73 protein-coding genes and 1 pseudogene (1 of these 74 only partly in view) are annotated in these 115343 nt (G+C 52.2%); 39 read left to right on the top strand and 35 right to left on the bottom strand.

From position 1 onward, the window contains the following. Positions 1-186: 186 nt before the first annotated feature. From Q31b_RS22265 to Q31b_RS22250, 4 genes are all read right to left on the bottom strand, one after another. The gene (locus Q31b_RS22265) at positions 187-1842 is read right to left on the bottom strand and encodes an FAD-dependent oxidoreductase (RefSeq protein ID WP_146601840.1); all 1656 of its coding nucleotides are present in this window, start codon (positions 1840-1842) and stop codon (positions 187-189) included. Between the two features lie 174 nt (positions 1843-2016). Continuing rightward, positions 2017-3447, bottom strand: a complete 1431-nt coding sequence (locus Q31b_RS22260) for a sulfatase (RefSeq protein ID WP_146601839.1) — start codon at positions 3445-3447, stop codon at positions 2017-2019. A 147-nt stretch (positions 3448-3594) separates the two neighbouring features. Further along, the gene (locus tag Q31b_RS22255) at positions 3595-5103 is read right to left on the bottom strand and encodes a right-handed parallel beta-helix repeat-containing protein (protein ID WP_231617763.1); all 1509 of its coding nucleotides are present in this window, start codon (positions 5101-5103) and stop codon (positions 3595-3597) included. A gap of 2 nt (positions 5104-5105) precedes the next feature. Beyond that, positions 5106-6935, bottom strand: a complete 1830-nt coding sequence (locus tag Q31b_RS22250; protein WP_146601837.1) for a sulfatase family protein — start codon at positions 6933-6935, stop codon at positions 5106-5108. Positions 6936-7773: 838 nt separating this feature from the next. Here Q31b_RS22250 and Q31b_RS22240 point away from each other — a divergent pair. The 13 genes and pseudogenes from Q31b_RS22240 to Q31b_RS22180 all read left to right on the top strand — a co-directional run bounded on the left by Q31b_RS22240 (position 7774) and on the right by Q31b_RS22180 (position 32639). Further along, complete coding sequence (locus tag Q31b_RS22240) at positions 7774-9618, top strand: alginate lyase family protein (protein ID WP_197172049.1); 1845 nt, start codon at positions 7774-7776, stop codon at positions 9616-9618. A gap of 112 nt (positions 9619-9730) precedes the next feature. Continuing rightward, entirely contained in the window at positions 9731-11569 is a 1839-nt protein-coding gene (locus tag Q31b_RS22235; protein ID WP_197172046.1) for an alginate lyase family protein, read from the top strand. Positions 11570-11652: 83 nt separating this feature from the next. Then, positions 11653-13965, top strand: coding sequence for a right-handed parallel beta-helix repeat-containing protein (locus tag Q31b_RS22230; RefSeq protein WP_146601834.1), 2313 nt, complete (start codon positions 11653-11655; stop codon positions 13963-13965). A 428-nt stretch (positions 13966-14393) separates the two neighbouring features. Continuing rightward, the gene (locus Q31b_RS22225) at positions 14394-17003 is read left to right on the top strand and encodes a family 43 glycosylhydrolase (RefSeq protein WP_146601833.1); all 2610 of its coding nucleotides are present in this window, start codon (positions 14394-14396) and stop codon (positions 17001-17003) included. A gap of 52 nt (positions 17004-17055) precedes the next feature. Further along, on the top strand, positions 17056-18969 hold the full coding sequence (locus tag Q31b_RS22220; RefSeq protein WP_146601832.1) for an alginate lyase family protein: 1914 nt from the start codon (positions 17056-17058) through the stop codon (positions 18967-18969). A 55-nt stretch (positions 18970-19024) separates the two neighbouring features. Continuing rightward, positions 19025-21370: a cell wall-binding repeat-containing protein gene (locus tag Q31b_RS22215; protein WP_146601831.1), complete on the top strand. Its 2346-nt coding sequence runs from the start codon at positions 19025-19027 to the stop codon at positions 21368-21370. Between the two features lie 140 nt (positions 21371-21510). Further along, positions 21511-21755 (top strand): annotated as a pseudogene (locus Q31b_RS22210) (IS256 family transposase); the annotation flags it as partial. Between the two features lie 316 nt (positions 21756-22071). Next, positions 22072-24390 (top strand): right-handed parallel beta-helix repeat-containing protein, encoded by a 2319-nt coding sequence (locus Q31b_RS22205; RefSeq protein ID WP_146601829.1) that lies wholly within the window; start codon positions 22072-22074, stop codon positions 24388-24390. A 115-nt stretch (positions 24391-24505) separates the two neighbouring features. After that, entirely contained in the window at positions 24506-25297 is a 792-nt protein-coding gene (locus Q31b_RS22200; protein WP_146601828.1) for a sialate O-acetylesterase, read from the top strand. Positions 25298-25580: 283 nt separating this feature from the next. Then, positions 25581-27827 (top strand): right-handed parallel beta-helix repeat-containing protein, encoded by a 2247-nt coding sequence (locus Q31b_RS22195; protein ID WP_231617762.1) that lies wholly within the window; start codon positions 25581-25583, stop codon positions 27825-27827. A 57-nt stretch (positions 27828-27884) separates the two neighbouring features. Beyond that, positions 27885-29444, top strand: coding sequence for a hypothetical protein (locus Q31b_RS22190; protein ID WP_146601826.1), 1560 nt, complete (start codon positions 27885-27887; stop codon positions 29442-29444). A 281-nt stretch (positions 29445-29725) separates the two neighbouring features. Beyond that, positions 29726-31267: a sulfatase gene (locus Q31b_RS22185; RefSeq protein WP_146601825.1), complete on the top strand. Its 1542-nt coding sequence runs from the start codon at positions 29726-29728 to the stop codon at positions 31265-31267. 289 nt (positions 31268-31556) lie between these two features. Continuing rightward, the gene (locus Q31b_RS22180) at positions 31557-32639 is read left to right on the top strand and encodes an agarase (RefSeq protein ID WP_146601824.1); all 1083 of its coding nucleotides are present in this window, start codon (positions 31557-31559) and stop codon (positions 32637-32639) included. 259 nt (positions 32640-32898) lie between these two features. On the opposite strand, the gene Q31b_RS22175 is transcribed toward Q31b_RS22180, so the two are convergent. From Q31b_RS22175 to Q31b_RS22155, 6 genes are all read right to left on the bottom strand, one after another. Continuing rightward, entirely contained in the window at positions 32899-33216 is a 318-nt protein-coding gene (locus Q31b_RS22175; protein WP_146601823.1) for a hypothetical protein, read from the bottom strand. Positions 33217-33662: 446 nt separating this feature from the next. Then, entirely contained in the window at positions 33663-35927 is a 2265-nt protein-coding gene (locus Q31b_RS22170) for a right-handed parallel beta-helix repeat-containing protein (protein WP_146601822.1), read from the bottom strand. Positions 35928-36099: 172 nt separating this feature from the next. Next, a complete protein-coding gene (locus Q31b_RS22165; RefSeq protein WP_146601821.1) occupies positions 36100-37851 on the bottom strand; it encodes a family 43 glycosylhydrolase in 1752 nt (583 codons plus the stop codon). Positions 37852-37936: 85 nt separating this feature from the next. Then, a complete protein-coding gene (locus tag Q31b_RS22160; RefSeq protein WP_146601820.1) occupies positions 37937-38461 on the bottom strand; it encodes a hypothetical protein in 525 nt (174 codons plus the stop codon). Positions 38462-38814: 353 nt separating this feature from the next. Further along, entirely contained in the window at positions 38815-38991 is a 177-nt protein-coding gene (locus Q31b_RS28565; RefSeq protein WP_197172039.1) for a hypothetical protein, read from the bottom strand. 111 nt (positions 38992-39102) lie between these two features. Continuing rightward, entirely contained in the window at positions 39103-40320 is a 1218-nt protein-coding gene (locus Q31b_RS22155; protein ID WP_146601819.1) for a DUF1559 domain-containing protein, read from the bottom strand. 714 nt (positions 40321-41034) lie between these two features. On the opposite strand from Q31b_RS22155, the gene Q31b_RS22150 reads away from it, so the two are divergent. Further along, a complete protein-coding gene (locus Q31b_RS22150) occupies positions 41035-41319 on the top strand; it encodes a hypothetical protein (RefSeq protein ID WP_146601818.1) in 285 nt (94 codons plus the stop codon). Positions 41320-41356: 37 nt separating this feature from the next. On the opposite strand, the gene Q31b_RS22145 is transcribed toward Q31b_RS22150, so the two are convergent. Continuing rightward, complete coding sequence (locus Q31b_RS22145; RefSeq protein WP_146601817.1) at positions 41357-42817, bottom strand: hypothetical protein; 1461 nt, start codon at positions 42815-42817, stop codon at positions 41357-41359. A 152-nt stretch (positions 42818-42969) separates the two neighbouring features. Further along, on the bottom strand, positions 42970-45249 hold the full coding sequence (locus Q31b_RS22140; RefSeq protein WP_146601816.1) for a hypothetical protein: 2280 nt from the start codon (positions 45247-45249) through the stop codon (positions 42970-42972). Between the two features lie 1006 nt (positions 45250-46255). Here Q31b_RS22140 and Q31b_RS22135 point away from each other — a divergent pair. The 4 genes from Q31b_RS22135 to Q31b_RS22120 all read left to right on the top strand — a co-directional run bounded on the left by Q31b_RS22135 (position 46256) and on the right by Q31b_RS22120 (position 51350). Next, on the top strand, positions 46256-48475 hold the full coding sequence (locus Q31b_RS22135; RefSeq protein ID WP_231617761.1) for a tetratricopeptide repeat protein: 2220 nt from the start codon (positions 46256-46258) through the stop codon (positions 48473-48475). Between the two features lie 475 nt (positions 48476-48950). Beyond that, the gene (locus Q31b_RS22130; RefSeq protein ID WP_146601814.1) at positions 48951-50330 is read left to right on the top strand and encodes a sulfatase family protein; all 1380 of its coding nucleotides are present in this window, start codon (positions 48951-48953) and stop codon (positions 50328-50330) included. 187 nt (positions 50331-50517) lie between these two features. Next, positions 50518-50736 carry a BlaI/MecI/CopY family transcriptional regulator gene (locus tag Q31b_RS22125; RefSeq protein WP_197172032.1) on the top strand — a complete coding sequence of 73 codons (219 nt, stop codon included), beginning with the start codon at positions 50518-50520 and terminating at the stop codon, positions 50734-50736. A gap of 59 nt (positions 50737-50795) precedes the next feature. Continuing rightward, positions 50796-51350 (top strand): TlpA family protein disulfide reductase, encoded by a 555-nt coding sequence (locus Q31b_RS22120; protein ID WP_146601812.1) that lies wholly within the window; start codon positions 50796-50798, stop codon positions 51348-51350. 241 nt (positions 51351-51591) lie between these two features. Here the strand turns inward: Q31b_RS22120 and Q31b_RS28560 are convergent, their stop codons facing one another. The 5 genes from Q31b_RS28560 to Q31b_RS22100 all read right to left on the bottom strand — a co-directional run bounded on the left by Q31b_RS28560 (position 51592) and on the right by Q31b_RS22100 (position 56965). Further along, positions 51592-51744, bottom strand: coding sequence for a hypothetical protein (locus Q31b_RS28560; protein ID WP_197172028.1), 153 nt, complete (start codon positions 51742-51744; stop codon positions 51592-51594). A gap of 215 nt (positions 51745-51959) precedes the next feature. Continuing rightward, a complete protein-coding gene (locus Q31b_RS22115) occupies positions 51960-53390 on the bottom strand; it encodes a sulfatase (RefSeq protein ID WP_146601811.1) in 1431 nt (476 codons plus the stop codon). A 164-nt stretch (positions 53391-53554) separates the two neighbouring features. Beyond that, the gene (locus tag Q31b_RS22110; RefSeq protein WP_146601810.1) at positions 53555-54928 is read right to left on the bottom strand and encodes a sulfatase family protein; all 1374 of its coding nucleotides are present in this window, start codon (positions 54926-54928) and stop codon (positions 53555-53557) included. A gap of 466 nt (positions 54929-55394) precedes the next feature. Next, on the bottom strand, positions 55395-55718 hold the full coding sequence (locus tag Q31b_RS22105) for a hypothetical protein (protein ID WP_146601809.1): 324 nt from the start codon (positions 55716-55718) through the stop codon (positions 55395-55397). Between the two features lie 11 nt (positions 55719-55729). Then, a complete protein-coding gene (locus tag Q31b_RS22100) occupies positions 55730-56965 on the bottom strand; it encodes a DUF1559 domain-containing protein (protein ID WP_146601808.1) in 1236 nt (411 codons plus the stop codon). Positions 56966-57493: 528 nt separating this feature from the next. On the opposite strand from Q31b_RS22100, the gene Q31b_RS22095 reads away from it, so the two are divergent. The 9 genes from Q31b_RS22095 to Q31b_RS22055 all read left to right on the top strand — a co-directional run bounded on the left by Q31b_RS22095 (position 57494) and on the right by Q31b_RS22055 (position 69302). Then, positions 57494-58450, top strand: coding sequence for a DUF368 domain-containing protein (locus tag Q31b_RS22095; protein WP_146601807.1), 957 nt, complete (start codon positions 57494-57496; stop codon positions 58448-58450). 54 nt (positions 58451-58504) lie between these two features. Then, entirely contained in the window at positions 58505-59944 is a 1440-nt protein-coding gene (locus Q31b_RS22090; protein WP_146601806.1) for an outer membrane protein assembly factor BamB family protein, read from the top strand. A 10-nt stretch (positions 59945-59954) separates the two neighbouring features. Beyond that, positions 59955-61079: a hypothetical protein gene (locus Q31b_RS22085; RefSeq protein WP_146601805.1), complete on the top strand. Its 1125-nt coding sequence runs from the start codon at positions 59955-59957 to the stop codon at positions 61077-61079. Beyond that, positions 61072-61317, top strand: a complete 246-nt coding sequence (locus Q31b_RS22080; protein WP_146601804.1) for a hypothetical protein — start codon at positions 61072-61074, stop codon at positions 61315-61317. Before Q31b_RS22085 ends, Q31b_RS22080 begins: the two co-directional genes overlap by 8 nt. A gap of 2 nt (positions 61318-61319) precedes the next feature. After that, positions 61320-62090, top strand: a complete 771-nt coding sequence (locus Q31b_RS22075; RefSeq protein ID WP_146601803.1) for a ferredoxin — start codon at positions 61320-61322, stop codon at positions 62088-62090. Then, a complete protein-coding gene (locus Q31b_RS22070) occupies positions 62087-63427 on the top strand; it encodes a 4Fe-4S binding protein (RefSeq protein ID WP_146601802.1) in 1341 nt (446 codons plus the stop codon). The genes Q31b_RS22075 and Q31b_RS22070 overlap by 4 nt, the downstream gene beginning before the upstream one ends. Continuing rightward, on the top strand, positions 63424-65235 hold the full coding sequence (locus Q31b_RS22065) for an outer membrane protein assembly factor BamB family protein (protein ID WP_197172026.1): 1812 nt from the start codon (positions 63424-63426) through the stop codon (positions 65233-65235). The genes Q31b_RS22070 and Q31b_RS22065 overlap by 4 nt, the downstream gene beginning before the upstream one ends. Positions 65236-65327: 92 nt before the next feature. After that, complete coding sequence (locus Q31b_RS22060) at positions 65328-67691, top strand: NAD(P)H-dependent oxidoreductase subunit E (RefSeq protein WP_146601800.1); 2364 nt, start codon at positions 65328-65330, stop codon at positions 67689-67691. Positions 67692-67703: 12 nt separating this feature from the next. Beyond that, the gene (locus tag Q31b_RS22055; protein WP_146601799.1) at positions 67704-69302 is read left to right on the top strand and encodes a 2Fe-2S iron-sulfur cluster-binding protein; all 1599 of its coding nucleotides are present in this window, start codon (positions 67704-67706) and stop codon (positions 69300-69302) included. Positions 69303-69558: 256 nt separating this feature from the next. On the opposite strand, the gene Q31b_RS22050 is transcribed toward Q31b_RS22055, so the two are convergent. From Q31b_RS22050 to Q31b_RS22020, 7 genes are all read right to left on the bottom strand, one after another. After that, the gene (locus Q31b_RS22050; RefSeq protein ID WP_146601798.1) at positions 69559-69864 is read right to left on the bottom strand and encodes a hypothetical protein; all 306 of its coding nucleotides are present in this window, start codon (positions 69862-69864) and stop codon (positions 69559-69561) included. Positions 69865-70458: 594 nt separating this feature from the next. Then, a complete protein-coding gene (locus Q31b_RS22045; RefSeq protein ID WP_231617760.1) occupies positions 70459-71487 on the bottom strand; it encodes a hypothetical protein in 1029 nt (342 codons plus the stop codon). Positions 71488-71958: 471 nt separating this feature from the next. Continuing rightward, complete coding sequence (locus Q31b_RS22040) at positions 71959-72702, bottom strand: hypothetical protein (RefSeq protein ID WP_146601797.1); 744 nt, start codon at positions 72700-72702, stop codon at positions 71959-71961. A 91-nt stretch (positions 72703-72793) separates the two neighbouring features. After that, positions 72794-73420, bottom strand: a complete 627-nt coding sequence (ruvA, locus tag Q31b_RS22035; RefSeq protein WP_146601796.1) for a Holliday junction branch migration protein RuvA — start codon at positions 73418-73420, stop codon at positions 72794-72796. A gap of 31 nt (positions 73421-73451) precedes the next feature. Then, positions 73452-74369 (bottom strand): sugar phosphate isomerase/epimerase family protein, encoded by a 918-nt coding sequence (locus Q31b_RS22030; RefSeq protein ID WP_146601795.1) that lies wholly within the window; start codon positions 74367-74369, stop codon positions 73452-73454. A 355-nt stretch (positions 74370-74724) separates the two neighbouring features. Beyond that, on the bottom strand, positions 74725-76179 hold the full coding sequence (gene zwf / locus Q31b_RS22025; RefSeq protein ID WP_146601794.1) for a glucose-6-phosphate dehydrogenase: 1455 nt from the start codon (positions 76177-76179) through the stop codon (positions 74725-74727). An 84-nt stretch (positions 76180-76263) separates the two neighbouring features. Beyond that, positions 76264-77253 carry an ABC transporter ATP-binding protein gene (locus tag Q31b_RS22020; protein ID WP_146601793.1) on the bottom strand — a complete coding sequence of 330 codons (990 nt, stop codon included), beginning with the start codon at positions 77251-77253 and terminating at the stop codon, positions 76264-76266. Between the two features lie 238 nt (positions 77254-77491). Here Q31b_RS22020 and ispF point away from each other — a divergent pair, with 238 nt between their 5' ends. Further along, complete coding sequence (gene ispF, locus Q31b_RS22015) at positions 77492-78004, top strand: 2-C-methyl-D-erythritol 2,4-cyclodiphosphate synthase (protein WP_146601792.1); 513 nt, start codon at positions 77492-77494, stop codon at positions 78002-78004. 173 nt (positions 78005-78177) lie between these two features. Here ispF and purN read toward each other — a convergent pair whose 3' ends face one another. The 3 genes from purN to Q31b_RS28555 form a co-directional block, all read right to left on the bottom strand. After that, on the bottom strand, positions 78178-78771 hold the full coding sequence (gene purN / locus Q31b_RS22010; protein ID WP_146601791.1) for a phosphoribosylglycinamide formyltransferase: 594 nt from the start codon (positions 78769-78771) through the stop codon (positions 78178-78180). After that, positions 78768-82199: an isoleucine--tRNA ligase gene (ileS, locus tag Q31b_RS22005; RefSeq protein WP_146601903.1), complete on the bottom strand. Its 3432-nt coding sequence runs from the start codon at positions 82197-82199 to the stop codon at positions 78768-78770. Before ileS ends, purN begins: the two co-directional genes overlap by 4 nt. A 76-nt stretch (positions 82200-82275) precedes the next feature. Then, positions 82276-82779 carry a hypothetical protein gene (locus Q31b_RS28555; RefSeq protein WP_231617759.1) on the bottom strand — a complete coding sequence of 168 codons (504 nt, stop codon included), beginning with the start codon at positions 82777-82779 and terminating at the stop codon, positions 82276-82278. A gap of 501 nt (positions 82780-83280) precedes the next feature. Between Q31b_RS28555 and Q31b_RS21995 the strand changes: the two genes are divergently transcribed. From Q31b_RS21995 to Q31b_RS21985, 3 genes are all read left to right on the top strand, one after another. After that, positions 83281-84030 carry a penicillin-binding protein activator LpoB gene (locus Q31b_RS21995; protein WP_146601790.1) on the top strand — a complete coding sequence of 250 codons (750 nt, stop codon included), beginning with the start codon at positions 83281-83283 and terminating at the stop codon, positions 84028-84030. A gap of 473 nt (positions 84031-84503) precedes the next feature. Next, positions 84504-85847, top strand: coding sequence for a hypothetical protein (locus tag Q31b_RS21990; RefSeq protein WP_231617758.1), 1344 nt, complete (start codon positions 84504-84506; stop codon positions 85845-85847). A 69-nt stretch (positions 85848-85916) separates the two neighbouring features. Further along, positions 85917-87407, top strand: a complete 1491-nt coding sequence (locus Q31b_RS21985; protein WP_146601789.1) for an ABC transporter ATP-binding protein — start codon at positions 85917-85919, stop codon at positions 87405-87407. A 396-nt stretch (positions 87408-87803) separates the two neighbouring features. Here the strand turns inward: Q31b_RS21985 and Q31b_RS21980 are convergent, their stop codons facing one another. From Q31b_RS21980 to Q31b_RS21950, 6 genes are all read right to left on the bottom strand, one after another. Continuing rightward, a complete protein-coding gene (locus Q31b_RS21980; RefSeq protein ID WP_146601788.1) occupies positions 87804-89363 on the bottom strand; it encodes a sialate O-acetylesterase in 1560 nt (519 codons plus the stop codon). Positions 89364-89431: 68 nt separating this feature from the next. Beyond that, entirely contained in the window at positions 89432-91786 is a 2355-nt protein-coding gene (locus tag Q31b_RS21975; RefSeq protein WP_197172024.1) for a DUF6288 domain-containing protein, read from the bottom strand. Positions 91787-91980: 194 nt separating this feature from the next. After that, positions 91981-92883 carry a tyrosine recombinase XerC gene (gene xerC, locus Q31b_RS21970; protein WP_146601786.1) on the bottom strand — a complete coding sequence of 301 codons (903 nt, stop codon included), beginning with the start codon at positions 92881-92883 and terminating at the stop codon, positions 91981-91983. Positions 92884-92936: 53 nt separating this feature from the next. After that, positions 92937-93182 carry a hypothetical protein gene (locus Q31b_RS21965; RefSeq protein WP_146601785.1) on the bottom strand — a complete coding sequence of 82 codons (246 nt, stop codon included), beginning with the start codon at positions 93180-93182 and terminating at the stop codon, positions 92937-92939. A gap of 70 nt (positions 93183-93252) precedes the next feature. After that, positions 93253-94374: a hypothetical protein gene (locus tag Q31b_RS21960; RefSeq protein ID WP_146601784.1), complete on the bottom strand. Its 1122-nt coding sequence runs from the start codon at positions 94372-94374 to the stop codon at positions 93253-93255. 634 nt (positions 94375-95008) lie between these two features. Further along, the gene (locus Q31b_RS21950; protein ID WP_197172022.1) at positions 95009-95734 is read right to left on the bottom strand and encodes an N-formylglutamate amidohydrolase; all 726 of its coding nucleotides are present in this window, start codon (positions 95732-95734) and stop codon (positions 95009-95011) included. A gap of 230 nt (positions 95735-95964) precedes the next feature. Here Q31b_RS21950 and Q31b_RS21945 point away from each other — a divergent pair, with 230 nt between their 5' ends. The 8 genes from Q31b_RS21945 to Q31b_RS21910 all read left to right on the top strand — a co-directional run bounded on the left by Q31b_RS21945 (position 95965) and on the right by Q31b_RS21910 (position 112911). Next, positions 95965-96546 carry an RNA polymerase sigma factor gene (locus Q31b_RS21945; protein ID WP_146601782.1) on the top strand — a complete coding sequence of 194 codons (582 nt, stop codon included), beginning with the start codon at positions 95965-95967 and terminating at the stop codon, positions 96544-96546. Between the two features lie 372 nt (positions 96547-96918). Continuing rightward, positions 96919-97320: a BlaI/MecI/CopY family transcriptional regulator gene (locus tag Q31b_RS21940; RefSeq protein ID WP_146601781.1), complete on the top strand. Its 402-nt coding sequence runs from the start codon at positions 96919-96921 to the stop codon at positions 97318-97320. Beyond that, positions 97317-105974, top strand: a complete 8658-nt coding sequence (locus tag Q31b_RS21935) for a carboxypeptidase regulatory-like domain-containing protein (protein WP_146601780.1) — start codon at positions 97317-97319, stop codon at positions 105972-105974. The genes Q31b_RS21940 and Q31b_RS21935 overlap by 4 nt, the downstream gene beginning before the upstream one ends. Before the next feature lie 1485 nt (positions 105975-107459). Further along, on the top strand, positions 107460-107852 hold the full coding sequence (locus Q31b_RS21930; RefSeq protein WP_146601779.1) for a hypothetical protein: 393 nt from the start codon (positions 107460-107462) through the stop codon (positions 107850-107852). 395 nt (positions 107853-108247) lie between these two features. After that, complete coding sequence (locus tag Q31b_RS21925; RefSeq protein WP_146601778.1) at positions 108248-108853, top strand: RNA polymerase sigma factor; 606 nt, start codon at positions 108248-108250, stop codon at positions 108851-108853. After that, positions 108850-111345 (top strand): protein kinase domain-containing protein, encoded by a 2496-nt coding sequence (locus tag Q31b_RS21920; protein WP_146601777.1) that lies wholly within the window; start codon positions 108850-108852, stop codon positions 111343-111345. Before Q31b_RS21925 ends, Q31b_RS21920 begins: the two co-directional genes overlap by 4 nt. Before the next feature lie 27 nt (positions 111346-111372). Then, positions 111373-112527 (top strand): hypothetical protein, encoded by a 1155-nt coding sequence (locus tag Q31b_RS21915; protein ID WP_231617757.1) that lies wholly within the window; start codon positions 111373-111375, stop codon positions 112525-112527. Between the two features lie 57 nt (positions 112528-112584). Continuing rightward, a complete protein-coding gene (locus Q31b_RS21910) occupies positions 112585-112911 on the top strand; it encodes a hypothetical protein (protein ID WP_146601775.1) in 327 nt (108 codons plus the stop codon). 87 nt (positions 112912-112998) lie between these two features. On the opposite strand, the gene queG is transcribed toward Q31b_RS21910, so the two are convergent. Both queG and Q31b_RS21900 read right to left on the bottom strand, forming a co-directional pair. Beyond that, positions 112999-114024, bottom strand: a complete 1026-nt coding sequence (queG, locus tag Q31b_RS21905; protein WP_231617756.1) for a tRNA epoxyqueuosine(34) reductase QueG — start codon at positions 114022-114024, stop codon at positions 112999-113001. A gap of 126 nt (positions 114025-114150) precedes the next feature. Continuing rightward, on the bottom strand, positions 114151-115343 hold the 3' portion of the coding sequence (locus Q31b_RS21900; protein WP_231617755.1) for a hypothetical protein. Its footprint extends 82 nt past the window's final position; only the last 1193 of its 1275 coding nucleotides appear in the window; the start codon falls outside the window, past its right edge — the gene reads right to left on this strand; the stop codon is at positions 114151-114153.

Below are 115343 nucleotides of genomic sequence, written 5' to 3'. Positions count from 1 at the left end.
TTCGAGGTGTTGTTGCCTCACCTAAGATGATGCTCTGTCCCTGGGCTCTGCCGCAAAGCAAAAATTACGACGTAACCTGTTCGAGGTGTTGTTGCCTCACCTAAGATGATGCTCTGTCCCTGGGCTCTGGATGCCGACGCTTTCCTAATTGTCGCTAGACAAGCAGGTACCTACGAGTGCCGCCTGCTATCGGTCAGAAATATCCAGGATCTGTCCGTCGGCACGCAGCTTCGTTTTTAGCTCGCTGTATTCCAACTCATGGATGTCGATGTCTTTCTCGATAGCCATGCCTGCGATAGTTGCTGCGCTCTGACCAAGAATCATGAAGACGGGCTCCATTCGGATGGACCCAAAAGCAATGTGGGAGCTGGAGACGGCTGTGAGCACCAGTAGATTCTTACACTCTTCTTCTTTAGGTAGGATCGTTCCCAGGTGAATCTGGTAGGGCTGGTCGGCGTCGACCCCCAGGTCGCCCTCGTTCTGCACGAATCCTTCCGGGGTGATGTAGCGCTGAACATTGTGCGAATCCATGGTGTACGAACCCATTCCGATGGGTTTGTCAACTTTGTTTCGGCCTAGGATTTCGTTTTCGGTCATGACGAAATCGCCAACCATGCGTCGTGCCTCACGCACATAGATCTGGTAAGGCCAATGATCGTTATCTACAAATTCGTCCTTTGCATGCCCCCATTTCCTAATGCTCTTCCTGAATCTCTCGGGCACGCTTTCGTCGTGGCCCCAGAAATACAGCAAGCCTTTATGGTAGTTGATATGCTCATCTAGAATTGCCTTCCGCTCTTCGTAAGAGGCTTCCGGGTAGTCGTAATTCATGCCAATGTTGTCGGAGCTGAAAGGGCCGACATTATTGACATCTCTCTTGTTGTTGGGGATCTTTCCACCACCAAACATGGAGTATCTGCCGCCTCTGAAAACACGTCTTAGCAACTCATATTGCGCAGGGTCGTAGTTCTCAGGCTTCTCAAAAGGCACGATATTTCCTTCCGCGTTGGTCGTGCATAGTCTGTAGTTGTAGGCTTGGATGCGTTTGTCGCCAGAACCATTCTCGCCGGAAGGTTCGGTGGAAATACGCGGCAACACACCACTTGTTGGGTCGCCCGGAATGACATAAGGGCTAATGTTAAGTTGCTGGAAATTATGGCTGTGGTGAAACTTGCCGCACTGAACGCCGTTCCATGTCTCGCCATAAACACTGTTGGCTTCCCGGCCTGTCGTGTAGGTGACGCCAGCGGCAGCCATCAGGTCGCCTTCATAGGTGGCGTCCATAAAGACCTCCGCTTCAAACACCTTCCCACTCAGCATGGCGATTGATTGAATCTTGCCTCCAGCGACCACCACGCCATTTTCTCGATCCAGCCACTCACCACGTAGCACGGCAATACTATTTTCTGAAATGAAGGTCTCGAAAATCTGCTCGGCGACATGAGGTTCAAAAGTCCACATGGTTTGCATGCGGTCGTCGATGGCTGTCGTGCCCTGACCTTCGTTGCCATATTCCTCTCTGGGCTGCCACTTCCAGGCAAATTCATCCTGATAATGTAGATAGACTCGGTGATAAAACTCCCTGGATAATCCACCAATGACACTCTTGTCCCCTACATCGGTGAACCCAAGACCGCTTGCCGACATTCCACCAAGGTGCTTTTCAGGGCAGGCAATGATCACCGACCTATCCATTTGAGCAAGCTGCACCGCGGCCGTAATCGCGGCTGATGTCCCGCCATAAATGACCACATCGGCCTGGAGTGGCTCAGTTGAATCTGCAGCGTGGCAACGAGGTGTGAGAAATACGAGGGTGATCAAAAAAGTCGCAAAGCGTTTCATGTCTTCTTTCCCGTTTAAAAGTAGCGATGGTCTATTGGAAGCGAAAAGATGCATCCCTTTCCTTGGGGAGCGTCCGGATCATTGTTCCCATACCCCGGTCAGCGTTGTCCAATCCGGAGAATTCTTCAGTATTACTTCTAGTAAAACCAACGCATTAGGAAAGACGGATCCGCACTACTCATCCTCGCTTTTCTTACGCGTTTTCCCCCAGAGCTTGTAGATTTGGCTTTTGCTACCCATATATTCTGTTGCGGCGTTCACCTTATCCAGATAGGCCACCATGCGTTGATGTAATTCTTCCGTTTTCTCAGGCATCTCATTCGAGAGATCCTGAGCTTCTGCCAAGTCGTTGCTCAAATCAAATAGCTCAAGCTTATTGCCGTCCCACGTCTTAACGAGTTTGTAGTTGCCTTTGAGAATGGCAGTTTGAGGCTTACGGATAACGGCCTGGTGAAAAATCAAAAAGTCATTATTGCGTTTGACGGTCTCCGATTGCCCATTCAAGAGAGATTTAAGGCTGCCGCCATCCAATCTATTGTGTTGTAGTTGTTGGCCGGCCAAGTCTGTAATGGTAGGCAATAGGTCGACGCCCGAAACTGGAACATGCGAAATCGAGCCCGCTTGAATGGCTGGGCCACTCACAATAAATGGAACCCGGATCCCTCCTTCGTACATGTTTCCTTTATTGCCGCGAAGGGGCAGATTGAGATTGTCGGACTCAAAGCCGGGAATATCTTTTCTTCCTCCATTGTCCGACATAAAAATGATGTAGGTGGAATCATCCAGCCCCAATTCCTTTACCTTGTCCAGAACACGGCCGATGCCTGTATCCATATCCTCCGTCATGGCCGCAAATTCAGCGATGTTGTGGTTGGTTCCTTTCTGTCTTTTTGCGACACGATCCAGAGTCGCCTGTTTATAGTAGACACCAAGGTGTACCGCATAATGTGAAAGCTGCACATAAAACGGTTTCTTCTCATCCGAACAATCAGCCATAAAACGACAAGTGCGTTCGGTCAGGTAATCAATCAGCTTAGGATCTTCCTTGGCTGCAGGCCAGTCAGTACCAGGACCTCCGCCTTCACCGTTTCCTGTTGGACCATCGCTGATGTCATAGCCAATAGCGGCCGGTGATATACCGTCATAACGAAAATCCCATTTTCCAAAGTGGGCGGTGCGGTAGTTTGGATCAATTGCTTTTAGCGATTTCGGGATCGTTGGTTGCTGCTTGTAGTATTCCGTCCATCCGGGTTGATCTTTCTGGTCGAGATGGCGAGCGGAGGATTGCCCAATTTGAATACTGCGACGTGTTGGGCAGCAATAGGGAGCCGGAGCATATCCCTGCGTAAACCGCATGCCAAGTGATGCCAAACGCTCGATATTCGGCGTCTGATAAAAGTCGCTGCTTGTACGTTTGTCGTCAGGATCAATGCACAGGGACGACCCAACCCAACTTTGGTCGTCCGTTAAGATCAGGATAAAATTCGGTGATTTCAGTGCCGATTTTGGGGCCGATTTTTGGGCCGCTTGCGGGGCCGCTTGCGTCGGTGCCCCGCACAGAGATGCAGCGAATAGCAAACATAGAATCAATCGTGAATAAACCATCTTCGTTCCTTTTGTTGTTAAGTTCTATTTGCTGAAACCCGATTGGCCAACTCGATCGCCATCGCTTGCCCGGCGGCTAGGCGAACCGAGGCTTGTAGGCGACCAAGCATCGCTCCGACCGAACCAATGATCATTGTCTCTTTCTTGCTATTGCCCTTTGGCAATACTTGGTGCTGATTTCTGAAATTCGATAGCTCCGATATCGGCGCCACCGGCATCAATGGGCGTTCTTACAAGATCGATTCCCCCTGCATTCTCGATCGCCACTCCGGCATCAACGCATGGAGAACCGGATTTCAGCTGATATCCACGGAGTTCATTCATCGTCATAAGATCGATAAGCGAACCAGCCTTTCCCGGCCGTTCAAACTTGGGATCCGCCACAATCGCTTGCGTTTCTGAAAGATGCGGCTCAATGTTGTGATACACATTGTTGCGGAACACGGTGTTAATGCCAGCTGCGTTCGGCCCCCACTCACCCTTTCCTTCAAAGAAGAAAATGTTGTTTTCAAAGGTGGAATTTATCGGAGTTCGCCCTTCTGCAAAAACCTCGACGTGCAATCCCTTTCGAACATAATGCGTGTTGTTGTAGACATGCACGTTCTCCGCCTGTTTACTCCTGTTGAAGCCATAGAAGTAAATGCCTTCGCGATCATTCTGGCTGATGTTGTAGCGAATAACGACATTTCTGGTGGGCCTCTTCATGATCCCGCAGAACCACAGATTGTCGTGGCTGTAATTATATTGGATGTAGGTGTTGATACAGTTGTAGTCGGCATCGAACCCACCGCGGTCCGATTCGCCGCCACCATCTTTGTTTTCGATATCGCCCACATTTCCATAGGCCTCGTTGTACTGGATCTTAATGCCATCGGTGTTGAAACAGAAAATGCTGTGTCCGGTATCGCGGCGACTGCTGTTGGCCAGAACGTTGTGCTCATAGATCGCATCTTTGCTCGCTCTCGCAATCACATTGTTCCGCCCAGTGGAATCCACTCGATTGCCAGCCACATAGACTCTGGTCCAGAGATTCTTTGCCTCATATCCGTCCTTCCGCAGGTTGACTTCTGCACAAGAGGAGTTGTTACCAATTCCCACACCGCCAATATTTTCCACCCGGTTATTGGTTATGCGCAGGTCATCGAACTTTGAGTTCTGGACATTTTTCATATGGACGTGGATGCCTCCGCGTCCCTTGCCAGCGACCATCCCATTTACATGGTGGACATAGCAGTCATTGATATAGACATGTCGGTAGGTGCCTTCGATTCTTTCAACCAGCACATAGATACCAAAGAGATCACCTTGATCCTGATCCGAGCCATCGGAATTGGTGACCTCCAGACCGTCCACCTCCCAATAGGAAGGATTCTTAAGCATCACCGCTGCCCTATCTTTACCTTGGGCTTGGATCACAGGCTGGTTACCTCGACCGTACGCGCCAATTCGAACCGGCGCGTTTTGGGAACCATTTCCTTGCGGAGCCAACATCCCGGTAAACGTCATGCCCCGTTTGAGCAAAATCGTATCGCCCGGCTGCATTTCAATGTTGCTGATCGCATCGAACTTCTTCTGCGAGTCCACGCGATAGTCTTTCGCAAGGCACACGGTTGGGAGGAGCAACAATAACACGGATGTGAATTGATAGATTTTCATGATTACTTTTCGATTGTTATGTCCTTGGCATCCAGTGCTGCAATAATGCTCACTTGGATGCGTTCTTCATAATTTTCAAGATTGAGTTCTTTCACCGTCGGCAGGAGCACACGCGCATCCTCACCGATCCAGTCCATGATGTTGAGCACCTTCAGCGTGGCATAGCTGTTGGTTTTCAGCAGGTTATCCAAACATTGGAATCCTTTCTCTTTTTCGCCGGTATTGATGAGCAACCAGGCCGCCATGGCGCGCACTTCGTGCGACGGATCTTGCAAACAGCGAAAGCCTGCCTCCTGCTCATTGAGCAGAAAGCAGCCGACGATGCCCCAATAACGCAAACCGCTGTCCGTACTGCTGAGCAGACTCATCAAAGCGTCTCGGTTGGCCGGAGATTTCTCCAACGCCATGTCGGCGGCATCGAGCAGCGCAGGGAGGTTATACAGTTTGGGATTGCGAACCAATTCATAAATGGTCGTACCGTGATCTGCTGCTCGTTTCACCATCTCCGACTCAGGTAGCATTCCAGCATCATGCACCGATTCCTGCCAGCGGCGTAGCTGGCCCCTCATCCGCTGCGAGATTTCCAAAAACTCCGGACTGTCGATCAGATTGTTTACGCTGTCGGGATCCGTCTGCATGTCGTACAGCTCTTCCGTATACCCTTTGGGCGCAAACCACCGCGATTGAACCTCCGAGGCGCGACCGGACTTCACTTGCTCCTCCCATGCCTGAGAGGCTTTCATTTTCCAGAGAAAATTCAGGTGCTGCATCCAGGGTGCATACGGCATGTAGTTGCGGATATACAGAAACCGCTTATCACATACGGCCCGGGCGTTTTCACATCGCTCATCCATCCGCCCACGGAAGGCAAAATGAAATTGCGGTTCTGGTTCGATGCCTTCTCCGAGAAAAACGGTCCCCTGCATCACATCCGGAATCTCCGCCCCGGCGAGACTCAGCCAGGTTTTCGGCATATCCACAAAGCTGACCAGACGGTCGATTTTCGACCCCGGCGCGGCCGGCCGCAATTTTTCATATCTCTTGGGAATGCGGATGATCAGCGGCGAATGTAACCCGCTCTCGAACAGGAATCGCTTACTTCGGGGCAGCACGCCGCCATGATCGGAGTTGTAGATGACAATCGTACTTTCCGAGAGACCTGTTTTTTCCAACATCTCCAGTGCGGCCCCGACGTCGCCATCCATTCTCTTCACCGCATCATGATACTTGGCATAGTTTTGACGAATCACCGGCAGGTCCGGATGATACTTGCGCAAACGAACATCGGCCGGATCGTGGTTCGTGTTTTCCACCTGCCCCTGCGCCCGGCTTTCGTGCGACTCTTTAAAGTTGATGACCTGAAAGAAGGGCTGGCGAGCTTTCAACGCTTGCCAATCGACCTCATCGGGGTTATCCCAACATGCTTTGTCCTCGCGCCCGCCAATGTTGTAATCCGTCTTAGGATAATTCCCGGTATAGTATCCGTTCGCCCGCAGCAGATCGGGATAATATGGGATTTGCCCGTGCGGAATGTCATAGCGGCTGCGCATGGGATGCGTCCCCATGGAAATCGCATTGATTCCGGTGATCCATGTGCTGCGTGAGGGTGCGCAGACCGGTGCATTGGCATAGGCGTGCATGTATTGGAAACCCTCCGCCGCCAACCGATCGATGTTCGGCGTCTCGGCATGTGGGTTTCCATAGCAACCCACCCAACTCACATTGTTATCTTCGCTGGTCAGCCACAGAATATTCGGCGGGGGAACTTCATTGCCGGCAACAGAAACAGCCAGCCCTAACAGGCACAAGATTTCTATCAGACAGAGACGCATTTGATTAATTCCTTATTGAAGCCATTCCGCAAAGTCACCCAGGTCACCGACCGCGATAAAAAGGACATTGGTTTTTCTCCGTCGATTGAAGAGTGTACAGACAAATAGCCCAACTGCACTGCATAAAAAAACACAACCTATTCAGCGTGGTGGCTTTCCTTAAATTCGGCTCGTGATCGAAGAGGGTATACTTGAAGACGCAAGTGTGGCGTCTTGCCCTTTTCTATTTTGAGCCGTCGGTATCCCTGAACGGAACGCTGATGTTGCGCAATCAGCCGAGCGAATGTGGAATGTTCAGGATCCAGTGACATTGCTCACGAAGGCTTAGAGGCAGGCGGAAGGGTTAAGTGCAAGAACGAATATAAAAACTCGTCTCGCGCCATTGCGAAGTCAACCTACTAGGGCGGCTTCCTCTCGTTTTGGACAGGAATTCGCATGCATCCAGACCATACAAGACGCGTTTTTTAACTTTTCTTAGAACACATGCACTTTTTTCTGTCCAAATTGTGCCGTTGGCTGACCTTTTTAGTTAGTCAAGATGATGGTTCGGCACCAGCGTGCATGATTCCGGCGATTGAGATTCCAGTCGTCAGCGGATTCGTCCATGCCGATCGCCATTTCCTTCCGCTCCAATTCCCACCAATTCTAGAAGAGTGTTTTTGCAAATCATTGCCAGAAGGTGCCGTCCTTGCACGATGGCCTTGGAATCAGATTTTCTATCAGCAATTTAGTCCGGCCAAATGTGGCCAGGTGAACCGGCCCTTTTGTAATTAACATTGAAGCAAACATTTTTTTGATGGGCATTCAAAGAAATGACAACAACAAGAAAAGAGGAAACATGAAATCTTTATTACGTCCAATCGCGATCACACCCGTCTTGATTGTACTCATTCTTTCTCAGGCAAGTTTTGCACAGAATGCTAAGGTTGAACGCGCTCCCATGATCCACCCAGGGATCTTAATGACTGGAGAACAATTGGATTTGATGCGGGACCGAATCAATAGAGGAATCGAACCTCAGAAGTCTGCTTTTGAGGTGCTCAAAAATGACCGCAGGGCTGTGAAAAATTACACGCCCAATACAGAACATTTTAAATGGGGTTCAGGCGAAAGAGATGCCCAGGCCTGCTGGATCCAAGCGTTGATGTGGTCTGTCACTCAAGAAGAAGTGTATGCTGAAAATGTTCTGAACATCATGGATGCCTACTCAACTTTAGAGGAAGTAACTGGGAAAACGAAAGACCTGAGGATCGGCTTGATGGGCACCATGTTTATGCGGGGTGCGGAAATTGTAAAGCACACCTATCCCAAGTGGAGGCCTGAAACCGAAAAGAAATTTATGGCCATGTACGACAAAGCGTTCATGCCAACGTTGCTTAAACGGGTGGAGCACGAAAACAATTGGATGTCGTCTATTACCGAATCCCTCATGGCCACTGCAATCTTCAAAGATGATCCAGAACTTTTTGATTTAGCCGTGTACCGTCTCAAGATTTACCTGCCGACGAATGTCCCCCTTGAAAATGGACAGCCAGCAGAATTATGGAGAGATATCGCTCACTCCGAGGAGGGACTCGGAGCGTTAATACAAACTTGCGAGATGGCGTGGAACCAGGGGGTTGATGCTTACGCATGGCTAGATTACCGCCTGGCTAAAGGCTTTGAGTATCTAGGAGAAGTGGTCGACACAAAAGATGATCGATTTGAAAAGAACTATCCCTTAGATGTGGGCTGGGAAATCGTAAACAACCATTACCACTACCGAATGGGAATGGATATGCCTTGGACGCAAAGACTAGTGCAAACGGTGCGGCCGGAGGGTCTATTTAGGCACACTTCTTTGGGGACTTTGACAAAAGGCGAAATGGATAAAGACAGGCCGGTCGCCATCTCCCACTGGCGTTTACCCATCGCGTACATCGGCGCACCTTATTCGCATCCATTGAAAAGATACGGCTGCACTTCACCGGTAGAGTGGGTTCAAGATGCTGGCACGACCATGCCCTCAGGCCTGAAGGTCAGTTCCAGCGGACAGATCACTGGCAATGTCGAAGCAGCCCCAGGGGTCTACAAGTTGGTTTTGAAAAGTTCCGGTAGCTCCTGCGATCCAGTTTCAACCACCTATTATCTGCCCGTTAAAAATCTGCTTCCTGCAGCACAAGTAAACGTTGCGGAGCCTGGCCTCTGGTATGAATACCGAACCCCTCATTTTGACACCGATCCTGGATTGGATTCCTTTGAGAGCAGTGCGTCAGGAACCACTCCAACTTTCAGTTTTTCCGTTGCCAAAGACGAGCAGTATGCCATCCGTTTTTCCGGTTATCTGGACGTTCCCGCTGACGGTAATTACAGCTTCCAGGTGGGCACGGAAAACCAGTCACGTCTCTACATTGATGATCAGCTTGTGGTGGATCATTGGATGCGTGACAATCGAGCCAGGATAGCCTGGGCTCAATTTGACTCTGAACTGGGGCTAAAAGCCGGTAAGCACAAGATCGTCCTCACCGTCAACAACGGCAACTACAGAAAGGGCATGCTCTACGGAGAATGGCCTTCGATGCGCAATCTATTCGAAGTCCAATGGAAGATCCCCGGTGCCACCAGCCATGACCCCATCCCCAAGTCCGCGTTGTCCAACCCGGGGGATTCTTCCGCATTACGTCCTGTGCAGCCGGTGCAGTAGGAGCGTCTAGAGAGGGTCACGCCTCATCAGATTGACCGGATTTTGTAACTGACCTTTAACGCATAATCTTTAATGGTCACCCACAGGAATGACATCAGTAAAAAGTAGAAACATGAGAAAGTTTTCACACTCCATCGCGACTGTATTCATTGTATTGATTCTTAGTCAGACAAGTCTTGCGCAGAATCTCACTCTGGAACGCGCCCCCATGATCCACCCTGGGATCATGATGACAGGAGAACAAATCGAGTTGATGCGTGACCGAATTAATAACGGGATTGAACCGCAAAAGTCTGCTTTTGATGTGCTCAAAAAGGACCGCAGGGCTGCGAAAGATTATGAACCCAATTACAACCATTTTGATTGGAATGCTGGCGAAAGAGATGCCCAGGCTTGTTGGGTTCAAGGGTTGATGTGGGCGATCACTCAGGAAGAAGTGTATGCTGAAAATGTTTTGAAAATCATGGATGCCTACTCAACGTTGGAAAGTGTGACTGGAGTACATGTAGAGCTAAGTATCGGCTTGATGGGCACGATGTTTATGCGGGGAGCGGAAATTGTAAAGCACACCTATCCCAAGTGGAGGCCGGAAACAGAAGAGGCATTTATGGCCATGTACGACAGAGCGTTCATGCCTGCCTTGTTGACACGTGTGGAGCACGAAAACAATTGGATGGCTTCGATTACCGAATCCCTCATGGCCTCTGCCATTTTCAAGGATGATCCAGAACTCTTTGATTTAGCCGTGTACCGTCTCAAGATTTACCTGCCGACGAATATCCCCCTTGAAGATGGACAGCCAGCAGAATTATGGAGAGATATCGCTCACTCCGAGGAGGGACTCGGAGCGTTGATACAAACGGCAGAGATGGCCTGGAATCAGGGGGTCGATGCCTACGGTTGGCTCGATAACCGTATGGCGAAAGGCATGGAGTATCTAGGAGAAGTGGTCGACACAAAAGATGATCGATTCAATAAGAATTACCCCTTAGATGTGGGCTGGGAAATCGTATACAACCATTACCACTACCGAATGGGAATGGATATGCCCTGGACAAATAATTTGGTGCAGACTGTACGGCCGGAGGGTCTATTTAGGCACACGTCCTTAGGCACATTGATAAAAGGTGAAATGGATAAAGACAGGCCGGTCGCCATCTCTCACTGGCGTTTACCCATCGCGTACATCGGCGCACCTTATTCGCATCCATTAAAAAGATACGGCTGCACTTCATCGGTAGAGTGGGTTCAAGATGCTGGCACGACCATGCCCTCAGGCCTGAAGGTCAGTTCCAGCGGACAGATCACTGGCAATGTCGAAGCAGCCCCAGGGGTCTACAAGTTGGTTTTGAAAAGTTCCGGTAGCTCCTGCGATCCAGTTTCAACCACCTATTATTTGCCCGTTAAAAATCTGCTTCCTGCAGCACAAGTAAACGTTGCGGAGCCTGGCCTCTGGTATGAATACCGAACCCCTCATTTTGACACCGATCCCGGATTGGATTCCTTTGAGAGCAGTGCGTCAGGAACCACTCCAACTTTCAGTTTTTCCGTTGCCAAAGACGAGCAGTATGCCATCCGTTTTTCCGGTTATCTGGACGTTCCCGCTGACGGTAGTTATAGCTTTCAGGTGGGCACGGAAAACCAGTCACGTCTCTACATTGATGATCAGCTTGTGGTGGATCATTGGATGCGTGACAATCGAGCCAGGATAGCCTGGGCTCAATTTGACTCTGAACTGGGGCTAAAAGCCGGTAAGCACAAGATCGTCCTCACCGTCAACAACGGCAACTACAGAAAGGGCATGCTCTACGGAGAATGGCCTTCGATGCGCAATCTGTTCGAAGTCCAATGGAAGATCCCCGGTGCCACCAGCCATGTTTCCATCCCCAAGTCCGCCCTGTTTCATCCGGGGAATTCTTCCGCATCACGTCTAGTAAAACCGGCGCGTTAGAGTGTGCCGCAGTGGCTTCCGTAAGTTGATTTAAGCATAGAGAAAAACGTCTGCCCCAGTGCAGAAAAATTGAAGGATATAGTATGAGAAATTTTAGACGTGAATCATTTGAGATGGGGATGAAATTTGAAGGATTTAATTGGCGTTCTCTGAGTGTCGCAGTGGTTTTGTTTTTCAGCGTGCTGCTACAGTCCGCCTGGGCTGCTACAACGATGCTCTATGTTTCGCCGGACGGGAATGATCAGTGGTCCGGTCAATACGCTGATCCGAAGGCCGGCGATGGTCCGCTGGCCACGCTGGATGCCGCCCGGCTGAAGGTTCGCCAGATGAAGGCGGCACGTCCTGAAGATTCCTTCGAGGTTCAGGTTCGGGGCGGAGAATATGAACTCAGGGAAACCGTTGTCTTCGGTCCCGAAGATTCCGGTAGTCGAGGGGCTTCGGTTGTTTATAAAGCCTACGCCGGCGAAACGCCGGTATTTACGGGTGGTATACCTATCAGCAACTGGAAAAAATGTACCAAGAATCCGGTCGGGGTTGCGCAGGAAGCGAAAGGAAAACTCTGGGTGGCCGAAATTCCCGATGCTAAAAAGTTGAATTGGTCGATCAAATCGCTTTATGACGGCGACAGATTGCTCCAGCGAGCTACTTCGGGAGAGTTGATGCGAGCAAGGCACGCACGCGATAACGACTACAATATGCAGGGCAAGAAGATCTGGCGTGAATTGGGCTATGAAGGGGAGCCGGTGGCGCCGTTCGATCGTGATATCTATTTCAAGGGAAATGATATGCGGGCCTGGGAAAATGTTGCTGATATTGAAATCGTGCTACGCGATCGGCGTTGGATCTATAATCTTCTTCCGTTGAAGAAGGTTGATGCACAAAAAAAAGTGGCTTGGACGGCCGTTGATCCAACGTATCAACCTCTGTCACCCTCAAGGTATTGGGTGGAAAATGCGATCGATTATCTGGATGCGCCGGGCGAATGGGTCTTCAATAGCGAAGAGGGACGCCTTTATATCTGGCCGAAAAACGACATCAATAAGATGAATGTTATTGCTCCCTATCTTCAGGAATTTATTCGTGTTGAGGGAGAAGAGGATGGACATCTTGCAACGTTTATTGGTTTCGAGGGACTGACCTTTAAGCACGGCCTTCGCGATACCTGGGTTGAAGGCGACAAGGGGCTTCAGCACGACTGGGAAATGTACGACAAAGGAAATGCCGTTCTTCGGTTCCTGCATGCGGAAGACTGCATGGTCAATCAATGTCAGTTTATCGCCAGCAGTGGAACCGGTATCCGGTTGGACTTGCATTGTCAGCGAATCACCGTTTCGAGCAATCTGCTGAGAAATCTCGGGGGCAATGGAATTCTCCTTAGCGGGTACGGTCCCGGCACAAAAGATGTGAACAAAAACAATGTGGTGACCAATAATTACATCCACAATATCGGGGAACTCTATTGGCATTCAGCGGGTATTTTTATCACCCAGAGTGGACATAACCAGGTTACCCATAACACGATCTGCGATGTGCCTTACAACGGATTGGTGATCAGTGGCTGTAGACCGCATGAGTTTTATATCGTGAAGCGTATTCCGTTCCGCCGAGCCTGGATGAGCACCATTCGGGTAGAGGAGTGCGAGCCCTATACGCTGAAGGGGTTGAAAGCAGAATGGCAAACCCCGATTGAACATTTTCTGCCCCTGCTTCATGCGCGCGAAAATTTGATCAGCATGAATGACATTTCCCGGACCCTGCAGAAGTTGGGGGATGGAAATGCAATCTACTTATCGGCAATGGGCGAGAATAATCGACTGGAACGTAACTACCTTCACGACAACTATCACACGGCCGGTACCATTCGGTTGGACGACAATCCTAGTTATACGATCATTAAAGAAAACGTTCTTACAGAAGCGGACCGGGGGATCGGAATCAAAGGCCCCTGTGAGATGGTGAACAACTTTATTTTCACGGATATGTTCATGCGTGGAGATGTGACAACAAGTTCCAAGGTAAAGAAGGGGACGAAAAGCGAGCGGAATATTTACTTCCCTCCGGCAGATTCGAAGGAGAAAAGGGGCTACTTCCTTTACGGGGATGGAAAAAAAGACGTTCCATATCATAGCAAACTACCCCTGATGGAAAACTCGATCTACTTCTCGCTAAGCAAGGCCAAGCCATTCGTGCCGGCCACGGGACTCGGAACCGACCTGGTGAGTGGTAACAACGTTAATCCAGGGAAAGATGCAGTGAAGCTACTCTACGCGGATCCGATGTTTGATGAGGACGCCATGAAACAAAAAATATTCCGTTTCAAAAAAGGCTCTCCGGCGATTGCGTTGGGAATTCAACCGATCGATCTGAGTACTGTGGGGTCAACGCTTGCCGAGTAGTTTCTGCTCCTGCTGCGGTGGATGTTTATGAAGGAAGAAATGATATGAGTATTCGTTTTGTTGAGATGGTAAGTCTGCTGGGAATCACAATTGGTGCGGCTGGTGATGGAAGGTTTTCAATACACGCATACTGATATCCGCCCCCTCGACTAACTGTCTTCTTGAATAGCCATAACAAACGGCTTCCCTGGAGCAAATTCGGCCGCGACAGCGGCATAAGGACAACTCAGGAATATCGAACAAGGAACTGATTCATGACGAAGTTTGCTATCGCAGTGCCGTCAGGCTCCTCACTTCGTCAATCGTAGATTCTTGTTCGATATTCTGCGGTTCGCTTTTAAAAACGTCTGCTTTTGATGAGTCGAAAGCGAAACCGTTTGCCCTCAGCGGGACGATTTAAAATGAGCAACCTGAATTGAAGGAAAAAAATGAAGAAACTGTTGATCGCATATTTAATTTGTTCGGTCGGAAGTCTGTGCGCAGCGGAGCGGGCCAAAAATCCATTTATTAAACACATGCTCACCGCCGATCCAACAGCTCGCGTCTGGGAAGATGGCCGCCTCTATGTTTATCCTTCAACGGACATCAAAGGGAAAGGCTATCGGTCGATGGATGGCTATCATGTCTTTTCCACCGACGACATGCTCGACTGGAAAGATCACGGGGAAATTCTTCATTCTCGCGACGTTGACTGGAGCGATGTGTCGGGAGCGATGTGGGCACCGGACTGTGTGTATAAAGATGGGATCTACTATTTTTATTTTCCTCATACCAATAATGATGGGGAGTGGGAGGTCGGCATCGCAACGAGCACGAAGCCCGCGTCTGATTTTAAGGTGCAGGGATTTGTGAAAGGTGCTACGACCTATTGCGATCCCTGTGTGTTTCTCGACGATGACGGGCAGGCCTACCTCTATGCCGTGGTAAAGAAAAAGTGTTATGCGGTGAAGCTCAAAAGTAATATGAAGGAAATTGACGGGGAGTGGGCTTTGCAGGAGCTCGAGGATCACCGTGAAGGTCCTTTCGTTTTTAAACGGAACGGAACGTATTACCTGATGTATCCGGACAATGCGAAAGACGGTCATCAGATGCGGTATGCCATGAGCCAAAGCCCGCTGGGACCTTGGGATTGTAAAGGCGTTTTCTTGGAGAAAACAACGTCCTATACCACGCATGGTTCTGTCGTGGAATATAAAGGAAAGTGGTATCTGTTTTATCACAGCTGTGATCTCTCCGGAGGAAAATCAACCAATCGTTCCATTTGCTTCGATGAAGTCACGTTTAATGATGACGGCACGATTCAACTGGTGCAACAAACGCGCGACATAACGATGCAAAAGGGCGGCAACCCGATCATTCAGCATATGTACACAGCGGACCCATCAGCCCATGTCTGGGCCGATGGCAAGATGTGGATTTATCCTTCGCATGATCAGAATGATGCAACGAGCTATGGTTCAATGAATGGACATCATGTGTTTTCTTCACCGGATCTAGTCAACTGGACCGACCATGGTGAGATTATGCATACAGACGATATCCGTTGGGCAAAAAAGGGACACTTGTGGGCGCCGGACTGTGCGTATAAAGATGGGACTTACTATTATTATTACCCAGCGAGGGATAAGGCGAATAAGAACCGAGTGGGCGTTGCAACCAGCACCTCTCCCTCAGGTCCGTTCACAGACTCGGGGGCGTATATTGAGGGAACGGACGAGATTGATCCGGCTTGTTTTGTTGATGATGACGGGCAGGCGTATCTCTATTGGGGCGGTCATCGTGATCCTGTAAGAATGGCTAAGCTCAATGATGATATGAAGACTCTTGGCGAAGTGAAGCAGGTCACCTTGCCTGAATTTTACGAAGCGCCATGGATACATAAACGGAATGGAATTTATTATTTGTCCTATGCCACCGGCACCCATGCTCCGATTGCTTATGCCACATCCACCAGTCCGATGGGGCCGTTTACCTATCAGGGCGTTCTCATGGATAAGGTGCCGAACTGTGTGACCAACCATCACTCCATCGTTAAGTTCAAGGGACGCTGGTACATTTTCTATCATAGCGTCGCACTAAGCGGCCGGAGTCACAGACGTTCCGTGTGTGTGGACTACCTGTATCACAACGAGGATGGAAGCATCAAAAAGGTGGTTCAAACGAAAGAAGGGGTTTCGCCGGTTCCTTTTAATGCTGCGTTGAATAAAAAGGCCGTACAGTCCAGTACAGAATTTGGTGCTGAGGCGGGTAGAGCGGTTGACGGTAATACCAGCAGCATGCGGAACGATGCCTCTGTTGCATGCACGGGTGACGAGGCGACGGCCTGGTGGCAAGTGGACCTGGAAGAGGATTTCCTGATTGATGAAATCAAAATCTGGAATCAAGAAGGTCCTGGCGGTGCCAAGTTGACGGAGTATACGATTTCCGTATTCGATGAATATCAGGACGTCGTCTGGTCCAGCCAACAGACCTCTTCGGCGAAGCGCCCCACTTCTGTCTATGTGGGAGGCAAAGTCGGTAGAACGGTGAAGATTCAGTTGGCAGGCACCGGTGCGCTAAGCCTTGCAGAGGTCGAGGTGTTGAGCACCAGTATACCACTGCCAAAAATCCCAATGAACCCCAATGTCGCCAAAGGCAAACCGGCGACACAGTCTTCGACGAAGCTTCGAGCGTCAGCAAGCCGAGCCGTTGACGGAAATACCAATGGGGCCTTTTTTGATGGATCGGTGACCCACACTGGAGATGATGAACAGGCTTGGTGGCAGGTCGACCTTGAAGCGGATTATGAGATTGGGGATATCAATGTTTGGAATCGTTCAGACAAAAGTTCAATAGGCCGGTTAAGTGACTATAAAGTAACTATTTTAGATGCCGATCAGAAGGAAGTCTGGTCCAACCATCAGACCAAGCAGGCCGGGTTCCCTACGACCGTCAATGCAGGGGGCGCTGAGGGGCGGTATGTCAAGGTGCAGTTGATGAGTGGCAACAATGGATTGTGCCTGGCAGAAGTGCAGGTGTTTTCCAATAGCTCCGATTAGACTGCATGATTGGTAGGGCGTTGAATCGTTTTTACAGATAAAGGAAAAAGGCATGAGGAAGTTTTTACATCTGATCGCAACCACGCCCGCTGTCATTGTATTTATTTTTTTGAATACAAGTTTTGCTCAGGATTCTAATCTTGAGCGTGTTCCCATGGTCCACCCTGGAATCTTAATGACGGGAGAGCAATTGGATTTGATGCGGGACCGAATTAATAAAGGAATTGAACCGCAGAAGTCTGCTTTTGATGCGCTCAAAAATGACTCCAGGGCCTCGAAAAGTTACAAGCCTGATCCTAAGACTTATATTGAGGTGCCCAGCGAAAGGGCTAGTACCAATTGGCCTGAAGCTGAAAAAGATGCCACGGCCTGCTGGGTCCAAGCGTTGATGTGGTCTATCACTCAAGAAGAAGTGTATGCCGAAAATGTTTTGAACATTATGGATGCCTGGGGGAGATCTCTAAAAGAGATCGGTGGTCGTGGTGGAGACCTGAGGATCGGCTTGATGGGCACCATGTTCATGCGAGGCGCCGAAATTGTAAAGCACACCTATCCGAAGTGGAGGCCAGAAACAGAAACGCTTTTTATGGACATGTACGACAAATTGTTTATGCCTACGTTGATGAAACGTGTGGAGCACGAAAACAATTGGATGTCTTCTCTTACCGAATCACTGATGGCCACTGCAATTTTCAAGGATGATCCAGAGCTCTTTGATTTAGCAGTGTACCGTCTGAAAATTTACCTGCCGACGAATATCCCCTTTGAAAATGGACAGCCAGCAGAATTATATCGGGACATTCCTCACACCCAGATGGGAATCGGAGCTTTAGTGCAGACTGCAGAGATAGCCAGGAACCAGGGAATCGATGCATACCCATGGCTGGACAACCGTCTGGCCACCAGTCTTGAATTTCTAGGGGAGATTATCGATACAGAACAACCGGGGTTCAAACAAAACAGACTGTTCCCGATGGGCTGGGAAATTGGATACAACCATTACAAATACCGAATGGGAATGGATATGCCCTGGACAAAAAATCTGGTGCAAAAGGTGCGGCCGGAAGGGTTAAGCAGGCACACCTCCCTGGGCACATTGACAAAGGGCGAAATGGATAAAGACAGACCAGCAGCCATCTCCCATTGGCGCTTACCCATAGCGTATACGGGGGCTCCTTATTCACATCAATTAAAAAGGTACGGTTGCTCATCTCCGGTACAGTGGGGCCCGATACAGTGGGGCCCGGTACAGTGGGTCCAGGAAACTGGAGCCGCTCTGCCTTCTGGCCTGAATGTCAGTCCCAACGGACAAGTGAGCGGCAATGTCGAAGCAGCCCCGGGGGTCTATAAGATTATCTTAAAGAGTTCCGGTACTGCCTGCGATCCCGTTTCAACCACCTATTATTTGCCAGTTAAAAGCCTGCTTCCGGCAGCACAAGTAAATGTTACTGAGCCGGGTCTCTGGTATGAATACAGAACCCCTCATTTTGACAGCGATCCTGGATTGGATTCCTTTGAGAGCAGTGCGTCAGGAACCACTCCAACTTTCAGTTTTTCCGTTGCCAAAGACGAACAGTATGCCATCCGCTTTTCCGGTTACCTGGACGTTCCGGCTGACGGTAGTTATAGCTTTCAGGTGGGCACGGAAAACCAGTCCCGTCTCTACATTGATGACCAGCTTGTGGTGGACCATTGGATGCGTGACAATCGGGCCCGGATAGTCTGGGACGACTTTGACTCTGAACTGGGGCTAAAGTCCGGCAAACACAAGATCGTTCTCACGGTCAACAACGGTAATTACGAGAGGTATAATCTGTATGGGGAATTCCCTTCCATGCACAATCTGTTCGAAGTCCAATGGAAGATCCCCGGGTCCACCAGCCATGTTCCCATACCACGGTCAGCGTTGTTTCATCCGGGAAGTTCTTCCGTCCGATCTCTCGAGGCGAGTGCTCCAATCGACTGAGATAAAATTTGTTGTCAGTTACTAAAAAGAATGTATCGGAAGAAAGGTTTCAAGCATGAAAAACTATACGCATATATCGGCCATCATTTGTTTATTATTCACATCAGGCGGGGTTGTTCAGGCTGAGAGTGGTGAAACAACTCGTTCAGGCTCATTCGTTACTGGGAAGGTAAATACCTTGCTCGTTCCGATGCCATTAGAAGAGGCAGGTTGGCAAGAGTTTGCTTATATGGCAGCCGTTCCGGCAGGACGCAAAATAAACAGTGATGGCATGCCTTCCGTTGTCGCGTTGCCTCGTGATGGAGCAATCGATCAATATATCGGCTCGAATTATATGGGCCGATACAATCCAGACACGATCTATTCGATTGGTTCAACATCAGGGTACGAGGGTGTGACGAATCTGGACTGTTCATCATTGGATGATGCATGCTGCGAGCTGGCACGATTCTGGACGACGAGTAAGCGCGTCGTCTTATGCAGCGGCGATGATTACGCCAAAGGCCTTGCGGCCTCCTGTCTGGCAGGCCGACTTAAAGCCCCCCTTCTTTTTTGGGGAACTGACGGTTCCGGGCTGTCCAGTAATGTCTTAGAGAGTATAGATCGACTTGAAGCGAAATCGGCAATCCTTGTAGGTCAAAACGGTACCGTCCAGGCTCAACTTTCAGGGGTGGGGGTTTCAAACACAATTCTTTCAGATGATAAAGCGGTCATCACCTGGATGACAAAAAATGGGCTCACTCCTGATTATTTTGCGGTCGTTAATCCTAAAGACAGAGATGAATTGACCCGTGGACAAAAAGGATCGTTAGCAGGAGCCTTGTTGGCATCAGCCAGAGAAGGCGCTGTTGTTACCTTGGCCTATGACACGGAGTATATGACTCATTTCACTGGGTCCGAAACAAGCGACCAACCTTCCGGAGCCGTCAGCAGCACAAAGGACTGGTGGACAGGCTCATTTACGATTAATGGATGGACACGTAACTATGCGGTCGGAAAACCTGGAAGTGACTGGGCTGGCAATATCGACTGGGACCAAAATGGAAATTACGGTGACCGCGGTGAACGGGTCAAGCGTGCCGACATCGTTACGATTAATGGCAAGCGTTATTCGGTCGACGTGACCGGGGCTCCTCGATCCCTGCCTGGTCACATAAAGTTTACCTATCCCTGCTATGAAGAGGTCAATGAGGATCTGAACAAGTATTATGACCTGCTCGGTCATCATCCGAAATACATGGCCATCGTAGGTATGCCGTCAGTATTCCCCTTAGGCGTCGCCCGTGCGACTGAGTATGGAGTCATCCATGGAACCGACCAGTTCTACTCGAATGTAGATAGTGATGGTTTTCATGAGATCGCGATAGGTCGTATCGTGGGTGGCGATGCTTCCTATATCACCTTGAATGGTTCATGCTGCCTGACGTATGACGATTTGGACAAATCCGGCTGGGCAAATACCATGTGTCATAAAACAAGTGAACCGGATAACGAGGAATTTCAAAACAAATGGTATTCCATGCCCCATAGAGCAGAGAATTATGGTTTCAACGTTTACAGAATGAACGATCTTGAAAAATCTCAGTGGGATTGGAGCAACTTTAGTTTATACATCCAGGATCAACATGGCTGGCCCTTTATGCTTGGAGATGAAGCCGGGGATAAGGGGATGGCCCCATGTCTTGTTGAAGGTGGCGGATGCCACATGGGCTCTTTTGACGAAGAACAATGGGTCATCAAAAACAAGAAATCATGGAAAGATTACACGGCCATTCAATGTGCCTATAAGGGAGTGGCAGCCTTTGTGGCTTGGAGCAGAGGAACTCCGGCAGGTAAAGACATTGGTCGTACTTGCTTCCAGAATGAAATACTGGCAGGAGCGACCTTGGGTGAAGCGCGTTTATATCTAATGAATGTCATGTGGTACAACCAGACGATGAGCTGGGCTCGATATGGCACCCAATGTTTCGGCGATCCGGCCATGACCTTCTATCGTCCTCAAACCACTCCCAAATACAAGCCAGCCTATGTTTCCGGAAGCGATAGGACCTTTACCGTGCACGCACCGGAAACCTACTGGGTTGATCATGTGAAATACTGTAATCGTGCCAAAGGCTCCCTATACCTCCATAGCGCGCCAGGGCTGGCAACAACGCCCTATGAACCCGATAGAATGCTGTCCTTTTTCGCCAGATATAGAACCCCTCATCAAGTCCGCAATATCACACAGGAATCCGTACCCAGTCCACTGGGTTGGGTTGCCAGGAAGGGTGACAACTATCAGATCGACGAACATTATGATGGCACCCGAACGATCTGGATGAAGGTTCGACTTGATGAGTTTGATAACAATCAAGGAACGTTCATACAGAAAATAGATCGCATTAATTACAGCTTCTAGAAAGCCGTTGTCATTTATCTCACAGACGCACGGCGACTGAGATATTGTCAAAATTTGCGTTCTTAAAAGAATAATAAAGGTGGCGAATCCTGTTGGAACTTGAACCCTCCAACGGCCCGAAGTGGGCAAAGGAATACGCCATGAACCAAGTTAAAACAGAACGAACCGATTTACCCGTGGGCAAACAGCTCGATCCGGAATGGATCTCTTTTCGAGCTCCATTCGACGAGAAAGGTCCATTGGATGAACGAGTCCGTGAAGGTGCTCGCAAAATGCTTCAAGCCGCGATTGACGCGGAAGTGGAAGATTTTCTCGCACAACACGGCAACCGCCGAGACGAACGTGTCGGCGGCTTGTCGTGAAAAATGGCAGTCTTCCCGAACGTGCTGCTTCGAAGAAGTGGAGGCGACTGAATTGCCACGAAAAAAACACACTCGTCATCGAAGGAAGGTCCTTCAAAGACGGAATGATGCAGGATGAAATTGCCGCCTCATTCATTTTTTCAGAACACAACCCTTGACAATAACTCCCAAAGATTTGGACCTATGAATAGCCAACGAGATCAAAGAACTAGTTTAGTCTCTATCACAACGAGAGGCTCTGGCACAACGAGAGGTTCTGGCACAACGAGAGGCTCTGGCACAACGAGAGGTTCTGGCACAACGAGAGGTTCTGGAGCAAGAGGTCGAATCATTGGAACCATGCTGGTTTCGATGGTGCTCTTGCAGAGTTCGGTTTGGGCCGGGTTAACGACGCTCTATGTGTCGCCAGAGGGAAATGACCAGTGGTCAGGGAGATCGGCTGATCCAAAGCAGAATGAGGGGCCTTTGGCCACCTTGGATGCGGCCCGCCTGAAGATTCGCCAGTTGAAAGCCGCTGATCCTGAGGGAACTTTTGAGGTGCAACTCCGTGGCGGTGTCTATTCGCTCAAAGAGACGGTGGTGTTCGAGCCGGAAGACTCCGGCAGCCAAGCGGCTCCGGTCGTTTACAAAGCTTATCCCGAGGAGGAGCCCGTTTTCACGGGTGGTGTTCCGATCAAGGGCTGGAAGAAGATGGACAAGGATCCTGCCGGGACGCCGGAAGCCGCGCGCGGAAAATTATGGGTGGCAGAGATTCCCAAAACACCCGGGTCGGAGTGGTACATCCGATCGCTCTACGACGGGGAAACGCTTCTGAACCGGGCGGCATCAGGCAACTTGAAAAAACGAGAGCCAGATCAAAAACGCACTTTCGACTTTAACACACACGGGAAAGGCATCTACCAGGAGGTACGATTGGAGTTTGAAGGGCCTCTGGTAGAACCGTTTGAACGGCATGTTGACTTCCGGGATAATGATCTTCGAGCTTGGAAAAACATGCACGATATTGAACTCGCGCTTACAGATCGTGGCTGGTTGCGGAACCTTATTCCACTAGAGCGTGTTGACGTAAAAAATAAAGTGGCCCATCTTTCGGTTGCCCCAACGTATCAGCCCCATAACTTTAAAAGGCCGTATGAGGTTTTAAATGCGATCGATTATCTGGATGAGCCCGGTGAGTGGGTCGTCAATACGCTGGAGGGTAAAATTTACATGTGGCCGAAAAACGATGTTTCGGACATGGACGTGATTGCCCCGTTGCTGCAGGAATTTATTCGAGTTGAAGGCAAGGAAAAGGGGCCCTTTGCTCAGCACATTTGTTTTGAAGGATTGACCTTCATGCACGGCCTGCGTGATACCCTACAAGAGGACGACAAAGGGCTGCAGCATGACTGGGAAATGTATGACAAAGGCAATGCGGTGATTCGCTTCCGTAACGCGGAGGACTGTGCCTTTACATCCAATACGATCAAAAGCAGCAGCGGCACCGGAATCCGTTTAGATATGCATTGTCAACGGATTGAAATTGCGAGCAACCACCTCAAGTATCTTGGAGGAGGAGGGATCGTTCTCAGCGGCTATGCTCCGGGAACCGTGGACGTTAACAAAAACAACGTCGTCCATGATAATTACATTCATCATGTTGGTACGCTCCTGTGGCATTCGCCTGCCATCTTCATCGCGCAGAGCGGGCACAATGAAATCACTCACAACACCATCCATGACCTTCCCTACAACGGCATTGTGGTGAGCGGCTGCCGCCCTCATGAATTTTATCACATCAACAGGCTGCCTTTCCGAAGAGCATGGATGAACTCCATACGGGTCGAGGAATGCATGCCTTATATCCTGAAGGGGTTGGAATCGGATCGCCCTATTTCAATCGATCATTTTCTGCCGTTGCTCCATGCGCGTGAGAATAAAATTGTCATGAATGATATTTCCCGCGTGCTCCAGAAGTTGCATGACGGAAACGCGATCTATTTCTCCGCCATGGGGTCGAACAATCTGGCGGAGCGCAACTACATGCACCAGAACTTTGGCACCCGGGGGGCTCTCCGGCTGGATGATAACCCGAGCTATACCATTATTAAGGAAAATGTGATCACCTCCTGCGAGAAGGGGATCGGCGTCAAGGGACTCTGTGAAATCGAGAATAACTTCGTGTTTACCACAGAGACCTTCCTCCGTGGTAGAGGCGCGAGTCGCAAGCCGGCAGCGTTAAAACGGAATATCTTTTTCCCGGCAGGTTCCTCCACCAGCGAGATTGGAGGTCTATACATAGGTAGCAGCACAAAGAATCGTGAGGGCGTACCGCTGTGGGCGAGGGTCAATTCCTCGGAGGATAACCTGTATTTTACAACACATAAAAGGGATCCTTTCTTGCCGAAGACAGGCATCGGCACGGATTTAGCAACAGGAAAAACCGTCGTTCCCGGCAAGGAACCTGTGAATTTCCTTTATGCAGATCCACTCTTTGACGATGAAGCGGTCCAGCAAGGCTGGTTTCGCTTTAAGGAAGGATCGCCGGCAGAAAAACTAGGTATTGAACCGATTGATCTGCGGGAGGTCGGTTCTTCTCTGGCCGAGAAACACTTTCCTGGGATCGATGAAGAAGCTTCTGCAAAAAGCCATGAGTCTCATTCGAATTCGCTTCCATAAAAGAGTCAGTGAGGTGTCCCCATTGGCATCGGAACGGACCATACATAGAGGAAGCCGTGTTGATATGAATCGGTCCACGGTGCATGACTTGATGATTAGAGAATAGGATGTTGAGATGAAAAGAGCGTTTATTGTTACGATTTTTTTGATGGTTGGAGGGTTCGCCCACGCGGTAGAAAGCTCGGATGGGCAACGTTCGTCGGGGATTCACAAACGCGAAGTTTATCTTCTGATCGGACAGTCCAATATGGCAGGGCGGGCGCCGATTGAATCGATGGATGAGGGGCCGATCGATGGCTGTGAACTGTTGAATGCGGAGGGGAAATGGGAGCCGGCTACCAATCCGCTCAATAAATATTCAACGGTTGGAAAGAAGCTGTCGGTTCAAAAGTTGAATCCAGGGTATGGGTTTGCAAAACGGTTGCATGAGCTGCGACCCGGAATTTCCGTGGGGCTGGTGGTCAACGCTCGCGGCGGAACCAGCATCTCCAAGTGGGCCAAAACGTCAACCGAGTATGATTATTATTCAGCAGCCGTGGCCCGTACTCAGGCCGCGCTCGCGGATGGTAACAGCCGCCTGGCTGGCATTCTCTGGCATCAAGGTGAATCGGATGGAAATCGAACCGGGTCCTACATGAAGAAACTGACCGCGTTGATTGCCGATCTGCGTGCGGACTTCAATGCTCCGGATTTACCCTTCATTGCCGGCCAGGTGGAAATGGATGATACCGATGGTAAACCATCCCGCGTGTTCAATGACGTCATTATACAGTTGCCGACCGTCGTTTCTAATACGGCGGTCGTATCGACCGAAGGTCTTTTGACCTTGGATGGAACTCATTTTGATTCGGCCAGTCAGCGCGAACTGGGTCGCCGTTATGCGGATGCCTTGCTGAGCTTGAAATAATGAATGAACCGCCTAACGGCGGAGGCGACGTAGACGTGGTCTATTCGTTTAATTTTCAGGAAAGAATTTCCATCATGGACTGCGATGCGTGGCCAGGGTGGACGCGAAGTGAATGAAGTAAATGAATGAAGTAAATGAATGAATGTCAAAGGAATTTGGAAGTATGAATAATCAACGAGATCAAAGAACAAGTTTAGTCTCTATCACGACGAGAGGCTCTATTACGACGAGAGGCTCTGGCACGACGAGAGGCTCTGGCACAAGAGGTCGAATCATTGGAACCATGCTGGTTTCGATGGTGCTCTTGCAGAGTTCGGTTTGGGCCGGGTTAACGACGCTCTATGTGTCGCCAGAGGGAAAGGACCAGTGGTCAGGGAGATCGGCTGATCCAAAGCAGAATGAGGGGCCTTTGGCCACCTTGGATGCGGCCCGCCTGAAGGTGCGCCAGTTGAAAGCCGCTGATCCTGAAGGATCTTTTGAGGTGCAGTTCCGTGGCGGTGTCTATCCCCTGCGTGAGACCGTCGTATTTGGGGCTGAAGATTCCGGACGAAAAGATGCTCCGGTCATTTACAAAGCCTATCCTGGCGAAAAGCCAGTCTTTAACGGTGGCGTTGAGATCCGAAATTGGAAACAGTGCAAAAAGGATCCTGCCGGGACTCCGCAAGAAGCTCGTGGCAAACTGTGGGTAGCTGAGATTCCCGAAATGCCAGGGGAGTGGTATATCCGAACGCTCTATGATGGAGAAACGCTGTTGAAACGTGCTGTTTCCGGAAAGCTGTACCACGATGAGTCCGATAAAAACCGGGCCAACGATTACAATATGCAGGGCAAGAAGATCGTGAAGGAATTGAAGTATGAGGGGGATCCTGTAAAGCCGTTCGAGCGATACGTTAAATACAAAGGCGATGATATCAGAGCTTGGGATAACTTATACGACATCGAAATTTTGCTGAAAGATCGTCCCTGGTTGAAGAATATGATTCCTCTGGCGAGTGTTGACGAGAAGAAGAAAATGGTAACCATGGCGGCAGACCCAACCTATCAGCCTGTGAGGCCTCACTTGGCTTATTGGATTGGAAACGCCATCGACTACTTGGATGAGCCGGGCGAGTGGGTGGTGAACACCAAGGAGGGACGCATCTACATGTGGCCGAAGAAAGACCCGGCAGATATGAACATCATCGCTCCCTTCTTGCAGGAATTTATCCGAGTGGAAGGGCGGGAAGATGGACCTTTTGCCAAGCACATTTGTTTTGAAGGACTGACCTTTACCTATGGCCTTCGGGATACGCTTCTTGAAAGCGACAAGGGGTTGCAGCATGACTGGGAGATGTATGACAAGGGCAATGCTGTGATCCGCTTCCGGTTTGCCGAAGAGTGTAAGTTCAACTCGAACGTAATTAAAAACAGTAGCGGAACAGGCATTCGGTTGGATCTTCACTGCCAGAGAAATGAGGTTTCCAGCAACCTTTTAGAGTATCTGGGGGGATGCGGGATTGTACTCAGTGGTTACGGGCCGGGAACGAAGGACGTGAACAAAAACAATATCGTTCACGACAATTATATCCACCACATGGGTGAGGTCCTTAAGCATTCCGCAGCCATCTTTATTGCTCAAAGCGGGCATAATGAAATAACGCACAATACCATACACGACTTGCCCTACAATGGCATTGTGGTGAGCGGTTGCCGTCCCGATGAATTTTACCTTTCACAGAGAATTCCGTTCAGGCGTGCGTGGGTTTCCACCATCCGTTTTGAAGAATGCGAACCCTATATCCTCAAGGGCTTGAAATCAGATCGTAAGATATCGCTGTCTCATTTTCTGCCGCTTCTCCATGCGCGTGAAAACCATATCGCCATGAATGATATTTCGCGCACGCTTCTCGAGTTGCATGACGGGAATGCCATTTATTTCTCGGGGATGGGTGAAAATAATTTGGTGGAACGTAACTATTTGCATAAGAACTATGACACCGCAGGCACGCTACGCCTAGACGATAATCCTAGCTACACGATTATCCGAGAGAATGTGATCACCGAAGCGCAGCAGGGTTTTGGGCTCAAGGACCGAGCGGAGGTCAGCAATAACTTCGTGTTCACCGAGACGTTTCTTCGTGGAAGATCGACGCCCGGATGGCTGGGGGGAACCAAAAAGGTCATACCCAAGGGGAATATCTTCATGCCGCCCGCCTCCTCGAAATCGAGCAACGGGCTCTATTTAACAGACTCACGGGCCACCAATAAGCCGTTCTACGAAAATCTCCCACTGATGGAGAACTCGATCTATTTTACGAATAACAAGAGCGAGTGCTATGTTCCTAAGGCAGCGCTCGGAAGTGATCTCTTTACAGGTCAGCAAGTGAAGGCCGGCAAGAATGGAATTAAGCTTCTCTATGCCGACCCGATGTTTGACGAAGAAGCGATGAAGAAAAACATCTATCGCTTCAAAAAGGGTTCTCCGGCCATTGCTCTTGGCATCAAACCGATTGATCTGAGCCAGGTGGGATCCTCTCTGACCAGAAAATAATAAACATTGACGAGGGTCTTTCGATGGACCCATAAACCGATATTTGGGAGTACCTTCATGAAGAATCGAAACGATGGGCTATTAATCGGCCTGTTGGCCATTTCAAGTGTCGCTTGCGCGGCAGATACAACCTGGACGATTGATTCGCAAGCGGAGTGGGAGCAACAGACCGACTCGAAGACGCAGCTTGAACTGAAAGACGGATTGGTCGCACCAACGGCTGAACAGGTGACGTTCTCCAGTACGTTGAAAACCTTTAGCCAAAAACGTTCAGCGAAGTCGATTACGATCGATCAGTCCGTCCTATGGAAAAATTGGGATCCGATTTCGAACATCGGGCCATCCAATTTGGGGGATGCTCCGGTCATGTTGAATCTCGGCCCGAAAAATTATTGGATGTTTGGGCTGTATCGCTCGGGTAAGAAAGAGGGCTTTGTGGCAAAGGAAGCGACCCTGGCAGGTTTTGATATTCCGTTAAAAACAACGCCGTTTAAGAATCAGTTCAATGCTCCCGGCGGTCTGGAAAAGAGCCTTGGCGGCTATCATGCCTGGCAGAGCAAGGACATGGTCAACTGGGTGCATCATGGGCCAATCACACCTAAAAAAGGCAAACGGATGACCACGGCAGAGTATGTCGATGGGAACGCTTATTTTTATTATGACTTTCCGAACGATCAGGATCCGCATCTCTACATTGATGAGGATTTAACGGATGGAAAAGTTGGCAAAGATATGGGTCTCGCCTTTAAGGATCCGTCGGATGGTTCCGATTGCGCTTTTATTCGCGATCTCGATGGGAACTTCCATGTCATCATCGAAAACTGGAGCCCGATCGATGCGAGTACGCATGCCTGGGACTCTCCGCTCGCGGATCATGCGGTAAGTCCAGATGGGATTGGAGACTTCAAAATCCTCTCTCCGGCGGTCGACGAGCGAACGACGCCCACGGGTAGGTTTGCCGAATATGTGCATCCGCACTGGCATAAAGAAGACCCCGAAAACTATCCGGGAAGAATTGCCACAGAAGCGGTTCGTCAGCACAGGGTGAAGAAAGGGGATACTGCGGCGTATGGTACCTATGAAATTCACGAGCCGGAGCAGAATGCCTACGGGGATTGGGCTGCGATCTCCATCGGCGGGCAATACTATCTGTTTTCCGATTTCGATCCGGCGAATTCTCATGGCGACAAAATGAGTATGAGTGTGGCTTGGTTTACCTCTTCCAGTGTGTATGAACCTTTCACGTTATGCGGCACGATCGGTGAGGGGCATCCAGATCCCGACATCATGTTCGCCGAAGGGAAATTCTATTTGGCGACTCAGACGGACAAGGATTTCGTCAGCCCCGGCCCATGGGTGGAGCGCGTGGAAGTCCGTGTTGGCGTGGATACTGATCACGACGACTCCATCGACCAATGGACAGACTGGCAACGCGTGAGCGAGAAGTATGACTATATTCCCGGCTTCTCCAAGCAGGTTGCGAAAACGCCGGCGCAAATGGATCTATCGAGTCTGCCCGCGGGGTACGGCTTCCAGTTTGAAGTCAAAATGACAGATACCACAGACAATGAATCGAAGCCGATCCTGGATAAAGTATCCATCACGTTTGCCGACTAAAGATGCGGCACATTAAGCACTTCGACCCATTTGAATGTGTGGCTACGACCCCTTCAATCGTAGCGGATTAAGAGTAATCGAACGAGAGGTTCGATGCGGATGGAGAGGGCTAGCTTGAATGAGAAATAACCATGTGTCGTGTCCCATGTCATGTGGAGATCAATGCGGATAAATCAAATGTCTCTATGGAAGCTTCCGCTGCTTGGAAGCTTCGACAAATGGGCTGTTGATGCGGAAAGAAAAACTTTTAGATCTGAACCGAATTTAAGGAAGTTGGAAAAATGAATAGGTTGTTGTATTTGATTAGTACTGGTTTGCTGTTTGCCTGTGGCGCGCTTCAAGCTGCGGAGAAGGTTCAGGGTAGACCGAATGTGTTGTTTATTGCGGTGGATGATCTGAATGACTGGGTGGGTGTGCTCGAAGGGCATCCGCAGGCCTACACACCCAATCTCGACCGGCTTGCTGAACGGGGTGTCTATTTCACGAACGCGCACTGTGCGGCACCGGTCTGCACAACATCGAGGCAATCGTTGTTAAGCGGACTCGCCCCAACCACGTCCGGATGGGTAAATGGTATCCCAAAAAATGCGGAAGAGTACGATCAGGTGTTGGCTGGCCGAAAGCCGTTGCCGACGCTTTTCCGGGACAACGGGTATGTGACGATGGCGGCTGGGAAAATTTATCACAAGGGCGTGCAGGATTTCAGTTATCCACTTTGGGATGAAACGCTTTCGAGTAACTATGGCTTCGACAAGTCGGGAGCATGGTATCGAAATAGTCATTTTAATCCGTTTCCGCCGGATGGCGGCGCAATTTTCCAGGCGAACGGGGGACGGGTGAAAGGCGACACTCTGTGTTGGGCCGCATTGGAAGATGATGAAATGCCCAAGAAGGGTATGCCCGACGAGCAGATCGCCGCATGGGCGGTTGAGCAGTTGGGCCAAAAACATGAAAAACCGTTTTTCATGGCGGTGGGTTTTTTGCGGCCACACAATCCCTATACCGCACCGAAGAAATATTTCGAACGGTACCCGTTGGAATCGATTAAGGTGCCCGAAGTGCCGAAGGATGAGCTGAACGATATTCCGCTGTACGGGAAGGCGATGATTTATGGAACGCTGCCGAAAGGCGACCACAAAGAAGTGCTCGACCTCAGCCCGACCTACTGGCAGGAACTCGTCCGGGCTTATCTGGCGTGCACCACGTTTGCCGATGATCAGGTCGGCCGGGTACTCGATGCGCTGGATGCGAGTCCCTATGCCGACAACACCATCATTGTGTTGTGGAGCGACCACGGTCAGCACCTCGGCGAAAAGCGGCATTGGCGCAAGCAGGCTCTATGGGAGGAATCCACACGGGTACCACTCTTTTTCTCGGTTCCGGGCATGACAACTCATGGAGATCTTCGAGATCAACCGGTGAGCCTGCTCGACATTTTCCCGACATTGACCGAGCTGTGCGGACTCCCTAAGCAGGAGCTCGATGGCGTGAGTCTCGTTCCGATGCTGAAAGATGACGATGCGGAGCGGGGCGCTCCGGTTGTGACAACCCGCTATCACGGGAATCATGCGGTGCGGAGCCTGGATTGGCGTTACATCCGCTACCGCGATGGATCGGAAGAACTTTACGATCACCGCATGGATCCAGGCGAGCATGTGAACCTGGCTTCGAATCCGGAATTTGCTGAGGAGCTGAAGACGCACCGGGACTATCTGCTGAATAACGAAGCGGCCGGGGATGCGGATGCTGATTTTCCAAAGGACAGTTACGACACACGGGTTGAGCAGTTTCAAAAAAAAGGCCTGCCAGACTGGCTGAAATAATATCATGACAATAAAAAATGCGTTAACAGCAGGTTTCGCTTTCCTGTTCATCGGATGGCCGCTGTCTTATGCGGCAGCGTTGGAGGTGAACGCCAAACGTAAGCCCGGAGACGAATGGAAGCCGTATGAAACCCGTACGGTTGCTTCACTGAGTCGCTATCGGGAAAAGAAAGTGAAGACGAATGACTTTGGAAGCCGGCTTGATCGTCGGCAAAAGAAGACAGGTTTTTTCTATTCGATTAAGACGAATGATCGTTGGTGGCTGGTCGATCCTGACGGGTATCTGAATATGAATGTAGCGGTCGTGTCCGTTAACATGGGAAAAGGTCCTACACAGAAAAAAGCGTTCCAGCGCGCATTCGATTCAGAAGAAGAGTGGGCGAATAAAACGGTCGAGTTGCTCAGAGCGAATGGATTTAACGGCACAGGAGCCTGGTGCGACGATGAGCAACTCAAAGAAGCGAAGAATCGGGTCAACTATTGCGTCAACTGGAAATTCATGTCCACGTTTGCAAAAGGGCTTACCAAGCGGGGATCGGGCCATGTTGATTTTCCCTCGGACTGCATTCGCGTATTCGATCCCGGGTGGGAACGTTTTTGTGAACGTCATGCGAGAACGCAGCTTGCCGAGGTTAAAAACGACCCTCATCTGTTAGGACATTTTTTTGACAATGAGCTTCCGCTGAAGCCAGGAATGATCGAGCGCTATCTGGACTTGCCGAAGGATGATGCCGGTTATCAGGCGGCTCAGAAATTCATGGTGTCCCGCAAGGGAAAAGGGGCCACTCTCGGTGATCTAAAGGACGCCGACCGGGATGCATTCGATGATCTTGTCATCGAAAAATATATGGGCACAATCGCTCGGGCAATCCGGAAGGTGGATCCACACCACATGCTGCTCGGACCTCGTCTCTACTCCAGAAATGCTTCGATGGATGTTATTGGAAAATATGTCGATGCGTTTGCATACAACCTCTATGGAAAATGGTCGCCCGCATCGAAGGCAGTAGAATTAGCGGAAGCCATCGGCAAACCTCTGATTGTGACCGAATTTTACGCCAAAGGATTGGATGCGGAGGGTTTGTCGAATGAGTCCGGTGCCGGGTGGTGTGTGCCGACGCAGGAGGACCGGGGATTGTTCTATCAGAATTTTGTATTAGACCTGCTCGAAACCAAAGTTTGCGTCGGTTGGCACTGGTTCCGGTATCAGGACAATGATCCGGGGAACACAAAAGTCGATGCATCCAACCTGAATGCCAATAAAGGAATCGTGAATAACGATTACGAAACGTATGAGCCGCTCGTCAGCAAAATGAAAGAGCTGAATTCTCACGTGTACTCGCTCATTGATTATTTTGACGATAGTCAATGACAGGTTAATTGATGACCCCTCTGTGCCAACATGAGTGAGACAACTTTGACTTTTTTCAAAGTTGAGGGCACGGAGAATTTGAATGACCGAAATTACTGGGTGAAGAAAAGCACTGGTAAAAAGTCCTGACACCTTTTCCTTCACATGACACCTTTTCCTTCACATGACACCTTTTCCTTCACAGCAGCACTGGTAAAGAGTCCTGACACCTTTTCCTTCTGCTGACACCTTTTCCTTCTGCACCTTTTCCTTCTGCATTTCACAGCAGCACTGGTAAAGAGTCCTGACACCTTTTCCTTCTGCACCTTTTCCTTCTGACACCTTTTCCTTCTGCATCAACGGCTGATTGGCAGGAAGCCTCTTTCCCATCACGAAGAACTTGGCTCATAAACGCCCAAAGAACAATCGCAGTGGAGTAGGTGCGACCAAAGAGATTGTGATGTTTAGCAAACACTCTCTGGATTCTTGTCTCGGACAAGATATCGACAAAGGGCAAACCTGGGCAGGAAAGAAATCCTGCGACGGTCGAGGCAAAAGTGAAGCTGCCTTTGACGCTCGGATATCGTATACCGGACATAGAAAAACCCTCCCTGGTCTCGTTCTGGCAAGAGCGACCGGGGAGGGCTTTCTAAATCATGAAGCCTGGGAGGGCTTCGCCGCAAGATCAACGATGCGACAGTCTGAAATCTAAAGAAATGAGCAGCCTGCCGATAGGCAGCTTATGCGCTGACTTGACTTCCAAAGGAAAACGACTGTGCCATTCGGGGCTGGCCCCTGATCAGTCCGAACTTTTACACTAATCGTGAATTAAAGTTGTCTCACTATCGTTGACACGTTCCGCCGAGCAATGGGCGAATTTACTATCGATCATCAGCGAGCTAAAAGTGAGGGACCGTCCTGGACAAACAGAACCTCGAGTACTCAAACGTAGAAAGAAACAATACAATTTGATGACAACACCAAGGAACAGAGCTGCAAGTCGTTATGCCTCCGCGGCTTAAGGCGTAAGCCCGTGCCATTCTTCTAATGGACCGCCTTGGGATTTGCCAACGAGGAGCCAACCTTACGCAAATCGATCGGTTTAATACCGAGTTTTTTGGCGGGCGAGCCTGTCTTAAAACGATAGTGCCCTTCCTTCATCGCTTCTTCATCAAACATGGGATCAGCGTATAATAATTTCACGGAATCCTCGCCCAGCGTCACAGACTGCCCCGTGAACAGATCGCTGCCGAGCTCTGCTTTGGGCACATACGGTTCACTCGTGTTTTCCGTGAAATAAATCGAATCTTCCATTTTAGGGAGGTTCTCATAAAAGGGCCGATTGGTCGCACGACCATCTGTTAGATAGAGACCATTGCTCGACTTGGAGGAGGCCGGTGGCATAAAGATATTTCGCTGCGGCAATGATTTTTTTGTGCCGCCCACCCACGCTGGCAAGGTGCTCCCGCGCAAAAAGGTTTCCGTAAAAATGAAGTTATTGATGACATCCGCAGGCCCCTTGAGTCCCATCCCTTTCTCCGATTCCGAGATCACGTTTTCCCGGATAATGGTGAAGCTCGGGTTATCATCCAGGCGAATGGCGCCCGCGGTATCATAGTTTTCGTGCAAATAGTTGCGCTCCACCACATTATTCTCGCCCATGGCGGAAAAATAGATCGCATTGCCGTCGTGCAACTCCAGAAGCGTGCGTGATATATCATTCATCATGATGTTATTTTCACGGGCGTGTATCAACGGAAGAAAGTGCTCGATGCTGTTGTGCCGTCGAGCGGCCAGCCCCTTTTGAATATAGGGGTCACACTCCTCGACACGAATCGAAGAAACCCAGGCACGCTTGAAAGGGATCCGCTTCACGAGGTAAAACTCATGAGGTCGACAGCCGCTCACAACAATTCCGTTGTAGGGAACGTCCTGGATCGTATTGTGAGAGATTTCGTTGTGCCCGCTTTGGGTAATGAATATCCCGGGGGCATGCAATAATATTTGACCGATATGGTGGATGTAATTGTCATGAACAACGTTATATTTATTCACATCCTTTGTCCCGGGACCATAGCCACTGAGCACAACCCCACCCCCACCGAGATACTTCAGAAGGTTGTTGGTAATGATGATTCGCTGACAGTGCAGATCCATGCGAATGCCCGTGCCGCTACTTGACTTTATGGTGCAGGATGCGACACCGCAGTCTTCCGCAAAGCGGAACCGAATCACCGCATTGCCCTTGTCATACATTTCCCAGTCGTGTTGCAGTCCTTTATCCCCTTCCTCAATTTCATCACGCGCACCCTGCATAAAGGTCAAGCCCTCGAAATTCAGATGCTTTGCGAATGGACCGTCTTCTTTACCCTCGACCCGAATGAACTCCCTGAGATACGGCGCAACCACATTCATGTTGGCAATATCCTTTTTCGGCCACATGTAGATACGACCTTCTTGTGTATTCACCACCCACTCGCCTGGTTCATCCAGATAGTCGATCGCGTTCATGACCCGATATTTCATACGAGGATTTCGTGGCTGGTAAGCCGGATCCACTGAAAGGCGTGCAAACTTCTTTTCCAGATCGATTTTCTCCAACGAAATCAGGGTGACTAACCAAGGGCGGTCTTTTAGCTTGAGCTCGATATCCTGGGGATTCTTCCAGTCCCTAATATCATTCCCACGGAAATAAACATCGCGATCAAAAGGCTCAACGGGGTCGCCCTCATACTCCAGCGAGCCCGTTACGTTTTTACCATCCGAGTTGTAATCATTTCGCTTTTTGATGTCTTGGTAGTAACAGCTACCGGAGGTCGCACGTTGAAGGAGCTCCTCGCCATCATAGAGTGATCGAATGTACCAGTCTTCGCCAATATTCTTGGGAATCTCAGCGACCCAAAGATTACCCTTGGCTTCTTCAGATACACCTTCGGGATAGGTGGACATTTTTTCCCATCCAGTAATTGGAACCCCGCCGGTAAAGACAGGCTCCTCGCCGGGGAACGCTTTATAGGTGACAGGCGCCCCTTCTGTCCCGGAATCCTCCAAACCATACACAACGGTCTTTCGCAAAGGATAGGTACCACCTTTAATCAACACTTCAATCGCTTGTCCGGGGTGCTCCGTCTTTATTTCCCTGACTCGCAACCGGGCCTCTTCTAGAGTTGAAATCGGACCAGCGGGACTGACAATAAGGGCCACCGGATCGGATGCCGCCCCACCCAAATTCTCAGAATCCATCTCAACTGCCATTGCGGAAGTAGCCGCAATCAATAATGCCGCAAAACCGGCCATGCACTGTCTCATATTCGTTTCTCCTATTGGAAACCTATTTAGAATATACTCACTTGTCGTTCACCCGGCGATGATCCAACGGAATGCCCGATTTGGTAGTCGCCAAAAATTCATCCGTCGATCGATTGGTCGAGCTTTACACAGCACACGTACCACCCCGAAAATTGGACGACTCAAATGAAATTCAATCTAGTGAAACCGATGGGTCTGACTCAGCATCAACATACAGCTCAAGTTCCTTGATGGTCGGGCCATCTGTCGCCTCGGTAACCTGTAAACGGAACTTGGAGCCTGTTACTGCGGGGAAATCATACGTCTTATTTGAACTGGGGTTTCCACCGACAAAAATGGTTTCCCAACTCTCGTTATACACCTGAACTTTATAGGAACGAATGCGGTCATGATACTCTACGATTTTCACGCCGTGCACCGTTACGGTTGAGTCGAATTCCACCTCGAGCCAAGGGGTCGACTCACCGGTTGAAGCCCAGCGCGTTCCGAGGTTGCCATCGAAGGCCTTCTGTGCCGAATAGCTCGAGCTATGCGTACTGCTTGCACTCGCGGTTACGGATTTCTTCTCCGCGATATTCAGGTCCGTAGAAATCTCGGGCAGAATGGGAATACTGCTGCCAATCACCTCGACCTCTGCAAGGCTTAGCGCATTTTCACCGGCCAACTGAACCTTGATCGTTCTGCCGATTGCACCACCGACCGCTACGGTTGTCGGCCGTTCCGCCGGTGCGGTCTGATGGCTAGACCAGACTTCAACCTGATTGCTGTCCAATACAGAAATCGTATAACCACCGAATTTAGCTGCAGCATCGGCACCAATTGCGTTCCAGATTTTGATATCACCAATGATGTAATCTGACCCAAGGTCCACCTGCCACCATGCATTCGCCTCGCGATTAGTGCAGGTTACAGAGGCATCGTCCTTCTTGCCGCGGGTCTCGCCATCAATCGCTCGACCGGGCCCTGCGTCCTGGGCTGTACTGGACTGTGTTGCCGCCTTATTCAACGCAAGATTGTAAGGAACGGGAGCAACGGACTCTTTCGTTTGAACCACTTTCTTTATGGTTCCGTCGTCATTGTAATGCAAGCGATCAACGCACACAGACCGTCTGCAACTAATGTCACTCAACGCGATGTTATGATAGAAAATGTACCACTTCCCCTTGAACTTGACGATTGAGTGATGATTGGTGGCGCCTCCAGTAACCTCAGCATCCATTAGAACCCCGCGATAGGTAAAGGGCCCGGTTGGGGAAGAACTGGTGCAGTAGACAATCGGTTTTTGCACACCGCTAGCATAGGACAGATAATAGACCCCATTTCTTTTATGCATCCATGGACCCTCATAAAAGTTGGGCAGTTCTACGTGCGTTACTCCGCTGTGACTCTTCATGTCATCATTCAGTGTCACAAATCGTAGGTGATGACCGCCCCAATACAAATAGGCCTGTCCGTCATCATCAACAAAACAGGCCGGATCGATTTCATCCGTCCCCTCAATATAGGATCCCGAGTCTGTAAAAGGACCAGCAGGAGAATCACTGGTTGCAACCCCAATTCTGTTCTTATTCTGCTTATCTCTGACTGGGTAATAATAGTAGTAGGTGCCATCTTTATAGGCACAATCCGGAGCCCATAAATGGCCACTGCGGGCCCAACTGATATCATCCGTATGCATGATCTGACCGTGGTCAGTCCAGGTGATCAGATCCTCTGAAGAAAACACATGATGCCCATTCATCGAACCATAGCTCGTTGCATCATCCTGATCATGGGAAGGATAAATCCACATCTTGCCGTCTTCCCAGACATGCGCTGATGGGTCTGCGGTAAACATATGAGTGATGATGGGGTTCGCCGCAAAACATTGCACCGCCAGCAAAGATAACAGCATGATTGTCGAACAGCTCTTTATCAATTTCATGGTGACTCCACTCCAACTTTTACCTGTTTTGGGATGATTTTGAATGCGTTGGTCTGATTTCCGGGTGCCGCTTCTTAACAGCGTTTTATTGGGCCAGTAAACGCTTGGCCCGAACACCGAAATCTCTGCGACCCGCCGCGGCGTTTCGGGTATAGCCTGACACACCGACCAATTTGAAGTGCCGTGCCTTGACCTTGTCCAAGGAGGCCTTGTCCAAGGAGGCCTTGTCCAAGGAAAAGCTCTGCAGCTTATCGGGGTCCTTGAACTTGTCCTGGATCAGTTTCATCCCGATGGAGAAGTAGCCGTAGGTCGGGTCTTTCCATGTCCCCACACGCTCCTTCGACAGACTGTCGGCAGCGACTCCATTGAACGCTGGGGCGTCTTCGGTGTGGTTGGAGTACCGGGCCAGGATCTGTTGCTGTCCGTTGATAAAGAGTGTTTCGAAAATGAGGCTGTCAGGCACTTCCGCCATGACTGGTCTGGCGACTAAGGTTGACATCAGCATTGATGCAAACAAGGCACAAGCACGTTTCAGTTGGCGGTCGGGGATCATCATAGAAGGAGAATTCTCGATGCTGATTTTCGGATCGGATTGAATGTCTATGCCCACGATGCTAGATAGAATTTTGCAAAATTACACCTTAGCGGTATGCTTTTCTATTGCGATGCGATCGCAGTTTTGTTCATTGCAAAAATGATGTCAGGACGAATACTGCTCGGCCTATTGTTGCATTATTGGGCTTCAAGCGTCATGAAAAGCGGGCGGGTTGATCGTTTAGGGGGGATAGCGGAATACGCTTGCGATATTTATCTCGATTGCGTATTTTTTTTGCTCCGTTTTTTGCTCCGGCGTCGCTAAGAACTTCGGTCGGTGCGAAATGTTCTTAGCGAGCCGTTGTTTTTCAATTTCTTCTTTGGTTTAAATTTTTCGACATGGGCTTTCCTGCTGTCGAGTTTGACCAACTACAGCTCGCTATCCGTGTCTTCCTGAGCCTGTTTCTGCATCGCTTTATACTCGGCGATTTCGGAGTCTGTCGCTGACTCCGTTACAATGGACGGCCCTGGCTTTCCACAACCGACCAAGGCTGTCAAAGTGCAAAGCGATAATAACACGACCGAAATGCGAATACTCATACTCATGAAATACTTTTTTTGGGGTTAGAGGTTTGCGCAACCAGAAAACACGGAAGACCTAAAGATCTTCCGTAATGGCTATTATTCAAAGTTCTTAGGGCAATGTTCCGGGGAACCTTACAGTTCCGCTTCGATCGTTTCCTTTGACGCGCGTGTTCCGAGCGCGCCCCAAAGTCCATAGGGGCTTTTCGATCCAGCTTTATTGTTGTTCGCGGCAGTACCTTCCAACCAAACATTACCATTGGATGAATTTCCAGCGTCAATCGAATCGGTGATAAATTTGACTGCCCCATCACCCATCAGGACATGACAACCACCTTGGTGCTGACTTGACATGGTTGCGGTAATCGTCGTGTCATCGAAATTATGCCCACCGCAGATTTCCGCATTGGGCGGGAGGATGGTCATGCTGGATGAGAAGACCGACGATGCATCCGCCCAGCGGAAACCGCGGCAGAAGGCACTGCGATCAACGGTGCCACTCCAGAATCGAGGGCTTTCGGGATTGATCCAGCTCCGGCAGGCGAGAGGATTGTCGCGTAAAGCTTCCAGTGTAGCGTTGTTGCCACCTAAATCATCATTGGGAACCGATCCTCGAGTGTCATTGTCACCCAAGTAACTAATGATTTCGCCCATGGCAATCGTATTGGAGAGTCCATCTGAGCAGCCTCGGAATCGGGTGGTATGAAACAGAACAAAAAGGCCACGTTGCGCCGCACGAAGATGTTCTGCCGATGTTTGGTCGCTTCCGTCATAATCGCTATGCCGGTACACCGTACTGAACCAAGTCGAATCTCCCAGGCATGCCGCGTAATTTGTTCGGCCTAAACCGGGCAAACCTGTCCCTGGGTCACTGGGGCACCGTAGCGCGGGAATGTTGGTCACCCAAGGCGTGTAGTCGATTGTGCCCGGACTCGGCCCCATGGGGCTCCATGGGTTTGGTGTACCGCCAGGGTTTGCTAGCGGGTTGCTGATCTGTTCCCAAAGCGATTGCTGTTCCATAAATGGCATGATCCCCACCAACATGCTCAGAACATTGTTATTGTCCATTAACTCGTCAGCATGATGTGCGCTTCGCTCCGGTTGCGGTTGCCGCACTCTCCCATCCGTCCCAGAGCCGTGAGTTGGAAGCTGATTGTATGCCGAGTGGTAGTTGTGAATCGCCAAGCCGATTTGTTTGAAATTGTTGCTGCAACTCATTCGCCGAGCCGCTTCGCGTGCAGCCTGCACCGCGGGTAGAAGTAAGCCGACGAGGACGCCAATAATGGCGATGACGACTAGCAGCTCCACTAGCGTGAAACCAGTCGCTCGATTGTTCGGGATTTGGGTACGCATGATTGCACTCCAGCAAAAAAATGACAGTTCAGTGAAATAGGAAACGCACTCTGGTTGGGGGGCAGGAGTGCCTTAAGAGATGGCACTTTCGCCGAACAACACGCCCTGAGGTACGTGAATGGCACCAAACCCCGCTCACAAGGTTTGGTTGGCTTTTTTATTATAAGGAATAGGGCAGGAAAAAGGTAGATTGGACATCGAAAACTTCAGAATGCTAAAAAACTTTTGACGGAGCGGCAAAACGGGCTTTATACCGAAATGGAGCGATTTTGAGTTTCGTCGAATTTGTAAGACCGGGGAGCCTATCAAATGTCAAATGTGACAAATGTCACATGTGGCGGGGGTAGTTTTGGAGCCTCGTCACGCTGTAAGGCACACAAACAACGTCCATCGACACCGAGGGCATCGACATGGCATCCGCCATAATCACAAGCCCGTGTACAAAGCGTGACGCTCTGTCAGCAGTTCAAACGCCGGATAAGACAGTGTGAGGCTACTGAGCTTCGGATATCTACCAGGGTGGCGAGACTGAACCACACCATGCTGACCGAGAAGTGCCATCGGCAAACAATTCACTGGACTTTGAGTTCCAAAAAAACGACCCTATGGGTCGTGCCGCTGTCGGTTCGCGCGCATGTCAATTTTCAAGTTTGACCATGACCGTGCTTTGATCTTCCTCTACCCCTTTGATCTTTCTCGATTGCACTGGCACCCTTGGAGCTTCCCACATCCGATCCCAAAGGGGCCAGCGCGCCCGTCGGCTCGAGTGTGCCTACGGAGGCTGACCAAGCGGCAGGCAGTACCACAGTGAGTGCTGTGTCGACAAGCCAGTGCGCTGGCATGCGAGAGGTCATCGAAGAGAAACTCCGTCACGGTATGACCGCCCAGCGGATTTTTCAGGACCTGCAAATCGAGCATGCCGTCGAGGGTAGCTACTGGAGTGTTCCTCGCTTTGTCAAGAAACTTCGCATCGAGAAACAGCAGGCCTATGCTTTTTAGATTCCTCACCTTTGCTGTTAGCTGTCATTCAAGTCGTTTAGTTCTTGCTTTCAAGAGCACCAACATTCACTTGGCCATCATCAACGGATGACCTGAGCAGGTCCTCGCCTCCGCTATTGTCGATGGTAAGCCCAGAATCCACACCGGGAGATCCTGACCTAAGCCGATACCCGTCCAGCGCAGCCATGGTTTTCAGGTCGATATCCGTCCCCGCTGTTCCGGGGTCCACAAATTGAGGATCGCCCACAATGGCTTGATTCTCGGATGGGTGCGGCTCGATATTGTAGTAGAGATTGTTGCGGAAGACCGTATTGATCCCCACTGCGTTCTCACCCCACTCCCCTCTACCTTCAAAATAGAAGATGTTGTTTTCAAAACGAGTGTTAATGGGCGTGCGACCGTTAACAAACACATCGACATCTAATCCCTTGCGCACGAAGTGGGTGTTGTTATAGATGTGGACATTCTCCGCTTGCCGTTCTCGTTCGAAGCCATAGAAATAGATGCCTTCGCGATCATTCTGGCTGATGTTGTAGCGAATCACCACGTTACGGGTGGGACGTTTCATGATCCCACAAAACCAGTTGTTGTCGTGGCTATAGTTGTACTGAATAAAGGTGTCGATACAGTTATAGTCTGCGTCAAAACCACCGCGATCGATCCCTCCCTCGCCGGTGTTGCCATAGGCTTCGTTATACTGGATCTTCATGCCGTCGGTATTGAAGCAGAAAATGCTGTGCCCGGTACTACGGCGACTGCTGTGGGCCAGAGTGTTGTACTCATAGACGGCATCCTTGCTGACTCGGCCAATGACATTGTTCCGCCCCGTTATGTCCACGCGATTGCCTGCGACATAGACACGCGTCCAGAGATTTTGGCTGTCGAACCCTTTGTCTAAGAGCTTTACACTTCCGCAAGACGAATCGTTCCCGATGCCGACTCCCCCAACGTGTTCGATTCGGTTGTTGGTAATGCGCAGATCATCAAATTTAGAACGGCGGAGCTTTTTGATATGCACATGGATCCCACCCCGTCGTTTTCCGGCCACCATTCCATTGACATGATGGATGTAGCAGTCGTCAATATAAACGTGCTGAAAAACTCCCTCCTTACCGTCGGCCAAGACATAGATACCGAACAGTTCACCCTGATCTTCATCCGTCCCGTTCGTGTTGGTAATTTCCAGTCCCTGGATCTCCCAAAAAGACGGGTCTTTCAATAGAAGTCCCGCTCGATGCTGCCCTTGTGCCTGGATCACCGGACGATGTCCATCACCGTAGGCAGCGACTCTAACAGGCTGACCTTCATCGCCATCTCCCTGAAGGGTCAGCATGCCCGTGAAGGTCACCCCACGTTTCAAGAGGACTCTGTCCCCCGGACGCATTTGTACCGTGCTGATCCGATTGAATTCTTCCTGCGAATCGACACGGTATTCACGCCCATAGCCGACACAAGATCCCGTCAGCACAAATAGGGTAACAATCTTTATATAACTCATTATCCTGTCCATCAATCATTCAATTGGTTGATTCGATCACTGCTGCTGAATCATCGCGAAACGACATCGGGCAGTGTATTTGCATTGTGTTGCATTGCGCTCTTTTGCAGTACGTGTCGAATTATAGGAATCGCACGTTGCAAATCCGTTTGTCAGCGGTTTGTTGTGATAAATTCCACATCAAAGTTGCCCTCCGGAATTTGTATTTGGGACCAATTTGGACCAGCACCGACCGTTGGCACGGTATTTCCATCGAGAAGCACGGCAGAGATTCCCGGATAATAAAACGTCGCCAACGTTCCGGAGGAAGAAATTTTCCCCATTGGACCTTTCATATAGACTGCAACGGGTTCATCCGCTTGAAAACCTGTTGGAATGTCCTGTCCTGATTGAAATGATTGACCCTTTGCAAAATAAGAAACCAGCTCTCCTGCTAGTTTTCTGTAAACGACATTTACACCCTGAAAAGATTCCGTTTCATTTGTCCCAGAGGCTGTACCTCCAGAAGTGAGAGCAACATCTTCAACGCTTCCTTGAGTAATTCGACAGCCTGAATACGCACCGCTTATGATCTGGGTCATATCGCCGATCGCATGGTCTTGATCTCCTGGAAAAAGCAATGTCAGAATGTCGGCTTTTTGATTGGCTGTCGGATACGTGTTATACAGGTACTCAGCCCGATAATGGCGTCCTCTCATCTGATTAACCATTTCTTTCTTTTCGACAGAGCTTGGCGTGGTTCCCAGGAAGGTGTCCAAGCTTACTTTGTTTTTACTATAGAGCACCGGACCTGATGCACCCTCTTTTACCTTGAGTTCTGAGCGGTAGTGTTTTTTGTCCTCAACCGTTTTCACGATGGCTGTGTTGGGATGCCAAACGATATTGATCTCTGCTCCGGGGGCATCGGCTGTTACATGGTCCATAACGACATAGTATCCATTTGCACCATCGGCAGCCTGTACAAACACGACATCTCGGAAGTGCTCTCCTTTGATTGCCGTTTTGTTGGATGCCCTGAAATATTCGATGTCGGTACCAACGATCCCCTCTGTTATTCCATTGCCAAACTTACTGCTGTGTTTCTCCCCGTCGACCATTAACACGTTCCCGGATTCAGAGTTAAACTTTATGAAATCCCACGAACTTGTGAGCCCTTCGGCTGAAACGTCGTTATCGGGACCATCATATCCAGAATTTCTCAAAATCCTTTCGCCATATCCTGACAGCCCAATCGAATTGGCTTCGTATTGAGCATGCCAGTCTACTTTTTCAGTCATGGACAAAACGCTTAAGTACAAAGCATCTTTCGATTGAATATTTCCGATCAACGCAGCGTAATTATCAAAGATTCTGCTGGGAGCCATCTCTGCATCATTAAGATCGATCTCGATGGGGGTGTTTTTAGAAGCAGAACCTGCCATCATAACATAGGACAATAAATACCCCGGAAGTGTCGCTGCCCCCTGTGATAATCCCGCTTGTTCTTTCAGCTTCCACATCGCCCATTTGTATGCGTCTTCGGAAAAACGGGCAGCCCTTGCAATTGTAGGAGTCGATATTTCAGAACGGTTTATAGCCCAGGGAATTCCAGATCCTCGGGTGTCACCATAAAACATATTCGCTCCAAATGGAGCAGACGCGTAGCCATACATAAACTCATGCAGGTTACGCAGCCCTGGGTTGCTAAAATATTCGTTGTATCCCATGTATTCCATGAGATCAAAAACTGAATTCTTAGCACCGCGTCCGATGTGATTGAATCTCCCGATGACGTAGCCATTTCCTGCAGGAGAATAACCATCTGGAAAAAAATGTATGGCTAAATCTTTATCGTATTGCTCCTTTGCGGCTGCAAAGTTTGCGGCATCATTCGCATATTTGTACCACATCATCCTCATCGCTATACCATGTGGTTTCCATCGCGTTGTAACCAACTTAAATATCTTGTCCTTTAAGTCGTACTCGTAGCTTGCAAGATCTTTTTCATCGAGTTCATCGCGAATGACATCCAGAGCTAATAGTGCATGCAAGAGTTCGTGAGATGGAACCGAAGAGGTAGCTGCACCCGTTCCGATTTTCATCGTCCGGATTCTGGTTTCGAATTTCTTTTTAATGGCGTCGATATATTTGCTTTTGTTTGCCGGATCGAGAATGTATGCCAGAGCATTTGCTCCCATAACATCCCGGGTTTCTCCATCACCCCGATTGGCAATCGTAATGGCGCTGTTTTTCATGGCTCCATACATCTCTGAAGTGAGAGCCAGTTTTCTCCAGTATGGGTAATCCGCGGTATCGATAATGGTACCCGCAAACCCATGCGGAAGGGGTAGTATCAGATAGATAAACGAAGCCAAAAAAACGTTTAAGGACATTGAAGCAGCGAAATGTCTTTCAAACCGGCAGGTTGCATTTAATTGTTTACGACACATCATTATTTTTACCCGTAACTGATCGGAAATTTGATTTTGATGACCACCTAGGTTACCTGATTCGCAATCCCCATGACAGCTCCCAATCCAATCGCGCGTGTTTCATTCTTCGGCCGCATGGAATGACGATTCATTGGATAATACCCCAAACGTCGCACCGAGTTAAAAAAAGCATTTTACCATTCGTTCAGCGGCTTGATAGCCAAGTCATTCATGGAAACGCCGTCTTTGCATTGGGGGGAGACAGGTGGACGGCAATCGTTAGCGGTCCCTCGGTTTCGGGCAAACGGATGCCGACCATCGTTACCTATCGTTACGCGTAGAAACCTCTGCCTGGGCCAGCGATTTAAACGGAAACCAACACGGGGTCGATTGGCAATGGAAAATCGACGAAGCGAGAACAAAGCTTCTTTCCGTTTATCCCAAAATCAAGATATCACGCAGCACGAGTCCTTGGTGTTTGTTATCAACACAGCAGTGGTAGCGGGCTTGTGGATTGACTTCGTTGTAGAAAAAGGGGCCGGACACTACCGATTCGATGCCATGGACTTCCTGATATTCCAAAGCCCAGCGATCGGGAAATATCTGGCAGCCAATTTGTGTCGTGGTTATAGTAGAAGGAGGCTAAGTGCGCATCGGGGTCGTGGAGAAGCTATCTGCCGATCGCCCAAGAAACGCAAGCTTGGCTGCCCGCGGAGATCCACCCATGCGAAGATCCACCCACGCGGAGATCCACCCATGCGAAGATCCACCCACGCGGAGATCCACCCATGCGAAGCCCCACCCACGCGAAGCCCCACCCATGCGACGTCCATCCTGCTACCAAGATCCTCTTGCTATGAATCGATACTTTGCCTTTCTTCTCCTGTTATCAAGTCTCCCCTTTGCAGGACAGCGAGTCTGGGCGATCGATTTTACCGCTCAAGGTGAATACCTCGGTTCGCCGAGCTGTGTGCGTTGCCACGAACGTTTTTATGAACTCTGGAGCACGTCTCACCATGGCAAGGCGATGGAAGCTTTCAGTGTTTCGTTGGCGGAGTCACTTGAGCCGATGGCGGACCCGATCGAGGTCGGCGGGGAAAAGTTTATCGTTGAATTCGACGAACAGGGCGGTGTCCTCCGCAGCACCTCAACATGTGGTGTGGAAGAAACCAGGCGTCTGCGTTTCTCTTTCGGCGGTCGAAACGTACGCTATTTCCTGATCCCAATGGACAAAGGGAAGCTGCAGGTGGCACCGGTTGCCTACTATGTTCATCAGAGAAAATGGTACGACACGGCCGGCAGCATGGTGCGTGACTTTCAGGATAGCGGCCCTCAGGACGAGGCCCTGCATTGGACCGATCGCCAACTCACGTTCAATACTGCCTGCCACGATTGCCACGTGAGTCAGTTGGAGAAAAATTACAATCCAGAAGATGACAGTTATACGACCACATGGACCGAACCTGGAATTAACTGCGAAACCTGTCATGGTCCCGCCGAAGCGCACGTTCGAGCTGCGGAAGCAGCGGAGGCCGAAGGCGTTGAGCTTACCGATCTCAAACTGCTGCGGTTCCACGAAGACCTTGACCTAGCACAGCGAGATGCCACCTGCGGACCTTGCCACGCCAAGAGTAGCATCCTCACTCGCGACTTCACTCCGGGCGAACTCTACTTCGACCACTACGATCTAACCTCTTATGAAGACCGGGATTTCTGGCCCGATGGCAGAGATCTGGGCGAAAACTATACGCAGACTGGATGGATGGCGAATCAATGCGCCATTTCCGGCCAGCTGGAGTGCATCCACTGCCACACGTCGAGTGGACGTTTCCGATTTGAAGACAATCCCAATCAATCCTGCCTTCCATGCCATGACAAGCGGGTTGAGAATATCCATGCCCATTCGCGTCATCCATCAGAAGCTGGCGTAAACTGCATCGACTGTCATATGCCCACGACGGCTCAGGCTTTCATGTCGCGATCGGATCATACCTTCCGGCCTCCCTCCCCCGCCGCCACGCTGGAGTTTGGATCGCCGAATGCCTGCAATCTCTGTCATCACAACAAAGAAGCGATCATGGGCAACTACGCTGGTCATAAGAAAGAGGATGCTCAGTGGGCCGACAAGTATGTGAAGGAATGGTTTGGAAACGATTCTGGTGCTCCGGTGCTTGAGCTTGGTCGGGTGATTCAGTGGTGCCGCCAGGGCGAATGGGAAAAGCTGCCTGAAATCTTGTCCTATCTTGAAGGCCCCAACTGCGATTCGGCGTCTGCAGTGGCGATTCTGCGTCTACTAAATGATTGCCCGAATCCAGAAAAATGGCCAGCGATGCGTAAGCAGCTTGAAAATAAGCATGAATGGGTGCGTGCCACCGCGGCGGCCTCGCTACAGTACGACGATGCCCCGGAAACCACCAAAGGTCTCGTCAAAGCTTCCGCTGACCGTTTCCGCACCGTGCGCATTCGTGCCGCCGGGTCACTGCTCGGCCGGGATCTTTCGGTTTACTCTCAAGAAGAACAGCAAGCCTCTAAAAATGCCCACGCTGAATACTGGAACTCGCTGGTCATTTTCCCCGACCGCTGGTCAACCCACTACAACCAGGGCATCTACTTTGATCGCATCGGCGAACCGGAAAAAGCGATCGCCGCATACGAAAAATCAATGGAATTGCGTGACGATATCATCCAACCACTGATCAATGCATCCATGGTGCATGCCCGCAGCGGTAACAGTGCAGGCGCCTATGATATGCTACAGAAGGCGCTGTTGATTGAACCTGAAAACTCACTAGTGAACTTCAACTTGGCGTTGCTCGATGCAGAATTTAACAAGTTAAAGGATGCCGAAACCCATTTGCGTGCCGCGTTAGAAACCGATCCCGAGATGGCTCAGGCGGCATATAATCTTGGCGTGCTACTCGCTCGCGACAACAAGGAAGAAGGTTTCCGCTGGCTCGAGCGAGCCGCCAAGCTCGTTCCCAATAACTGGAACTATACATCCTCCTATCTGTATTTCCTCCAGCAGACCGAACGTGGATCGGAGTCGGAAGCATTCGTGCTCTCAATCGTCGATACCGGACAAGCTGCACCGGAGGCCTATTTTATTCTCGCCGCCAGTTACGAGCGCCAAGGTCGCATCAGCGAGGCGATCGAAATTTACAAAAAAGCCAAACTCAATAAGTACCTGGAAGGGGACGCCAAACGCTATGCTGCCCAGATGGAGCAACGCCTCCGTTCGAGCCAGTAGTCAGATTGGCAACCAAATCGACAGTACAGAACAGGGCAAAGTGGTTTACGGTGTTCGGTACAGATTCCAAGAGCCCACCGATTGCAGCGGAGCGTGGATCGCTCAATGACGGGCCTGTTTTTACTTTGGAGTAGAAGACGAGGCGATGCGTCCGTCTGCGTTGGTGGGGATAACGGACTCGTTGTCTCATCCTCAACGGTAAACCATAAAGTCAAATTTGGGTGAAGTGCTAGCCTCATCGCAGAGCATGCGATGTGCGCCAGTCCCCAGACGCATGCGACTTTGCGCACATCGTCCAATATCGCAGTTAAAATTGTTAGGAGAAAGAGCTTCGATCGAATATCTTATGGTACGATTCAAAGTCTATGGCAGCTATCTCATGCCTCGTGTGAGCTGGTCTTTTCGCATCTAGCCGCGTTACGCATGATCGACACAAACGAGCATTCTATCCAAATCTTTTACTGAAGGTATCCGAATGAAACCGCTGTATTTGGCATTCGCCACAACCGCATTGTTATTGGTTCCGTCGCCTGCAAATGCCGATGACCGTCCTAACATCGTCTTTTTCCTATCGGATGACCACAGGGCCGACGTGCTCGGGTGTGCTGGTCACCCGGTAGTAAAAACACCCTGCATTGATCAACTCGCAGCACATGGTGAGCGTTTTGAAAATGCCTTCGTCACGACAAGCATTTGTGCCGCAAGTCGCGCGACGCTTTTTACGGGGCTGTTTGAGCGAACGCACGGGTACACGTTCGGCGAGCCGCCGATTTCCGCGGCAGACATCTCCAACAGCTATCCTGCTCAATTGAAAGCAGCGGGCTACCGAACGGGGTTCGTTGGCAAATTCGGTGTGAAAGTGGAAGACAGCGAGGTTGCGATCAACGAGATGTTCGATTCGTTCGTGCCGGTGGGACGGAGCGAAAAGGGCGTCGGCGAATCGACTCAGCATTTTACGGATATTGCTGGTGACAAGGCGATCGAATTTGTTGCAACCAACCCTGCTGACAAGCCGTTTTGCCTATCTGTTAGTTTCAATGCCGCTCACGCCCAAGACGGCGACACCGTCAATCATTATCCGCATCCAGCCCAAGAATCAGAATTGTATGCAGACATAAAGATGCCACGTCCCAAACTCGATGGAGGCGTCTACTTCGATTCACAACCCGAGTTTCTACGCGACTCCATGAATCGGGACCGCTACTACTGGCGGTGGGATACCCCCGAAAAGTATGACCGAAATATGCGGAATTACTTTCGTATGCTCTCCGCCATGGATCGCAACATCGGTCGTGTCATGCAGCAACTGGAGAATCAGGGACTGACTGACAACACTGTCATTATTTTTATGGGCGACAATGGATACTACATGGGTGAGCGCGGATTCGCGGGCAAGTGGTCTCACTACGAACAATCGCTACGTGTGCCGCTGGTCGTCTGCGACCCGCGCATCCATCAGGACGCCAGCAAAGTCAACGATAACATTGCACTGAATCTAGACATCGCACCAACCTTGCTCGATTTGGCTGGAGTCGATATCCCTGCTCGTTACCAGGGAAGATCGCTCGTTGACCAGAACGATGGCGGGACGCGTCAAGGATTTTTCTGTGAGCATCGTATGCAGAACGAACGCATTCCCAAATGGGAAGGATACCGCGGCACGCGATACGTTTATGCAAACTACTACGAACAAGAGTCGGGTGGTGAATTCTTGCACGACCTAAAAGAGGATCCTGATCAGCTTACGAATCTTGTGGATGATCCTAAGTACCACAACCAATTGATTGAAATGCGAGCCAAGACGAAAGAGCTAAGCAAGCAGTATCTTGAGGCGCGATCCGAACGAGCTGAATAGTTGGATTGCTGAATAGTTGGATAGCTAACCGAAGGCGTCGGCCTTGCTGTCGCCGTCCTGCTATCTCGATAGCCCTTCATCACGCATGCTGCCACCATTCTTTAACGGCGTCCCTCTCGCTACCGTGGCAGCAGAGCAGCAGTACTGATTGACGCTCGCGAAAAACATGCAGGTTTTCTGCGCTTAAGTGATTGACATCCGCCAAGATGTGTGGGGCAATCTGCACATTGTTGTTCAGCGTTTTCTCTTTGGAGTCACTCGGATGCCTCCGTTCACATCGGGCGAACTTGAAGTCATGCAGCTTTTGTGGGAACACGGCGAAATGAAGCCTGGCGAAATCCAGGACGTGTTCCCACGCAAAACCAGAATCATGAAGTCAGTATCGGTGGTGACGGTCGTCCGGTGATTGGAAAAGTGATCGTTCCGAAAACCGATGCCAGGTACCACTGGGGGACCAATCTTATCATGACTGATTCCTCAAAATTCGACTATCCCGACGGTGTAGAGGAAATGACTCCCGAGGAGAAAGAGAATTGGTATGCGGAGTGGGTCAAGACCGACGAGGGCATCGCTTTCACGACCAAGCAGCAACAAATTTATGCGGTGGTGGTCGGTGATGACGGAGCTTTTCGTGCGGACGATGTGCCAGCCGGCGACTACGTATTAACATTGTCGATCAACGCCACGATGCCGCACGGCCAGTGCAGGATCGGCGAATCGCTGGGCACCGCCGTACACTACTTTACGATCCCCGAGATGCCCAGCGGACGCAGTGACGAGCCGCTCGATGTTGGCCACGTGACTTTAGAGCTACGTCGGTTTGTCAATGTCGGCGATACCGCGCCCTCACTACAAGCGACCACGCTCAGCGGTGATGCGATCAAGTTGTCTGATTTCGCTGGCAAGTACGCGCTGTTGGATTTCTGGGCCACTTGGTGTGGCCCCTATTTGGCCGAGATGCCGAACTTGAGAAAGGCTCAAGAGCAATACAAGGACGACGAGCGTTTGGTGATCGAGTGATGTTCAATCCGACTATGGAGTCCAAAGCATTGCGGCGACATTCTTGATAAACCCCGATGGAAAAATAATTGCAAAGGATTTTCGAGGCGACGATCTGGTGAACAGGATTGGAGCGATACTCGGAGCACCCCTTACGCCCATTCAGAATTTCGTCTCGCCTCTGGCAGATTGAGGCACGGTTGACGTCTCATTGTTTTCAGGCCGGAGGCCGACATATCATCGCTATGTGCCGCCCTCCGGGCTAGCGGTTCGGTTGCCATCCATTCCGGTGGCTCACGCCACCGGCAAGGATGTGTCGGCCTCCGGCCTGTGGGGTGAATTTCTTTCGGGTGTGCGGTTTGTAGCCGCCACTTGTTTCCTCCGCCGAGACAAGCTCGACGGAAGAATGTTTCACGTTTCAGAATTCCTTCAGTACACGCCATTTCGGGCTAGCTCTGCTGAGGAGCAACTTACCTAGGGACAACGGGGGCAACAAACGAGGCGGTGCATCATAAACACAACGAACGCCCCCATGACGCAGCACCTTGGCTTGTCACTATCGACGCATCATCGACTTGGCTATCGATTGGAAACCAAGCACTCATTAGGATGCACCAATTTGGCAGGAAATTACTTCGCGTGTTGTGGCTGGCTGGCGTTGGTCTTTTTCAGCCAAGATTCCAGCTTGGATCGAAGTTGCTCGGCCTTTTCCGGCATTTCCTTGGCGAGGTTTCGTGACTCGCTGACATCCTTGTTTAGGTCATAGAGTTCAACCGAGTCATCATCATAGAACTTGATCAGTTTGTAATCACCTGAACGAATGGCACTGGCCAGTCGATTCTGTTTGTGAAAGGCGTAATTGGGATAGTGAAAGTAGATCGATTCGCGTTTCAATTCGGATTCGTTTTCAAGCAACGGCAACAGAGAGATTCCATCGGGAGTATTGGAGGGGTCCGCCTCAAGATTCGTAGCGTCAAGAATCGTTGCATGAATGTCCATGGTGATTACCGGCGTCGAAGTTTGCGTGCCCGCGCTAACGTGACCGGGCCAGCGAACGATCATCGGGACTCGAATGCCGCCTTCATAGAGGTACCCTTTTTCTGCTCGAAGTGGTTGAACGTTTGCATCGAACGGTCCGTTGTCTGACGTAAAGATCACGAGCGTTTCATCGCCCAGACCCTGTTGGTCGATTGCATCGAGTAGCTTGCCGATCGATCGATCCATTCCCTCGATCATCGCAGCATAAGTTGGATTCTCGACGCCCGGTCCTTTCCGTTGTTCGTACTTGGCAATCAGATCGGCGGGAGCTTCGAACGGGTAGTGAACCGAGTAATTCCACCAGCACAGAAAGAACGGCCGGTTGTCATCGGCTTGGGTGGACTTGATAAATTGGATGCATTCCTCAGCGCACCTGTCGGGCAGGTACTCGCCATCGAACTTCCCTTGCAGATTGGGGATTTTGTAGGGACTGAAATAACTTGGAGGACCGCCAAAACGACAGCCTCCAATATTGATATCGAAGCCCTGATGTTCAGGCCGCAACTCTGGTTCCGTCAGCTGATCCGCGTCGCTGTTGGGCGTTGATTGGCTGAGATGGGAGAGATGCCACTTTCCCACGAATCCAGTCGCATACCCAGCTGCTTTGAGTTGTTCGGCCAGTGTAACCCGTTTGAGAGGAAGGTGTCGCAACCAAGTCGGTGTGATCAAGTCCGTACCTGGCTTTTGAAAATTCTCGGGGTGCCCTCCAGCGTGATTGGTAATGTTCAGGCGCGCCGGTGATTCTCCCGTCATCAACGCCGCACGTGTCGGCGTGCAAACGGGGGCCGCCGAATAGGCGTCTGTAAAAAGCAAACCTTGCTGTGACAGCCGATCCAGGTGGGGCGTATCAAGTTTTTCGTTGCCGTAGCAGTGAAGATCTTTCCACCCAAGGTCATCCGCCATGATCAACACAACGTTGGGGAGTTTCCCTTCCACCTCTGATTCATTGCCAAACGCTGTCGCCGAAAAGCAACAGAGGGCAATCAACGAAGCCGATAGATACTCAACTCTAAACTTGTGCATGGTTCGTCTCTGTATCTAGGATCTGTATCTAGGATCTGTATCTAGGATCTGTATCTAGGATCTGTATCTAGGATCTGTATCTAGGGATCTGTATCTAGGGATCTGTATCTAGGGATCTGTATCTAGGGATCTGTATCTAGGGATCTGTATCTAGGGATCTGTATCTAGGGAGCAGTAGGGGCCAGCTTGCCAGCTTGACGCTGATCGGGAACATACCACTCGTCCAGCAGAGCACTGAGCTCCTTGACTTTTGCTGGATTCGCCTCAGCAAGATTCTTCGTTTCTTTCGGATCGTCTTTCAGATTGTAGAGCTGTGGCTCGGCGCTGGTAGGCGGATACCTCATATAACCTGGCGCTCCGTCGTAAGTCAGGATGAGCTTGTCATATCCCCGGATCACCCAGCGGTACAGCAGCGATGCTTGAGGGTTTTCGATGTCGGCGATGTCGTGGGCAAATGATTCGCCGAATAGCGTATCTCGTTCGATAGCCTCACCAGACTTCAACTGCGGCAGCAGATTTAGCCCGGGGAAGTCGTGCGGCCCTTCGGCTCCGGCGGCTGCTAAAACGGTCGGCACAAAATCAATCGATGAACAAAGTTCTGGACGATCCCCGGGGGCGATCTTTCCTGGCCAGCGGAACATGATTGGCGTTCGTGTTCCGAGCTCGTAGGGGCTCCGTTTCGATCGTGGTCCATAGCCACCTACCTCTTTCTGGATCCAGCCGTTGTCCGTGATATAGATGACAAGCGTATCATCGGCAATTCCCGCGTTGTCGATGTGGTCCAACAGAGTGCCGCAGGTTTCGTCGAACCATTCGCACATCCCGTAGTACTGAGCGATCCGTTCCTGTACTCCCTTTTTCAGGTACTTGTCAACAAACCGAGCGGGCGGGTTGTGCGGTGTATGGGGCATCACAGGTGCATACCAAAGGAAAAAAGGCTTTTCCGCTTTCACGCTGCGATCAATAAATTCGGTGACAGGCTTCATTGTCTCACGCCCAATCGCTAGCCCCGCATCACCATGCCGTCCGCCGGGATTCGGATACCCTTTGGTCATTCCTTCGGTGAAACCACCTCGCTCAAATGAACCTTCCCACCACTTTCCGCTCTGGAAACTGACGTAACCTTTCTTGGCCAGCCACTGAGGCAAGGCACCGGTGCGGTCAATGTGTGTGAGCAGCAGTGCGCGAGCGTCTTCACCCGCCTTTTCAGCATGAGCTGCGTTTGCTGGTGTCCGTGCGGGGTCATTCCCGGTCGTTTTGTTCTGATGCGAATAGAGTCCCGTGATGAGCGTCGACAACGCGGGACGGCACAATGCGGTTGGAACATAGCCACGCCGAAATAACATGCTCTGCTTGGCGAGCTGATCGAGGTTCGGCGTTTCGATTTCCTCATGCCCCATGAAACCATAGTCGGTGTAACCTTGGTCGTCGGACAAGATCAAAACGATGTTGGGCGGGTTGGCGTTAGCCATTGGCGCGGTTGAAACCATCAAAAGAAACGGGAGCAGACGCAGCATAAAGTTCATGTGACTCGTCATGTTGAATAGGTTACTTGTTGAATAGGTTACTTTGCTGAAGGGAGGCATCCGTCTCTCAACGTGGCGGAAGCGTTCACCCGTTTCGGCGAAATGGCCGAAGTTGGTTTTCGCGACTCGACGTCAAGCAACTCATCCCCAGGGAGCCGATTACCAGTTAACGATTACCAGTTAACGAATACCAGTTAACGATTACCAGTTAACGAATACCGGTCAACGCGTCGAGATGTCAACGAATTGAAGTCTTGAACTCAATCAAGACCGCGACGCGTTGATTTCGGCGAACATGCTTCGACAGATTCTATAACAGGCTCGCTTTCACTTCTCACAATCGACCTGCCTTGCAGCGATCCCATCGAGATCGGTTGTGGAGCGTGATTTCGACGGATTCGACACAATGACCGGTGCGAGATTCGAGGGCGAGTGGCCGAACGGTTACAAACGCCGACCCGTCACAAGCGAGGCGAACTCAGTCTTCAACCCGGAATTCTGGAGGCGGTGGATCAGCCAATTCCGGATGATCGATCAACAGCTGTTCGACATCCGAAACGTCGTAGGTTTTCACTGCCTCCTCGTTCGCGCCGCATCCCACAGAGGCAACGACCAACAGCAAAACAAACAAATGGACTAAAAACTTCATAGCAAACCCAGACTCATAAATAAATGGAAGAAGGCAAAGCACCCCAAAAGCAACACGCTTCGCTACGATGCCTTTTAAGTACGAAAAAAGAGGAGAAACAGTCACCAACTCACCCGCAGAACGGGCGAGTTGGCTGCTGCGATGATGCTGCAAGATTTGGAAAACTAAAAATCCTCGTCGATCACTTCTCTCGAAGCGGCTGTACCAAGTGATCCCCAAAGACCGAAGGGACTTGCCGCGCCGGCAGCCGACAACGGGTCCGTGTTCACTGCGGCAGTGGAAACCATCGCGCGGCCAGCTAGATCCCCCGCTTCAATGGAGTCCGTGATAAATTTGACGGCACCGTCACCCATCAAAATATGGGCCCCACCTTGGTGTCGGCTGCTGGGAGGGCAAATACCCTCGGACTGATGCCAATTTTGAGTAAAGCACAGTTCTCGGTTAGGCGGCAAGACCGTGTAGATCCCCGAGTGGATCGGGATGCACCAAGCCCAGCGATAGCCGCGTCGATTGTCGATGTTGGCATTGGCAGCGAAGGGAGCACTAGGATCCCAGAATTGAGGACGTTCCGAATCAATAAAGGGTACACATGCTAACGCGCCGCCAGGTGACTTCAAATTCCGCGTAGATGAACCGTTTAAATGCCTTCCACGCTTGTCATCGTCACCAAGATCGGTAATAAACTCACCCATCGCAATCGTGTTTGACAAGCCATCAAGAACACTTCGAAAGTCGGATTTCATCTGACACTTGAAAAAACCCCGGTTGCTTGCTCTAGCTGACGCGACGGTGTCCGAATCATGCGGTACCCCTTTGTGGTCCATCACAGCCGCGGCGTTTGTCTGGACAATGGAGTCCCCCAGGCACACACCGTAATTCGTGCGTCCCATGGCGGGAAGCCCGACGCCAGGATCGCTGGGGCATCGAAAAGTTTGCAGGTCTGATTCGAACGGATTGTAAGGCCCTGCCTGACCATTCGTGAGCTTATCGAAGGTTCGTCCTGGATAAGGTCCCATGGGTGAATAGACATTGCCCGCGCCAGGTAGGCCGGCTGGAACTTGGTAAGGATTCGAGAGTTGCTCCCAGATTGCCTGCTGTTCGAGGAACGGCGTAAGACCGACCAATGCAGAAAGTTCGAGAGAATTCTGCCCAGGAGCGTATTCTCGCCTCGAGACTGTGTAGGTCCCGCCGGCTTGAGTAGGCAATTGGTTGAAGGCAGAATGGTAGTTGTGCATCGCCAAACCAATTTGCTTGACATTATTACTACAACTCATCCGACGTGCCGCCTCACGGGCCGCCTGAACGGCTGGCAGCAAGAGGCCTACAAGTACTCCAATAATCGCAATCACCACGAGCAGTTCCACCAATGTGAAACCGCGATCTAATTTTCGTCTGAACATACACACCTCGACCTGGAAGAGAAATTGAATTGAAGAACGCGAAATACGACTTCGCGACGGCAGGATCTCCGAATGGCATCTACCGCGTACCTTCATTTTATTGCATCAAAAACGTTAATTATTGTTCGAAATCGTCGCAGGCTTAGACAAACGCGCACAATGGCATGAATTCCCTACAAGTTGTCACATAACGGACCACCGAACCCCTCACTAGGTGGTGGTCGTTCAGACGGTTTCAGCATGTGAAACCCTCTTCCGTCGAGCTTGTCTCGGCGGAAGCGAAATAAACCATCCATAAGCTTCAGACAGAACGCTTCCGTCCGCGCTTTTCGAAGTAGGCTCGGCTGAGGAGCAATCCTTACCCAGGAGAACGGGAACAGGGAGTGTCTTGGGCGTCCGGGTAGAGGGTAGAGGGTATCGATACCATTTGATTAAGTACGGGTACGATATTTTTGCTAGTCTTGGTGACGACTAGCGAGAGGTGTCATTTTTTTTATTTCCGTCTTGGTTTGGGGTCATCTTATTTCTATGAAACGTTTTTTGAGACGCGACTCGATTGCGGCGGCATTTTTGAACGTGCTGCGTGGATTTTGTATGGGAGCCGCCGATACGGTGCCGGGCGTCAGCGGCGGGACGGTCGCTTTGATCCTTGGCCATTACCGACGTTTGATCACGTCAATCAGCCGAGTCGATTCGCGTCTATTGAAGCTCCTGTCAAACGGGCGGATTCGCGAATCGATCGAGTATGTCGATCTCCGGTTTCTAGCCGCCTTGGGTCTTGGTATCGCCACCGGGTTGTTATCGTTGGCGGGGTTAATGCACTGGCTACTCGACCACAAACAACCCGAAACCTTTGCCGTGTTCTTTGGTTTGATTTTGGGCAGCATTTGGATTGTGAAAAACTACGTGGCCAGGTGGGCTGCTCCCCAGCTCGTTGCTTGCTTGGCAGGCGTCGCCGCTGCCGTTGCCATATCCTTTGTCCCTGCGGGTGATGGAGGAACGAGTTTGCCCTATCTGTTTCTCAGTGGCTCGGTGGCAATATGCGCAATGATTCTGCCAGGGATCAGTGGCGCTTTTGTGCTACTTCTGTTCGGGGTCTATCACGTGATTACCGGCTTGATCCGAGACGCCGTTCATCTGCAATTTTCTAGCGAAGGCCTATCGCAGCTCGCTGTGTTTGCATGTGGATGTCTATTTGGCTTGCTGGCGTTTTCTCGGGCGCTTCATTGGCTACTCGATCACCATCGCGGCTCGACGATGGCAGCGTTAATCGGGTTGATGCTTGGCAGTGTTTCGACATTATGGCCGCTTCAGCAAGCGACGGAAGAGACGGCGGCACTTGAAGCAAAGTTTCGTGTGATGGAATTCGTATCGCCTGCGGATTGGACCGGCAATTTATGGCTGCTGGCAGGACTAATTGTCGCATCCGCCCTTGCGGTCGTATTCGTCGAAAAGGTTGCGACTCGCTCTGGTTCGCCGAGTTGAATTAGCGACATTCCTGTTGGCGAGTTTGTGGGCGATCGTTACAATACACGGGCCATGAAAAACACTCGCCTGACCTTCCTTTTTCCTGCCTCCGCTGCAGTCATTTGCGTCCTGCTCGTTCTGCTTTGGACGACGTTTTCGCGGCCCCATCAATTCGCCCGTCGCAAGCCGGGATTGGATGACACGCCCGACAAAGTTGACACGCTCGATGTTCGTCCATTGGTTGCGACGGAGCCCATCGTTGGACCTGGGTCGGCATCGGCGATTACTGGCGTTTGGAGCGGTTTTCGCGGCCAAAATCGCGATGCGATTAGTACCGATCCGACACCACTCGGACGTGCTTGGTCGGGTGATGGGCCAGAGACCGTGTGGCAACTCGAAGTCGAAGAAGGGTACGCGTCCGTAGCGATTCAAGGCGGCAAGGTTTACCTGCTTGATTACGACGCTGAGAACCGATTCGATGTGCTCAAGTGTTTGTCGCTCGAAGACGGGCAAGAGATATGGCGAAGCGGCTATCCGGCGGATGTTTCGCCCAATCATGGCATGACTCGCACGATTCCAGCGATCGAAAACGACTTTGTTGTCACAATGGGGCCGCGGTGTGATGTCGCATGTTGGGACGCCGAAACAGGTGAAAATCAATGGCTGTTTCGTATGGTCGATCGGTACGGTAGTGAGGAGCGGCAGTGGTATACCGGTCAATGTCCGTTGGTGGAAAACGGACGCGTCATTCTGGCTCCTTGCGGTCAGGACGCACTGCTGGTCGCATTGGACTTGGCAAGCGGCGATGAGGTTTGGCGTACGCCTAACCCCCGGGCTTGGAAGATGTCGCATGGATCGATCATGCCAATCGAATACCAAGCCGAATCAACAGACGACCGGCAACGCATGTACGTCTATTGCGGAACCGGTGGTACCGTGGGCGTCAACGCTGAGAATGGAGCGCTGCTTTGGGATGAAACATCGTGGGATGAACATTTTGCAACCAGCCCCTCGCCGATCGGATTGCCTGGGAACCAGATATTCTTGTGCAGCGGATACGATCGCGTCGGTGCGATGTTTCTCAATATCAAAAAAACGCAAGGTCAATTTGTCGCAGTCGCTGGCGAGGAACTAGACCGCAAAGCATTCAATTCAGAGCAACAGACGCCGATTTTGTACAAAAATCATTTGTTTGGTATTCGCAAGCACCGCGGCGGCCAATTCGTTTGCCTCGATTTAGCAGGAAAAGAGCTTTGGAATAGTGGCCGCGACAAATTTGGCCATGGACCTTACATGATCGCGGATGATCTAATTTTGATGTTGGCTGACGATGGTCGTTTGCTAGCTGCCGAGGCGACCGCCGATGCTTATCGCCCCCTTTGGGAAAAACAGATTTACCTAGACGGCAATGAAGCGTGGGGGCCAATGGCGATTGCGGGTGGGCGATTGATCGTACGCGATTTGACCCGCCTGACTTGTATCGATCTCAGAAGTCAGGCTTCCGACAAATGACAAGTGACCAATGACAAATTCTCCAATGTCTGATCCGCGGCACGATCGTCCGACACCCGTTTCGTCTAACAGCGATGCTCCGGCTGACGTGACACCGATCCAAGTCATGACAGGTTCGAAATCAGCGATCTTTTGGGCAGGGGTCGTTTTCATTGCGGGCGTTGCCCTGTTCGCCGTCATTCAAGTCGATTCGTGGGGCGAGCGTGCCAATCGCCTGCCCTCGCGTTTCTCGCTCGACACCAGTGAACTGACATCGGTCGATGCAGCACAAGTGGCTTACAAAGAAATCGCTGCCTACCCGGTCGAAATGGAAACTCTGCGAGCCGTTGCCGCTATACCAGACGGTGGATTCGCAGTCGTTGGCGATGTTGAAATTCAACGGTTTGACGAAAGCGGCAGAAAGACCCAACAGATCACGACGGATTCGCCGCCGACCTGCATCGCGTTTGCCCTGGACGCAAATCTTATCTATGTGGGCTTTGCCGCAGCGGTGCATTGCTATGATGCCGGTGGCGAACGACGAGCTGTTTTCAATGAAGGCCTTAACGAAGACAGTATGATTACATCGTTGGCGGTTTTTGAAGACAACGTGTTTGTTGCCGATGCAGGTCAACGAGCGGTGCTGAAGTTCGACAGTGAGGGTGAATTGCTGTTGAAAATTGATGAAGAAAAGAAGGTAGAGCAAGGATTGCGAAGCTTTGTCGTACCGAGCGCCCACTTCGATGTCCTGGCTGCCGACGATGGGGTGCTACGGGTTGTAAACCCTGGTGCTCGTTCGATCGAAGCGTTCACCCTCGAAGGCGACGCGCTCGGAGCTTGGGGCGAGACCTCTTCCGCCATCGAAGGATTCTTTGGGTGCTGTAATCCCGTTGCACTGAGCATGCTACCAGACGGACGCTTTGTGACGGCAGAAAAAGGAATTCCTCGAGTCAAAATCTATGATTCGAATGGGACGTTTGAATCGATCGTGGCTCCGCCAGCGGCCTTTACGAACGAGTCGACCGCCAAGATCGAAATTCGTGACTCGCAGCGAAATGGAGTACTCGATGTTGCGGTCGACCGCGATGGACGCATTTTGGTACTCGACCCGAATCGACAAACCATCCGTGTTTTTATCGAGAATTCGCATGAATGAGCAAACTCCCTTCAAAGGTTCACGCCGCGATTGGTTCGTGTCCGTGTATCGGAATGCCTTGCTAGTCATCCTCAGCATTGGGTCCGCGTTCTTAGCATTTCGATCTCGCGATGCAAGCGGTTGTACGCGGCGAATTCCCTGCCAGACGTGTGGATTGTGGGACCGTTGTGAACAACCCGCCGCGTTGAGTAGTCGGCGAGCAAAATTGCAACAAAACGTCAAGAAGGGGCTTCGGTAAACATGGATACCAATAGCTTTGATTCGGGCAAACAGGATCGTCGCCGGTTCATGGCCGATGCCTTGCGCACCGGTGGCGTCGTTGCGATGGCCAGTGCGGGCGGTTTTTTGGTTGGTCGCCGTAGCGAAGGCGAGCCGATGGTATGGCAGCTTGATCCCGATAGGTGTACCGCATGTGGTAATTGTGCGACGCATTGTGTTTTGGACGTCTCGGCCGTTAAGTGCTACAACTGTTTCGATATGTGTGGGTTCTGTGACGTCTGTACCGGCTATTTTGAGATGAACTACAAATCGCTCGATACGGCCGCTGAGAACCAAGCCTGCCCAACGGGCGCAATCGTTCGCAAGTTTGTCGAAGAGAAATCGGGGCAGCGATTTTACGAATACACGATCGACGAACCAATCTGTATCGGTTGCGCCAAGTGTGTCGAGGGCTGCGCGTTGATGAACGGTTCGTTGTACTTGCAGATCGATCATCAAAAGTGCTTGAACTGTAATGAATGTGCTATCGCAACGGCATGTCCAACCGAAGCCTTCTACCGAATCCCTCAAAGCCAATCGGAAATATTGAAGGAACGTGCGGCGGCCGTTTACCAAGCGCGCGGTTCGCAGACGAAACGAGTCATTGAGCGTGATGCTGAACAAACCGGCACAGAGATTGATCAGGTCAAGGAAGCGGAAGCCAACGAGTTACTTGCCCGTGCCGAACGACAACGAGTGTGGAGAGCGAGCCAACAAAAGGGAAGTGATTCGCAGGAGCCTTCTTTCCAATGAACCAGTCATCTTCGGTCTACAAAATTCGTATCTTCCTGGTATTGGGGGCTCTCTGCTTGTCGAGTTCGGTAGCGGTCGGTTCGGAATTGATTCCCGTTCCCGAGTTTACGAACCACGACGTTCCGATTACGCTTCCATCGAATCCTGACAGTCCGATATGGGAGTGGCTGAACGTAGGGCTGCTTGTCATCGCCTTGTCGCTGGCGTCCTATTTGGCGATTGTCAGCCGATCACGCCGTGGATTGTTCGCATTGGCCGTGGCGTCGCTGCTATGGTTTGGTTTCGCACGGGGCGGTTGTGTGTGCGCGATCGGGGCAGTGCAAAATGTAACGCTCGGCATGTTCGACTCCAGCTACGCGATTCCCTGGACCGTGATCGCGATCTTTGTTTTGCCGCTCGTCTATACACTGTTTTTCGGACGCACGTTTTGTGCAGCGGTTTGTCCACTCGGGGCAATTCAAGAAGTGGTCGCCGTTCGTCCGGTTCGCGTTCCCTCTTGGCTCGATCATTCGCTCGGGTTGGTCCCTTATATCTATCTCGGTTTGGCGATTCTTTACGCTGCGACCGGCACGGCGTTCATTATCTGCCGCTACGATCCATTCGTCGCGATGTTCCGCATGAGCGGTAACGTCAACATGTTGATCTTCGGCGGGTCGATCTTGTTGTTGGGGGTATTCATCGGACGTCCCTATTGCCGCTATCTGTGTCCCTACGGTGCGATTTTGGGTGTATTGTCGAAGGGTTCGAAGTGGCACGGACGTATTGCACCGGAGACGTGTATCCAATGCCACCTTTGTGAAAACAGCTGCCCCTACGGTGCGATCGCGACGCCGACTCGACCGATTCATAAATCAGAACGTGTAAAGGCTCGCGGTCGATTGGCCAAATCGCTTTTATCAGTGCCCGTACTAATCATTTGTGGTGTTCTGGTTGGTTTGTTGCTCAAAACGCCTCTTTCAAAGTTGGACGCGGATGTTCGTTTGGCGGAACGGATCATTCAAGAAGATGCAGGCGAAGTCGAAGGGATGACGGACGCCAGCGAAGCGTTTCGGAATACGGGGCAACCCACTTCGGCCTTGATCGAGCGCGCTATCGGTCAGCGTGAACTCTTTGGTTGGCTCGGCATGGCTCTGGGGGGATGGGTCGGCTTGGTGGTCGGCGTCAAGTTCGTGACGCTGTCGATTCGCCGTCGACGAGTCGATTATGAACCGGACCGGGCACGATGTGTATCCTGTGCGCGATGCTATTGGTATTGTCCGGGCGAGCATGTTCGCCAAGGTTTAGTCGGCGACGTTTCGCAATTGGTTTCCATCGAAACAACGGGAGATCCTCGATGACTCCTAACGACCGGTACAAAATAGCTTTCCGCACATCCATCATCACAGGCGTGTTCGCCGTCATCGTTGCACTGCTATTGATCAATGATTACGCGCGCCGGGCCGAAGAGGATCCGCTAAGTGGTGCGATCTACACGGAAATGCGAGACGAGTTAAGGAACGATCCTAATAACGAAGCGTTGCAAGCCTCGTTTCGTGAGCTTGATGCGGAACTTCGAGAAGTCTATTTCGACCAACGAAGTTTTACCTATTGGGGCGCTTGGCTATTGCTGCTAAGCTCATCCGCAACCATCGGACTCGGGAAATGGGCTGCTGTACTACGTCGTCGTTTACCGGATCCACGATCGACACCGCAAGAACATCGAGAGGCAGCCGATGAAGTGGATAGCCGAACGGGTCGCTACGCTGTCGCTGGTCTAGCGGCGCTAACCGTCGTTGTCGCTTTCGGTTTTTTTGCAGCGATGGAGAATCGATTTGCGTCAATCAATTTGGTTAGTCCCCACTTGGTATCGGCAGAGAGACAGGCGGAATCGGTAGCCCAACCGGCAACCGCTGCAGCAGAGGCAGCAGCAGAGTTAGATGAAGCCAAAACGGAGAACCAACCATCGCTGCCGAGTGAAGCAGAACGGCGAGAGAACTGGCCGCGGTTTCGTGGGCCGCATGGGCTGGGGATCGTTTCGGATCAATCGGTACGGATTGAGTTTGATGCCGAGTCGGGTGATGGAGTGGTTTGGCAATCCGATGTTCCGCTACCCGGCAACAATTCGCCAATCATTTGGGGAAACCGGATTTTTCTATCAGGCGCGACCGAAGAGAAACGGGAAGTGATCTGTTTCGCGACTGAAACAGGTGAACGGCTATGGAGCCAAGAAGTTCCATCCACTCCCGAAAGCACGGCGGAAGTCCCCGAGGTGATGGATGATACCGGTTACGCCGCTCCGACGATGGCGACCGACGGACGAAGTGTGTTTGCCATTTTTGCAAACGGTGACATCGGAGCGTTTGATTTTGAGGGCAAGCTGACTTGGTCTCGGAGTTTAGGCATACCCATAAACAATTACGGACACGCGTCATCCTTGACAACGTTTGAAAACTTGCTGATTGTACAATTTGACCAGGGGCATGAAGGGGATGCTCTATCGAAGCTCTTGGCTTTGGATGTTCAATCGGGTGAAACGGTTTGGGAGGCAAATCGCGAAGAGGTCCCGAATTCTTGGGCGACTCCAATTATCGTAGACGTCGCCGGTGAACCTCAATTGATCGTCTGCGGTCCGCCTTCTGTCGTCGCCTATTCGCCGCGAGATGGGAGCGAGATTTGGCGAGCGGAGTGCTTGGATGGCGACGTCGGACCATCGCCCGTCTCTGTCGATGGCATCGTTGTGGTGGCGAACGAGATGCCGGGAGTGACCGCGATCAAAGCGGATGGGGAAGGGGACGTCACCGAGACACATCTGCTGTGGGAAAACTACTATGGAGCCCCGGCTTTGTGCAGTCCATTGGCGACTGAGAAGATGGTCTTCTTGTTGACCTCGGACGGGCTGCTTTGCGCATATGATTTACAGGGAGCCGAGGACCCGATTTGGGAGCATGAAATCGATGCTTCGTTCTCGTCATCGCCAACGATGATCGACAATCATTTGCATTTAATCGACACGGATGGCAAGGTTTATGTTTTGGACACAACGATGGAAGGATGCACGACGATTGCCGAAAGCAATTTGGGTGACGAGTGTGTGACGAGCCCAGCGGTGAAGGACGGACGGATGTATTTCCGGACGAAATCAAAGTTGATATGTATCGGGAAGTAGGCCGGGTCTACGTCGTAGAGACTCCTGGACCCCGCCTACGATAAACGACGATAGACTGCCACCGACTCCTAAAACGACTACAATAAAAAACCATGACGAATATCGACCTAGCCTTTGTTGACGACGCGATTGCGAGGATCGGGCGAGGACCGGAAGCAGTGATCCCGATTCTGCAGCAAATTCAGACGCACTATCGCTACTTGCCGGAGTCCGCGCTTCGGCATGTTTGCTCACAAACCGAAATCACTCCCGCATCGATCGAAGGCGTTTCGACTTTCTACAGCCAATTTCGACATACACCGGTCGGCAAGCATTTGATTCATGTCTGCTTGGGCACGGCGTGCCATGTCAAAGGCGCTCCATTGGTAATCGATTCGATTCGCAGCGAGCTTAAACTGTCCCAAGCGGAAGACACGGATAAAGATGGCCAGTTTACCATTCAATCCGTCGCCTGCTTGGGTTGCTGTACGCTCGCACCCGTGGTCCAAATGGATGATCTGACCTATGGCGGTCTATCGCCACGCAAAGTCCCCGAGATGCTAGGAGATTTTAAACAGCAACTCAATCGTGTTGCATCGCCGTCTCCGGCTCGAAGCCCGCGGAACGGCGAATCGCTCGGCGAAATTCGAATCGGGATGGGCTCGTGCTGTGTCGCCCAAGGTAGTGACAAGGTTCGCGATGCGGTGGAGCGAGTGTTGGCGCAGTCGGGAGCTTGCGCGGACGTAAAGCGGGTCGGATGCGTTGGCATGTGCCACCAAACACCCCTATTGGAAATCGTGCCCAAAAACGGGACCACACAACTCTATGCAAAGGTGCAAGCAGAGGATGCGGAATCGTTGGTGATGAAGCATTTTAAGCCTCGTGGATGGGCCAAGCGACTATCGTATACGGCTGAAAAATGGCTCGATCGATTTATCGTCGATGAGGACGATGAGCCGACAATTCAAAAAGCGATCAATCCACGCGAAGGTAGCGTGTGCGCATTTTTAGGTCCGCAAAAGCATTTGGCAACGGAGGACTGTGGACAAATCGATCCAATGGATTTGGAGGAGTACAAACGCCACAACGGCTTTGCTGCACTCAAAAAATGCATCGAAATGAACGATCCTCAACAAATCATTGATGAGGTGAAAAAGAGTGGTCTTCGCGGTCGCGGTGGGGCGGGCTTCCCATCAGGCATCAAGTGGCAAAAGGTTCATGACGTCGACCTGTCAAACGACGAACAGGCAAAGAAGTACATTATCTGTAACGGTGACGAGGGCGATCCGGGAGCGTTCATGGATCGCATGATTCTCGAATCGTTTCCCTATCGGGTCATTGAGGGAATGATGATTGCCGCCTTGGCAACCGGGGCGCGTGAAGGTTACTTCTACGTTCGAGCGGAGTATCCATTGGCCGTCAAACGTCTTCGTGAAGCGATCAAAATTTGTGAAGCGGACGGGATTCTTGGCGATCACATTCTGGGAAGTGATTTCTCGATGAAGCTGGGGATCATGGAGGGCGCCGGTGCGTTTGTCTGCGGCGAAGAAACGGCGTTGTTGGCTTCGATGCAGGGAGAACGAGGGATGCCACATTTGCGTCCTCCCTATCCTGCCGAACTGGGGCTTTGGAAACAGCCGACGTTAATCAACAATGTCGAAACGTATGCTCTGGTCCCCTGGATCTTCCGCAACGGCTGGGAAGCGTTCGCAGCCCTTGGGACGGAGAAGAGCAAAGGTACGAAAGTCTTTGCTTTGGCAGGCAAAATCGCTCGCGGTGGTCTGATCGAAGTTCCAATGGGAATCACGATCCGTCAAGTGATCGACGAAGTGGGCGGCGGTGTTGCGAACGGAAAGAAACTAAAAGCCGTCCAAGTCGGTGGCCCCTCGGGCGGATGCGTACCGGCCGAGTTGGCCGATACATCAATCGACTATGAATCGCTGGCCGAAGTCGGCGCGATCATGGGGAGCGGAGGTCTGGTCGTGCTCGATGAAGAGGATTGCATGGTCGATATCGCCCGCTATTTCCTCCGTTTCACACAAGATCAATCGTGCGGAAAATGTACGTTTTGTCGAGTGGGAACACGGCGAATGCTCGACATTTTGGATCGTATCTGTGAAGGCAAAGGAAAGAGGGGAGACTTGGAAACACTCGAACGCTTGTCGCTAGATGTGTCTGCGGGAAGTCTTTGCGGTCTCGGTAAAACCGCACCGAATCCGGTGTTATCGATGCTCCGTTTTTTCCGCAACGAGTTTGAAGCTCATCTCGATGGCCGTTGCCCAGCAGGACGATGCACGACGCTGATCCAGTACAAAATCAATCAAGCATGCACGGGGTGTACGCTCTGTGCTCAAGAATGTCCCGTCGATGCGATTCCGATCACGCCCTATAAAATCCACACGATCAACTCCGATTTGTGTACCCGCTGCGACACCTGTTTCCAAGTTTGTCCCGAGAACGCCGTCTACGTTGAATGAGTTTGAGATACGATGCCCAAAATAACCATTGACAATGTCGAAGTGGAAGTCGCGGATGGCGAAACGATTCTCGATGCCGCTCGCAAACTGGGCATCGATGTCCCGACACTTTGCTACTTGAAGGGATACAAAGCATCGACATCGTGCCAAGTGTGCTTGGTCAAGCTGGTCGATAGCGGTCGCGTTCTTCCGTCGTGTGGGATGCCTGCGGTGGACGGCATGCGAGTGGAAAGCGAAACGGATGAGGTCCATGCGCTGCGGCGAACAGCTTTGGAATTATTGCTTAGTGACCATGTTGGTGATTGTTTGGCACCGTGCTATTTCGCGTGCCCGGCCCACATGGACATTCCCAAAATGCTGCGGGACATCGGTGACGAAGATTTTACATCGGCGATTGCGACGATTAAGGAAGACATTGCCCTGCCCGCTGTCCTCGGGCGAGTATGTCCAAAGCCGTGCGAGAAAGGTTGCAGGCGCTCGTCCGCTGATGGACCCGTTGAAGTTTGCGATTTGAAACGCTCGGTTGCCGATCAAGATTTGGCTTCGGACTCTCCCTATGTCCCGAATTGTAAAGAAGACACCGGAAAACAGATTGTGGTCGTCGGTGCGGGGCCAACCGGGTTGGCGGCTGCGTTTCATTTACGCGTTTCAGGGCACAACGTCATACTGATCGACGCCGCCGATCGAGCGGGTGGCCGGCTTCGAACCGATTTCCCGAAGGACTTGCCCGCTGAAGTCCTCCAGGGTGAGATTGACGTCATTTTGCGTATGGGAGTCGAGTTCGCCGCAGGAGTCTCGCTTGGCACTGATGTAACACTGAGTGACTTGCAGAATGACTTCGATGCTATTTTGATCTGTATCGGCGGCGAAGCGAAAGAGCTTGCTGGCGATTGGGGGTTGAAGATCAGCCGCCGAGGAATCGAGATCAACGCAGGGACTTTTGAAACGGGAACCGAACGAGTGTTTGCGGCCGGCAACGCGATCCGTGGTAAGGGCTTGGTGGTTCGCAGCGTTGCGGATGGTAAAGAAGCTGCGGCCGCAATCGACGAGTTTGTTCGAGGGCAAACGATTACTCCCGTTGTTCGTCCGTTCTCGTCGCGAGTTGGCAAGATCCCAACCGAGGAGATGGCTGAGTTTCTGTCGAATGGGAAACCGATCGGACGGCTCGGTGAGGCTGCGAAGAATGGCGATTCCATTTCGAGTTCCAAGAATCTTCCGATGATTTTTGAAGGTTCGGTAGCCGCTGATCAATCGCAACGATGTCTAGAGTGCGGGTGTATTGCTCACGGCAATTGCTCGCTCGAGACTTACGCGGGAAAATACGGAGCCGACCCGACGCGATATCAAAGCGAGCGGCGAGCTTATGTGAAGGTCAATCGCAGCGGCTCGGTTATCTACGAACCAGGCAAATGTATTAATTGTGAGCTGTGTATTCAAATCGCTAACGAGTCGGAAGATGCGTTGGGGTTGAGTTTTGTTGGTCGTGGATTTGACGTACGGATTGGGGTGCCATTTCACGCAACGATGGAAGAGGCACTCGGAAGCGTTGCCGAAAAATGCATCACAGCCTGTCCGACCGGAGCGTTGTACTTTTCACAAAAGCAACCGTAGCATGGTTTACTTTGGCTATGAACGAGAATGAACGAAATCATCGGCATGTGGTCCAATAGCTTTCTCTAACGGACGAACAGGATCTCGGACCGATTGAGGATGACCCAGCCGATCGGCTGAAGATGGTATGGCGAATAACACAGGATTGTTGTTTTTTTTTTTCTGGCTCCACCGAAAAACCCGTGGATAGCTGCGCCATCGACCCACAAGGCCGGAGGCCGAAACATCCTTGCCGGTGCCGTTAGCCCAATGCCACCTACTTTGTCGTTAATCGGGGGGGGATTGGTTTGTCTTTTTCGGCATCGGCGTTGGCCTGTTTCGCTTTTGCTTTGCGTTGCTCTTTTGGGAATTTTGTCGATTTCTGGCTGCGCGTGTGGGACACTCGCGGGTTACTGCGGGCTCGCTTGCGGTTTGGAAGCAAGCGTCCTGACGCACTGAGCAACGCTTTCTGGTATGCCAAACGTCCTTCGTACAAGGAGGCGATATCCTTCTGCAACAGACCAATGCGGAACGAAGTCCACACGCCACTGAAGCTTAGCCCGGATGATTCATGGGCTTGCAAATTGTTTTGCTAAGTCTACGCCTTCAAGCGTTTACGTTCATTGCTTGAAAAACAGTCTGCGTATTAGCCCGGATTATTCATTAGGCGTTTTGGCGCTAGTGGGCTGTCGATTTAATCGGTTTGACTCGACTTATCGTTTAACGCCAAGCCGTAGGCGACCGCTTATGAAAAAGCTGACGCCTTCGGCTAAGCGTTAAACGATTAAATCAGCAGGCCGCTAGCGCCAAAACGGCTAATGCGCAGACTGTTTTTCGACCAATGAATGTAAACGGCTTGCTGCATGGGAGTTATCGAAACATTATGCGAACCCATGAATAATCCGGGTTAGCCGTTTTGGCGTTAGCGGCCTGCTGATTTAATCGGTTTGACTCGACTGATTGTTTAACGCCAAGCCATAGGCGACCGCTTATGGAAAAGCTGACGCCTTCGGCTAAGCGTTAAACGATTAAATCGACAGGCCGTTATCGCCAAAACGGCTAATGAATCATCCGGGCTAATGGCTTGAATCCCTTGGGACGCCGATTGTATGACTGCGGCATCTAGCTCCAACTGAGTCAACCTCTTGACGACTTCCGCTACCGGTGACCGCTTGCCCTAGCGACGGGTTGGTTGTCGCGATGCCATTTGCTGCTTCGGCTTCAGCACGAAGACCTTCGGATCGTCAACGATAAAGGCTGTGCTCCATCTTCGACCATCATCCGCACTACACACGTTATAGAAGAACGTTCGGAATCGTTCGGCACGGTACGAGTAGGGAAATTGGCTGCTGATGTAATCCTCTTCGGTCAAGTCATCGACACCCGGGGATGCGTAGTAATGAACCATACCATCGGGTGTGACGCTCATACCGAGAGTCCACCAACCGGTGGTCGTGATTTGAGGACCGCGGAAATCGCCGCCGCGTTGGTCACTGCGAACGCGTAGATAGGCATAATCTTGCGTACGCGTCGAATCGGCTTTGCTTTCGAATTCGATAAACATGCCTGGCCAATAGATCTCATTGCCCATCTCTTCCACGGTCCGCTTAAAGATTCCAATACCTTTTTCTTTGTCGACCATGGCGGTCGTTTCCAAGGCCAGCCGGAATCCGAAATGAGGTCCACTTCGTTGCTCCCATTGTGCCACCGGCGGTAAGAACACTCTCGTGGTCACGCTCGGGCATTCCGAGATATCAATTTTACGTTTCAGCCGGTACTGGATGTTACAAATGAAATCGTCCTGGTGCATCTTGTTCTCAGGTCTACCTGGAATTCCTGTGAACTTTGATCGCATCAGTAGAGCACCCTGGCTGCCAGGCAAACCGCCCGCAGGGGTACGGACGCGCTCAACCACGTCGGGATGTCCTCGCTTGACACCTTCGTACCAACGTCCATTGGTCGTGCGGCCCATTGGACTGCGTTGGTTTTCGTCGATATCTTCGGTGCTCTTGGGGTTATTGGGCACATAGGCCCAATTTGGGTCTTCGAAGTCATCGGAAACCCCCACGATCTCGCTGCCCGATCCTGGTACAACGGCCCTCTGCGCTTCCGCAGTAGGCATATTCGAGACAAACAATAGCGCAGCGGCAGCCGCCTTTGTTTTCCAAGAGATCTCAAAACGCTGATGCGGTTTAGTTCGATTCATTCGTCCGATTCATCCTTCTGGATCATGAAACCGTCAGGTTTCGTTCACCTAGCTCGTATTTTGAGAAGATGTCGAGCGCTCGTACCTTGCGTGCGCTTCCTGTCTTCCGCGCTTCCTTCGATAGAATCGGCATGGTCGACGTAATCGCTACAGCAAATCCGCTACGGTTGGTGGTTATTTCGGGCAAGTCAAAGCATCCGCGTCTCTCCGAGACGCTGAGGGAAACTTGGCTTCAAAGCATCCGCGTCTCTCCGAGACGCGTGGGAAACTTGGCTTCAAAGCATCCGCGTCTCTCCGAGACGCGTGGGGGAAACTTGGCTTCAAAGTAGCCGCGTCTCTCCGAGACGCGTGGGGAAACTTCGCTTCAAAGCATCCGCGTCTCTCCGAGACGCGTGGGGAAACTTGGCTTCAAAGTAGCCGCGTCTCTCCGAGACGCGTGGGGGAAATTCGCGTCTCGGAGAGACGCGGCTACTAGGGCAATGAGATTGCGTCTTGAAGCGGTTTGAGGATACTGGCGACCAGGTATTCTTCGACCAAATCGCGTCCTAATGCGACCAAACGATCGTACTCGGCGACGTACGTATCGTTAGGTCCGAGACTATCATAACGGCGAACCGTCAAATAGACGCTCAGTTGTTCTTCGGCAAAATCGGACGTACGAACCTGGTAGGCATTGGTTCGTGATTCAAAGCTAACGCGGCATTGTGTCCTGCATTCCTCATCGAGTGCAAATTGGATTGCTGGTTCGTGTGACAGAACTTTCCCATACGGCACTTTCAAGAACGGCTGGAGCCCGGGGGCAACCCCAATCACATCGGCGATCATTTCGTTATGGTTGCCACGATAAGCAAAATCAAAGCCGAACATCACGCTGAGCGATTCACAATCGAGCGGAGAAACCGATAATTCATAGGGAATTAACTCCAAAACCGTGCGGTTTAGATCGTCGACGGCATCGGCGTCCGAGGGATTCACGTTGCCCGTGTTGATCCGTTTGGATTCTGTCGAGACCCACCGATACGATCCAGCATCTTTTTCTTCTTCGATCACGTATTCGTTTTTGTCACGACTGTAGAAATTCTGTAATTTTGGATATCGGCGTCGGATTTGTTCAAAAAAGTGAAGAATAGATTCGCGACCTTTGGGCAGTTCCATTTCGGTCGTCAAAATCAGGTTTATGTAGAAATCGTCGCTAAATGCGCCGTATCCGTTCAATGTGTCACCTCGCGGATTGGGATCGGTTTGGGATTAGCTGCTTCCCTTAGTGTAGATAGAAGCTAGGCAAATTAGAACCGGATGGGATTACTCAATGACCACGTTGGTAGATGGCGGTTAAAAGCGATTCGGTGTCCTTGAATTTTTTACCGCTTGCGACCGCTTCGTCAATCAATCGGCGCGCGTCCGCTTCGGAGTGGCCTAACGTCATGAGTGCGTCAAATGTCTCACCAACCACTTGTGGCCCAAGTTCGGGGGTATCCGCAATTCCTTCTCGATCGACCATCAAGGCAAAACGAGGCATTTTTCGTCGTAGTTTTGCGATCACTCGCTCGCTCGTGGCAGGTCCGACACCCGGTAGCGCCGACAACGCCTTTGCGTCTTGCTGCTCAATCAAAACGGCCAACTCTTTGACCGGCCGGACCATTGCCCGTAGAGCCTTTTTGACGCCCACACCATCGACACTGCAGAACAAATCGAAGAATTGGCGTTCGGGTTCGGAAAGAAAACCGATCAAACGCGGCGTCAAACGTCCGCCTTGTGCCGCGTTGCCTTCGATGTAATCGAGCGTATGAAAACGGACATCGGTACCGATCTTCCCCTGTAGTTGTCGGCGGGTAAAATCGGCAACCAATACTTCGTATTCGAATGGCGACGACTCAATCACAACGGCTGCTTCACCAACGCGAAGCAGTTTTCCCGTAATCGTAACGATCAATTTCTAGTCCTTTGAAGTGCCTGGCAAAGCACTAGATGGCTGGCGTGGGTTCGTAGGGCACGTCTTCTATCAAATCCATTGGCAATGGAGCGACGTGTAAACCAGCTTCTTTGGAAATGCTATCGATCGCTTCCTGGGCTTGCTGGACCGTGCTCTCGCGAGTTTGTCCCTTGTAGCGTGTTGACGAAGCGCTGGGGCTGATCGGACCTGCATAATCGATCTCGTCGAGATGTTTGAGGACAGCGACATGGTCGATCAGACCTGTTTTCTCAGGCAATACCCGATCATTCGTGACCGCTTTGGACGGCTCGACTTCACTGGCGACAGCCCCGAGCCGGACGGAAACGATTTTGTCGGCTGGGATGCCTGTCAATTGGTCCATCGAACCTGAGCCAACGACCCATGCGAAGGTGTCAATCACATAGCCAACGTTCGATGCTGGAATGCTGCTGACCAAAGCGATGAAGCCTTCGACGTCACGAACAAAAGCGAATTCTTTGCCTTCTTCCAATTCCTTGCCAGGTGCAAAAGCGATTCCCAGCGAGATTTCTCGGGGAGCCAATACTTCGGCGATTTGATTCAAGCGGGCCCGCTGAATCTCAAAATACTCGTGGTAGGGTAAGCGGTCGGTAGCGGCTGGCAACTTGACGTAAGCACGCTTGGTGCCCAGTTCCTTCGCGATATCAGCCATCGGGTGCAACGTAGCCACTTGGGCGGTAAATGTCTCATCGTCTGCATCCAAATTGATGTTCAGATCGAATCCGCCGATTCGGATTTCGGTAGCCCGCAGGTATTTCGTGGCATCTTCCAGACTCGTTCGCTGACTACGACGAAGCATATCGGCCATGTCGACGTCCATTCCACGAAAACCGTAGGTCAGCGCCAATTCGATGAGTTCGCTTTGGCGACCGTTGATCCCCAATAACCAAGGAGAAAAGTTCTTAAACATTCAGCATTCCTGAGTTTGATAACGTAAAAGTGTTTCCGTGTTTCGTGCAATTGCAGGCGAAAATCGCCAGATCGGCTTATCTTTCGATCAACAGTATCGCAGAATCACCCGCGTGTAGCCAAGGGGGGGATTTGTCATTTGTCATTAGGAGTTGGGGAGAGAATGAGGGTGGGGGGGCGTGGATCTTGCTAAAGATCCCCATGCGCTAGCCCGGATGATTCATGGGCTTGCAAATTGTTTTGCTAAGTCTACGCCTTCAAGCGTTTACGTTCATTGCTCGAAAAACAGTCTGCGTATCATCTGGGCTAGGATCTTTAACAAGATCCACTACCTAAGAGTCAATGCTGGCAAATGGCTAGGACAGGACGGGGCAAACGTCGAACCACTCCCGGTTTTGTTTGTACATCCACTCGGAGGATTCCGGCGGTCCCCACAATCCCGTTTCGTAGCGATACAACGGAGGGGCTGCTGGGCTACGCCAAGCGGCCAGGATCGGATCGACAATTCCCCACGCCAATTCCACTTCATCACTGCGGGCAAAGAGGCTGGCGTCACCGGTCAACGCATCCAGGAGTAGTCGTTGGTACGAATCAGGCATCGATTTACCGCCAGGCGTGTTGCTAAAACTAAAGTCGAGTGTACTGGTGCGAGTCTTCATTTCGGAATCAGGCACTTTCGTTTCGAAATGTAACTGGATTCCCTCGGCTGGTTGAACTTGCATGACCAAACGATTGCCCAGCGGTTCACGCGTCTTTTCCCCAAACAAGATATGCGGAACGTTCTTAAATTGGATGACAATTTGCGTCGTTCGGCATGACATTCCTTTGCCGCTGCGCAGATAGAACGGGACGTTATTCCATCGCCAATTGTCACAATACAGTTTTAGCACGGCATAGGTTTCGGTCTCGCTTCCTGCCGGAACATCATCCTCTTCGAGATAGCCTTTGTATTGGCCACGAACGGTATCGGATGCGAAATCACCACCCGTCATGTGGCGAATACTGTGCAACACTTTGACTTTTTCATCGCGTACCATCGCAGCATCGTATCGCGATGGTGGCTCCATTGCCGTAATCATCATCAATTGAAGTAGATGATTTTGAAACATATCACGCATGATGCCCGCGGAGTCGTAATAACCGGCTCGTCGTCCGACGACGACTTCTTCCGCAACGGTTATTTGCACATGGTCGACAAAGTTTCGATTCCAAATCGGTTCGAAAATACTGTTGGCGAATCGCAAAGCGAAAATATTTTGGACCGTTTCTTTACCCAAGTAGTGATCGATACGATAGATTTGGTCTTCACGAAAAACGGAATGAATGGATTGGTTGAGCGCCTGAGCTGACTTCAAATCGGTCCCGAACGGTTTTTCGATCACCACTCGTCGAAATCCGTTGGCGTCGTCGTTTAGTCCTGCTGCCCCCAGTTGTTGGATCGCCTTCTCGTAGAGTTGGGGCATGGTCGACAAGTAATACAAACGGCCTGAATTGTTTTCCGGTTCGGTACTGTCGAGAAATCTGGATAGGGAGATAAAATCTTCGGTATTGGTAATATCGCCTGCATGGTAATAGATTTGGCTGGCGAATTCTTTCCAGGTATTCTCGTTGAAGCAATCGGCAGCAAATTTCTTGACGCTGGTCTTCAGTGCATCTCGCCACTGGTCGTGTTCGAAGTGACTACGAGAAACTCCAACAATTTGAGATCCTTCAGGGAGCCTTTTTTTCTGAAACAAACGATAGAGCGCGGGAATCAATTTACGGCTGGTCAAGTCGCCGGAAGCGCCAAAAATTACAATCGTATTTGCCATCGAATGATCGTTTCCTACGTGGGGATTCGAGAAGGAGAATCGTCGGGAATTTAGCTTAGGTAAATTGTTGCGGATTGACGAGGGTTAGACGCTACCTCGTTCACTCGATTCGCGAAACAGCTCGGCAATGACTTCTTCGAGCGGCGGATCTTCCACCGAAACATCCTCGATCGGGTTGTCTCTCAATGTCTCGGCCAACACTCGCGGCACGTCTGCCCGACTGACGCGTACCTTGACCTTCGGCCAACTTTCATCGAGAACTTCCCCAAAGGCGGCGAGCGAGGGTCGGTGACCGTCCGCAAATTGCAACGTGATGATCTTGGTTCCCGAAAATTTGTCGACGATCCCAACAAGCGATCCGTCATACTCGATCCGACCGTTCGCGATAATGACGACTCGCTTACACAACGCTGCGATATCCTTCATGTAATGGCTGGTCAGCAGGATCGTAATTTTCCGTTTCTCTTGGTAGTACTTCAAGAATTTCTGGATATTGTGCTGGGCGATGACATCGAGACCGATGGTTGGTTCGTCAAGAAACAGCACATCCGGACTGTGTAGCATCGCTGCGATCAATTCCATCTTCATTCGTTCGCCGAGCGATAGTTCACGCACCGGTTGGTTGAGTAAACGCGTAACGTCGAGTAGATCAGTCAGTTCATCGAGCGTGACTTGGAACGTTTCGCGATCAATACCGTAGATTTGCTGGTGCAAACGATAGGATTCTTGAGCGGGCAGGTCCCACCAAAGTTGGTTTTTTTGGCCCATCACCAAAGCGAAGCGGCGGCGGTATTCGTTCTTTCGTTGCCAGGGGACGTATCCCATGACGGTTGCCGATCCTTCGGTTGGGTTGATGACGCCGCTCAGCAATTTCAGCGTTGTCGTTTTTCCTGCACCGTTGGGCCCGAGAAAGGCGACAAATTCGCCTTGCTGCACATCGAGATCGATCCCTCGAACTGCGTGAACGTCTTTGTATTCACGGCGAAACAAGCCACGAACACTGTCACGAAGCCCCTCGCGTTTGTTGTAAACGCGGTATGATTTGGTCAGTCCTCGTACTTCGATAATCGACATGAAAATGCAAAAACCTAAAATAGAAAATGGGTACCACGACGACGATTGGATCGGTTATTGTAGAGACCGTTGCAAATGACAATAGATCCCCTTTGATTTTGCCCTGTTTCACCGCGTGTCCAACGGGCAACGCGGTGAACGGCAATGCCTAGGCCGGAGGCCTGCAAAGCAGGAGGCCTAGGCAAACCCTGGGACCCCGTTTCATCCATAACGCCTTCAACCAGATTATCATCCTTCCATGACAGCTTCCCTTCCTTCGATACGCATCGGTCTTGGTTACGATTCACACCGTCTTGGTAACGGTGGTCCACTGCGGATTGGCGGCGTCGACTTGCCAGCCGAGGTCCATGCGATCGGTCATAGCGATGCCGATGTACTGCTCCATTCGATTACCGATGCGATTCTGGGAACGGTATGTGAAGCGGACATCGGGCGGCTGTTTCCTGATGACGCCGAAGAGAACCGTGGTCGCGATAGCCAAGATTTTGTGCTTGAAGCGATTCAAAGACTGCGACACCATTCCATGCAGATCGTCAATTTGGACTGCGTGATCATCGCGGAACGTCCAAAGATGGCTCCGCACATCGATGAAATGCGTCATGCTGTCAGCGAGCTTTTGGATATTTCTATCGATCGAGTCAGTATCAAAGCAAAAACGGCCGAGGGGATCGGAGCGATCGGAGACGCTGCTGCGATCGCCTGCCATGTCGTTGTTTTGGCGTGCGGAACCGCAAACTCTCTCTCACCGTGAATAGAGGATTTCGCCCGCTAATCACGCGAATGAGCTCAGACGCCCTGGGAAATTGGAGTAACATCGACATCGCTGAGGCACCGCCACGAAAGATTCTTACCCTCATTCTTCGTTGTGGTGGAAGCACTAGGATTTAAGTATCGCTTCAAGGGATGCGAAGCAGCGAGCATTCGCTACCGCTTCGCATCTGCAATCAACCGGATTGCTTCAGGCATCGCGATGCATTCTTGCTCGAACACTCGAGCCGCCAGCGTGTCGGCGGTATCGTCTGAGCGGACTTCGCACGATCGTTGCACAATGATTGGGCCGTTGTCGTATTCGTTGTCGACATAGTGAACCGTGCATCCCGTAATCTTGACGCATCGGTCGAGAATCGCTTGGTGCACGCGGCTTCCGTACATTCCCGGGCCACCAAACGCGGGCAACAAGGACGGATGGATGTTGATAACTCGGTTTTCAAAGTCAGCAGGGATTAAAACGTGATTCAAGTAGCCTGCCATCACGACCAAATCGACGCCTGCTTCACGGCATGGATCAAACATTTGTCGAGAATGTTCGTCTGGATTTGGGTAGTCGGACTTCCTTACGACTCGCACATCAATCCCATTATCATGGGCGATCTCGACGCCCCGTACATCGCGGCGACTACTGATGACAACACGAATGTCAATCGGTAATCCGTGCTGATCGCGATGATGAATTAGGTTTTGTAGCGTTCGGCCACTGCCACTGAGAAAAACACCGATCTTCAAACAGTGATCGGTCATAGGAGTGTTTCCCTTTGCACAAAAATCTGACCAAACTCGGTGTCGATCGGCGAGACCGAGTCGATTGCGGAATCGGTCAGATTGCTGGTCAACGTTTCACCGCAAATCAAATCACGATGTTGTTTGACGGCTGCCAAAACATCGGCATCGGTCGTGACGACCGCCACCACGATCCGGTCGGTATAGTCGCATTTTATCTCTTTGCGTTGGTTTTGGATCGTACGAATCAGATCTTTCGCGACACCCTCTTGCCTCAGTTCGTCGGTCACTTCGGTGTTCAGCACCACCACGCATCCACTGCCTTGCGCGGCAGCCCAACCAGGCTTGGCTTGCAAGCGAACTTCGATATCTTGATCATCGAGCTCGATCGATGCGCCATCGGGTAACTCAATTTTCACACTGCCATCGCGGCTAAGTGACGCGAGCAACGAATTGCCGTCGGCTTGGCTCAATGCCTTTTTCACCGCTGGGATGTTTCTTCCGACGCGAGGGCCCAAGCGTTTGAAATTTGGCACAACATTGTACTGGACATATTGCTCGCCATCGGTTGTGTAGTTGACCGCTTTGACGTTCAATTCTTCACGGATGAGCGAATCGTGCGTCTTCAGCCACGCGATTTGCGAATCGTCCGTCAGTACGACTTCGACCTTCGAAAGCGGCAATCGAACCTTCAATTTCGCATCCGCTCGAGCCGCACGACCGAGCGAGGCGATCTCGCGAAGCAGTCTCATGCTTGTTGACAAATTCGTATCAACTCGATCGGAATGTCCTTCGGGGTAATCGCAAAGGTGGACACTCTTCTTCACCTGCTCCGAAAACGGTGCCGTCAATTGTTGCCACAACGTCTCTGCCAAGAACGGGACGAACGGAGCGATCAATTTGGTGGTTTGAAGCAACGTCTCGTAGAGCGTCCAATACGCATCGTACTTGTCTGGTGATTCCTTTTCGCTATCCCAGAATCGATCTCGGCTGCGGCGAACATACCAATTGCTGAGCGCATCGACGAACGAAGTCAACGCTTGACAGGCGTTGTAGTTATCGAGTGCGTCCATTCGCGAAACGACGATCTCGATCGTGCGGTTGAGTTCCGAGACGATCCAGCGATCGATTTCGCTTCGCTCTTTGATGTCTCGATAGGTGGGTGACGAGGCGAAAGACTCTGGTGTTAATTGTTCGTCCGCATCTTTGGCGGTTGTCGGATCAAACCCATCAATTTCGGCATAGATGCTGAAGAAGCTGAACACATTCCAAAGTCGGAGCAAAAATTCGGGGATCGAGTCTTTGATCGATTGTTCTCGATATTGGATCGCGGTCCATGGTGGTTGCCCGGCGAAGAAGAACCAGCGCAGAGCATCGGCGCCGTATTTGTCAAAGATCTCGTTCGGTTCGCGGTAGTTCTTTTTGCTCTTGCTCATCTTCTTGCCGTCTTCGCCGAGCATCAAACCGAGCACGATGCAGTTACGGTAAGGATGCGGGAATGCTTGGTCGGAAAGCATTTCGTCCGTTGCCTTGGAACCGCTGAGTTTGTTTTCCAGAGGCAGCGATTCATCGCGGATCGATGCACCGTCGCCGAACAACATCGTGCTGATTGCCAACTGGCTGTAGAACCAACCTCGAGTTTGATCGAGTGCTTCGCTGATGAAATCGGCGGGGAATTGATCACGGAAACGCTCGTTGTTGTGCTGCGGCCAACCCCATTGGGCGAACGGCATTGCACCGGAGTCGTACCAGCAATCGATGACCTCGGTAACTCGCTGCATCCGCGCACCTTCGGCGAAGGGGGACGCGTAGGTGATGGCGTCGATGTAGGGTTTATGGACCTTTAAGTCGTCAGCGAGTTCGGGAGTTTCCGCTTTTGCCTTTTCCCATACCTCCGTTCCACGGACGTCGGGTTTGGCCAACAATTCGTCGTAATTGCAAATCGCTTCGGCGCGTCCGGTGTTTTCACAAACCCAGATTGGCAGCGGCGTACCCCAGTAGCGTTCTCGCGAGAGTGCCCAATCGACGTTCGATTCCAAGAAGTTGCCAAAGCGTCCATCGCGAATATGCTCGGGCTGCCAACCGATTTGAGAGTTGTTCTTCAGCATCAAGTCGCGAAATTTGGTTGTGCGAATGAACCAACTTTGTCGTGGGTATTGAATCAGTGGGTCTTCGTCAGCGCGCCAACAGAACGGGTACTCGTGAAGGTATTGTTCAAGCAGAAGCAGCCGGTTCGCTTCACGTAACAGGCGTGAAATCGGTTTGTCGGCATCCTTAACCCATGTCCCTTTCATCTCTGGGAATTCGTCATTGAATTTACCGTTCGGGGCAACCGCACACAGCAATTCCGGTCGATCGGTTTCAATGAAACGCGCTTGCTCGCTCACGAGTACCTCGTAATCGACTTCGCCAAACGCGGGTGCTTGATGAACGATGCCACTACCCGATTCGGTCGTAACAAAATTGGCTGAGACCACTCGCCACATTAAATGCTCGCTCTCGCCACTACGAAGTTTTCCCGTTTCTTCGCCAAGAGTCTTGTAGTAGTTGTCGAACGGTGGTACGTAGCGTTTTCCGACCAACGATTGACCCGAGATCGTTTCGATCACTGGTAATTCACGTTTCAACTTTGTGGCGATCGTTTCGACCAGCGCCGATGCAATGATCAGTTCCTGTTCCAGTTCATCATCTCGGACGACGCAATATTCCAGTTCGGGGTGAACGGCAGCGTACATGTTGCTCGGCAGTGTCCATGGCGTCGTCGTCCAAACGACCAAAGAGCGGTTTGAATCGTGCAAAGGGAACAGCACGTAGACGCTTGGGTCGGCGACTTCGCGGTATCCTTGTCCAACTTCACCTGCGGACAATGCCGTGCCGCCCTGCGCCCACCACCAAACGATTTTGTGGCCTTGGTATAAAAGGCCCCGTTCGAACAGGTTTTTTAGACTCCACCAAACGCTTTCGACGTAGCTTTGATGGTAGGTCACATAGGCCTGCTCAAGATCGACCCAAAACCCCAGTCGGCGGGTAAGTTGTTGCCACTGCTGCATATACCGCCAAACACTTTGTTGGCATTTTTGGATGAACGGTTCGATACCGTATTGTTCGATCTCTTCCTTGCTATGGATGCCCAGTTCTTTGCCGACCTCCACTTCGACCGGCAAACCATGCGTGTCCCAGCCTGCTTTTCGCTCACAGCGGTAACCACGCATCGTTTTGTAACGGGGGAATAAATCCTTGATGCTACGCGTCAAACAGTGCCCCGGGTGAGGCATGCCGTTGGCGGTCGGTGGGCCTTCATAGAAAACGAATGACGGAGCATCCGCTCGTTGGGTCAACGAGGTCTCATAGATGTTTTGCTCGTCCCAGAACTTCAAGACGTCAAGTTCGAGATTTGGGAAGTTGGGACTACTGGCGGGAGCACGAAACGGGCTGAGCGAATCAGACATCGGTAAATCGGTTTGGAAGTGGAGTAGGAAGAAGGTGATTTCCCGCAGGGCCGAACGGGTCATCAATCATTGGCAATCAATCATTGGGTAGCTCATCGACGTCATCAACGTCATCAAAGTCGTCGAAATCTTCAAAGTCTTCGACTTCGTCGTCATCGTCGCCCGTGCTCAGTCCAAATTCGGCACTGATTTCGTCATCGATCTCGATCTCGTAATCGTCCTCGAGCTCTTCTTCGAAGTCGTCGTCGAAGTCGTCATCGAAATCGTCTTCGTCAATGTCATCGAACTCATCAATGTCATCGTCTTCATCGAGTCCGTCGTTGAACCCTTCGTCGGTACTGACCTCGTCATCGTCGGTGCCGAAGCCGTCGTCTTCGCGATCCATCTCGTCATCATCGTCGTCGTCATCGAGATCGTCGTCGTCATCATCGAGACTGGCGAGTGTCGAGTCGGAACTCAGAGGGCCTGCGACGAGTTGCTCCAGCACGTTTGGTGGAAAAGAAGCCTCCGCAGCCGTAAAGGTTCGGTGAATGTCGATAGATTTGCTGGTCGAATTGGATTGCAAAGATGCGGTAGACATGGATCGGGACGTCTCGAAAGATTCGTGAAAATTATGCGGTCTAGGACGGGGAAGTTGAGGAATTGCGGGAAGCCTATCCCAGATAAATTTGCTGCACAATAACATCCACGGCAGTGCGGAGCGAGATAGGTCGAAGTTTAGGCAGTTTAGGTGAATTCACAAGAGTTTCTCGGTCATTCGGATTTTGTCAACGCCAGCCACCCCGGATTGCCGATGAAAAAGCGGACAGGATTCGGAAATGCAATAGGTGCCAAGATGGTCTAGGTCCACAGGGTCCCCATTTGATATCGGTTGGTTAGACAAGCCGCCCACCATTGGCCGAGCACTATTTTGATATCTGTGTCCATGCCCACAAGCCGACTGTTCAAATTTCCTTGCTCTAATTGGGCGAGAAACCGGAAATATCCGTTTTTTATTCGCAGTTTCTAAACCACCCACATCATGTAGGGCAACGATAGCCCCTCTGTAGCCATTTGCAAGCAAACGGACGACGGATACGAAATGAAAATAAATGTTAATTTTTATGGCTATTTAGCCTCGATTGTCTTGTTCACAATTTTCAGCGGTTGTGCGGGGCGCCAGTATTCCCATTTGCTGATGGATGACGATGTCGACATGGTTGGCAGTCATGCGGCGGGCGCGGCGACTTGGAACCCGCTTGTCGATGAATCGGTCGCCAAACTGCTGGGGCGATGCCCGCCCGCGGTCCAAACGGTCGGCTTTGATTTGGCTGGCCAGGCGACGATTGGGCAATTAGCCGGTCACCTTCCGCAAAGCAGCGAGATCGGTTCGGCACTGGCCACGGGACCGGCGAGCGTTTGCTTTATTGGGATTGAGAACAAAAGTGCGGAAGAGTTGCTTGACTTCAAGGACCAGCTCTACGAGCGAATCGACTCACAAATCAACTCAGCCGAGACGTTTCGCTGCATCAGCCGGCGGATGGTTGATGCAGCATTATTGGAAACCCGTCTGCGCCCCGATTCATTGTTCTTGCCAGAAAACCGGCAGATCTTTGCAGCATCCTTGGGCCGAGCCGGAACGCCAGTCGACTATTTGCTCTACGCCACGATCACAAGTGGCACGACGGATCGCAACAAGAGCAGCCAACGCGATTATGTGTTGACGCTGGAAATGGTCAATCTGCACACTGGCGATTTCTTGAAGGAGTCTGCGAAGATTCGCAAGGGATATTCTAAGGCCAGAACTGGAAAATGGTGGAATTACGGCCCATTCGGCCAAGCGGATGGTTAGTAGCCGAGTCTCTCCGAGACTCGGGTTTTTGAAGCAGACGTGTCGCCAGTAGCCGAGTCTCTCCGAGACTCGGGTTTTCGAAGTAGACGTGTCACCAGTAGCCGAGTCTCTCCGAGACTCGGGTTTTCGAAGCAGACCTGTCACCAGTAGCCGAGTCTCTCCGAGACTCGGGTTTTCGAAGCAGACCTGTCGCCAGTAGCCGAGTCTCTCCGAGACTCGGGTTTTCGAAGTAGACGTTTCGCCAGTAGCCGAGTCTCTCCGAGACTCGGGTTTTTGAAGTAGACGTTTCGCCAGTAGCCGAGTCTCTCCGAGACTCGGGTTTTCGAAGCAGACGTGTCGCCAGTAGCCGAGTCTCTCCGAGACTCGGGTTTTCGAAGTAGACGTTTCACCAGTAGCCGAGTCTCTCCGAGACTCGGGTTTTCGAAGCAGATGAGATATTCGTCTCGGAGAGACGAAGCTACTAAAGTTCTCGCATGAAATCGATCAACCCTTTCGTCGTTATCTTCATGCTGCTCCTTATCAGCAGCGGTGGGTGTGCTCGATCGCTAGCCCGCATCGATATGGCTCGCGATGCCTTTGTAGCGGGTGACCTGACGGCGGCAGAAGAGACACTGGTGGAACTTTCGCAATCCAAGGATCGATATTCGTCTGCTGCATCACTCGATTTGGCGATGGTTGAATTAGCCGCTGGCGATGCCAAATCGGCGGAACGGCGGTTTCGAAAACTACGGGATGATTTCGATGCCTTAGCAAGTTTTGCACCCATGCATGAGGCCGCGGCGATGGTTGGCGACGATACCGCACGCGTCTATCGTCCGGCGGCTTACGAGCAAATCATGATTCGTGCCATGTTGGCGGTTTGTTCTCTGGCAACCGATGGGGCGGACGCGGAAAGCTATGCACTGCAAGCGGCGATGCGACAATCGGAATTGGCCGAGGATGCGAAGAGCCGAGGGATCGAGAATGTTTCGGAGATCTACCAATCGATCGCATTCGCTCCCTATTTGCGCGGCGTCCTACGTGAAGCCACGCATCACGATTACGACGATGCTGCTCGTGCCTACCAACTCGTCAGTGCGGTAGAACCTCGCTTTTCCGCTGTTTCGAACGATATCGCCCGGGCTAATCTGGGAAGTCATAGTAACCCCGGACATGGGGTCTTGTACGTGATCGGATGCGTCGGACGCGGCCCCATTTTGAAAGAGGTCGAAGCACCGACGACCACTGCGGCAATGCAAATTGCTTCCTCGGTTTTGAACGTGACGGCGAATCAGAAGGATGACAAGAAGGATCGAGCGGTTGCGTTACCCAATATCGCTTCGGTTAAAATCCCGCAAGTCATCACGCCCCCATCGGAAGTGGTCGGATTGGGGGTGCGAGCCGACGGGGTCGCGATCGGTGTGACCGAGGTTTTAACGAGCGTTAGTGAGTTGGCGACGAAGCAGACGGAGGCCGAGATGCCATGGACGATCGCTCGAGCGGTGATGCGCCGTGCGGCCAAAGAGACGACCGTTGCGACCGTCGGCAATCAATTGGGACTCTCGGGAGCCGCAGGGTCGCTATTCCATTTTGCCGTAGCTTCGGCTTGGAGCGGCAGTGAACATGTCGACACGCGGTGTTGGGGGCTCTTGCCAAGAGAGATTCAAGTGCTCCGAGCCGAATTACCAGCGGGTGATTACACGATCTCGCTCAGCTCTATCGGAAGGTCGGGACATCCGATCGGAAGCGGTGTCGAACGCCCCGTGACGATCGTCGACGGACGAAACGAGTACATCATCGCAATCGCTCCTGAAACGACCATTTACTTGGCGAAGTGAAACTTCCAAGCTTGACTTGAGCGTCTCGTTTTTCCTAGGTTTCCCTGTCATGGAATTCTCTCTTTTTCGGTGGTTTTAGTATTTATGGCGTTTGGGCGACGCACGATCGATCGTCGGCGACGGGTTCTGTATTCAACTCAGCAAGCCGATCTGGTTACTTCGACGGCGGCTAGTCGCCGGGCAGCCGAGCATTTGCGCGAAGCTCGAAAGCCTACGGAGGCGTTTGGGTCGCGGGTTCATCGGCGGCTTCGCGGTCGATGGTTCTCGCTCGTTCCCGTTAAACGACGCACGCTCGTTGGCGTCTCAGGGGCGATGTTTTTAGTCGTATTGCTGCTTTTGATTGCCCATTATGCCTCTGTCGCTTGGCCATCGATTGCCAATCGTCCCGAGATTGCGCGTCCCCTTAGGCTCGATCGGGCCGATAGTTTCGGGAAATGGGTTGAAGCGATTTTGTTGGCCCTGTCGGCGGGGGCCTCATTGCTGATCTATCAAGTACGGCGCTACCGGATCGACGATTACGTGGGGCAATACCGATTGTGGCGTTTGGTCATTATCACCCTGGTGTTGGCGAGTGTGCATTCGTTGGTGGGTGTGGTCGATTGGGCAGGCGCGATCTTGGACAGCATGCTCGGACAACGCGTGGCATTGGCAGGAAACGATTGGCTTCGAGTCGTCCTTTCGCTTGGAGGAGCGATTCTGGCGCTACGGATGATCGCCGAAGTCCGTCGCTCGACTTGGTCTTTGCTGACAATGATCGCCACTTGGACCTTCCTTGCTATACCGGCGAGTGCCAATTGGAACTTCATCTCGGTCGACACCTTGAACAAATGGACGGTGGTAACCTGTTTGCCCCTCGTCGCGTCGGCGACTCTGTTTGCTTCGCTCGGTGGCTACTTAAGAATGCTTGTTCGGCAAGTACGTAAGTTAGACGAAAAGGATTCGATCGCTGACCGCTTGGAAGAATTCAAACAAAAATGGCTGACACGATCCAAGGATTCCAATGTCGAAGAACAGCCAAGCGAAAAAACAGGACCACGAAAGCCGGAACCAAGGCTCACAAAGCAAGCAGAACCAACGCCAACCCTCGAAGCCGATGCAGTGGATGAGCCGGCGAAGAAGAAGCGGCGATGGTTTGGGTTAAGAGCAGCCAAGACAGAATCGACTCCAAACGCGGATACTGATTCGGCCGCCAGCGATGAAGAGCCTGCCAAGCATGATGACTTGGCTGATGACTTGGCGCTACCGGAAGCGAGCGGCGGCGACGCGGGTATCAAGAAACGCCGCTTCTCACTTGGCTTTTTAAAGCGAAAGCCGAAGTCGCCCGCAGCGACCGATGAGGAAGCGAGTGACGGCCTAGCCGACGAGGATGAAGCTCCGGTCGCTGCTGCGCAGCCTCGCAAGCCGCCCCTCCAAGCGAATCGTCGACGCCAAGAAGATCTCGGTGACAGCGACGATGGGAACCCGTCCGTTCAGCAAGAGGATGTCGATTGGGATTCTCTTAGTAAGACCGAACGGCGGCGTTTGCGAAAGCAGCTTAAACGCCAAGGGCGTGCTGCATAAGGCGGCGAGCCACAATACGTAGTGGATCTTGTTAAAGATCCTTTATCAAACAATACGTAGTGGATCTTGTTAAAGATCCTTTAACGCATGGGATCTTTAACAAGATCCACTACCAAATCACTGCGAAATAGCATCAAACGTGGCGATCATTGAGATCGGTCGAAATCAATTGTTGCGAAACGCCAGCGGTGAACGATGGCCTCGGTGCCTTTTCCCGGCTGGGGTTGGTGTTTTTCCCCTTTGAACAATGGGCGGAACGATGGGCGGAACAATGGGCGGTTGTGTTTTGGGTTCCCCAGGTCGAAAATCGCGTCCCGTTCTACAAAAGGAGCGGCATCCATGGATCGGAGGAGTCCTTCGAAGCTAGGCTCATGATTCTTGACCCACGACGCTCCGCTATTCAATTCCGTTCCCCAAATGGGTCGAGAGGTTATCGGTGCGAAATGATGACGCCGGTAAGCCTTCGCGGTTCATCAAATTGGGTCGGTCTGCGTTGCCCCAAGCGAAACGAACGTTTGTCGGATGTTGGACTTGATCGCTATGGACGAAGATACTGTCACCCTGGATGACCGCTTCGGCAGGCACAAACACGTTATCTTTGCCAGCGATCGTGAAGTGCGAAAGTGGCTTTCCATCGCGACTCGCCAAACCGCTGCCAACGTGCTGAAACTGAATCTGAATTTGGTCCGAAACGATTTGGTGTCCCTTGTAGATTGGTCCCGAGTACACGAGTCCCTTACGGCCGTAATCTCTCGCCAGCGCAATCAAGGCTAACCGCTCACCCACGGGTCTCTTTTCTTTTGGATGGATATTGGTTTCGTCACCGATGTCCATGGTGACAACCATGCCGGTGTTGGGGACCGAGAGGGTTTTCAATTGAGCTTCGCGAAGGAGAGCGGCAGGAACTTTTGTGTAGCCGTACTTGAAAGGGGCGATTTGAACGAAGTAAAATGGAAAGTCACCTTGATTCCATTCCTCTCGCCAACTTTCGATCAGGGCTGGGAAAAGTTTTTGATACTGGGCAGGCTTTTCCACGTTCGATTCACCTTGGTACCAAATCACGCCGCGGAAAGCAAAGGGAACCAAAGGGTGGATCATGTTATTGTATAGAACCGATGGCAAGCCATGCTTGATACCTTTTGGCATTTTGGCGGATCGAGCATGAACGACTCCAAACTCTTTCATCAACGCGGGGTATTGTTTGCGAGTCTCATCAAACTCAGGGAAATCGCTTGCGATAATCTCTTCGCGGACCCAAGCTTCTGCTGGTGAGCCGCCCCAATTGGTTGAAATCAATCCGATCGGCACATTCAAATCCTTCTGCAATCGGTTGGCAAAGAAGTAGGCGACGGCGCTGTAAGTCAAAACCGTTTTCGGGTTGCATACGGACCAACGCGTTTGCACATCGTCCTGTGCCTCCAATGCTAGGGCTTGGGGAACTTCGCAGTAACGAATGGTAGGCTGGTTCGCCTTCGCGACGGCTTCGCCAAAATAGGTAGGGCCGAAACCTCTCATTTTCCACTGCATATTGGATTGCCCCGAGCAGATCCAAACTTCGCCTATGAGAACGTCGTCAAGCTTTACCGTATCGGATCCTGCCTTGACGACAACATTGTAGGGGGTATCTCCTGCTGCGGGCGTCTTGAGTGTGGTTTGCCATCGGCCACTTGCGTTGGCGGTGGTTTTTGAAATCGCTTGGTTCCAAGAACCAGACACCCAAACAGGTTCTCCGGGTTTGGCCATTCCCCAAATCGGAGCATCCGTTTGCTGCTGCAGCACCATCTTGCTTCCAAACACGCCCGCCAAGCGAAGTGCGGGTGTTTTGTCGTCGGATTGCTTCTGCAGCAAGCCTTGTTGGCGTTGTTCCTCGACAGTGGCTTGGCGTTGGCCGTACGTCAACGGAGCAAAACACGTGAGGAAAAGAGCAACGATGCACAATGGACGGATGATTGTCATGAGATCTTTTGCGGTAGGTAAGAGAGGGACCAAAACACAGTCGGTCGTATATTGTAAATCAATTGGGATCAGATGGAATCGAGCGAGCGGAGGGTGCCGCTTGGCTCGGGGGCCTCTTCAATCGAACGAATGGTATCGTTGATAAGATCTCGCCATTTGGCGTCCCCGCTACTGGTCAGTCCCTTGGCGGTCTGGCGTAGTGGCTCCAAATAGGGCTTGCCATGTCCAGCGTAGGATTTTAGTAGTTTCGCAGCTTGTGGCATTCGGTTCACTTTGCCCCAAGAGGTATCAGCCAATAGCATTGCCGAGACTTCCGCCCCTTCCTTAAGTTTCAATTTCGTGAGTATTTCCGCACAGGATATTCGTAGTTTGTTGCTAAACATAACGTTTCCGATCGAGCCGTGCTTAGCTTTCTCATAGATGAGTGGCAACAGAGCGACCAATTCGTTGTCGGGTAAAGCAGGCAATCCAATCGCGACGCGCGACGAAACGAGGCAATCTTCGTCATTAAGTAATCGCTTGATCGCGATACCTGCTGCCCGCCGGTCGCTGGGTGCGGCTAGCAATTTTCCTGCTGCAGCAGGTCGAATACTGATTGGAAAAAACATACTGCCGATCGCCTGGGTGAATACGGGCTCTTCGTTCTCATGCTTTGCCAAATGCTGTACCGCAGCTAGCCATGCGGCTTGTCGATTGATCCGGGCGAGTGCCTCAAAGGCAGCGATTCGAACGGTGACGTCACGATCTTCAAGCAATCGGGAACAGGCAGCAAAGTTGCTTGACGCACGAAGAGCCGCGATTCGTTCGATTGGGTCTCGCGACGTGAGTCGACTTGGTACGGTGGGAGCGATCTTGCGACGGCGTAGTTCGGTCTCACTCTTGTTTCGCACAATCGGTGACCAGGAAGCGAGCAGTTCTTCCAAGACTTTGCGATCGGCATTGCCGTAATCCACTTTCCCAGCGGCGATCGTTTCCGCGATTTCGGCACTGGTAAAGGAGGGGGGCTCTTTGACATTCTTTCCGGTGATTCGCAGTTTCTTCAGAGGGGTGGAGAAGTGAAGCAGATAGGCTCCCGGGCAATCCCAGTTCGAATAGGCGTTGCCGGGACGTTGTTTTGGATATCCCTGGTACGGAAAGCGAAGTTCATGGTCTCGGGCTAAATCGTAATACCAGCCGAATTCGTCCAGCCATGCGCCGGTCGCTTTTGGACCTGCGAGTGAAACCGCTGGCAATGACCAAAACATGTTAAAGAAATTCCCCGTGTGCCCCTGCTCGCGGTCGATTCCGTAGGAAGCCAACGCGGTGCGAACGTAATAGTTGGTTGCCTGTTCGTCGCCGAGCAGACTAAATAGGATCGCTGCCGCAGAGTTCTTGCCGTTGTCGTCGTGGCCGTATTGCAAGTTGGGCGGCCCGTCACCGTAGGGGATCGCTCCCAAATTGACGTGACGGCGAAAAAAGTCGGCACTAAGTGAAATGCTCTCGTCCAATCCATCCACCTTGACCCCGCATTCTCGAGCCAATACCAAGGAGATTGCACACGGTAATCCGACCGCATTGACCGCTCCATATCCGATCAACCGATCACGGCTGGTGTCCACGAAACTGTGCCCCCAAGTGCCCAACGGCCCTTGGCCTCGGACCAGATACTCCGTCAAACGTTGGATTTCCTTGAGTACCGTTTGATCCTTACTGGCCAGATAGTACTCGCATAAAAACAGATTGGTGAACGAGAATGACCAACAAGGCAATGACGAGTTGGGGGCGAGCGGTTTAGCGACGGTGTCATGAGCATAGGCAATCAGCATCTTGTGATAGCCTGGTTCGCCACTGGCCAACAATGCCAAGGCGTTGAGATGGCTCGGGAGCGAAGGTCGTCCCAGTCCACGACGATAAATCCCTTGGCAACCGGCACGCAAAATCAACTCCGACTTGCGACAACGAAAGGGCGCCGTATCGGCAAATGCTGGCAGTTTTGGCAAAACGATGGTCACCGTTTCGACATCGCCATCGCGAAAAACCTCCAAGTCCAATCTGCCGTTGGATGATTCGGCGGGTTCGATGCTGCGAGCAAAGGCCAGTCGGGCATCCGAATCGAACCGGGTATGATTCACGCCCACAATCACGTCGCCCGGCCTAAGTTGATTCGCCGATGGGCCGTTTGGGCTAACCTTTGTAATCAAGATTTGCCTCGATTCGGAGGTATCGCCCTCCGCCCTTTTGCCGCCAGCTTGGCACCACCCTCGCGCACCGATTGGACCCAGCGTCCAATCGTGCGCCGCCACTTTTGGCACTTGGTCACCTTTGGTGAAATCCAAAAGCGAAGCGGGAGGTTTGGGGTCTTGGTCCCCCCAGGCAATATTTTGAGATACCGGGGCAGCCGCCATCAAGGCGAAAAACAAAAAAGCTGTTTGGAAATTCTTCATCGATCTCTCGGAGTGCGTTGAAACGCATGGAAGGCAGGCTATGAAGTGAAGTCGCCGAAAAGGGACACAACGGACTGAAGTTGGTCCTTCAACGCATTCTAGCAGTCTAAGCTGCATTGGCGAACACTTCTTGGACGAAAGGGTCGTCTTCGCATGGTTTTGCGCACATCATCCGCGCTGTTGGCCGTCTTCGGTCAACTCGCCCGCGGATGTGCTTTCTCATAGATAGCCAACAAGTTGGCGGCACTGACATGTGTGTAGATTTGCGTCGTCGCCAAACTTTTATGGCCGAGTAATTCTTGGACGCTGCGAATATCCGCACCGCGGTCGAGCAGGTGCGTTGCAAAACTGTGCCTCAGCGTATGCGGACTCGTACGGGTATCCAAACCTACCCGAGCGATGTACTTATCGAGCATTCGTCCAACACTTCGCGTTGTCAAAATCTTGCCAAAACGATTGACGAACACCGGGCCCTGACGACCAAGCAATTCAACTTGAGGATCGCGAACGCGACGTTTTCGGTAGGCGACAATCGCTTTGATGGCATAGGACCCAAGCGGACTCATGCGCTCTTTGCGACCTTTTCCACGCACTCGCACGATTTGCTCGTCCAAGTCCATGTCGCCATCACGCATCGCCACCAATTCACTGACACGCAGCCCTGCCGAATACATCGTCTCTAACATCGCCCGATCGCGAAGCCCCGCCGTCTCTTTCGCTGGCGGTGCTAGCAACAATGCGCCAACCTCTTCGTTGTTCAGCACGTGTGGCAACTTACGTTGGCGACGCGGGTTGCGAAGTGGCTTCGCCGGGTTGGACGTCGCGATTCCTTGACGCATCGCAAAGCGGTAGAAACTACGCAGCGATGCGAGTTTTCGGGCAATCGTCGTTCGAGCATACCCCGCTTCCTGTAACGCCGCCTGAAACGGGCGCAAATCTTGCGGGGTAAGCGAGCCAGGATGGGGGACGTTGCCACGGGTCGTCGAGAGCCACTCGACGAGTCCAAATAAATCCTCGCGATATGCTTTGATCGTCAAATCGGACGCATTCCGCTCGGTTGCAAGGTACTGCAAAAATTGGGCGATCGCTCGCTGCATGGGTGGCTCACTGGATCGTGATCGTAGCTGCGGGTAGTCGGGATGACGACGCACTAATGAAAATCTTCGATCGACAAGCTGTCAAACTCCTCACTGGCCATCATGTCGTCGTCACTGGGAACCGCATCGCGAATTTTTCGGCTCAACATTGCTGCGTCATACCAGGAGAAATCAAGCTCCGGGTCGGCGGCAAAACGGGCGAGTTGCCGAAGCGTGTCATCGCGGTTTTCATCATCAAACAAAAAGATGAATCGCTCTTCGCCTTTGACCAATGCCAAAACGTTGACTTCCTTATCCATGGAGACGATTATCCGGTTGCTGTCTTGTCGAAACTTGCCATTCAGCCGAGGTTGCCCGGCTTGCCTGGTCTTAGTGTCGGCTAAAAGGCCAGCGGAGGATTAGGTCAGGTTGGTCACTTCCGCCTCTCGACTCAAGCATTTCGGTAATGTGCAAGTGACAACAGAAACGAACGAAATCATCGCTACGTCGCAAATAACCCTGCCATCCTCCCGGGCGTGCATCATCCCCCGTATTGACATAGTCGGAAAGGCGATTGGTAAAGTAAGAATCGTCCCCTCGGTACAACCTCGTATGGGACAATACAGGATCGTGATTGATTGCTAAAGCAGGTCTTACCGGTGACGGGGGGGCGGGGATCAAGTCGGTTGGGTCGGGCCAGTTTGGTGGCAGCGGTACTTCGTAAGCATTGGGGGCTTCGTAAGCATTGGGGGCTTGGTATGCCAAATCATCGAAGCATTGAGGAGAGTTGTCGCCAGCGATCGGATTGGAATCGGAAGCAACGATCGGCAACGGTAATTCGCCGCCAACTTGGTGAAGCTTGGTTGCGTCCGTCGGACCCGATGCTCCGACGGAACCGGAAAGGGTGCCGGAAAGAGTGCCCGAGCCCACGGCGGATTCGTCAACAGACAGCGGGGTTTGCGTCGCCAATTGGCTGCGAGCAAGTTCGAATTCGGCTTCGCGAGCAATGCGCCGCGGAATATGTTGTTCGTCCTCGGTTCCCCACGGCAAACCATATCCAGCGGGGATAGGATGAAAACCTTCGTTGGCGGCGTACCAGCGGACGGTCATTGCCATGCGAGGCGGATAAAAGGCCTGGTAATCGGTCACCGAACCAACAATCACGGCTTCGACACCCATCATTCTTGCCAACCGTTGGAAATCCTCGCCGCTGGTCGGTTCCCCGTAGGCTGCGGTATACTGCATCCACTGGACCCGAGTGACTCCCGTTGGCAGAACTTCGAAACCAGGAATCGCTTGAAGAGCTGCGTAATAAGCTTCGGCAACCTCGGTCGTGTTCAGGGTCGGATCGTTGCTTTGGTTAAAGAATGGCAACACTGCAACCTGTTTCATCTGAGGAAACGGGTTGTGGATGACTTCGCGAAACTCGGTATCTGGTACGAGCGAGCAGCCAGTCAAAACGACCGTAGCGGCGGCGAAGATCAATGCAGCAACGTATCGGCGAAGTTTCACGGGATGCCTCAATAAGCAACACGCGCATAATCTCTCCGCCCCCGCTAGGTTGATCGGACTTTGATCAGCCGACACTGAACCAATTCTTCGGTTTTTGGTGACTTTTCCGCAAACGCCAACCCCGATTGCTGCCAAATAGCCGAAAAGACGGTGTTTTCGTGCTCCTGCTCCTGCTCCTGCTCCTGCTCCTGCTCCTGCTCCTGCTCGTGCTCCTACTCGTACTCCTACTCGTACTCCTACTCGTACTCCTACTCGTACTCCTACTCGTACTCGTACTCGTACTCCTACTCCTACTCGTACTCCTACTCCTACTCGTACTCGTGCTCCCGTGCTCCCGTGCTCAGTCTTGCTTGGTACTCGAACAGGAAGTGTCTTGGACGTACGAGTACGAGTACGAGTACGAGTACGAGTGCGAAGTGCGAAGTGCGAAGTGCGAAGTGCGAGTACGGGTACGGGTACGGGTACGGGTACGGTACGGTACGGGTACGGGTACGGGTACGGTACGGTACGGGTACGAGTACGGGTACGAGTACGAGTACGAGTACGAGTACGAAGTACGAAGTACGAAGTACGAAGTACGGGTAAAACTTTTTGCTAGTCTTGGTAGCGATTTGCGAGGGGGGGGCGATTTTCGTCAGTATTTGTTGAAAAGTACCGATCGTGGTAGTGTTGATTGTTTAATCGCGTCCGCGAATTTGGTGATCCATTCGTTTTTGCGTACTCCCTGCCATTGGCTGAAATCATTGCAAACTTCGATTTCGATGCCGAGATAGGATTCAGCGGCAAATTTTGTTCTTAAGTAAGTTGTAAAACCGTCATCGCATCCTTGATACGGTTCATTGTGCCGAATCCGCAGCCGAGGCGTCGAATCCGAGAGTCGATCGACCAATTTGCTACTAAACGAAGCTTCACGGAGGCGGTTCGGGTCGTACAAGACCCCGACGTCCACGCCGCGAAGGATGCCACGAAACCGCCTCGTAAAGGTATGCATCGAGAGGTGCAAAACGGATTCGCCGCTGGCGACGCTATCCGAAATACTTGCTTCTACCTTTTGACGATAAGGAAAATAGTGTTCCTCAAGGATTTGTTTCTTGATCGCTTTCGGCAAACCGCCGGTGTAGCGGGAATACAACTGTGGATGATCGAGCGATCGGTTGAGTTCAACGAGCAATCGCGATATTTTCGAAAAAGTGATTCCCGCACTCAACCGTTCGGCCAATGATTTCGCGATTGACAAGGCACCGCGGTCATAGCCGCGATGGCTCGACAAGTCCTTTTGGGCTCGTGTGGAAGCGAATAGGGATTGGAACGACGGCGGAATCTGGCTCCCACCGTGCTCACAGGTTATCAGGGGTATCAAGAGAGGGCGTTTCAGGTGAAGGAGAAACAATCACTTACACAACCTTTATACTACCCAATTCGAGGGTAGCGAAGCTCGCCAGGCGTTCCGGATTGCTCCTCGAATCGTCGTTTGTATCCGAGCAGACTCGTTTCATGGCGGATTTCAGTTAAACTATGGTCCGTAGGGGGCCTTCGCTTCCACAAATATGAGAATATGAACCTTTACCTCTGTTTCGAAAGCGTGGCGGCGTGGGCGAAGAGCCGGATCTGATTGACCGAGCCTTGAAAGGCGATCGGACGGCGTTTACCCGTCTGGTCCTGCTCAATCAGGATCGTTTGTTTGCGTCGATGATCCAGGTTACCGGGTCACCCGACGAAGCCGAAGAAGTGGTGCAAGAGGCTTTCATTCGCGCTTTTGTCAAACTCGATACCTTTCAGCGCAACAGCCAATTTTTTACCTGGCTCTATCGTATCGCGTTCAATACCGCCCTGACACGCCGTAGGCGAAGACGAGCACGGGTGTCGCTCGACCAATTCCAAGAGAAAAGCGGCATCGAACTATCCGACGAACGAGTGCAATCCGTTGACGAACCGATGCTGCAGCAGGAACGGATCACGATGGTTCGGGCTGCGATGGACCAATTGACGGACGAACATCGTGCGATTCTCGTGCTGCGAGAAATGGAGGATCGGTCGTATGAGACGATCGCCGAAATACTCGACATCTCCATCGGAACCGTCCGCAGCCGGCTCAGTCGTGCTCGCGCCCAACTAAAACTTTCGCTCGAAGCGATCATGAAAGCCGAAGAGTCTTCGGCGAATGAGAGCTAGCCCGGATGATTCATTAGCCGTTTTGGCGATAGCCCGCTAACGCCAAAACGGCTAATACGCAGACTGTTTTTCGAGCAATGAACGTAAACGCTTGAAGGCGTAGACGTTAGCAAAACAATTTGCAAGCCCATGAATGATCCGGGCTAGCGCTTCGAGTTCATCGTGACGCTCACCGAGAGGTGTCTGAAAAATCGACCGTTGCGATTGGCCAAAACCCCGTGCGGCGCGACGGGCGTCTGAAATTCTATTTTTGTAGAAGTCGGGCTTGTGTCGCTCCTGTGTTTCTATTAACATAGAAGTTCTATTGAAGTAGAAGCTGCCAGCAAGGAAATACGAGCAGCCCACGGCATTCGAACTGGAAAAACCAAGATCATGGCGAGAAAGAAATCCAAACACCCCACCGCACTCGAGCTGGAGATACTAAAGATCCTTTGGGTGAAAGCGCCCCGAACCGTGCGGGAGGTGCGTGAGACCATGTTGGCGTCGGGGCGGGAGCTGGCGCATACGTCGCTGATCACGACACTGAATGTGATGTTCGACAAGGGGTTCGTGAAGCGGACCACGGCGAAGGAGAGTCGCGGCTATGCTTTTTCTCCTAAGGTTTCACGTGCGGATGTGTCTCAAGGAATGGTGGGTGATCTGGTCGAACGCGTGTTTGAGGGCTCGGCTTCGGCTTTATTGTTGAGCCTACTGGAGAATGAACAACTCGACGATGCTGACCATGCTGAGTTGCGCAGGGCGATCAACCGTTATCGAAGAGGAGAACAGACATGATGGACTGGGCATTGAAATTTACCCATGCGGCAGCGCACGTGTTGTGGGCGGGGGCGCTGGTAGCGTTGGCGGTGTTTGCGATCGAACGACTCCTGGTTCGCTCGGCGGCGGGGCGGCATGCGGTTCATTTGTTTGGGATGATCCTGACGATGCTAGTGCTGCCGATCGCGTTCTTCATGGCACCTCTGCAGAGTGAACGATCGGCACCGACCCCGGTGACGAAATCTCTGGTGACGAAATCTCTGGTAACGAAATCGGATCAAACGGCCGCGGCCCCCACCCCTGCGGTTGCCGGCACCGTTGCGATTACGGAGGCGCCTGCGATCGTGATTCAGGCAAGAGGTGTCGGTGATACGAAGGTGGTTGATGTTGAGTCCCCTCGGGCACCGGTTGCCGCTGAATCGATCGGGAGTGTGGAATGGATTGCACCGTGGGTGGCCGGTGCGTATCTGGTTGGTTTGCTCGGTATGCTTGTGCGCATGGGCTGCGGATTCGCAGGATCAGCTTGGTTGCGGCAGCGCGGCGAACCGGTCAGCGCCGGAGTATGGACCGACTCTCTGCGGCGACTGGGAGATCGGATGAAGCTTCGCACGCAACCGATGTTGAGGTGGTCGCGCGACGTCGCATCACCGGTGCTCATTGGTTTTGTGAAGCCTGTCATTCTATTGCCGGTCGCTTTGGCGAGCCAGTTGAGTCCGGCCCAGGTCGAAGCGATACTGGCGCATGAACTTGCACACCTTCGGCGAGGAGACATCTGGGCGCTCGCCGTGCAACGGGTGGTCGAGATGGTTTTGTTCTTCCATCCGGCGGTGTGGTGGATGAGTCACTGTATGGAGGCAGCCCGCGAGGAGGCCTGTGACGATCTGGTGGTCGAAGCGGGTTGTGACCCGGCGGACTATGCCGAGGCGCTGGTGATCTGTTCAGCGTACCGTCTGGAGCGAAAGAACACTCCGGCGAAGCTCGCTGCACAATTGGCAGCGACGGGAAAAGGCGAAAAACATTTGCGTCATCGCGTTTTGCGACTGATCGGCGGGGGCGATGACGGATTGATACGACTGGGGCGGACGGGCTGGGTATTGAGTCTGTTGCTGGTCGGTGGTGTGACATTGGCAGTGGCGGCGGCAGGCACGGGACGGACGGACTTGGCGGACTTTGATTTTGACAATCCACCGCCCGGTTATGAAAAGGGCATCCAGGTGGCAGACCGGAATCAACGGTTCACGGTGGACGGCCTTCCATTCCAGGCGAGCCCGCTGCGATGGGAGCAGGAAGGGTGGCTGCGACTGCCGAAGGACCAGCAAGGACCGGGCGAAGAGTTATTCCTGAACTTGGGTGTCTCGGGCGGATATGAGATCGTTGAGATTCGCTTGTTCGACCACGCCACGCGTGAACTGATTCATGACAGCAAGTGGCGGTCTCCGGAGGTCAATCGTCCGGAATTCGTGAGCGAACGTATCGGCTTGGAAAACTGGCTGCGCATCAAAGAGACGGGCGGAACGCTTCCGGACACGATGGATGTCTGGCTGCGATTGGCCACCGAGCGCGGCGGCCACGTTTTTGTGCTGCCGGCGAAGACCGGGGCATCGGCGAGCCATAACGGCAGCGAGGTGGTCATCACCACACTTCTGGCAGGTTCGATGAACGGGAAGTCCGGCCCCAGCGGAGAGATGCAGTGGGATCTCGCCACGGTGCATGCTGAAGATCGCGAGCTTACGGTGAACATCGAGAATCGCGGAAAACGGCTTGATGGCCGGTATCATCTTGTGGCGGTAAATCGGGACGGCTCGCGTCACCCAATGGACGATACCCACTTTCGGGACTTCCAGAGAATGGGGCCGCACGCGTATTTCCATATGGATGTGGCGTTGGAGGATGTTGACCACTTTGAACTGATTCCTTTCAGGGATCGTCATAAGTTCTTTTTTAATGGACTGGAGGTACCAGTGCCAGCCGAACCGGTTGAAACGCCAGCAGGCAACAGCTTGGATGCTACTGCTCCAGACTTCAACAAACAGGCGTTCGCACGTCTGAAAACATGGGACACCTATTTGGAATCCCTTACAGACCCTTTGAGCGTTGATCCGGGCTATCCGACCTCGCAAATTGCGCGTACTCCCCAGGAATGGAAGGACCTGGAGCAGACCGAGCATTTTCTGGAGCGGGCCAAGTTTGCCGTATGGATCGCTGATGAACTGTTGCCGGCAATTGATCGGTATGGCAAGGACTTGAAGCAAGAGTTGTTGCAACGCGACTTTTCCAGTCGGCCGTTACACGAGAAAAGCCGGCTGGATCTGGCAGTGGTAAATCAAGCGGGCTTGTTGGGAAGAACAATCAGCCTGACACGCAAGCATCTGGCCGGCCCGTCCCGCTACGCAGAATTGGCGCATTATTCGTCAGAAAAACTGCTGGCGGACTTGTTCGAGGTTTCGTTGCGTGAGTTGAAACTCTTTGAGTTGGTGGATGAATCAGACACCGCGGAAACGTCGATCGCCGAGCAAGAGATTCGTCGAGACAGAGCGCTCAAAAATTATCGCAGCCGCAATGCATTGCATCTTCCTGAGCGTCTGAAACAACTGCCCCGATATCGGGCTCGCGTTGTGGATTCCTCTGGAAATGGTATCGCTGGCGTCGTTCTGACTTTTCACGCCGGATCGGAGCTGCTGGGAAGGGTCTTGAGCGACGAGAATGGAGATCTCCTTCTTCCCGCCGTCGATTTCGGGCAGACGATTACGATCACTTCCCAAGCCCAGGAAAACTGGCCGCGTAATGAAATGACAACAACCCGGCGTGAGGACGGAACCTTCGATCGCCATGAGATCGAACTTCGTGGCACGGTGCCGTCGGAAACCTCCAGTCCCAATGGGATCTACCGGGTCCGCCCCTCCGACTCAAACGAGAAAGGCATTGAAGTTTCACGCAGCGACACCGATGGAACCGTGATTCTGCTGGACCGTTTGACCGATCAATTCGGCACGCCCTCCATGACATCGATCGCAAACGACAACACACGTTTTCGGATTGATCTGAAAGCGGCCGGGCCGTTCGCCGAGGGCGAGGGCATCGGCCACATGGCCCTCGTGATCGACGGGCTCTGCACGACGGTCTGGAGTCATTCCGATCCCGACAAGCAACACCGGATGGACCTTTCATCCCAAGTCGTCGGCAATGAGGCGCCGGCAAGATTCGCCGCCGAACTCGGGATCGAGCCAAAATTGCGGCGTCACCCCGGCCACAAGATGGAGGTCCGCTTTTCACCGACGAAACCGGCATTCAAGCTGGGCGAACCGGTTATCCTCCGAATGGAGGTCAAGAATGTCAGCGATAAAAACTTCTCCTTTGTAGACGGCGGTCAGCAGCGCGGTCCGCGCAACAACCAGTTTGGCTTCACCGCGTTTCGAGGATCCGGCAATGGGCCGGAAGTCCCCGATACCGGAGATCCGTCTAGCGCTGGAGGGAAGCTTAGATTCATCACTCTCGAACCCGGCCAGGTTTTTGAGAAGGAGGTGGATCTCACCAAGTGGTTCGATCTCGCCCAGCCCGACATCTACAAGATCGACGGACGCTTTGAAATGGTAATTAACAAGGATGCCGGCCAGCACCTGTTCGGCTGGGATGACATGGCGACAGGTACAACGTTGGTTACGATTGCGAAGGAGGGAGCCACGGTTGAGGACGCGGATCTGCCGAAGTCGATCCAGGAGAAACGGGACCGGCTGCTGGCCGAATTGCTCGCGGCACTCAAAGCGGCAGGCGTTACCAACTACAAGCTGAACAACGACGGCCAGATCGATGACCTTTATCTCGGACGTCTAGCAACGGACGAATTGCTCGCGATGCTCCAGGGGCAACGTTCTATCCGTCGACTGAATCTCGAAACGGCAAACGTCAGCGAAGATGCGCTGTCCGTTCTGGGAAGCCTTGATCGGTTGGAATACCTGAGTCTCTACGAGACTGGGCTGACCGACGCTGGACTTGCGCATATCGCATCGAATACCCGGCTAAAAGAGCTGGTTTTGCATGGTAACAACATCACCGACGCCGGTCTTCGCCACCTGCGGGGAATGCAAGAGTTGCGTAAATTGTCGATAAACAACACGCTGTCAGTTAAGTCCAACATGCAAATCGGCGATGAAGGCATGAAGCACCTTGGGCAACTTCGTTCGCTTGAACTTCTCGACCTACAGAAGACCGACGTTACGAGCAAGGGGCTCGAACAACTCGCCGATCTTCCGAACGTGAAAATGCTTTTACTCGCCGGCGCGGCGATTGACGATGCGGCCCGTGCGCCTATTTCGCGTATGAGGACGTTACGCAACCTCGGTCTCAGGAATACGAAGGTAACCGACCGGGGGCTTCAGAGGCTCTTAAAAGAAGGCCCGCCCCTCGAACGCCTGAGTCTGCAAAGCGATAACACTACCGACACGGCACTTGCCGCAATCGGTGAGAAGGCAAGCCTTACGAGCCTTGAACTTACGGGCCGACGTTTCACGGACGATGGCCTGGCGAATCTCGCGAACCTGCAGCAGCTCGAACGGATTGATCTGACCGGGATGTCGATTCATCCAATGGCGCCTGGCCTACAATTTACACACCGAGGACTTATGCATTTTGCGAAGCTGCAGAATCTTCGCAACCTGTGGCTCAACAGGATCACGCTCGGCGAGCAGGAAATCAACGCGTTGGGTCAGATCAAACAGTTAGAGCATTTGCATCTCATGCCGCCCGGCTGCAGTGATGACGAGATATTGCGTTTGAAATGGATGCTTCCTGATACGGACGTCTCGCCCTTCGGCGGCGATAGGATCGTAGGGGTCAACAAACCGGTCATCCAGGGCCGGGTTCTTGGCATCGACGGAAAGCCTGCAATCGGATATCGCGTGACGGCACTCCCAAGCGCGTGGAGCGGGAGAGGGGGTTGGCCGCCCGAGACGACTACCGACAGGGAAGGGAAGTTCAACTTCAGTAATCTGCCAGACGGCCCGTGTGATGTTTCGGTGACTTCCGTTCCGCTGACCAATCAGCCGAACATGCGGATTGAGGGCGTTGTCTTGAAGAAGCGCGAGCCAGCCTACGTGGAGCTATCGCTTGAGCAGAAGTATCATTTCGGCGGCCGTGTGACCAACGAAAAGGACGAGCCGCATGCGGGCCGCAACGTGCTGGCGATCTGGAAAGACCCCTCGGGCAAGCACACGTATAGCAGCAACACCAAGACGGACGCCTTCGGGCACTATCGGTTCGATGCGCCGTTTCCGATGGCGGAATCGATTCGACTGAACGGCGCGAATTCGTCTCGCGTCCCACGAAAATATAAGGTGGAGCATGGCCGCGACGATATCGACTTCAACGTGGACGCGACCGATGCCGAAACCGGCAGTGCTTCCGTGCCAACCGATCCCGGCAACACGGGCGAAACCGGCCGCGTGGTCGACTCCTCCGGAAACGGCGTGGGCGGAGCGAAGCTCCAATTCGTCAAGGGTGGGACGGTTGGCGATGATATTCTCGCAGAACGGTTTTCCAGACAGGACGGTTCCTTCGATGTGCCGCGATTGACAGGGCTGAGGCAGTTTCGCGTCTGCGTGGCTGCCGACGGCTATTATCCGCTCAATCGAGAGCATGCGCCGGTCGAAGGGCTTATCGACCAGCAGGGGCGCACACGACTGATCGACGGAGACGATGGCCTGAGCCGGACAATCCATTTGGTTCGCGCTGGATCGATTGAAGGGAAGGTGTTGGGGCCGGACGGGAAACCGCTCCGCCGGGCCCCACTGTCAATCTCGACATATTGTGACTTCGCACATATGTCGATCAGCACCGGGAATCACATGCGTGCCATGACCGACGACCAAGGCACGTTTCGGTTTGAAGACGTCCCGCCGGGAGAGATTGTGCTCTATTACCCCTGGGACGGCCCGACGGGTAGCGAAGTTCGCAGTGGCAAATGGCTCGCCCCTGACTCTCACAGCCAGGGCACTCCCAAGCCGCCCACGCAGGGAATCTGCTGGGTAAAGGTCCTGCACGCAAAGGAAGGTCAGGCCGTCGACCCAATCGTGGTCGATCTATCGAAGTCGCGTTGCGTTGTAGAAGGGCGCGTTACCGATGAACAGGGCGAGCCTGTCGGCAACGTCACCGTCCAGCCACTCTGGAAACGAGACGGCGGCTACTTCAGCGTCCACGGCAACGCTACTTTGCCCGCAAATGTCACCGATGCAGAAGGCCGCTATCGGATAACCGGCCTTCCGCCCGATGCGATTCACTTGGCGGTGTGGGGGCGAGGCTCGGAAAGGCAAATCGAATTCGAGCCGACTCCTGTCCATCTCACCGCCAATTCGCCTCTCCACCGCAACCTGAAAGTGCAGGTCAAGTTCCACGCGGCGCGCGGCAGCGGGGCGTTCGACGTGATCGCTAATCCGGGGCAAGTCGAGGTCCAAACGGAAGAGATCGCCACGGTCAATCCGCTGGAGATCGCCGAGCCGCCGAAGTTTGCCATCTATCAAGTGCTCGGTCACGAGAACGCTCCTTCATTTAACCGGCCGCAGGATTCGGCGCGCAGGCGGATTCTGTTCTCGGACAATGGCAAAGGCACGGATCGTTTTGACGCCATGAGGCCGGAGAACTATCCGTTGGCCGGATTGATATTGGCGGAACAACCGCTGCTGACGGAGGACGATCTGAGCGCCTATGGTTGGACGCGGCATGTGATGCGTCTGAAGCCGGGCGTGAGTGAGCGGCTACCAAAGCCCAGTGTGTGGGGCGTGCCGTTTGCCGTGGTCGTTGGTGGAAAGCCACTGTTCCTCGGCGCGTTTTGGACGGGACTCTCTTCCTATTCTGCAAACATGCCGATGATTTCTCTGGATCGCTGGCAATGGAATCTGCCGATTACAAATCCAGACTATCTGCCGCAGGACGCCATCCGCCTGGAGAACGCTCAGAGACTTGGGGGCGGAAACCTGCCGCGCGACCCGCGCCGGGACGAGCGTCTGTATCGCGTCCTCCAACAGGCGGGCAAGCTAGTTGATATTCGTTCCGGCGGCGAGCCGTGGGGTGAGGCGGTGGACGGCGTGACCGCGCGGCTGCGAACAGAACGCCAACCGCAGTGGTCGGAGGATTATGACACACCCTGGGTGCTGTTCGATTTGAAGAACGCTTCACAGGACTTGGAAGTATCGCTCAATGTTGGCGGTGCGCCGACTGAAGTGCTGGTGGACGGTGTCTTGTATCAAAACCACGAGCGCGTTGCTGGGCAGTTGCCAATTTGCAAGCCCGGCCAGAGCGCTATCGGCGCGACGCTGGTTCTGGACAAGCGATGGACGGCGGTGAAGAGCGTCAGCGGGTCGCCCGAGTTGAAACTCAAGCCTGGCAAGCACACCGTTCAGGCAATTGCCTACACTCTCCGCGCTGGGGAACACGTCGGCCAGCCAATCCGCGTGTTGAGCAATGCCATCGAACTCGTAATCAAGCCTGAACAGATGGACGCACCCATGCCGTTTGACGAATTGACAACCGTGATGCTGGATCCTGCCAATTTCAGAAAGGTGGCCGTTGTTCCTGGTGTTTCCGTGAATGAAGGTGCAAGGGACCGGTTCATCGTCATCGAGCGTTTGGCCCGGCTGTCTCGCGAGGAACAGGCAAAGTTGTTGCCGGCGTTCTACCACGACCTGGCCGCCCAAGCGGTCAATCCGGTCTTCGAGATGATTCTCAGCAGCAATCCGCACGATATCCTCGACCGAAAGGGTGGTCCCTATGACGGCAATACGGAACGCTGGGCACAGCAGCTTTCCGATGCCGCCCAGGACCTCACTCCTAAACAGGCAGCCGACAAGCTGGAAGGCTCGCTCTGGCAAAATGTCGCCAGCCGCGCTAGGGCCCTCCAGATTCTCAAAGCCCATCCCAAAGCCGTGACGGCCTTGATTGATGCTGATCTGAAAACGCAAGACAAAGCGGCCGTCGAACGGGTCGCAACGATGATCTCTACTCTCCAACGCCGAGAGTTCATACCACAGCTTGAGGAACTCTATCTGGCGAATAACGACGTCTCGAAAGTGGCCTATGGAGGACTTGTCTGGCTTTCTGATTCGACCGTGGTCACGACACTGCTGGCAGAGGTAGAAAATAATCCCAGCTCGATCAGTCGTCACGCACCCCTTTTCCTCCGCCCTTTGGCCGGAAAAATGGCACCGACGCTGTTGAAGAAACTGCTCGGCTCAACCGATGCCAATATCCGCTATCACGCAGCCTACGCCCTTCAGGAATGCATCGATCCCAAACTCGCTCAGCCGGTTGTCCGACTGGCGGGCGAGAAGGAAGCTCGTTCCCGGTTCCTCGCCGCGCACATGTTTCCCAAGCTGCCCGAGGCGTCCTTCAAGAAAGTTCGAAATGAACTCCTGCCACTATTGAACGACCAGGACGACAAGGTGCGTTTTTACGCCCTGCTGAGTTTTGCCAAGCGGAAGGACCTCGCGGCCGGCCCGGTCATCCTGGAGACATTACGGCGCAATGAACTTCCTGAGCAATACAAAGTCTGGACGATGCAGGCGATGAGTGCGCTCAGCGACAGCACGTGGAACTACTTCATGCATGAGTGGGGACCTGCCAGTCCGGGCAACCAGGAGGCCATCAAACGGTTCGAAACCTGGCTCAAAAAATCAGCAGACTGACGAGACCGCAAACTCGACGGACAACCAACGACCGACGTCATCCGAGGACACCATGCCCTAGGGTGAGCCCACGGAAATTGGACTGCGTACGCGCTTGCGGCTGGATGCGTATAATCAGGCACGGACGAAGACAGCCCAAAGTGGACAAACCGCGAGCTTGATCCAATAATTGGTTTCTTCCGAGATTCGTGTAAGGTTTCGGGAAAAATCAGGGTGTTATCTCTAGCCCGGCTAATACGCAGACTGTTTTTCGAGCAATGAACGTAAACGCTTTAAGGCGTAGACGTTAGCAAAACAATTTGCAAGCCCATGAATAATCCGGGCTAGGCATTTCGAATGTGGTCTAAATTTGCCCGCGAATCAAGCGAATGAACGCTAAGAATTGCAAGCCGACAAAAGCCCCTTCCCTGGTTTTTATTCGCGTCCATTAGCATGATTAGCGGGCAGAAAACCTTCCCCTTCTTGGCATTTCGAATGTGGTCAAAATTTGCCCGCGAATCATGCGAATGAACGCTAATAATTGCAAAGCGACAAAAGCCCCTTCCCTGGTTTTTATTCGCGTCCATTAGCGTGATTAGCGGGCAGAAAATCTTCTCCTTCTGGGCATTTCGAATGTGGTCAAAATTTGCCCGCGAATCAAGCGAATGAACGCTAATAATTGCAAGCCGACAAAAGACCCTTTCCCGGTTTTTATTCGCGTCCATTGGCGTGATTAGCGGGCAGAAACTCTTCCCCTTCTGGGCATTTCGGATGTGGTCAAAATATGCCCGCGAATCAAGCGAATGAACGCTAAGAATTGCAAGCCGACAAAAGACCCTTTCCCGGTTTTTATTCGCGTCCATTAGCATGATTAGCGGGCAGAAACTCTTCCCCTTCTGGGCATTTCGGATGTGGTCTAAGTTTGCCCGCGAATCAAGCGAATGAACGCTAAGAATTGCAAGCCGACAAAAGCCCCTTCCCTGGTTTTTATTCGCGTCCATTAGCATGATTAGCGGGCAGAAACTCTTCCCCTTCTGGGCATTTCGAATGTGGTCTAAATATGCCCGCGAATCAAGCGAATGAACGCTAAGAATTGCAAGTCGACAAAAGCCCCTTCCCCGGTTTTTATTCGCGTCCATTAGCATGATTAGCGGGCAGAAAATCTTCCCCTTCTGGGCATTTCGAATGTGGTCTAAATATGCCCGCGAATCAAGCGAATGAACGCTAAGAATGGCAAACCGACAAAAGCCCCTTCCCCGGTTTTATTCGCGTCCATTGGCGTGATTAGCGGGCAGAAACTCTTCCCCTTCTGGGCATTTCCGATGGGGTCCAAATTTGCCCGCGAATCATGCGAATGAACGCTAATAATTGCAAAGCGACAAAAGCCCCTTCCCTGGTTTTTATTCGCGTCCATTAGCGTGATTAGCGGGCAGAAAATCTTCTTCCTTCTGGGCATTTCGAATGTGGTCAAAATTTGCCCGCGAATCAAGCGAATGAACGCCAAGAATGGCAAACCGACAAAAGCCCCTTCCCCGGTTTTTATTCGCGTCCATTGGCGTGATTACAGGAGCAGTCGTTACGGTCACCTTCCGTCATGCGGATAGTGGTTTAATGGCTGGCAGTAAAACCGGACTCGCGAAGCCTCAGGAAATTGCCGTTCAGACGATTCCCCACTTTGAATTGGCGGGGGCAGATGGTCAGTGGTATCCTGCGGAAGCCCGTATCGTTGGTAAAACCGTTCAGGTTTCCAGTCAACAGGTGAGTACTCCGTTGGCGGTTCGTTATGCCTGCCTCAATCAGCCTCAAGATGGCTTACTCTACAACCGAGAGAGCCTCCCGGCCTCCCCCTTCTGCTCTGAGCTAGCGTGGCTGTCCTGGCGTGATCCATCGAAGCAGTAGGCGTTCCTCAACCGTGAACATGTCTTACCGTCCTGCGTGAAGAGGGTCACGAAAGGGCGCTCGTTGCCCGCGGCAACCTCCCAAAGCGTGGCTACGTTGTTGTTGGAGTTCCAGGTGAGCAATGTTTTCCCATCGGGACCGAATCTCGCAGAATGGACCGCTTCTGCGAGCGAGGCCCTGGGTTGCCAACGGGCGTCTTTCTCCAATTCTTCAGAGTCGCCTTCCTCACTCACGTTATGGCGATTCACGGCCGAAGACTGCCCGAAGTGGACAAACCGCGAGCCTGATCCAATAATTGGTTTTTTCTAGGATTCCTGTAAGGTTTCCGAAAAAATCAGGGTGTTATCTCTTGGAGGGGCTCGCTTTGCTTCAATTCTTGTCCGGCTTCGTGTTTTATGAATGATCCACACGCAACTCGATTCAGCCTGCTCGTTCGGCTACGCGATATGCAGGAGGATACGGAAGCATGGTTCGAGTTTGTGGAGATCTACACGCCAGTTGTCTACGGATTCCTGCGAAAACGCGGCCTACAAGACGCCGACGCGGCCGACGTGACGCAAGACGTCTTTGGCAAGGTGAGTCGTTCTATTCGCGGGTTTCAGTGTGATCGTCAGTTGGGCTCGTTTCGCGGATGGCTACTGGCGGTCACCCGAAATAGCCTGGCCGACCTGCATGAGACTCGATCTCGGCAACCGGTGGGTTCGGCGGATACGGCGGTCCACCGACTGTTGGAGGAAGAATCGGCCGATGACGGTTCCCAGCAGACATGGGAGAGCGAGTATCGCCAAAGCGTCTTCGGGTGGGCCGTTCGCCATATCCGCAACGATTTTGAAGAGAGAACATGGCAGGCGTTCTGGAAGACCGGCGTGGAAGGCCTATCCGCCAAAGACGTGGCCGAAGCCTTGGACATGAGCGTGGGCGCTGTCTACACCGCCAAGTGCCGTGTCTTGGACCAATTGAAACAAACCATCCAAAGAGTCGAAAAGGAATCCGAATCATGACTGCCAAGCAGGCATGCCCCGATCCGTCTTGCCTACGGGAACTGCTCGACGGTACTCTGCCCGAGAACGAGCAGACCGAACTGATCATGCATTTGGACGGCTGCGTCGACTGCCAAGCCAGACTGGAACAAGCCGTCGACGGAAGCAAACGGATGGACGCCTTTCGGCGCAATTCCGACGCTGAGGCGGAGGACATACGAGCGGAATTGGGTAGTCTCATCACAAAGCTGAAATCAGAGTTCCCGCCCGCCGACGACATCCGGTCGCGCGATCCGGAGCTCGCGATGACGTGTGGCCTAGCGCCGCCGGGCCACGACGCAGTGCTCAAGCTTCTGGCACCGACGGATGACGAGCGGATGCTCGGCCGTCTCGGGACGTATGAAGTCGCAGGAGTTGTCGGCTCTGGCGGAATGGGCGTCGTACTCAAAGCGTTTGATGGGGCGTTGAATCGATACGTTGCAATCAAGGTTCTTGCGCCGCATCTTGGCGGCAGCGGAACGGCACGAAAGCGATTCTCTCGTGAAGCCCAAGCGGCCGCCGCAGTCGTTCACGACAACGTGGTCGAAATCCACGGCGTCGCGGATACCGACGGTCTCCCCTATCTCGTCATGCCTTATGTGCGAGGACCGTCTTTGCAACGCCGAATTGATGAAGATGGACCGCTGGCGCTGGTCGAGATTCTGCGGGTCGCGGTGCAAACCGCAGCGGGGCTAGCGGCCGCCCATGCACAAGGACTTGTTCACCGCGACGTGAAGCCGGCCAACATCCTGCTTGCCGATGGCGTCGAGCGTGTGAAGCTGACCGACTTCGGGCTTGCCCGAGCTGCAGACGATGCCAGCATGACCAGAACGGGCGTCATTGCCGGCACACCACAATACATGTCGCCCGAGCAGGCGAGTGGCAAGTCGGTCGACCAACGGAGCGACTTGTTCAGCCTCGGCAGCGTGTTGTACGCAATGTGTACAGGTCACGCGCCGTTTCGGGCCGAGACCAGCTTCGGCGTGCTGCGACGCATCACCGACGAAGATCCCAAACCAATCCGCGAGACCAATCCTGACATCCCCGAGTGGCTATGTCGGGTCATCGGCAAGCTCATGTCGAAGCAACCCGACGACCGCTACGGGTCGGCGGCGGAAGTCGCCGGGTTGTTGGGGAAATGTCTCGCTCATGTCCAGCAACCCACCACTGAACCGTTGCCGGCTTCACTCGTGCCGCAATCCGGTGGAAGTCGTTTCTTTTCAACCTCACCCCGTTCTTTTGGAGTCGTCATGATCGCAACCGTTTGCATGAGTTTGCTGGGAATGGTTCTTTGGCAGGCGGCGGAAGCTCCGCCGCGTCTTTTGCCTGACGTCACCACGGCCGAGGGCAAGACGTTCGATGTGAAACACATGGGACCGACCGGCGACGGTGGATTGGAAATCGAATATCGACCAAAGAAGGCTTCAGGCACCGCTGCTGCCTCCCCCAACACAACCGCTGGCGACGGCGAAGCCGAAGGGACCGACGTCGGAGATCACGCAACGCTGGCTACTCATACCTTCTTCGCCCCGGTGATCGAGCGGGGGCTTGCGACGCGAGCCAATGGAGGTTCGGGTGTCTATCTGGACCTGGAAACAGGACGATACCTGACGCCACCCGAAGGACTGGACATCCCCTGGAGTGAGTGGGCGCGGAGGAACGGCGCGGATGGCAGAATCTGGCTACATCAAGTGGATGACATCGTCGTGGATGGGGCGTTCCAAGGGATTGATGTTCTGAAGACCAGCGCTTCGGAACGCGCCTGGGACCACATGACGCCAGCCGAGTTGAAGGAGACCTTGGATGCTGAAATCAAGGCCAGGAATCTCACGCTCCCCAATATCACCAAGCTCAAGCAACGGGATCAATCGCATCAGACAGTTGTCTGGTTGTTCAAGACGCGCGAAGGTTCCTACGGCCTCCTGCAAATCACTGGCTTCACTGACGACCCGCCCGGCGTGAAAATTCGCTACAAGATTGTGCGGCGCAGCTCATCGCACACAAATGGTGCGGTTTTAGGGCCGGACATTGAGCGAGTAATTAGTGACGACAGCGAAGGACGCGATTGGTTTTTCGATATTGACGACGGAATGCATCTGACACCGCCGGACCGTTTGAAGAACGCCGATCAAGACGCGTGGAAGACATGGGCAGATAACTCGGGTGCCGATTTTTCCGGAGTCAAGGCGGGAACGGGCGTGCTGTTCGGAATCAACGTCATCGGCGCTCCCATCACCGGTTCCGAGTGGAATGAAATCACGCCAGAAAAGATTTCGGAAACACTTCAGAAAGAAGAGCATCGTCTGGCAGCGGAAGAACCCGATTTGTTCGCCGTTCCGTTTGGACGGAGGGGCAAGTTGCCAAGCGCCATCTACGCATTTAAAACATCAGACGGCACTGCAGGAATTTTGCGCTTAATCGAAGTCGTGGAATACCCGCGCGGGGTGAAGATTCGCTACAAGCTGGTACAATAAATTTCAACATCGAATTCAGGATCCGTTGTGGCTGACAACTTTCTGAAATCCTGCGCGGCCTCCGGGGTGACGAATAGCCAACAGATGTTCGCCGCACTGGGCTTGGAGACGTTCAAGGCAACGTTTGGGGATGGCCAGAACGCCATGCGGGAGCACTACGATCAATTGTCGCCCATCATGCAGGCAGCCATCCTGAGAACCTCTGGCGACCCGTCGCCGGAATTTATTGATTATGTCTGGAAAGCCCACATCGAGAATCCGTCAGCGCAAAAATCGCAGGCGCTCTTGTTGTTACGGATTTTCGGCATCTCCGAGGCCAAGCTAAGAAATTTGGCCGAGACAACGCAAGATGCGGAGCCCGACGCCACTGGTTCAACGAACGGCGCGCCGCGGTTCGAGGATGAATTCCGGTATGCGTTTCCCGCCGCCGTTTCTGAAGCGGTAGGGCTCAAGTTCAAACCGATCCCTCCGGGTGCTTTAGAACGCATGACTGCCTACCAGGAATATAGTGTCGCCTTCCTTCGCGAAAATGCCGGCAAACCGGTGGATGAAGAAACCAAACAACGGTTTTCGAAAGAAGCCAATGCCCTCCGACACGAACTTGAACAGATGCTCCAGGGAACCATTGCGGAACCGCTGATGATTCAAAAGCAAAAGATTGAGGCGGATATGCGCGTGGCCGTACAGGCGAAGGACTGGGAGAGAATCAACACGCTGACGAGCCAACGGAACGATGTGGAAGCTCGTCTCGATGAAGTCGTGAAGCTCGCTCAACCGAATCCATCTCACGTAAATGCTGTAGCCGTGGGTGCAGTGAATGAGCATCCTGCTTCCGAAAAGGCGAGCATGAGTACCACAACCCTGCCCACTCGGATCGAAGCAAAGCTGCGTTTGGCAATCGATGACAATCTACGGGGGAATCGCAATCAAGTTGGTAAATGGATCGACTATAAGAGCCTGTCGGTCCGTGTCTCTCAAGACCTTCGTTCCGCAACCGTTACGCTTGAAGGTCTCCAGCCTGCGGAAACACTGCCAAAAGGGGGACGCTGGACGGGGATCATCAAAGGCGAATTTCAGATTACCTATGCGGGGGGAGGCTTTTGGGAGTTGGAGGGAACGGATGGTTTGTCAGGCCGGCGGTTAACGGTTGATACCTCCGACATGATGGCTGCAAATCCTTGATCGATTCTGCCATCAAGAAAACAAGATAACTCCGTAGGAATCAGAGATAACCGCCTCATGGTATCCAACAACGCTGTCCAAGGTGAGCACTTTTTCAACGGAACGATGACACTTCTCAGCGAGCGCCACGATTACTTTGAAGAGTTAACAGCCATTAGCCGTGGATTGGGCGTAGCGACATCCATGAAAACTGACGAAAAACCAATTTCGACCCCGAAGGAGACTTGGCTACTCCATGTTGCGAGTCTCGGAGAGACTCGCCTACTTGGGATGTTGCGAGTCTCGGAGAGACTTGCCTACTTGGGATGTTGCGAGTCTCGGAGAGACTCGCCTACTTGGGATGTTGTGAGTCTCGGAGAGACTCGCCTACTTGGGATGTTGTGAGTCTCGGAGAGACTCGCCTACTTGGGATGTTGTGAGTCTCGGAGAGACTTGCCTACTTGGGATGTTGCGAGTCTCGGAGAGACTCGGCTACTTGGGATGTTGCGAGTCTCGGAGAGACTCGGCTACTTGATTCCGAATGACGATCCTTGCGTTACGCTGTATCCCTGCTAAGCGAGTTCGCCAAAGGGCTGTCTTGCGATACTTTCGCCGAAAGGATTCCTCGGTCTCACCAAGCGCGGATGAAAGCGATAAGGTTCTAAGCGGCAGTTCACTAGGCAGAGGATTGTTTGAGCCGCGATGTCGGGCAGGTTTACGGTTCCACGGACACACCTCTTGGCAAACGTCACATCCGAAAACCCAATCGCCTATTCCTTCGTGCAACTTCTCGTCAATCGCTCCTCGATGCTCGATCGTCAAATAGCTGATACAACGAGTGGCATCGAGGACACCCGGCCCCACAAACGCGTCCGTCGGACATGCATCCAAACATGCGGTACAGGTTCCACAATGCGAAGTGTGATGGGGTGAATCGGTGGGCAATTCCACATCGGTCAATACGCAGGCGATAAAAAAGTAACTGCCGAGTTCTTTGTTGAGTAGTAGCGTGTTCTTGCCTCGCCAACCGATTCCGGCTAGCTCAGCAAATTGACGCTCCATCATCGGTGCCGTATCAACAACGCCCCTTGCTTTTGATTCTGGCTTCCACCTGCGAATCGTTTTGCACAGGCATTTTAACTTGGGATGAATCACATCGTGATAATCGTTGCCTGTCGATGCATAGCGAGCGATCTTCCCCGCCCCTTTGGATAGCTCACTTTGATCGATCACTGGCGTTGCGGGGTAGGGATAGGCGAGCGCGATCACCGATTGACATCCCTCGAGTACTCCGCTTGGATGCCGATACGCGTCAAGTCGATCAGCGATGTAAGTCATTTGGCCTGCATAACCCGCATCGACCCATTTAGCCAAATTCGAGAAACCTGAAATCTCGATCGCTGGAGCAATGCCCAGCTTAACGAATCCCAATGCGGTCGCTTGCTGGCGCAAGAATCGCATGAATGCATCAGACGCTAGCCCGCTCGGGTCAGATTCGGAGACTGGTGGTTTAGGCATGGGGAGGTTGTGTGGTTTTCAAGTGCTTATTCACAAGCGTTTACGTTTGCTGCACCTCCCCCAAACAAAGTTTGGGAGAGGTGGTTAAGTTGTTGACTCAGATGAACTTAAAAACGGCACGACCTCTTACGGTAGTGGGATATCTTGTAACAGGAACGACACTTCGTTTTCCACGACTGCCGTTGGCGATTCATAGATAAATGTCGAATCGGAAACCGAATCGCCTAAGTCGAACAGGTAGCCGATGCCAACACCAGCGGACGATTGGCGATAAACCTCGTACCCCAGATGCTCGGCTTTTGATCCGTCTGCACGCCGCACAAAGGCACGATTTTCAAAAATCCATTGCCGATGACTCTCGAGCGACCGACCAGCATCCTCAAGTTGAACGCCGACACGGATTTCATGTAGCGGACCATTTTTTCGAACCGACTCAATCATCACCTCCATCGAATCGATTTTCTCCTTGGCTCCGGTCTCGCGGAGTGATAACTCAAACGTCTCTCTTTTCCCCGGCAGCAGAGCTTTAATGACCCCGGAAAGGTTTGCGATCTTCTCGGGTTGGCCCGCTGGCAATTGCATCGGCAAAAAGAACTCGCTCTGCGCAATCTCGCCACCTGTGGAAATCTCGATCGTATTCGCTGACTGCTGTGGTTTTAAGGTCGCACCATCGTCGAGTTTTCCTCGCAGCAATGGAATGGGGATACTCAATCCGATCGGCGTCAAACGGGGTTCCCAGCTAATTTCCAAACCGAGGTTCAATGCACTCAGGTCAGGTTGATTCAAACTACGCCGCGATGTTACCGCGGTCGGTTCGATGCGATAAACTCCGGTATAAGCGGCGGAGTCGACTCGTGAAGGGCGGCCAGCGGATCGGTGAACCAATTGCAAGGTGTCTCGATTGCCACCGTAAAAGTTAATGTCCAAGTCAGCTTGGTCCAAAACAAAATCGACGGCGTGCCAAAATGAAAGAGGGGTCGTGACACTTTCTACTGGTACCGTTTTGTCGCCATCGTAGTCAAATTCGATCTCGCTATCTCGGCTAATTGCTTCGAGTGCCTCGGACAATGTCGTGACTTGATCGAGCCGAATCGTGATCGCTTCGGTTTGCTGTTCCGCTTTGGCTGATTCAAGTAACTGGCGGACCCGCTTCAAACGATCAGACGCTTCGATTGAAAGATTGGCATCGGAATCCGGCAAAAAGGCGAGCGCCTTGGGGCCCGCCTCGATCAAGGAGCGTTCAGCCAATTTTCGCTCCGAAACCGTCGGACCATCAAGTTGGTCGACCCATTCCAAAACGTCTGATTTGAAATCCGAGG

Origin of the sequence: Novipirellula aureliae (genome assembly GCF_007860185.1) — a bacterium.
GTDB classification, from domain to species: domain Bacteria; phylum Planctomycetota; class Planctomycetia; order Pirellulales; family Pirellulaceae; genus Novipirellula_A; species Novipirellula_A aureliae.
This window is presented reverse-complemented; position numbering and strand designations above follow the sequence as displayed.

Excerpts from the sequence above, each read along its gene's own strand:
- Q31b_RS21910 (WP_146601775.1), top strand. The coding sequence starts at position 112,585 with ATGGTATCCAACAACGCTGTCCAAGGTGAGCACTTTTTCAACGGAACG.
- Q31b_RS22195 (WP_231617762.1), top strand. The coding sequence starts at position 25,581 with ATGCTGGTTTCGATGGTGCTCTTGCAGAGTTCGGTTTGGGCCGGGTTA.
- Q31b_RS22140 (WP_146601816.1), bottom strand. The coding sequence starts at position 45,249 with ATGATGTGTCGTAAACAATTAAATGCAACCTGCCGGTTTGAAAGACAT.
- Q31b_RS22265 (WP_146601840.1), bottom strand. The coding sequence starts at position 1,842 with ATGAAACGCTTTGCGACTTTTTTGATCACCCTCGTATTTCTCACACCT.
- Q31b_RS22100 (WP_146601808.1), bottom strand. The coding sequence starts at position 56,965 with ATGTTCAGACGAAAATTAGATCGCGGTTTCACATTGGTGGAACTGCTC.
- Q31b_RS21995 (WP_146601790.1), top strand. The coding sequence starts at position 83,281 with ATGAAAATAAATGTTAATTTTTATGGCTATTTAGCCTCGATTGTCTTG.
- Q31b_RS22145 (WP_146601817.1), bottom strand. The coding sequence starts at position 42,817 with ATGAGTTATATAAAGATTGTTACCCTATTTGTGCTGACGGGATCTTGT.
- Q31b_RS22215 (WP_146601831.1), top strand. The coding sequence starts at position 19,025 with ATGAAAAACTATACGCATATATCGGCCATCATTTGTTTATTATTCACA.
- Q31b_RS22135 (WP_231617761.1), top strand. The coding sequence starts at position 46,256 with ATGGAAGCTTTCAGTGTTTCGTTGGCGGAGTCACTTGAGCCGATGGCG.
- queG (WP_231617756.1), bottom strand. The coding sequence starts at position 114,024 with ATGCCTAAACCACCAGTCTCCGAATCTGACCCGAGCGGGCTAGCGTCT.
- Q31b_RS22235 (WP_197172046.1), top strand. The coding sequence starts at position 9,731 with ATGAGAAAGTTTTCACACTCCATCGCGACTGTATTCATTGTATTGATT.
- Q31b_RS22220 (WP_146601832.1), top strand. The coding sequence starts at position 17,056 with ATGAGGAAGTTTTTACATCTGATCGCAACCACGCCCGCTGTCATTGTA.
- Q31b_RS22165 (WP_146601821.1), bottom strand. The coding sequence starts at position 37,851 with ATGAAATTGATAAAGAGCTGTTCGACAATCATGCTGTTATCTTTGCTG.
- Q31b_RS21920 (WP_146601777.1), top strand. The coding sequence starts at position 108,850 with ATGACTGCCAAGCAGGCATGCCCCGATCCGTCTTGCCTACGGGAACTG.
- Q31b_RS22045 (WP_231617760.1), bottom strand. The coding sequence starts at position 71,487 with ATGAATCGAACTAAACCGCATCAGCGTTTTGAGATCTCTTGGAAAACA.
- Q31b_RS22085 (WP_146601805.1), top strand. The coding sequence starts at position 59,955 with ATGACAAATTCTCCAATGTCTGATCCGCGGCACGATCGTCCGACACCC.
- Q31b_RS22255 (WP_231617763.1), bottom strand. The coding sequence starts at position 5,103 with ATGAAAATCTATCAATTCACATCCGTGTTATTGTTGCTCCTCCCAACC.
- Q31b_RS28555 (WP_231617759.1), bottom strand. The coding sequence starts at position 82,779 with ATGTCTACCGCATCTTTGCAATCCAATTCGACCAGCAAATCTATCGAC.
- Q31b_RS22190 (WP_146601826.1), top strand. The coding sequence starts at position 27,885 with ATGAAGAATCGAAACGATGGGCTATTAATCGGCCTGTTGGCCATTTCA.
- Q31b_RS22110 (WP_146601810.1), bottom strand. The coding sequence starts at position 54,928 with ATGACGAGTCACATGAACTTTATGCTGCGTCTGCTCCCGTTTCTTTTG.
- Q31b_RS22120 (WP_146601812.1), top strand. The coding sequence starts at position 50,796 with ATGACTGATTCCTCAAAATTCGACTATCCCGACGGTGTAGAGGAAATG.
- Q31b_RS21930 (WP_146601779.1), top strand. The coding sequence starts at position 107,460 with ATGGCAAACCGACAAAAGCCCCTTCCCCGGTTTTTATTCGCGTCCATT.
- purN (WP_146601791.1), bottom strand. The coding sequence starts at position 78,771 with ATGACCGATCACTGTTTGAAGATCGGTGTTTTTCTCAGTGGCAGTGGC.
- Q31b_RS21980 (WP_146601788.1), bottom strand. The coding sequence starts at position 89,363 with ATGACAATCATCCGTCCATTGTGCATCGTTGCTCTTTTCCTCACGTGT.
- Q31b_RS22250 (WP_146601837.1), bottom strand. The coding sequence starts at position 6,935 with ATGCGTCTCTGTCTGATAGAAATCTTGTGCCTGTTAGGGCTGGCTGTT.
- Q31b_RS21935 (WP_146601780.1), top strand. The coding sequence starts at position 97,317 with ATGATGGACTGGGCATTGAAATTTACCCATGCGGCAGCGCACGTGTTG.
- Q31b_RS22180 (WP_146601824.1), top strand. The coding sequence starts at position 31,557 with ATGAATGTAGCGGTCGTGTCCGTTAACATGGGAAAAGGTCCTACACAG.
- Q31b_RS22115 (WP_146601811.1), bottom strand. The coding sequence starts at position 53,390 with ATGCACAAGTTTAGAGTTGAGTATCTATCGGCTTCGTTGATTGCCCTC.
- Q31b_RS22075 (WP_146601803.1), top strand. The coding sequence starts at position 61,320 with ATGGATACCAATAGCTTTGATTCGGGCAAACAGGATCGTCGCCGGTTC.
- Q31b_RS21940 (WP_146601781.1), top strand. The coding sequence starts at position 96,919 with ATGGCGAGAAAGAAATCCAAACACCCCACCGCACTCGAGCTGGAGATA.
- Q31b_RS22060 (WP_146601800.1), top strand. The coding sequence starts at position 65,328 with ATGACGAATATCGACCTAGCCTTTGTTGACGACGCGATTGCGAGGATC.
- Q31b_RS22055 (WP_146601799.1), top strand. The coding sequence starts at position 67,704 with ATGCCCAAAATAACCATTGACAATGTCGAAGTGGAAGTCGCGGATGGC.
- zwf (WP_146601794.1), bottom strand. The coding sequence starts at position 76,179 with ATGGCAAATACGATTGTAATTTTTGGCGCTTCCGGCGACTTGACCAGC.
- Q31b_RS22095 (WP_146601807.1), top strand. The coding sequence starts at position 57,494 with ATGAAACGTTTTTTGAGACGCGACTCGATTGCGGCGGCATTTTTGAAC.
- Q31b_RS22020 (WP_146601793.1), bottom strand. The coding sequence starts at position 77,253 with ATGTCGATTATCGAAGTACGAGGACTGACCAAATCATACCGCGTTTAC.
- Q31b_RS22230 (WP_146601834.1), top strand. The coding sequence starts at position 11,653 with ATGAGAAATTTTAGACGTGAATCATTTGAGATGGGGATGAAATTTGAA.
- Q31b_RS22090 (WP_146601806.1), top strand. The coding sequence starts at position 58,505 with ATGAAAAACACTCGCCTGACCTTCCTTTTTCCTGCCTCCGCTGCAGTC.
- Q31b_RS21975 (WP_197172024.1), bottom strand. The coding sequence starts at position 91,786 with ATGAAGAATTTCCAAACAGCTTTTTTGTTTTTCGCCTTGATGGCGGCT.
- Q31b_RS22200 (WP_146601828.1), top strand. The coding sequence starts at position 24,506 with ATGAAAAGAGCGTTTATTGTTACGATTTTTTTGATGGTTGGAGGGTTC.
- Q31b_RS22175 (WP_146601823.1), bottom strand. The coding sequence starts at position 33,216 with ATGTCCGGTATACGATATCCGAGCGTCAAAGGCAGCTTCACTTTTGCC.
- Q31b_RS22130 (WP_146601814.1), top strand. The coding sequence starts at position 48,951 with ATGAAACCGCTGTATTTGGCATTCGCCACAACCGCATTGTTATTGGTT.
- Q31b_RS22240 (WP_197172049.1), top strand. The coding sequence starts at position 7,774 with ATGAAATCTTTATTACGTCCAATCGCGATCACACCCGTCTTGATTGTA.
- xerC (WP_146601786.1), bottom strand. The coding sequence starts at position 92,883 with ATGCAGCGAGCGATCGCCCAATTTTTGCAGTACCTTGCAACCGAGCGG.
- Q31b_RS22030 (WP_146601795.1), bottom strand. The coding sequence starts at position 74,369 with ATGTTTAAGAACTTTTCTCCTTGGTTATTGGGGATCAACGGTCGCCAA.
- Q31b_RS22155 (WP_146601819.1), bottom strand. The coding sequence starts at position 40,320 with ATGCGTACCCAAATCCCGAACAATCGAGCGACTGGTTTCACGCTAGTG.
- Q31b_RS22205 (WP_146601829.1), top strand. The coding sequence starts at position 22,072 with ATGCTGGTTTCGATGGTGCTCTTGCAGAGTTCGGTTTGGGCCGGGTTA.
- Q31b_RS21925 (WP_146601778.1), top strand. The coding sequence starts at position 108,248 with ATGAATGATCCACACGCAACTCGATTCAGCCTGCTCGTTCGGCTACGC.
- Q31b_RS22185 (WP_146601825.1), top strand. The coding sequence starts at position 29,726 with ATGAATAGGTTGTTGTATTTGATTAGTACTGGTTTGCTGTTTGCCTGT.
- Q31b_RS22225 (WP_146601833.1), top strand. The coding sequence starts at position 14,394 with ATGAAGAAACTGTTGATCGCATATTTAATTTGTTCGGTCGGAAGTCTG.
- Q31b_RS21990 (WP_231617758.1), top strand. The coding sequence starts at position 84,504 with ATGAAATCGATCAACCCTTTCGTCGTTATCTTCATGCTGCTCCTTATC.
- Q31b_RS22080 (WP_146601804.1), top strand. The coding sequence starts at position 61,072 with ATGAATGAGCAAACTCCCTTCAAAGGTTCACGCCGCGATTGGTTCGTG.
- Q31b_RS22260 (WP_146601839.1), bottom strand. The coding sequence starts at position 3,447 with ATGGTTTATTCACGATTGATTCTATGTTTGCTATTCGCTGCATCTCTG.
- Q31b_RS22065 (WP_197172026.1), top strand. The coding sequence starts at position 63,424 with ATGACTCCTAACGACCGGTACAAAATAGCTTTCCGCACATCCATCATC.
- Q31b_RS22070 (WP_146601802.1), top strand. The coding sequence starts at position 62,087 with ATGAACCAGTCATCTTCGGTCTACAAAATTCGTATCTTCCTGGTATTG.
- Q31b_RS28565 (WP_197172039.1), bottom strand. The coding sequence starts at position 38,991 with ATGAGTATGAGTATTCGCATTTCGGTCGTGTTATTATCGCTTTGCACT.
- Q31b_RS21965 (WP_146601785.1), bottom strand. The coding sequence starts at position 93,182 with ATGGATAAGGAAGTCAACGTTTTGGCATTGGTCAAAGGCGAAGAGCGA.
- ileS (WP_146601903.1), bottom strand. The coding sequence starts at position 82,199 with ATGTCTGATTCGCTCAGCCCGTTTCGTGCTCCCGCCAGTAGTCCCAAC.
- ispF (WP_146601792.1), top strand. The coding sequence starts at position 77,492 with ATGACAGCTTCCCTTCCTTCGATACGCATCGGTCTTGGTTACGATTCA.
- Q31b_RS22170 (WP_146601822.1), bottom strand. The coding sequence starts at position 35,927 with ATGAGACAGTGCATGGCCGGTTTTGCGGCATTATTGATTGCGGCTACT.